This window comes from Enterobacter cloacae complex sp. IR5402 (assembly GCF_049238125.1).
Classification (GTDB): Bacteria; Pseudomonadota; Gammaproteobacteria; order Enterobacterales; family Enterobacteriaceae; genus Enterobacter; species Enterobacter hormaechei_C.
This window is the reverse complement of sequence record NZ_JBMKHO010000007.1, coordinates 56083-171425: the sequence shown is the minus strand read 5'-3', so window position 1 is coordinate 171425 and position 115343 is coordinate 56083. Positions and strand designations below refer to the sequence as shown.

Sequence of the window (115343 nt, the reverse complement as noted above, 5' to 3'; positions counted from 1 at the left end):
CACTACTGTTTCAATTTACAGCCTTGACGTGCGATGAAAATCGAATTTTCACACAAATTGTGCCTAACTTATTGGCACAATCTGTGGATAAAACCGACGCTGTTCGATCTTTCATCAGCAGGAGGATCTTTGATGTGACGATCGTCACGTTAATCGCCTCTGGCACCCTTAATTCCAATATAATATTATGAATTTAAATGATTTATTATTGGCAGGGTAAATTGGCGTTTCGTCGGGTTAAAAGGTTGTTCATCGGTAATTCCGCACTTCTTCACAACTATATCCACAGAAAAGGTGAATAAAAATGGTCTCTGTCGCCCGCATCTGTTTATAACTCCTCACTAAATTGTGAGTTATTCAAATGTTATTAGGTTGCAGGCCTGTAAGAGAGTGGTTTACCGCCTCCCTGTAGTGTGAAACAATCATTCATATATCAGATTTAGTTTGGGGTAGTCCGGTGATTGATGACGATGGCTACCGCCCAAACGTAGGAATAGTAATTTGTAATCGTCAGGGCCAGGTGATGTGGGCCCGGCGATATGGTCAGCACTCCTGGCAGTTCCCGCAAGGCGGGATCAATCCTGGAGAGTCCCCAGAACAAGCGATGTACCGGGAGCTGTTTGAAGAGGTTGGTTTAAGCCGAAAAGATGTTCGTATTCTGGCTTCGACCCGCAACTGGTTGCGTTACAAGTTACCGAAACGTTTGGTGCGTTGGGACACAAAGCCGGTTTGTATCGGCCAGAAACAGAAGTGGTTTCTTTTGCAGTTGGTGGGCAACGATTCAGATATCAATATGCAAACCAGCAGCACGCCAGAGTTTGATGGCTGGCGCTGGGTAAGCTACTGGTATCCGGTTCGTCAGGTCGTGTCATTTAAGCGCGATGTATATCGTAGGGTGATGAAAGAGTTCGCAAGTGTCGTGATGCAGCTTCAGGAGACGCCTCCGAAGCCACAGAGCGCACCTGCCTGGCGACGTAAAAGAGGTTAAGCTACGCAAATCATGCTCACCCGCTTGCGAGAAATAGTTGAAAAGGTTGCCAGTGCGCCTCGCCTCAACGAGGCGCTGAATATTCTGGTGACGGACATCTGTCTTGCGATGGAAACCGAGGTCTGTTCGGTCTACCTGGCCGATCATGACCGACGTTGCTACTACCTGATGGCAACCCGCGGTTTAAAAAAACCACGGGGACGCACCGTCACGCTCGCGTTTGATGAAGGTATTGTTGGCCTGGTCGGGCGACTGGCGGAGCCAATCAACCTTGCCGATGCGCAAAAACACCCCAGCTTCAAATATATCCCTTCCGTCAAAGAGGAGCGGTTCCGCGCTTTCCTTGGCGTGCCTATTATTCAGCGCCGCCAACTGCTTGGCGTGCTTGTTGTCCAGCAACGAGAGTTGCGGCAGTACGACGAAAGCGAGGAGTCTTTCCTCGTCACGCTGGCAACGCAGATGGCTGCTATCCTCTCCCAGTCTCAGCTGGCAGCCCTTTTTGGGCAGTATCGTCATACCCGCATCCGCGCGCTTCCGGCCTCGCCGGGCGTCGCGATTGCCGAAGGCTGGATGGATGCCACGCTCCCGCTGATGGAGCAGGTCTACGAAGCCTCGACGCTGGATGAAGCGCTTGAGCGCGAACGGCTTACCGCTGCGCTGGAAGAGGCGGCGAATGAGTTTCGTCGCTACAGCAAACGCTTTGCCGCTGGCGCGCAAAAAGAGACGGCGGCTATTTTCGATCTCTACTCACACCTGCTTTCCGATGCGCGTTTGCGTCGTGAGTTATTTGCCGAGGTCGATAAAGGTTCGGTGGCAGAATGGGCGGTTAAAAAGGTCATTGAAAAATTTGCTGAGCAGTTTGCGGTGCTGACTGACGGTTATCTGAAAGAGCGCGCCGGCGATTTACGCGCGCTTGGGCAACGTCTGCTGTTCCACCTCGATGATACTATTCAGGGGGCGAACGCCTGGCCGAACCGGTTTGTGCTGGTGGCCGATGAACTCTCAGCGACGACGCTGGCTGAATTACCGCAGGACAGGCTGGCGGGCGTGGTGGTGCGCGATGGCGCTGCTAACTCCCATGCCGCCATTATGGTGCGCGCGCTCGGTATTCCGACCGTGATGGGGGCGGATATTCAGCCCTCCGTACTGCATCGCCGTACGCTGGTGGTGGACGGATATCGTGGTGAGTTGCTGGTGGATCCTGAACCGGTTCTCCTTCAGGAGTACCAGCGTCTTATCAGCGAAGAGAATGAATTAAGCAAGCTGGCGGAAGATGACGTCAACCTGCCCGCGCAGCTCAAGAGCGGTGAGCGGGTGAAGGTGATGCTCAACGCTGGCTTAAGCCCCGAGCATGAAGAGAAGCTCGGCAGCCGCATCGATGGCATCGGCCTCTACCGCACTGAAATACCGTTTATGCTGCAAAGCGGCTTCCCGTCAGAAGAGGAGCAGGTGGCGCAGTATCAGGGCATGTTGCAGATGTTTAATGACAAACCCGTCACGTTGCGCACCCTGGACGTCGGCGCGGATAAGCAACTGCCCTATATGCCCATCAGTGAAGAGAATCCCTGCCTCGGCTGGCGTGGGATCCGCATAACCCTCGATCAGCCGGAAATCTTCCTTATCCAGGTTCGTGCCATGCTGCGTGCCAACGCGGCCACGGGGAATCTCAGCATTTTGCTGCCGATGGTCACCAGTATTGACGAGATCGACGAAGCGCGGCGGTTGATAGAACGTGCAGGGCGCGAAGTGGAAGAGATGATCGGCTATGCGATCCCTAAACCCCGTATCGGCGTGATGCTTGAAGTGCCTTCGATGGTCTTTATGTTGCCGCAGCTGGCGACCCGCGTTGATTTTATCTCCGTTGGTACCAACGACTTAACGCAATACATTCTGGCAGTCGATCGCAACAATACGCGTGTTGCCAGCATCTACGATAGCCTGCACCCGGCGATGCTTCGTGCCCTGGCGATGATCGCCCGCGAAGCCGAGCAGCATAATATCGACCTGCGCCTGTGCGGTGAAATGGCCGGCGATCCGATGTGCGTGGCGATCCTGATTGGTCTCGGTTTCCGTCACCTGTCAATGAACGGACGTTCCGTTGCGCGTGTGAAATACCTGTTACGTCACATCGAACAAGATGAGGCGCGCGAACTGGCCGCGCGTAGCCTGGAAGCACAGCTGGCAGCCGAAGTGCGCCATCAGGTGGCTGCGTTTATGGAGCGACGCGGCATGGGCGGTTTGATCCGCGGCGGCCGCTGATCCCCACAAAATAATGACTGCTCGGACGACCCCTCTCCCTTGAGGGAGAGGGATGGGGTGAGGGAGAACAGCGCGCGTAAAACCCTATACACATCTTTTACATCTCAGGCGCATCCTCCGCGCCTGCCTTATGCTATGATTCGCAACTTTGGAGCACCTGCCAACGGCGGGAATGCAATTCACCCGCTGTCCACTTTCAGCGGAATAACAACATCTTGTGGTGACAGATGAACAGTGGTTATCTGCATTTTCCGGAATTCGATCCGGTTATTTTCTCAATAGGACCTGTAGCGCTGCACTGGTACGGTCTGATGTACCTGGTGGGCTTTGTTTTTGCCATGTGGCTTGCTGGCCGTCGCGCCAGTCGTCCGGGCAGTGGATGGACGAAGAACGAAGTGGAAAACCTGCTTTATGCCGGCTTCCTCGGCGTATTCCTGGGAGGTCGCATCGGTTATGTCCTGTTCTATAATTTCCCGGTATTCCTGAACGACCCGCTCTATCTGTTCCGCGTCTGGGACGGCGGTATGTCCTTCCACGGCGGACTGATTGGTGTGATCCTCGTGATGGTGATCTTCGCCAGACGCACCAAACGCAACTTCTTCCAGGTGGCTGATTTTATTGCGCCGTTAATCCCGTTTGGGCTGGGCGCAGGGCGTCTGGGCAATTTCATCAACGGTGAGCTGTGGGGGCGTGTCGATCCGAGCGTGCCGTTTACCATGCTGTTCCCGGGCTCCCGCGCAGAGGATATCGCGCTGCTGCCTTCGCATCCTGAGTGGCAGTCCATTTTCGATACCTACGGCGTCCTGCCGCGCCATATGTCACAGCTCTATGAGCTGGCGCTGGAAGGCGTGGTGCTGTTCATCATCCTGAATCTTTATATCCGCAAACCGCGTCCAATGGGGGCTGTCTCCGGTCTGTTCCTGATTGGCTACGGCGCGTTTCGTATCATCGTCGAGTTCTTCCGCCAGCCGGATGCGCAGTTTACCGGTGAATGGGTACAGTACATCAGCATGGGGCAGATCCTCTCCATCCCGATGATTGTCGCGGGTGCCATTATGATGATTTGGGCGTATCGTCGTCGTCCACAGCAACAACTTTCCTGAGGAATCATGAAACAGTATCTTGAATTGATGAAAAAAGTGCTCGACGAGGGCACGCCGAAAAACGACCGCACCGGCACCGGTACGCTCTCCATTTTTGGCCACCAGATGCGCTTCAATCTGCAAGAAGGCTTTCCTCTGGTGACAACGAAGCGCTGCCATCTGCGCTCGATCATTCATGAACTGCTCTGGTTCCTGCAAGGCGATACCAACGTTGCTTATCTACATGAAAACAATGTCTCCATCTGGGACGAGTGGGCAGATGAGAACGGCGACCTGGGTCCGGTCTACGGCAAGCAATGGCGCGCGTGGCCTACCCCGGACGGCCGTCATATCGACCAGATCACGACCGTCATAAACCAGCTGAAAAATGATCCGGACTCGCGCCGTATCATTGTCTCTGCCTGGAACGTGGGTGAACTGGATAAAATGGCGCTGGCGCCTTGCCACGCGTTTTTCCAGTTTTACGTGGCGGACGGCAAGCTCTCCTGCCAGCTCTATCAACGCTCCTGCGACGTGTTCCTCGGCCTGCCGTTTAACATCGCCAGCTACGCGCTGTTGGTGCATATGATGGCGCAGCAGTGCGATCTTGAAGTAGGCGATTTTGTCTGGACGGGCGGTGATACCCACCTCTACAGCAATCATATGGAACAGACGCATCTCCAGCTGACGCGCGAACCGCGTGCATTGCCGAAGCTGGTGATCAAACGTAAACCGGACTCGATCTTCGATTACCGTTTTGATGATTTCGAGATTGAGGGTTACGACCCGCATCCCGGCATTAAAGCTCCTGTCGCCATCTGATACGGCAAATCCTGACACAACCGGTGCTCTTTAGCGCCGGTTTTTTTTCACGCCCGTTTTGTTTTTCGAGCCTGTTTCCAGAGATGATGCAACGCGTTGCAACGGGTGAAAATCTCCTGAAAGCGGCTCGTAAAGTTCTGGTTTGACGCTCGCACCGTTTCTGCTATTCCTCCACACTCCCGCCATGAAAAACGAACAAGGCTTTACGCTTATCGAAACCCTTATCGCCGTTTCGCTGGCAGTGATCCTCAGCGCCACAGGACTCTATGGCTGGGACAGCTGGCAGCAGCGGCAGCGGCTTTGGCAAACCGCCTGCCAGGTGCGGGATTACCTGGTGTTTTTGCGCAATGACGCCAACCGTCACAACAGCGAGCACAGGATCGCGCTGTATAACGACGGTGAAAAGAACTGTCTGGCCAGTTCAGCGGTGACCGGTTGTGACAGCGGCGGACCGTTCGTGATGAAGCCGATGTGGCCAGGGGTCACGATAAGCGACATAACACCTGCGCTGGGATTTTACGGTTTAAGAGATACCGCGTGGGCCGGACATATCCGGGTGCAGAGCCGCGCTGGTGGGTGGTGGGTTATTGTCTCAAATGGCGGACGTATCAGGCTGTGTAATGCCGCAGGAGAAGGTGCATGCCAGTAAATCGAAAAGGGTTTTCCCTGCTGGAAGTGCTGATTGCGATGACGATAAGCAGCATTCTGTTACTCAGCACGTCACGTTTTTTACCGGGGCTACAGCGGGGGGTTTTACTGCAATCCGGGCAGCAGGAGCTGGAGGATGAGGTCTGGCAACGTCTGTTCGCGGTCGGTAAACAGTTTCAGAGAGCAGGATACTGTGCAGGGCATTGCCAGGGACAGGGGATGATCATCGGCAGGCAAGGACGATGTGCGATTGTGCAATGGGATGCAAACAGCAACGGCCAGTGGGATAGCACCGCGTCAGAAAACGACAGTACGGGATTTCGGCTTGAGTCCGGATCGCTTGAAACGCTGCGGGGCGCCACATCCTGTGACGGTAAGGGATGGGATAAGCTCACCGACCCGGATCGGGTCCTGATAGAGCAATTTATGGTCACTAAAACCGATCGTGCTGGCTTTGCGCCGGTCATCAGTATCGAGCTGCGTGCCCGCCGTAAAGGTGAACTGACCGCACCCTTTTCAGCTCGCCATACCGTAACGGGGTTTAATCTGTGAATCGTCAGCGGGGCATGTCATCGCTGGCGCTGGTCCTGCTATTGCTGGTGCTCGGCACGCTGATCCTCACCGGATTAAATCAGCAGTTGCAAACCTTTAGCACGCTGGTAAGTGGCGAGAGTTTGTCTGTTCGCCAGCAGGCTGCCGTGCAATCTGCACTGGAGTGGGGGCGCGTTCAGGAATGGGCTTTACAGCCAGAGGTTCAGTGCAAACAGACACAGCGTTTGCGGGTCTGTGTAAGGCTGTTTGGGGAGCGTGTTTTGCTTATTGCCGGCAATGACGATCTGTTGCTATGGCAAGGCGGGGACATCGCGGAAGGGCAGATACGCTTTTCCGCCCACGGCTGGAGTGATTTCTGCCCCCTTAAGGAAAGTACGCTATGTCAGTTACCCTGAGCAGACAAAAAGGATTTAGCATGGTGGAGGTTTTGCTGGCAATGATGTTGCTGGTTGTGGTTGTGACGGCGTTATCCGGATATCATCGCGCGCTGGCAGCCCGGTATGCGGCGCTTAGCCAGTATCGTCAGCTATGGCATCATGCGTGGAATCAATCGCAGATCTCAACATTAACGCTCCCGCCGGGCTGGCAGGTCAGTCGGGGGCAGACAACACAGTCCGGATGTGTCAGCATCACGGTCACACTTATTTCTCCTATGGGGCGGCAGGGCGCGTTAACGCGTCTGCACTGCCCGGTTAGCCGCTAGTCGGGAGCGTTTATGCTAAGGGTTTACCACTCAAATCGTCTGGATGTGCTGGAAGCACTGATGGAGTATATCGTTGAGCAAGAGCGTCTTGACGATCCGTTTGAGCCAGAAATGGTGCTGGTGCAGAGCACCGGTATGGCGCAGTGGCTGCAAATGTCCCTTTCGCAGAAATTTGGCATTGCGGCGAACATCGATTTTCCGCTGCCCGCGAGCTTTATCTGGGAGATGTTTGTTCGCGTCCTGCCGGACATCCCTGAGCAGAGCGCCTTCAACAAACAAAGCATGGCCTGGAAACTGATGACGCTGCTGCCGGACATGCTGGCGCGTGATGAGTTTGCCATGCTGCGGCACTACCTGAATGACGACACCGACAAGCGTAAACTTTTCCAGCTGGCCTCACGTACTGCCGACCTCTATGACCAGTATCTGGTTTACCGTGCAGACTGGCTGATTCGCTGGGAAGCGGGAGAATTAGTCGATGGGTTACCGGAAGCGCAAATCTGGCAGGCGCCGCTCTGGAAAGCGCTGGTCGAGCATACCGGGAAACTCGGTCAGCCTAAGTGGCACCGTGCTAACTTGTACGATCGCTTTATCTCGATACTTGAGAACAGCGCAGAACGGCCAGCCCGTTTGCCGTCACGCGTGTTCATTTGCGGTATCTCCGCGTTGCCGCCTGTCTACCTGAACGCGCTAAAAGCGCTCGGTAAGCACACTGATATCCATATCCTCTTTACCAACCCGTGTCGGCACTATTGGGGGGATATTCAGGATCCGCGCTGGCTTTCACGGCTGGTCACCCGTCAGAGAAAACGTCTCTTTGAAGAACGCGCGGTGCCGCTGTTTAAAGACAGTGAAAACGCGGCGCAGCTTTTTGATGAAGAGGGGATTCAGAACCTGCCGAACCCGCTGCTTGCCTCGTGGGGCAAGCTCGGACGTGACTATATTTATCTGCTTTCAGATATCACCTCCTCGGGAGAAGGGGATGTGGATGCGTTTGCCGATATTACGCCGGATAGCCTGCTGCACAATATTCAGCTTGATATTCTGGATTTAGAGAACCGTGCCGTTGCCGGGATCACTGCCGAGGAGTTTGCGCGAAGCGATAAGAAGCGAAAACTGGATCCTGACGATCGTAGTATCGCGATCCACGTTTGTCACAGCCCACAGCGTGAAGTTGAAATTCTTCATGACCGCCTGCTGGCCATGTTGCAGGACGACCCAACCCTGACACCGCGCGATATCGTGGTGATGGTGGCGGATATCGACAGCTACAGCCCGTTTATTCAGGCGGTATTTGGCAGCGCAACGGGCGACCGCTATCTGCCCTACGCAATCTCTGACCGTCGCGCTCGTCAGTCACACCCGGCGCTACAGGCCTTTATCAGCCTGCTTTCGCTGCCTGATAGCCGGTTTATCTCTGAGGATGTGCTGGCACTGCTGGATGTGCCAGTTCTGGCCGCACGTTTCAACATTAACGAAGAGGGGTTGCGCTATCTGCGCCAGTGGGTCAACGAATCCGGTGTCCGCTGGGGTATCGACGATGATAACGTCCAGGAGTTCGAACTGCCAGCAACCGGCCAGCATACCTGGCAGTTTGGGCTGACGCGCATGCTGCTGGGGTATGCAATGGAGAGCATCCACGGCGAATGGAATGACGTGCTGCCGTACGATGAATCCAGTGGGTTGATCGCGGAACTGGTTGGTCACTTAGCCTCGCTGCTTATGCAGCTCAACCGCTGGCGCCGTGCATTGATGCAGCCCCGCCCGCTCGAAGAGTGGCTGCCAGTTTGCCGCGAAATGCTGAATGATTTCTTCCTGCCGGACAGCGAAACTGAAGCCGCCATGGCGCTTATCGAGAAGCAGTGGCAGGCCATCGTTGATGAAGGGGTTAATTCGCACTATCACGAGGCGGTTCCCCTTTCGCTTCTGCGTGATGAGCTGACGCAACGTCTCGATCAGGAGCGCATCAGCCAGCGCTTCCTTGCGGGGCCGGTGAATATTTGTACCCTGATGCCAATGCGTTCAATCCCGTTCAAAGTGGTCTGTCTGCTTGGCATGAACGACGGTATTTATCCGCGTGCGCTGCCGCCTCTGGGCTTTGATCTTATGAGCGCACAACCGAAGCGGGGTGACCGCAGCCGCCGCGATGATGACCGTTATCTCTTCCTTGAGGCGCTGATGTCTGCGCAAAGCAGGCTTTATATCAGCTATATCGGACGTTCAATTCAGGATAACAGCGAGCGTTTCCCGTCTGTGCTGGTGCAGGAGCTAGTGGACTACATTGGACAGAGCCACTATCTGCCGGGCGATGAAGCCTGCAACTGCGACGAAAGCGAACGTCGGGTGATAGCGCATATCACTTGCCACCATAGCCGTATGCCGTTCGATCCTGTCAACTACGTTCCTGATGAACTGCAAAGCTATGCCCGCGAGTGGCTTCCCGCCGCGAAGAAAGCGGGGACGCCGCAAACCGATTTTATTCAGGCGCTCGAACCGCGCGCTATAGACACCCTCACGTTTGAGCAGCTACAGCGCTTTTGGGCACACCCGGTTCGGGCGTTTTTCCAGCAACGCTTGCAGGTGAATTTCCGCTCTGAAGAGAGCGAAATCCCCGATGCGGAACCGTTTATTCTTGATGGGCTGGAGCGTTTTAAGCTTAATTCCCAGCTTCTGAATGCGCTGGTTGACGAAGAAGACGCCAGTAAACTGTTTCGACGTTACAGGGCGTCGGGATTACTTCCGTATGGTGCATTCGGCGAAATCGTCTGGGATGCCCAGTGCGAGGAGATGCGAGCGCTAGCTGACCGCGTTATCGCGTGTCGGCAGCCGGCGAGCAGCATTGAAATCGATCTCGATTGTAACGGTATGCACCTTAGCGGCTGGCTCACGCACGTGCAGTCTGACGGGCTGCTGCGTTGGCGCCCATCCATGCTCAGCGTTTCACATGGCCTGCAACTCTGGCTCGAACATCTTGTCTACAGTGCGAGTGGTCACGAAGGTGAAAGCCGGTTGTTTGTACGTAAGGACGGCGAATGGCGCTTCCCGCGGATGGAGCCTGAGCAGGCGTTGACGTACCTGTCGCTTTATATTGAAGGTTACCGTCAGGGCATGAACAAACCCCTGCTTTTGCTGCCTGAAAGTGGGGGGGCATGGATAAAAGCCTGTTATGACGCGCAGAATGATGCCATGTTAACGGATGAGGCTTCGCTCCAGAAAGCGCGCAGCAAGTTTTTGCAGGCCTACGAAGGGAACATGATGGTACGTGGCGAAGGTGACGATGTCTGGTATCAACGTTTATGGCGAACGCTGGAGCCAGAATATTTCGACATTATCACCCAGGAGGCGCAACGCTACCTGTTACCGTTATACAAATTTAATCAGTCCTGAGTGCTGTATAAAAATTGCGCAGTATGAGGTGTTCATTTATGATGCACCTCTTATCACGGACTGATGTACCCAAAGAAAGAAATGCTGGCGTGTCCAGCACGCACGTTGTTAATGATGTAGCCGTGATAAAGAGGTCGTAATGCCAGGCAGCACCTTGTTCAAAGCGTTTGTTTTGTTTATCGCCCTTTGGGCTCCCGTCACTCAGGCCGATTCCGGTTGGCAACCTGTCAAGGAAACAATCCGTAAGAGCGATAAGGACACCCGTCAGTATCAGGCGATTCGTCTTGATAACGGGATGACCGTACTGCTGGTTTCCGATCCTCAGGCGGTGAAATCGCTCTCCGCGCTGGTTGTGCCGGTGGGTTCGCTGGAAGATCCTGACGCCCATCCGGGACTGGCGCACTACCTTGAGCACATGACGCTGATGGGATCTAAAAAATACCCACAGCCTGACAGCCTGTCCGAATTTCTGAAAATGCATGGCGGCAGCCACAACGCCAGTACCGCGCCGTATCGCACCGCGTTTTACCTGGAAGTGGAAAATGATGCGCTTGATGGGGCGGTGGACCGTCTGGCGGATGCCATCGCCGCACCGCTGCTGGATAAAAAATACGCTGACCGTGAACGTAATGCCGTGAACGCCGAACTGACGATGGCGCGCACGCGAGACGGTATGCGCATGGCGCAGGTTAGTGCTGAAACCATCAATCCGGCGCACCCGGGTTCGCGCTTCTCAGGCGGCAACCTTGAAACGCTGAGCGACAAGCCAGGTAGCCCGGTGCTCGATGCGCTGCATGCGTTTCGTGAAAAATACTATTCCGCCAATCTGATGAAAGCGGTTATCTACAGCAATAAACCGTTGCCGACGCTGGCAAACATGGCCGCGCAGACCTACGGCAGGGTGCCAAATAAAAATATCGATCTGCCGCAGATTAACGTGCCAGTTGTCACGGACGCGCAAAAAGGCATTGTTATTCACTATGTGCCGGCCTTGCCGCGCAAGGTGTTACGCGTTGAATTCCGTATTGATAACAACACGGCGCAGTTCCGCAGCAAAACCGACGAGCTGGTGACGTATCTTATCGGCAACCGCAGCCCGGGTACGCTCTCCGACTGGCTGCAAAAGCAGGGGCTGGTGGAAGGTATTCGCGCTGACTCCGATCCCGTTGTAAATGGGAATAGCGGCGTGCTGGCCATCTCCGCGACGCTGACCGATAAAGGGCTGGCTCACCGGAACGACGTCGTTGCGGCCATTTTCAGTTATCTCTCTCTGCTGCGCGACAAAGGCGTCGATAAACGCTACTTTGACGAGCTGGCGCACGTGCTGGATCTCGATTTCCGCTATCCCTCTATCACGCGTGATATGGACTACGTTGAGTGGCTGGCAGATACCATGATCCGCGTGCCGGTGGAACATACGCTGGATGCGGTAAATATTGCCGACCAGTTTGACGCCGGAGCGCTCAAAGCGCGTCTGGCGATGATGACTCCGCAGAATGCCCGCGTCTGGTATATCAGCCCGAACGAACCGCATAACAAAATGGCCTACTTCGTTGATGCCCCGTATCAGGTTGAAAAAATCAGCGAACAGACCTTCGCGGGCTGGCAGAAAAAGGCGGGGGAAATTGCGCTGAAGTTACCGGAGCTTAACCCCTACATCCCGGACGATTTCTCGCTGATCAAACCCGCAAAGGCGTATCCGCACCCGGAGCTGATTGTTGATGAGCCGACGCTGCGCGTGGTCTACACCCCAAGCCGCTATTTCGCCGACGAGCCAAAAGCGGATGTCAGCGTGGTGCTGCGTAACCCCAAAGCAATGGACAGCGCCAGAAACCAGGTGCTGTTTGCGCTTAACGATTATCTGGCCGGTATTGCCCTCGATCAGCTCAGCAACCAGGCTGCCGTTGGTGGTATCAGTTTCTCCACCAACGCCAATAACGGCCTGATGGTGAATGCCAACGGCTATACCCAGCGTTTGCCGCAGCTGTTCCAGGCGCTGCTGGACGGTTATTTCAGCTATACGCCTACGGAAGAACAGCTCGAGCAGGCTAAGTCCTGGTATGCCCAGATGATGGATTCTGCCGAGAAGGGTAAAGCCTACGATCAGGCGATTATGCCAGCACAGATGCTGTCGCAAATTCCGTACTTCCAGCGCGAAGATCGCCGCGCGATATTGCCCTCAGTCACCTTAAAAGAGGTGCTGGCTTACCGTGATGCGCTGAAAACCAATACCCGTCCGGAGTTCCTGGTTGTAGGGAATATGAGCGAAGATCAGGCTAAAACGCTGGCGCAAAACGTCCGTGCGCAACTGGGTTCAAAAGGCGATGAGTGGTGCCGTAACCAGGATGTGCTGGTAGAGAAAAAGCAGAACGTGATCTTCGAAAAAGCGGGAAGCAGCACGGATTCCGCGCTGGCCGCGGTGTTTGTCCCTGTCGGTTATGACGAATTTACCAGCTCTGCCCAGAGTGCTGTGCTTGGTCAAATTATTCAGCCGTGGTTTTACAACCAGCTGCGCACCGAAGAGCAGCTGGGCTATGCGGTGTTCGCTTTCTCCATGAATGTGGGCCGTCAGTGGGGGCTGGGCTTCCTTCTGCAAAGCAGTGACAAGCAACCCGCTTACCTGTGGCAGCGTTATCAGGCGTTCTTCCCGCAGGCGGAAGCAAAACTGCGCGCCATGAAGCCGGAAGAGTTTGCCCAAATCCAGCAGGCGGTTATCGCCCAGGTGATGCAACCGCCGCAGACGCTGGGTGAAGAGGCCTCGCAGCTGAGCAAAGATTTTGATCGCGGTAATATGAAATTTGATTCGCGTGATAAAATAGTGGCCGAAATAAAACAGCTGACGCCACAAAAGGTTGCCGATTTCTTCCATCAGGCGGTAGTAAAACCGCAGGGTATGGCCATCCTGTCTCAGGTTTCTGGCAGCCAGAACGGGAAAACGGACTACGTAAAATCAAAAGAGTGGACCGTCTGGAAGAGCGTCAGCGCGCTGCAACAAACAATGCCCTGGAGTAAGAAAGAATGACCCATACCGCTGAGCCGCTTGATCCCCTAAGTTTACCTCTACAGGGTGAGCGACTGATTGAAGCCTCAGCGGGAACGGGAAAAACCTATACCATCGCCGCGCTCTATCTGCGTCTGCTGTTGGGGCTCGGCGGCAACGCCGCTTTTTCGCGCCCGTTAAGCGTGGAAGAGCTGCTGGTGGTAACCTTCACCGAAGCGGCCACTGCCGAGCTGCGTGGCCGTATTCGCAGCAACATTCATGAGCTGCGCATTGCCTGTCTGCGTCAGACGACGGATAACCCCCTCTACGCGAGCCTGCTGGACGAGATTGCGGATAAGCAACAGGCTGCGCAATGGCTGCTGCTGGCCGAACGGCAAATGGATGAAGCGTCCGTCTTCACCATTCACGGTTTTTGTCAGCGCATGCTGAGCCTGAATGCGTTTGAATCCGGCATGCTCTTTGAGCAGCAGCTTATTGAAGATGAATCCGAGCTTCGCTATCAGGCCTGTGCGGATTTCTGGCGTCGACACTGTTATCCGTTGCAGCGCGACATTGCCGAAGCGGTTCACGCCCTGTGGAAAGGTCCGGAAGAGCTTCTTCGCGCCATCGACCGTTACCTGCAAGGCGAGGCGCCGGTCATTAAATCTCCTCCGCCTGCCGATGAAACGCTGGCCTCGCGCCATGAAAAGATCGTCGCCAAAATTGCCGCGCTTAAGCAGAAGTGGAATGAGTCGGTCGGTGAAATTGATGCAATCATCGAAAACTCAGGCATCGACAGACGCAAGTTCAACCGTGGGAACCAGGGGAAGTGGATCGAAAAGATCAGCGCCTGGGCCCAGGAGGAGACGCGGGGCTACCAGCTTCCGGACGCACTGGAAAAATTTTCGCAACGCTTTTTGACCGAGCGAACCAAAGCCGACGGTATTGTGCCTGAGCATCCCCTGTTTGTGGCGATTGAAGCGCTGCTTGCGGAGCCATTAACGCTCAATGACCTGATGATCACCCGCGCCATGACGGAGATCCGCCAGGCCGTCGCGCGCGAAAAACGTCGCCGGGGCGAGCTGGGGTTTGATGACATGCTGAGCCGCCTGGACGAAGCCCTGTCCAGCGAGAATGGTGAAGCGCTCGCCAGCGCGATCCGTACCCGTTTTCCGGTGGCGATGATTGACGAATTTCAGGACACCGACCCCCAGCAGTACCGCATTTTTCGCCGCATCTGGCGACAGCAGCCCGACACTGCCCTGTTGTTGATTGGCGACCCTAAACAGGCGATTTACGCCTTCCGTGGGGCAGATATCTTCACCTATATGAAAGCCCGTAGTGAAGTTGTCGCGCATTACACGTTAGACACCAACTGGCGTTCCGCTCCGGGGATGGTTGAGAGCGTCAATGCGCTGTTCAGCCGTATGGAGACGGCGTTCATGTTCAAGGAAATCCCTTTTCTGCCGGTGAAATCCGCCCCAAAAAACGCATCCCTGCGCTTCGAAGTCAGTGGCGCGGAGCAGCCCGCCATGACCTTCTGGCTGCTTGAAGAGGAAGGCTATGGCGTTGCTGATTATCAGGCGGCGATGGCCCAGCACTGCGCCGCGCAAATCCGTGACTGGCTGAGCGCAGGCAACCGCGGCGAGGCGCTGCTGTGGAAGGGGGAACAGGCAAATCCTGTTAAAGCCTCTGATATTACCGTGCTGGTGCGCAGTCGTCAGGAAGCGGCGTTAATCCGCGATGCGCTAACATTGCTGGATATTCCGTCAGTGTATCTCTCTAACCGTGACAGCGTGTTCGACACGCTGGAAGCCCAGGAAATGCTCTGGCTGCTTCAGGCGGTACTGGCGCCGGAGCGCGAAAATACGCTTCGAAGCGCGCTGGCCAGCTCTATGCTGGGTTTGAACGCGCGCGATATTGATGAGCTCAACCATGACGAAAACGCATGGGATGCGGTGGTGGAAGAGTTTGTCCATTACCGTGAACGCTGGCAAAAACGCGGCGTCATGGCGATGCTGCGCGAATTGATGACGCGGCGTCAGATTGCCGAAAATATGCTGGCGTCATCCGGCGGTGAAAGGCGTCTTACCGATATTTTACACATTAGCGAACTGTTGCAGGAAGCCGGCACCCAGCTTGAAAGTGAACATGCCCTCGTGCGCTGGCTGGCGCAGCAAATCGCGGATCCAAACAGTAACGCCTCAAGCCAGCAGATGCGTCTTGAGAGCGATAAGCATCTGGTGCAAATCGTCACCATTCACAAATCGAAAGGTCTCGAGTATCCGCTGGTCTGGCTGCCCTTTATCGCCAACTACCGCGTTCAGGATCAGGCCTATTATCATGACCGCGAGACTTTCGATGCGGTGCTCGATCTCAGCAAGGCGGAAACCAGCGTTGAGCTGGCGGAAGCGGAGCGTCTGGCGGAGGATTTGCGCCTGCTTTACGTGGCGCTGACCCGTTCTGTCTGGCATTGCAGCCTGGGCGTCGCGCCGGTTTTCCGCCGTCGCGGGGAGAAAACAGGGGAGAGCGATTTCCATTTAAGCGCCTTAGGGCGGCTTATTCAGCGTGGTGAGCCGAAAGATGCGGCGGGGTTGCGCCTCTGTATCGAGTCGCTTTGCGGAGACGATATCGCCCTGCATATCCCTTCTCTGCCAGACAACAGCCGCTGGGAAATGGCGCAAGAGCCCGTGACCGATCTTAACGCGCGCCAGATCACACGGGTGCTTGCCGACGACTGGCGCGTCACCAGCTACTCTGGCCTGCAACAGCACGGGCAAAGTATTGCGCAGGATCTCATGCCGAAGCTGGACGTGGATGCCGCAGGGGTAGGCGATGTTCCGGTTGAACCGACGTTAACTCCGCATCAGTTCCCACGCGGCGCGTCGCCGGGCACCTTTTTGCACAGCCTTTTTGAAGAGCTTGATTTCACCCAGCCTGTCAGTGAGGAGTGGGTGCTGAAGATGTTGCAGAGCGGAGGCTATGACGCGCACTGGCAGCCCGTTCTCACTGACTGGATCAACGCCATTTTGCAAGCGCCGCTGACGGCGCAGGGCTTCTCTCTTCGCCAGTTAACGGCCAAAAATAAGCAGGTTGAGATGGAGTTTTATCTGCCCGTCGCAGGCCCGCTTAAGGCCGACGCGCTCGATGCGCTTATCCGTCAGTACGATCCGCTGTCAGCCGGTTGCCCGCCGCTGAACTTCCGTCAGGTGCAGGGCATGCTGAAAGGGTTTATCGACCTGGTCTTCCGTCACGAAGGACGGTACTACCTGCTGGATTACAAATCAAACTGGCTGGGCGAGAACAGCGCAGCCTATACCCAGCAGGCGATGGCGGCCGCCATGCAAATGCATCGCTACGATCTGCAATATCAGCTCTATACCCTGGCGCTGCACCGCTATTTGCGCCACCGTATTGCGGATTACCGCTACGACGATCATTTTGGCGGCGTCATCTACCTGTTCCTGCGCGGGGTTGACGCTGCCGATCCGCGCTCCGGGATCTTCAGCACTCGTCCGGATGCGGAATTGATTAATAAAATGGATAACCTGTTTGCAGCAAACACGGAGGAGATGGCATGACGATGCAGGACTTATTGCTGGATGCGGTAGAGCAACGCGTGCTGCGTCAGCTGGACGTGCAGTTTGCCATGATGATTGCCGCTGACCAGCCCGCCGTGATGCTTGCCGCTGCCCTGTTGAGTAAAGATGCCGGAGAGGGGCATGTGTGTCTGCCGCTCTCGCGTCTGGTGGTTGACGAGAAAATGCCGCCTGTCCTCCAGTCCTGCTTTGCGCTGCTGGGAGATAAGGTGGACTGGCAGAAAATCTTGCGGGAATCGTCAGCCGTTGGGCCGGGAGACAACCAGGCACCGCTGATCCTGACGGGGGAGCGCTTATACCTGAACCGCCTGTGGCGAAATGAACTGACGGTAGCGCGTTTCTTTAGTGAGACCAATGCGCCGCTTCCCTGCGACGAAGCACAGCTTCGCCAGACGCTGGACAGGCTGTTTGACTCCGGTGAGGACACAGACTGGCAGAAAGTGGCGGCGGCCGTCGCCCTGACGCGGCGGATCTCGGTGATATCCGGCGGCCCGGGAACGGGGAAAACAACGACCGTCGCAAAGCTGCTGGCAGCCCTGATACAGCTTTCAGGAGAGCAGCGATGCCGTATTCGTCTGGCGGCGCCCACCGGGAAGGCTGCGGCGCGTCTGACCGAATCACTGGGCGGCGCGATGCAACAGCTGCCGCTCACTCAGGAGCAGCTTGCGCTTTTCCCGGGTGAAGCAAGTACTCTGCACCGTCTGCTCGGCGCGCAGCCGGGTAGCCAGCGGCTGCGCTACCATGCGGGTAATCCGCTGCATCTGGACGTGCTGGTGGTGGATGAAGCCTCCATGATCGACCTGACCATGATGTCGCGCCTGATTGATGCTCTGCCACCCCATGCGCGGGTGGTTTTCCTGGGCGATCGCGACCAGCTCGCCTCTGTAGAAGCCGGGGCGGTGCTGGGAGATATCTGTACCTACGCCAGTTACGGTTATACCGCCGCGCGGGCGCAGGAGCTCGCCCGTCTGACCGGCTGCTCGCTTGAACCCGATCACACGCCGATCGCGGGCGCACTGCGTGACAGCCTGTGCCTGCTGCAAAAAAGCTACCGTTTCGGTAGCGACTCCGGCATCGGCCAGCTGGCTGCGGCGGTCAACCGTGGCGACAGGCACGCCACGCGCACGGTGTTTGACGGTACCTTCACTGACATTGAAAAGAAATCGCTGCAAAGCGGGGAAGAGTATCAGGCTATGCTTGAGGAGGCTCTCCAGGGATACCAGCATTTTCTGAGCTGCGTGCAGCAGTGCAGTCAGCCCGGACAGGTCATCGCCGCATTTGGCGAATACCAGCTTCTGTGCGCATTGCGGGAAGGGCCGTTTGGCGTCACGGGCCTGAACGACAGGCTGGAGCAGTTGCTGGTGCAGAAACGCAAAATTAACCGTCAGCTGCATTCGCGATGGTATGAAGGCCGGCCAGTGATGATCTCCCGCAACGACAGTGCGCTGGGGCTGTTCAACGGGGATATCGGCATTGCGCTCGATCGCGGTAACGGTCTGCGCGTCTGGTTCCAGCTACCGGACGGTAGCGTGAAGTCCGTCCAGCCCAGCCGCCTGCCAGAGCATGAAACGGCATGGGCGATGACGGTACATAAATCTCAGGGCTCCGAGTTCAACCATGCGGCGCTGATCCTGCCGACACAGCTGTCGCCGGTAGTGACCCGCGAACTGGTCTACACCGCCATTACCCGTGCGCGCCAGCGCCTGTCGCTGTATGCGGATGAGCGCGTGTTGAGCCAGGCTATTGCCACCCGTACCGAGCGCAGAAGCGGATTAAGCGCGATATTTGAATCTGTCTGAGTGAACGCCCTCTCCAACAGGAGAGGGTGACTGTTATCCCAGGTCCGCCATTAACACCTTCGAGCGGCGCTGGTAGTTGTACATCTCTTTCTTACTTTCCGGCAGGGAATCAATATCCACCGGCGTGAAGCCGCGCTCCTGGAACCAGTGAATGCTGCGCGTGGTGAGCACGAACAGCTTGCTCAGACCCATCTGGCGCGCCTGTGCCGCCACGCGTTCAAGCAGCAGTTCCCCCCGCGAGGAGCTACGGTAATCCGGGTGCACGGCAACGCACGCCATTTCGCCAATCTGCTCTTCCGGGAACGGATAAAGCGCCGCACAGGCAATGGTCAGGTTATCGCGCTGAATGATGGTGAACTTGTCGATCTCCATCTCCAGCTGCTCCCGGGAGCGGCGAACCAGAATGCCCTGTTGTTCCAGCGGACGGATCAGCTCCAGAATGCCGCCGATATCGTTGATGGTGGCACGGCGGATCTGCTCGGCGCTCTCCATGACGATCTGCGTACCGATCCCGTCCCGGGAGAACAGTTCCTGCAACAGCGCACCGTCTTCCTGATAGCTGATCAGGTGGCTGCGGCGCACCCCGCTGCGGCACGCTTTAACGGCGCCGCGCAGAAAACGCACGGTACCGGAATAGTAATCGCCTTCTGCTTCCAGCGCTTCCACGCGCGCCTGGGCTTCATTCGGAAAAAGTTCTGGCACAATCACGCCCTCATCGTTCACGACACCCTGCGAGGAGCAAAAGCCGATCATTTTTTCCGCTTTCAGCTTGATGGCCAGCTGGGTGGCAATCTCTTCTGAAGTCAGATTAAAACTTTCACCCGTTACGGAGACGGCAACGGGCCCCATCAGGACGATCGCGCCATTGTCTAACTGGCGGTGAATGGCGTCTTCATCAATACGGCGGATGCGGCCGCTGTGGCAGTAATCCACGCCATCGTCCACGCCGAGCGGCTGAGCGATGATAAAGTTGCCGCTCACCACGTTAATGTGCGCGCCCTGCAACGGCGTATTATTCAGGCTCATCGACAGGCGGGCGGTGATATCGAGCTGCAACAGACCCGCCGCCTGTTTGACCAGCTCGAGGGTTTTCGCGTCCGTCACGCGCGTGTGTTTGTGGTAGATCGGCTCATGGTGATGGGCGGCCAGGTTGGCTTCGATTTGCGGACGTGCGCCATACACCACCACCAGACGGATGCCGAGGCTGTGCAGCAGGCCGATATCATTGACGATGCTGGAAAAGTTTTCATGCTCAATGGCTTCGCCGCCAAGCATGATGACAAACGTTTTTCCCCGATGGGTGTTGATATAGGGAACAGAATGGCGGAATCCCTGGACCAGTTCGGTTCTGCGTTCCTTAACCATGACACAACCCTTAGTGAATGTTTATTCGTAATTTATGTATTTTTATTCGATCGCAGCCGCGTGTGCAAGCCTAAATTTTCTGCGACCCACAGAAAATAATAAGTAATCCGTGCGTTAACGTATGATTGTTTACCCTTTTATAGATGACAGTTTATGCGTCATTCGTTAAAGTTTTCGGTCAATTTGGGCGTTTTGTTCATCAATCAGATTTCTTGCTCGGGAGAAGCATGTCGGGATCCAATTCAGCAATAAGCCGCCGCCGCCTGTTAAAAGGGGCCGGGGCGATGTGGTTGCTTAGCGTCAGCCAGGTGGGTCTTGCCGCCACAAGCCAGGTAGTCGCGGTGCGCGTCTGGCCGTCGTCGACCTATACGCGCGTGACGGTCGAGTCCAATCGCGTGCTGAAATACAAGCAATTTGCCCTCAGCAATCCTGAACGTGTGGTGGTTGATCTCGAAGGTGTGAACCTCAACTCCGTGCTTAAAGGCATGGCAGCACAAATCCGTGGCGACGATCCGTTTATCAAATCGGCGCGCGTCGGGCAGTTCGATCCGCAAACCGTGCGCATGGTGTTTGAGCTGAAGCAGAACGTGAAACCGCAGCTCTTTGCCCTTGCGCCTGTTGCCGCCTTTAAGGAGCGTCTGGTGATGGATCTCTATCCGGCGAATGCGACGGATATTCAGGATCCGCTCCTGGCATTACTTGAGGATTACAACAAAGGCGATCTCGACAGCCAGGTTCCGCCAGCGCAAAGTGGTCCAAAGCCTGGCAAGGCGGGGCGCGATCGCCCGATTGTGATCATGCTCGATCCTGGCCACGGCGGAGAAGATTCCGGCGCCGTCGGGAAATATCGCACCCGCGAAAAAGATGTGGTGCTGCAAATTGCCCGTCGTCTGAAGGCGTTGATCGACAAAGAGGGCAATATGCGCGCCTATATGACGCGCAACGAAGATGTCTTTATTCCGCTGAAGGTCCGCGTGGCAAAAGCGCAAAAGCAGCGCGCGGATCTGTTTGTCTCTATTCATGCGGATGCCTTCACCAGCCGCCAGCCGAGCGGATCCTCAGTGTTTGCCCTGTCAACAAAAGGGGCGACCAGCACCGCGGCGAGATACCTGGCGGACACGCAGAACGCCTCGGATTTAATCGGTGGTGTGAGCAAAAGTGGCGACCGTTACGTCGACCATACGATGTTTGATATGGTGCAGTCGCTGACTATTACCGACAGCCTTAAGTTTGGTAAAGCGGTGCTGGGCAAACTGGGCCGGGTCAACAAGCTGCACAAAAACAGCGTCGAGCAGGCCGGATTTGCGGTACTGAAAGCGCCGGATATTCCTTCCATTCTGGTCGAAACCGCGTTTATCAGTAACGTGGAAGAGGAACGTAAGCTCAAGACGGCTAAATTCCAGCAGGAAGTGGCGGAGTCGATTCTGGCGGGGATCCGGGCCTACTTCTCAGACGGGGAAACGCTGGCGCGGCGGGGGTAGGGCATTAAGCCGGGTATCATGCCCGGCATTTTCACAAACGCCAGATACAAAAAAACACCCTTCAGGGTGTTTATTGTTTTAAGAAGTGTTGGTTGCGGGGGCCGGATTTGAACCGACGACCTTCGGGTTATGAGCCCGACGAGCTACCAGGCTGCTCCACCCCGCGTCCGTCTTTCTACACTTGTAGAAACTTACTTCTTCAAATTTGATTGGTTGCGGGGGCCGGATTTGAACCGACGACCTTCGGGTTATGAGCCCGACGAGCTACCAGGCTGCTCCACCCCGCGTCCGTCTTTTTGCTTCGTATTTCAAACCACATCTGCGTTGACTTTCCTCGTTCACCTCAGTCACTTACTGGAGTAAGCTCCTAAGGATTCACTGCGTCGTCGCCTTGCTGTGATTCGAACTACTTCGCAAAAACTTCTACAGTCGTAGAAGATACTTCATCAAATTTTAATTGGTTGCGGGGGCCGGATTTGAACCGACGACCTTCGGGTTATGAGCCCGACGAGCTACCAGGCTGCTCCACCCCGCGTCCGTGGAAGCGCACTATACTCGGATAGGTTTGTGATGCAACCCCTTTTTCACATAATTCATTATTTTGTATGCAAAATGAACGGCAAAAGCCACTTTGGACTATTTTTTGTGCAGAATTTGCCAAAGGGAAGGCGATTGCATTTCATTAACACGGTGGGTTTGTTATCTTCATCTCGCGGAATTGGGCAACTAAAAGACGAGATATAATGAAAGGACGTTGGGCGAAGTATCTGATGACAGGCGCAATGGTGGCGATTCTTGCGGCCTGCTCTTCCAAACCGACCGATCGCGGTCAACAGTATAAAGACGGGAAGTTATCCCAGCCTTTCTCTTTAGTTAACCAGCCCGATGCCGTGGGTGCTCCAATCAATGCCGGGGATTTCTCCGAGCAGGTGTACCAGATCCGCAAAGCGTCGCCGCGCCTGTATGGCGCACAGAACAACGTTTATAGTGCCGTGCAGGACTGGCTGCGTGCAGGCGGTGATACCCGCAATATGCGCCAGTTTGGTATCGATGCCTGGCAGATGGAGGGGGCGGATAACTACGGTAACGTCCAGTTTACCGGTTACTACACCCCGGTTGTCCAGGCGCGACACACGCGCCAGGGCGAGTTCCAGTATCCCATTTACCGTATGCCGCCGAAACGCGGTCGTCTGCCGTCCCGCGCCGAGATCTACGCCGGCGCGCTGAGCGAAAATTATGTTCTGGCCTACAGCAACTCGCTGATGGACAACTTCATTATGGACGTGCAGGGCAGTGGCTATATTGATTTTGGCGACGGCTCGCCGCTGAACTTCTTTAGCTATGCCGGTAAAAATGGCCATGCCTATCGCAGCATCGGTAAGGTGCTGATCGACCGTGGCGAAGTGAAACGAGAAGATATGTCGATGCAGGCTATCCGCGAATGGGGCGAAAAGCACAGCGAAGCGGAAGTGCGTGAGCTGCTTGAGCAGAACCCATCGTTTGTCTTCTTCAAACCGCAGAACTTTGCGCCGGTGAAAGGGGCGAGCGCCGTCCCGCTGATTGGCCGCGCTTCTGTGGCATCGGATCGTTCGATTATTCCGGCGGGTACCACGCTGCTGGCGGAAGTTCCACTCCTCGACAACAACGGCAAATTCAACGGCAAATATGAATTACGCCTGATGGTGGCGCTGGACGTGGGTGGGGCGATCAAAGGCCAGCACTTCGACATTTATCAGGGCATCGGCCCGGATGCCGGCCATCGTGCAGGCTGGTATAACCACTACGGACGCGTGTGGGTGCTGAAGACAGCGCCGGGTACCGGAAACGTATTCAGCGGCTGATTGTGGTATTCTGAGCGCAAGACGGATTACGGTTCAGGGTGAGGAATACCTCACCCTTTTTACATCTGAGGTTTTATGTCTGTGGTAATCAGCGATGCCTGGCGCCAGCGTTTCGGCGGCACGGCACGGTTATATGGTGAAAAAGCCCTGCAACTGTTCGCGGATGCGCATGTCTGCGTGGTGGGCATTGGTGGCGTGGGTTCGTGGGCGGCAGAAGCGCTGGCGAGAACCGGCATTGGCGCAATTACGTTGATTGATATGGATGATGTCTGCGTGACTAACACTAACCGTCAGATCCACGCCCTGCGTGATAACGTCGGTCTGGCGAAGTCCGAGGTGATGGCGGAGCGTATTCGTCTCATCAACCCGGAGTGCCGGGTGACGGTGATCGACGACTTTGTGACGGCAGATAACGTCGCGGAGTACATGAGCAAAGGCTACAGCTATGTGATTGACGCCATCGACAGCGTGCGGCCAAAAGCGGCGCTGATCGCTTACTGTCGTCGTTACAAGGTGCCGCTGGTCACGACCGGCGGCGCGGGCGGGCAAATCGATCCGACGCAGATCCAGGTGGCGGATCTGGCGAAAACCATTCAGGATCCGCTGGCTGCCAAGCTGCGTGAACGCCTGAAGAGCGACTTCAATGTGGTGAAGAACAGCAAGGGCAAGCTGGGCGTCGACTGCGTGTTCTCCACCGAAGCGCTGGTCTACCCGCAGGCGGATGGTTCAGTTTGTGCGATGAAAAGCACGGCGGAAGGGCCAAAGCGGATGGATTGTGCCTCTGGGTTTGGAGCGGCCACCATGGTGACCGCCTCCTTCGGCTTTGTGGCGGTCTCTCACGCCCTGAAGAAGATGATGGCGAAGGCGGAACGTCAGGCCTGAGCCTGACGGGCGGCATCCAGCACCGCGTCGTTTAGCGCAATCAGTCCCTGACCGCGCGAGGCGCTAAGCTGCGCGCGAAGTCCCAGCTCATCAAACAGCGCCAGCGGAGAATGCGCCAGCAGCTCTGCGGCGCTTTTCCCTTCGATTGCGGTCAACAGCACCGCCAGCAGACCGCGAACAATGCGTCCCTCGCTGTCGCCGAAGAAATGCAGTTTCTCACCGGATACGCTAAACCCAAGCCAGACGCGGTTCTCGCAGCCAGCGATCTCCTTCGCCTGTGACTTCAGATCGTCTGACAGGGTGGGCAGCTGTTTGCCCAGCAGGATCAGCTGACGATATTTATCTTCCCACTGCGTGAGCGGGACAAAGGTCTGTTTTAACGTCTCTTCAGTAATAACGGTGCCGAACGGGTGTCCGGCTAAAGCTGAACTTGTCATTAATCCACCAGTAATTCCAGGGCGCGGTCGACGGCGGAAACCAGCGCATCGACGTCACTTTTTGTATTGTACGGTGCAAACGAGGCGCGCAGGGTACCGCTCACGCCAATAGCCGCCAGCAGCGGCTGGGCGCAGTGCTGTCCGGCACGCAGGGCAATGCCGTATCCGGCAAGTAGCGTTACCATGTCGCTATGGTGCACGCCCGCGAAATCAAAGGCGAGCAGGCTGGAGTCCTGGACGCGGAACGAGCGAAAACCCGGACGTTTTTTCAGTTCTTCTTCCGCCAGCGTCGCCAGACCCCGGCTCCAGCTTTCAGCCTGAACCACGTCCGTTTCTGCCAGCCATTCGAGCGCTGCGCTCAGACCGATAACCCCGGCCACGTTTGGGGTACCGGCTTCCAGGCGGTAGGGCACATCCTGCGTTTTAAAACCGTCGAAGGTGACTTCGGTAATCATCTTGCCGCCGCCGAGCCACGGCGTCATCCGGGCCAGCAGTTCAGGTTTGCCGTACAGCGCGCCGATACCTGTTGGCCCGTACAATTTGTGTCCTGAGAAGGCATAGAAGTCGATATCCAGCGCCTGAACGTCAGCCGGAAAATGCACCACACCCTGCGCACCGTCGACCATCACCACCACGCCGCTGGCATGGGCAATCTCAATGGCACGCGCCAGATCCGGGCAGCCGCCGGTGACGTTGGACATCTGCCCCAGCGCCAGAATACGGCTGCGCGGCGTAATCAGCTCAGGCAGACGCGCCACGTCAGGCAGGAAGTCCGCACCCAACGGGAGCTTTACAACCTGTGCCCCGGTTTGTTCGGCCACCATCAGCCAGGGCACCAGGTTGGCGTGGTGTTCCGCCTCGCTGACGATGATCTCATCCCCGGGCTGCAACAGCGGACGCGCGTAACATTGCGCAACCATGTTAATGGCCTCGGTGGTGCCCCGCGTCCAGACGATGTTCTTACCGCTGTCAGCATTGATCAGGCGCGCGACCTGATCCCGTGCGGCTTCGTATTGCGCCGTTAAGCGCTGCGCGTCGGCATACTGGCTGCGGTGCACGTTCCCGGCGCTCAGGCTGTAAAACTGGCGGGTTGCCTCAATCACCGCCTGCGGTTTAAGGGCCGTGGCAGCGCTATCAAGATAAATGCCGGCATCGGCCAGCGCGGGAAACTGTGCGCGAAACTGCGCAGGACTGAAAGCGTTCATGGAATTCCTCATATCGATTCTACGATCGTCGCGCAAATTCATCGGCAGGGCAAGGAAGTTGATATCTATCAGATTTGTCTGCTTATCCTGGCGAGTCTGAAAAAGCAGGTTATGCTAAATAGTGTTAGGCGGATGTTTTAGCCTGTTATAAATCGAGGTTTGAATAGCATTAATTGCTAAAGGAGATAATCATGAAAAAGACAGCTGCAATCATTTCTGCCTGTGCGTTGACCTTTGCCCTGAGCGCCTGTTCTGGAAATAACTACGTAATGCATACCAACGATGGTCGATCTATCGTCTCTGAAGGGAAACCGACAACCGATAATGATACCGGGATGATTTCATACAAAGATGCTAACGGGAACAAACAGCAGATCAATCGCACTGACGTGAAAGAGATGAAGGAAATCGAGCATTAACAGTTAGATAAGCGAAAAAAAAGCACCGCAAGTTGGCGGTGCTACATTAATCACTATGGACAGACAGGGTAAATGTACAGGAAGTGAAAAATTGGTAGCGTTGCTACCGTGGTCTGAATCGCAGACCAATTGCAAACACAACAACACAACATCACAACCGTAAGCCAAAAGCCCTTCAGAACACGCATTCCAAAAAAAGCTTTTCGTTCCGGCTCAGGAAGTGCCGCCACTATAGGTATTTGCTGGTAGTTCCTCAACGGACAAATTATAATGGCTCAGATAAAAAAAACTAATAGGTTAAACGTTGTTTCCTATATGTTAAATCTCGTTAACATCTAAGCCAGATAACCATGTCCAAGCGATTGCCACCCCTTAATGCATTACGTGTTTTTGATGCAGCAGCACGCCACCTCAGCTTCACCCGCGCAGCCGATGAGCTTTTTGTGACACAGGCCGCAGTAAGTCATCAAATCAAGTCTCTGGAGGATTTTCTGGGGCTTAAGCTGTTCCGTCGACGCAACCGTTCGTTGCTGTTGACCGAAGAGGGGCAGAGCTATTTTCAGGATATTAAAGAGATTTTTTCCCAGCTGACGGAAGCCACTCGCAAGCTTCAGGCCCGGAGCGCAAAAGGCGCCCTGACTGTGAGTTTATTGCCCAGTTTTGCCATTCAGTGGCTGGTGCCGCGACTCTCAAGCTTTAACTCAACTTATCCGGGAATCGATGTCCGAATCCAGGCGGTGGACCGTCAGGAAGACAAGCTTGCAGATGATGTGGACGTGGCGATTTTTTACGGTCGCGGTAACTGGCCGGGCTTGCGTGTGGAAAAATTATACGCAGAATATCTGTTGCCGGTCTGTTCACCGCTGCTGCTGACGGGGGATAAAGCGCTCAAAACGCCCGCCGATCTGGCGCAACATACGCTTTTGCACGATGCGTCGCGTCGCGACTGGCAAACTTATACCCGCCAGTTAGGTCTTAATCATATAAACGTGCAGCAGGGGCCCATTTTTAGCCACAGCGCGATGGTGCTACAGGCTGCCATTCACGGGCAGGGCGTGGCGTTGGCAAACAACGTTATGGCGCAGTCCGAAATTGAGGCAGGCCGTCTGGTTTGCCCATTTAACGATGTACTGGTCAGCAAGAATGCATTTTATCTGGTTTGTCATGACAGTCAGGCAGAACTGGGTAAAATAGCCGCTTTCCGGCAGTGGATACTGGCGAAAGCGGCAAGCGAGCAAGAAAAATTCCGCTTCAGGTATGAACAATAACGTTTGTGTGCCGGGCACGCATCAATTCAGGACTTAAACATGACCAGCCGATTCATGCTGATTTTCGCCGCGGTGAGTGGCTTTATTTTTGTAGCTCTGGGCGCGTTTGGCGCGCATGTCTTAAGCAAATCTCTGGGCGTTGTGGAGATGGGGTGGATCCAGACCGGCCTTGAATATCAGGCGTTCCACACGCTGGCAATTTTTGGGCTGGCGGTGGCGATGCAGCGCCGCATCAGCATCTGGTTTTACTGGAGCAGCGTCTTTCTGGCGCTGGGTACCGTACTGTTCAGCGGCAGTCTTTACTGTCTGGCGCTGTCGCATTTACGCCTGTGGGCGTTTGTTACACCTGTCGGCGGCGTCAGCTTCCTGGCGGGTTGGGTGTTAATGTTTATCGGAGCTATCCGTCTGAAACGCAAGGGCGTTGTTCATGAATAAGGTTGTTTTATATTGTCGCCCGGGGTTTGAGAAAGAGTGCGCCGCGGAAATCACCGATAAAGCGGCGAAGCGTGAAGTCTTTGGATTCGCTCGCGTCAAAGAGAACGCGGGCTATGTGGTATTTGAATGCTATCAGCCTGATGATGCCGACAAGCTGGCGCGCGAACTGCCGTTCAGCTCATTGATTTTCGCCCGTCAGATGTTTGTCGCGGGTGAACTGCTGAAAGATCTTCCGCCGGAAGATCGCATCACGCCGATTGTTGGCCTGTTGCAGGGCGTGGTGGAGAAGGGCGGCGATTTGCGCGTGGAAGTGGCCGACACCAACGAAAGCAAAGAGCTGATGAAGTTCTGCCGTAAGTTCACCGTGCCGCTGCGCGCGGCGCTGCGTGATGCGGGTGTGCTGACAAACTACGAAACGCCAAAGCGCCCAGTCGTGCATATCTTCTTTATTGCGCCAGGATGTTGTTACGCAGGCTACTCGTATACCACCAATAACTCGCCGTTCTTTATGGGGATCCCGCGTCTGCGCTTCCCGGCAGATGCGCCGAGCCGTTCAACCCTCAAGCTGGAGGAGGCGTTTCACGTCTTTATCCCGGCGGACGAGTGGGACGAACGGCTGGCAAACGGCATGTATGCCGTCGACCTTGGCGCGTGCCCGGGCGGCTGGACCTATCAGCTGGTGAAACGCAACATGTGGGTATCGTCCGTTGATAACGGCCCAATGGCGCAAAGCCTGATGGACACCGGACAGGTCACCTGGCTGCGTGAAGACGGTTTCCGCTATCGCCCGAACCGCAACAACATCTCCTGGATGGTGTGCGACATGGTTGAGAAACCGGCGAAAGTGGCCGCGCTGATGGCCTCCTGGCTGGTGAACGGCTGGTGTCGCGAGACCATTTTCAACCTCAAGCTGCCGATGAAAAAGCGCTATGAGGAGGTGTCGCAGAACCTGGCCTACATTCAGCAGCAGCTGGATGAACACGGGATTAACGCGGAAATCCAGGCGCGTCAGCTTTATCACGACCGCGAAGAAGTGACGGTGCATATCCGTCGCTGGTGGGCGGCCGTGGGGGGGCGTCGCGACGAGCGATAACGTTTGTAACGCCCGGTGGCGCTGCGCTTACCGGGCCTACAAAATCGTGTAGTTGTTTTAACGCTCTAACCTTAACTGCTGTAAATTCCCGTCCAGTTGTAAATCCGTCTGTAGCGTCGCCACCTCCCGGCAGATAAACGCCATTTCTTTATGCGCCTCCAGCTTTTTACGCCATTTATCCGGCACCTCGTTCAGCCGGGCGTACATCCCTTCCAGACTCTGAAACTCCGTCAGCAGCTGTGCGGCGCTTTTGGGTCCAATACCGGCGACACCCGGCACTTTAGAGCTGCTGATCCCCGCCAGCCCCCAGTAATCCGGCAGTTGCTCAGGCGATACGCCAAACTCGCTGGCAATGAACGGCGCGTCCAGCCAGCGTTTTTGAAAATAGTCGCGAATACGGATAGTGGGGGAGAGCAGCTGGCAGTAGCCTTTGTCGGTTGAAACGATAGTCGCCTGATGTCCGGCGCTCGCGACTTTAACCGCCAGCGTTGCGGCTAAATCGTCAGCCTCATTACCGTGGGCGCCCCAGCACGGAACGCCGCGCTGCTCAAAGGCCGCGCGGATAGCGGGCATTTCTGCGTGCAGATCGTCCGGCATCGGCGCACGCCCGGCTTTGTAGTCCGGCAGGCGCTGGTGCCGCCAGCCCGTGTTGCGGGCTTCGTCATCAAAAACCGCGACCGCATGGGTGGGTTCACTGTGGCGGATAAGCTGCTCCAGCGCGTGTAAACAGGTGTCCTTGCAGGGTGTGCCCTGTACCGCATGAATACGGCGAATCAGGTTAAGAGCATCGACGATAAGCAAATGAACGGCCACAGATAATCTCCCTTCTGTCTAATGGGTGAAGGGTAACACTGAGCGCAGCATGAAACTATGAATGGTGGGGAAAACAGGAAGAAGCCTCGCAAAACGAGGCTTCCTGAGAGGCTTAATCGCAGGTGACGATCTTCATCGCCAGGCCACCGCGGGAGGTTTCGCGGTATTTGGCGTTCATATCTTTGCCGGTTTCGTACATGGTTTCGATAACCTTGTCGAGGCAGACGCGCGGTTCGCTGGTACGACGCAGCGCCATACGGGCCGCGTTCACTGCTTTCACCGAGGCGATGGCGTTACGTTCGATGCATGGCACCTGGACCTGTCCGCCGACCGGATCGCAGGTCAGCCCCAGGTTATGTTCCATGCCGATTTCCGCCGCGATACAAACCTGCGCAGGGCTTGCGCCCAGCAATTCGGCCAGACCCGCCGCCGCCATAGAGCAGGCTACGCCCACTTCACCCTGACAGCCTACTTCCGCGCCAGAAATTGAGGCGTTCATCTTGTACAGTGAGCCAATCGCACTGGCGACCAGCAGGTAGCGTGCAAGTGAGTTTGCGTTCACTTCACGGATAAACTTGTCGTAATACGCCAGGACCGCCGGAACAATGCCGCACGCCCCGTTGGTTGGTGCGGTGACGACGCGGCCGCCCGCGGCGTTCTCTTCGTTCACCGCCAGCGCGAACATGTTGATCCAGTCGACGACGGCCATCGGATCGGTGGTGGTTTTGTCGGCGCTGACCAGCATGCGGCGCAGCGCAGCCGCACGACGCGGAACACGCAGTTTACCCGGCAGCACGCCTTCGGTGGTGATCCCGCGCTCAATGCCGCTGCGCATCACTTCCCAGACGTTAGCGAAGTGCTGTTCCAGTTCCTCTTTGCTGTGCAGGGCCAGCTCGTTTTTCATCATCAGGCCGGAGAGAGAAAGCCCTGTCTCCTGGCAGTGACGCTGTAAGTCGGCCGCGTTTTTGTAAGGGTACGGCACATCAACAGCAGAATTGGTGCTTTGACCAAAATGGTCCTCGTCGACGATAAACCCGCCGCCGATGGAGTAATACGTCTGGCTGTAAACCGCTTTGTCGCCGGCCAGCGCGGTAATGCGCATGCCATTCTCGTGCAACGACAGGTTATCCGCATGGAAATTCATGCAGTGATCAACCGGGAATTCAACCTCATGCTCGCCGTTCGCCAGCAGCAAACGACCGTGGGTGTTCACGTCCTGGATAAAGCCAGGTATTGCATCAATATCAACGGTATCCGGCAGATTACCCGCCAGCCCCATGATAATGGCAATATCGGTATGGTGGCCTTTACCGGTCAGGGAAAGGGAACCATATACATCGACAACCACGCGGGTGATGTCGTGCAAAATGCCGCGTGCAATCAAGTCATCCGTGAATTGTTTACCGGCTTTCATTGGTCCGACGGTGTGAGAGCTGGAAGGACCAATACCGATTTTGAAGATATCGAATACGCTAATCATGATGCGTCCATTGCTTCAGTCAGAGGGGAGAAGTGCGCCGTCCGCAGACGGCGCAGGAGGTATTAGCTGAACAGCGAGTAGAAAATAGCGGAGATGGCAATCAGGCCCATCACAACAACGAACACGTTGCTGATATGGCCGCTGTATTTGCGCATCGCAGGCACTTTCTGAATCGCGTACATCGGCATCAGGAACAGGATCATCGCGATAATCGGGCCGCCCAGGGTTTCAATCATGCCCAGAATGCTTGGGTTCAGGGTGGCTACCGCCCAGGTGGTCACCAGCATGAACAGTGCAGTGATTTTGTTCAGACGGTTGATTTCAATGGTCTTGCCTTTACCACGCAGAGATTTAATCACCATGCCGTTGAAGCCTTCACGTGCGCCCAGGTAGTGGCCCAGGAAGGATTTGGTGATGGCGATAATCGCGATGATCGGCGCCATCCACGCAATCAGCGGTGCGTTAAAGTGGTTTGCCAGGTAAGACAGAATAGAGATGTTCTGCTCTTTCGCCGCCGCCAGATCCGCCGGGGAGAGGCTCAGCACGCAGCTGAACACGAAGAACATTACGGTCAGTACCATCATGATGTGCGCGCGAGCCAGGATGCTGGAGCACTTCTTCTCTGCGCCATTGCCGTACTCTTCACGCTTCGCTACTGCGAAGGAAGAGATGATTGGCGAGTGGTTGAAGGAGAATACCATCACCGGGATCGCCAGCCACAGGGTCAGCATCAGACCGTTGCCGGTCGTGGATGCGCTGCTCAGAGACAGGGTTTCCAGCGCAGCGCCGTTCCACTGTGGGATCAGGTACAGAGCCAGCACCATCAGAGCCGCAACAAACGGGAACACCAGCACGCTCATCGCTTTCACAATCATCTGCTCGCCGAAGCGCACGATGGTCATCATACCGACGATCAGGATCAGGGACAGAATCGCACGCGGCGGCGGGGTCATCTGAAGCTGGTGCATCATAAAGCTTTCAACGGTGTTGGTGATAGCAACGCTGTACACCAGCAGAATCGGGTAAATCGCGAAGAAGTAGAGCAGGGTAATCAGCTTACCTGCGCCGACGCCGAAGTGTTCTTCAACGACTTCAGTGATGTCTTCGCCCGGATTTTTACCGGACAGCACGAAGCGGGTCAGGCCGCGGTGTGCAAAGAAGGTCATCGGGAAAGCGATGAGGGCCATGATGATCAGCGGGATCATACCGCCGACACCTGCGTTGATAGGAAGGAACAGTACACCAGCGCCGATTGCTGTGCCGTACAGGCCAAGCATCCACATGGTATCCGTTTTGCGCCAACCGCTTCGGGATTCAATCGAAGCAACGGTGCTGGTTTGAGTGGTTTCCATCTGTATCTCCTGGAGGAAGCAAATTGTCAGGTTTTTAGTCAAATCCGATGAAAAAGTGCCTGACGGTAATATGAAATTCGTTCAGTGACGGTTTTTTAATAATTTTTGCCCGTAACTATTGGCGGGCGGAAAGATACATTCTAGTTATGAATCTATCAGTGATCGCGATCCCAAATGCAATAATCCACTTGTGATGTGGGTATCTTTAGACCATTTATCTGTTAAAAAAACATCAAAGAGAATTTACGGGCGCGAAGGCTACCATTAACGACATGTTTTCGAAAAGGTCGACCCGCGAGATAGGTGTCTTTCGCTGTAAAGAAATGGGATTTTAGGATTTTCTGGCGGGTAATTTCGATTAAGGCTGATTATTTACGGTTTCAAAATCGAGGTAATCGTTTGCGCAGACGTCAGATTTGTTAATAACATTGAAGATCGCTATGAATTGCATCACTAATAAAAAAGCCGGATGACGATCCGGCTTGAGAGGAGAGAAATGTCGCTTTACTTGATGATTTCGTAACACGGAATATAGGCAGAGCCTGGAAGCTTCATGCGGTGCTGAGCGACAAAGCCCTGCAACATGTCATCCATGCGGCGCATCATCTCCGGGTCACCGTGGATCTTATACGGCCCGAACTCTTCAATTGCGCGGATCCCTACCTCTTTCACGTTCCCCGCCACGATGCCAGAGAAGGCGCGACGCAGGTCGGCAGCCAGCACTTCCACCGGCTGATCCGGATAGAGTTTGAGGTTCGCCATGTTCTCATGCGACGGCTCGAAGGGTATCTGAAGATCCGGTGCGATACGGATGGACCAGTTAAAACTGTAGGCATCCCCGGTATCACGACGATTCTCTTTCACCAGCGGCATCGCTTTTTTCATCTGACGGGCCACTTCTGCGGCATCGTCAATAATAATGCGGTAGTGACGGCGCGCATCTTCGCCCAACGTATGCACGATAAACTCGTCCAGCACGCGGAAGTAGTCGGCGCTCTCTTTCGGGCCGGTCAGGATCAGCGGCAGAACCTGATCTTTGTTAGCCGGGTTCATCAGGATCCCCAGCAGATAAAGCAGCTCTTCCGCCGTGCCTACGCCGCCCGGGAAGATGATGATGCCGTGCGCGATACGGACAAACGCCTCAAGACGTTTTTCGATATCCGGCATAATAATCAGTTCGTTAACCAGCGGGTTAGGCGGCTCAGCGGCGATGATCGATGGCTCGGTCATGCCGATAAAACGGCCTTCTTTATAGCGTTGCTGTGCGTGTCCTACTGCCGCGCCTTTCATCGGCGCTTCCATCGCGCCAGGACCGCAACCGGTACAGATATTCAGTTCGCGCAGGCCGAGCTGCGTCCCTACGCGGCGGGCATACAGGTATTCGGTTTCGTTAATGGAGTGACCGCCCCAGCAGACGACCATGTTCGGCGCTTCGCCCACGTGCAGGGCACGGGCGTTACGCAGAATGGAGAAGACCAGGTTGGTGATATGAACGGAACTTTCCAGGTCAAGATGCTGGAAACGTCCGGCATTGCTGATCTGTCCGTTAACAAACAGAATGTCGCGCAGCACGGCAAACAGGTTGGCCTGAAGTGAGCGAATAATACGCCCGTCGACAAAAGCGTCTTCCGGCGGGTTGATCACTTCGAGCTTCACCCCGCGCTCGCGGCGCAGCACGTTGATATCAAAACTTTCGAAGCGGGACAGCAGCTCTTTACTGTTGTCGGTCAGGCTTCCGGAGTTCAGTACGGCAAGTGAACAGTTACGAAACAGTTGATAAAGGTCGCTACTGGCGGTGCGTTTAAGCATGTCCACTTCCAGTTGCGACAACATATCCATAGAGCCAAGCGGGCTAATATGTGTAATCAAGTGAGCTCCTTATGGGACGATTATCGTCTTTCCCTGTTGATTACAATAGCCCTGGCTTATGACGTTTCACAACACTTCGGGCGGAATACCGCCCGCATATTGTGAAAATATTTATCTTACTGGCGCACAAGTCGTCCGGTGGCAGGCACAAAATCGGTATTGGTGCGCCACGGGTTGATATCCAGACCGCCGCGACGGGTGTAGCGGGCGTAAACGCTCAACTTTTCGGGCTGGCAGAAACGCTGGATGTCGTTGAAGATGCGCTCCACGCACTGCTCGTGGAATTCGTTGTGATGACGGAATGACACCAGGTAACGCAGCAGCTTTTCACGGTCAATCTGCGGGCCGCGGTACTGGATCTGTACCGAGCCCCAGTCCGGCTGATGGGTGATAAGGCAGTTGGATTTCAGCAGATGGCTAACCAGCGTCTCGTTGACCACTTTTCCGCCCGCCGCGTTTTCCAGGTAGTCGCTGCTAAATTCATAGCTTTCCACCTCAATGTCCTGATCGTCGATGCAGGTGCCGTGGAAATGGGCGATGGGCTGACCTTCCAGCTCATGCAGACGGTATAACGAGACGGTTACGTTCCCCTGCGCGCACGCGCTTAAATCACGTTCAAGCGTCTGTTGCACCTCGTCCCAGCTGTTAAATTTGGTCTGGTTAAAGCTGTTGAGATAGAGCTTAAAGCTCTTGGATTCGACCAGGTTTACGCTGGCGTAATCCAGCTCGACGTGGCCCACGGCCACCTGCGGCAGACCGCGCGCATTCAGCCAGGAGAGTTCGTACAGCGTCCAGATGTCGCCGCCGACAAACGGCAGCGCGTCAGCGTGCGGCCCGAGCGGATCGCGGTTCAGACTGCGCGGCACGCCCTGCAACAGGCTTGCATCGTAGGTGTCGCGGTAATCGGTCGATTTTCCCAGCGTTAAGCCCGTTAACGCCTGATGATTTTCGTAAGACATGTTTCATAGCCACTTTACAGGTACACTTATGGGCTGAGTTTATCCTGTCTTACAAGAAGAGAGAAATCGGTGGATATCGAAACTGCAAATGCCCTGACGTCCTTCACGACCCGCTATTGCGATGCCTGGCATGAAAAGCGGGGGACGTGGCCGCAAAGTACTGACTTATATGGCGTGCCGTCACCGTGCATTATCGCTTCGCAGGATGATTACGTTATCTGGCAACCGAAACCGTTCATGGGCGAGCAGAATGTAAATGCTGTTGAACGCGCGATGGACCTTGTGATACAACCTGCGCTTCATGCATTTTATACCACGCAGTTTGCCGGGGATATGACTGCATGTTTTGCAGGACAGCCGCTGACGCTGCTGCAAACCTGGAGCGAAGACGATCTGCAACGCGTTCAGGAAAACCTCATTGGTCACCTGGTCACGCAAAAACGGCTTAAGCTCTCTCCGACTCTCTTTATTGCGACGCTCGACAGTGAACTGGACGTCATTTCTGTCTGCAACCTGTCTGGCGAGGTCATTAAAGAGACGCTCGGCACCCGCAATCGCGACGTTCTCGCGCCTTCACTTGCGGATTTCCTTACCCGAATTGAGCCGCTTCTGTAATCCATGATGCTAGTGGGCGTGTGAGAGATCTCTTACACGCGCTGTGAGACATCGCCGAAACAATTAGCATTGTCTTAGGAATTTCAGATTAATATTAACTTCTCTTTCAATAAGTTAGTGGTTTTCTGAAAGGAAATCCCCCGTTTCGCCTGGCTTACATTGCTCACAAGGTGGGTTGTAAGACGAAGCAGAATAGCGGATTCTATCTGTGTCGACAGGATGCCGACACGAGAAACGAACATCAGGATGATGGCGTTTCTTACCAGGGACACGTCAGGATGACGCCGCAGGAAGGCTTCAGGATGAAGCAAAGTGGATCACGCAGGATGCGTAAGGGACACCTCCAGGAAGGAGAACGAGAGCCGGTCAGGATGGTCGGTGGGTCAGGATGGCCAGGACGTTTCAGGATGAAACCTACACATCAGGACGATGTGAGCAGGAAGCAAAAGGTAAAGGGATGACCAGGCCTTCGGGCATCAGGAAAAGTTGTCACGGATGAGCAGGGAGCACGTATTGTAGCTGGAATGCTGCGAAACGAACCGGGAGCACTGTTTTTACAGTGCTCCCTTTTTTATTTCTGTCTTCCGCAATGCTATGCTTCGCGCCATTCCGTTTTTCAGTTGAGGTATATATGTCGCATCATGACAGCGTTCGTGCGCAGTTGCACGCCATCGAAGCCCTTATGCGCCAGCATCAGCTGTGGCAGGATAACGCGCCGCAGCCAGACGCGTTCGCCAGCACCCAACCGTTTTGTCTGGATACGCTGGACCCGTTCGAGTGGCTCCAGTGGGTCTTAATTCCGCGTATGCACGCGCTGCTGGAAGGTGGCCACGCGTTGCCCGCGTCTTTTGCCGTCTCTCCCTATTACGAAATGGCGCTGGAAGCGACCCACCCGGCGCGTGCCATGATGCTGGTGGAGCTGGAGAAGCTGGATGCGCTTTTCGCCGGTGACGATGCATGACGCTTGAGATCCTTTATCAGGATGAGTGGTTAGTGGCGGTGAATAAACCGTCCGGCTGGCTGGTGCACCGTAGCTGGCTCGATCGCGATGAGAAAGTGGTGGTCATGCAAACCGTGCGCGATCAAATCGGTCAGCACGTTTTTACTGCCCATCGTCTCGATCGGCCAACCTCTGGTGTTCTGCTGATGGGGCTTTCCAGTGAGGCCGGGCGCCTGCTGGCGCAGCAGTTTGAACAGCACCAGATCCAGAAACGCTACCACGCCATCGTGCGTGGCTGGCTGATGGATTCCGCCACGCTTGATTATCCCCTGGTGGAGGAACTGGATAAAATCGCCGATAAATTTGCCCGCGAAGATAAAGGCCCGCAGCCAGCGGTGACCGACTATCGTGGTATGGCGACCACAGAACTGCCGGTGGCGACCAGCAAATTTCCGACCACGCGATACAGTCTGGTGGAGCTTTTGCCCAAAACCGGGCGCAAGCACCAGCTTCGCCGTCACCTTGCACATCTGCGCCACCCCATTATCGGCGACAGCAAGCACGGCGATCTGCGCCAGAACCGCAGCGCGGCCGAGCACTTTGGCTGTAACCGGCTGATGCTGCACGCCAGCGAGCTACGCCTGACGCACCCGTTTACCGGCGAACCGCTGACTATTCGCGCGGGGCTGGACAAGGTCTGGATGCAGGCGCTGTCACAGTTTGGCTGGCTGGGACAACTCCCCGAAAATGAAAGGGTTGAGTTTGCCGCAGGCAACGTTCAGGATGAACAGCAAGCGCAATAATTACGGGAGCAAAGCATGGCTGAAGTAGGCATTTTTGTCGGGACAATGTACGGCAACTCGCTGCTGGTGGCGGAGGAAGCGGAAGCAATCCTCGTAAACCAGGGCCATAAAGCAACGGTTTATGAAGATCCGGAGCTGGCGGACTGGGAAAAGTATAAAGATAAATACATCCTGGTGGTGACCTCCACCACCGGGCAGGGCGATCTACCGGACAGCATCGTCCCGCTTTTCCAGGGCATTAAAGACCAGCTTGGCTATCAGCCAGATGTTCACTATGGCATCATTGCCCTCGGCGATAGCTCTTACGCCAATTTCTGCGGCGGCGGTAAGCAGTTCGACGCGCTGTTGCAGGAACAGAGCGCTCAGCGCGTCGGAGAGATGTTGCTGATTGATGCAGGTGAACACCCTGAGCCAGAAAGCGAGTCAAATCCCTGGGTTGAACACTGGGCCACGCTCCTGAACTAACCCTGTACTAAACGAACGCCAGGCCGGGTAAGGCGAAGCCGCCACCCGGCAACGAAGCCGCACCCTATCCTCAATTCCGTGAAGTATCTTCCACCACTTTGGGCTTATGCCCCAAACCACGTTCCCCACGCCCGTCAATGTTGTGTTCCTGCACGGTGAGAGAACCGGTCACTCCTTCATATACTTTTCCCGTCACTATAAAACGGCTTCTGGCCGTACCAAAACCAAACACAAATCTCTCATTCTGATTACCCTACAGGTGCTGTACAGAATGAACCAGGCGAAAGCTATGTTTCAGGAGTGCAACAATGAGTACATTAAGCCACGCGGCGAGCAGCGCTGAGAAGCGCACCAACGCCCGCTACTGGATAGTGGTGATGCTGTTTATCGTCACCTCTTTCAACTACGGCGACCGTGCCACGTTATCCATTGCCGGCTCTGAGATGGCAAAGGACATCGGACTTGATCCGGTGGGTATGGGGTATGTTTTCTCCGCATTTTCATGGGCCTACGTAATCGGCCAAATCCCTGGCGGCTGGCTGCTGGACCGCTTTGGCTCAAAACGGGTCTATTTCTGGTCCATTTTCATCTGGTCGATGTTTACCCTGTTACAGGGCTTCGTGGATATCTTTAGCGGCTTCGGCATTATCATTGCGCTCTTTACCCTCCGCTTCCTGGTGGGCTTAGCGGAAGCGCCATCGTTCCCTGGCAACAGCCGTATTGTGGCCGCCTGGTTCCCGGCGCAGGAGAGGGGAACGGCGGTAGCGATCTTTAACTCGGCGCAATACTTTGCGACGGTTATTTTCGCGCCAATCATGGGCTGGCTGACGCATGAGGTGGGCTGGTCACACGTCTTCTTCTTCATGGGCGGGCTGGGGATCGTCATCAGCTTCATCTGGCTGAAAGTGATCCACGAACCAAACCAGCATCCGGGCGTGAACAAGAAAGAGCTGGACTACATTGCTGAAGGCGGGGCGCTGATCAACATGGATCAGAAAACCCAGAAAGCTAAGGTCCCGTTCAGCCAGAAATGGGGGCAGATCAAACAACTCGTCGGCTCACGAATGATGATCGGTATCTATCTCGGCCAGTATTGCATTAACGCCTTAACCTACTTCTTCATCACCTGGTTCCCGGTTTACCTGGTGCAGGCGCGTGGGATGTCGATTCTGAAGGCGGGGTTTGTCGCCTCCGTGCCGGCCATCTGCGGCTTCGTGGGTGGGGTGCTTGGCGGGGTCATCTCCGACTGGTTGATGCGTCGTACCGGTTCGCTGAATATTGCGCGTAAAACGCCAATCGTGCTCGGCATGCTGCTCTCCATGACCATGGTGTTCTGTAACTACGTCAGCGCGGAGTGGATGATTATCGGCTTTATGGCGATGGCCTTCTTCGGTAAAGGCATTGGCGCACTGGGCTGGGCGGTGATGGCAGATACCGCGCCGAAAGAGATCAGCGGCCTGAGCGGCGGTCTGTTCAACATGTTTGGCAACATTTCCGGCATTGTCACCCCAATCGCTATCGGTTACATCGTCGGCACCACCGGCTCCTTCAATGGTGCGCTGATTTATGTAGGCGTCCATGCGCTGGTGGCGGTACTCAGTTACCTGGTGCTGGTGGGTGACATCAAACGAATCGAACTGAAACCTGTTGGGGAGCGCGGATGATGACAACGCAATCAAGCCCGATCGTGACGGAGATGAAGGTCATCCCGGTGGCGGGGCAGGACAGCATGCTGCTCAACATTGGTGGCGCGCATAACGCCTGGTTCACCCGCAACATTGTGGTGCTGACCGACAGCGCAGGGAACACCGGCGTCGGGGAAGCGCCTGGCGGAGAGGTGATTTACCAGACGCTGGTCGACGCCATCCCGCAGGTGGTTGGGCAGGAGGTCGCCCGTCTCAACAAGGTGGTTCAGCGGGTTCATAAGGGCAACCAGTCGGCGGATTTTGATACCTTCGGCAAAGGTGCCTGGACGTTTGAACTGCGCGTTAACGCGGTGGCGGCGCTGGAGGCGGCTCTCCTCGATTTACTGGGCAAGGCGCTGAACGTGCCGGTCTGCGAACTGCTGGGGCCAGGCAAACAGCGTGATGCGGTAACGGTGCTGGGCTATCTGTTCTACGTTGGCGACCGGACTAAAACCGATCTGCCGTATCTGGAACGCTCGCCGGGTACCCACGAGTGGTATCACCTGCGTCATCAGGAGGCGCTCTCTGGCGAGGCGGTGGTACGCCTGGCAGAGGCGGCGCAGGATCGCTACGGCTTTAAAGACTTCAAGCTGAAAGGCGGCGTTCTGCCGGGCGAGCAGGAGATTGACAGCGTGCGCGCGTTGAAAAAACGCTTCCCGGAGGCACGCATCACCGTCGATCCGAACGGCGCCTGGCTGCTGGATGAAGCTATCGCGCTGTGCAAAGGGCTGGGCGACGTGCTGACCTACGCGGAAGATCCGTGCGGTGCCGAGCAGGGCTTTTCTGGCCGCGAGGTGATGGCCGAATTCCGCCGCGCTACCGGGGTGCCGGTTGCGACCAACATGATTGCCACCAACTGGCGCGAAATGGGCCATGCGGTGATGCTGAATGCGGTGGACATACCGCTTGCGGACCCGCACTTCTGGACCCTTTCCGGCGCGGTGCGCGTGGCGCAGCTGTGCGATGACTGGGGCCTCACCTGGGGCTGCCACTCCAATAATCATTTCGACATTTCGCTGGCGATGTTTACCCACGTTGGCGCGGCGGCGCCGGGCAACCCGACCGCCATCGATACGCACTGGATCTGGCAGGAAGGCGAAGCGCGCCTGACCAAAAATCCACTTGAAATCAAAAACGGCACAATTGCTGTGCCGGATGCGCCGGGGCTGGGCGTGGAGCTTGACTGGGATCAGATCCACAAGGCGCATGAAGCGTATAAAAAACTGCCGGGCGGCGCGCGCAACGACGCAGGCCCGATGCAGTACCTTATCCCCGGCTGGACATTTGACCGTAAGCGCCCTGTATTTGGACGTCACTGATAAAAGGATCGAACGATGAGCACATTTTCTACCCCTGTAGTTACCTCCATGCAGATCATTCCTGTCGCGGGACATGACAGCATGCTGATGAACCTGAGCGGCGCCCATGCGCCGTTCTTCACCCGTAATATTGTGGTGATCAAGGACAACTCAGGGCATACCGGTGTCGGTGAAATCCCGGGCGGGGAGAAGATCCGTAAAACGCTGGAGGACGCCATTCCGCTGGTGGTGGGTAAGACGCTGGGCGAGTACAAAAATGTGCTGACTCGCGTGCGCACGACCTTTGCCGATCGTGATGCGGGTGGCCGTGGTCTGCAAACGTTTGATCTGCGCACCACTATCCATGTGGTCACGGGCATTGAAGCCGCAATGCTGGATCTGCTGGGCCAGCATCTGGGCGTCAATGTCGCCTCCCTGCTGGGCGACGGCCAACAGCGCAGCGAAGTGGAAATGCTCGGCTACCTGTTCTTTATCGGCAACCGCAAACTCACCCCGCTGCCGTACCAGAGCCAGCCGGACGAAAAATGCGACTGGTATCGTGTGCGTCACGATGAAGCGATGACCCCGGACGCGGTGGTGCGCCTGGCGGAAGCCGCGTATGAAAAATATGGCTTTAATGACTTCAAGCTGAAAGGCGGCGTACTGGCGGGTGAAGAAGAAGCTGAGGCGATCGCCGCGCTGGCGAAGCGCTTCCCGCAGGCGCGCGTCACGCTGGATCCGAACGGTGCCTGGTCGCTTGATGAGGCGATCAAAATCGGTAAGCAGCTTAAAGGCGTGCTGGCCTACGCGGAAGATCCGTGCGGCGCCGAGCAGGGGTTCTCCGGACGTGAAGTAATGGCGGAGTTCCGTCGCGCCACCGGGCTGCCAACCGCCACCAACATGATCGCGACCGACTGGCGTCAGATGGGGCACACGCTCTCGCTGCAATCGGTGGACATTCCGCTGGCAGACCCGCACTTCTGGACGATGCAGGGCTCGGTTCGCGTGGCGCAGATGTGCCATGAGTTCGGCCTGACCTGGGGCTCCCACTCCAACAACCACTTCGACATCTCGCTGGCGATGTTCACCCACGTGGCGGCCGCTGCGCCGGGCAACATTACCGCCATCGACACCCACTGGATCTGGCAGGAGGGCAACCAGCGCCTGACCAAACAGCCGTTTGAAATCAAAGGCGGCATGGTGCAAGTTCCTGCTACGCCGGGGCTGGGCGTTGAGCTGGATATGGACCAGGTCATGAAAGCGCATGAGCTTTACCAGAAACACGGCCTGGGCGCGCGTGATGACGCGCTGGCGATGCAATACCTGATCCCAGAGTGGAGATTCGACAATAAACGTCCGTGCATGGTACGATAAGCTCATTGGGACCGCTCCCATGAGTGGTCCCTTACGTGGTGTATGCTTAACGTAACTAACATGCGTAAGGATGGCTTATGAAAATTGTTATCGCTCCGGACTCGTATAAGGAAAGCTTGAGCGCGCTGGAGGTGGCGACAGCGATAGAGGTCGGTTTTCGCGAAATTTTCCCGTCAGCGGACTATGTCAAATTACCGGTTGCCGATGGTGGTGAAGGGACGGTGGAAGCGATGGTGGCAGCCACGCATGGGCGTCTTGTCCATGTTCCTGTTACCGGGCCTTTGGGTGAACGCGTGGAAGGGTTTTTCGGGTTATCCGGAGACGGGAAAAGCGCCTTTATCGAGATGGCGGCAGCGAGCGGTCTGGAGCTTGTTGCTCCTGCAAAGCGTAACCCGTTAATCACCACCTCCTGGGGAACCGGGGAACTGATCCGTCATGCGCTGGATGCGGGCGTTAAGCATATCATTATTGGCATTGGAGGCAGCGCGACCAATGACGGTGGCGCAGGCATGGTGCAGGCGCTGGGCGTAAAACTGCTGGATGCGAAAGCGCAGCCCGTTGGGCCGGGCGGCGGCGAACTGGCAAGCCTTGCGCATATCGATCTTAGCGGGCTGGATAAGCGGCTGGCAGCCTGTCGAATTGAAGTGGCCTGCGATGTAACCAACCCCCTGATCGGCGAGACTGGCGCTTCTGCGGTATTTGGTCCGCAGAAAGGGGCGACGCCGGAGATGGTCAGGACGCTGGACAACGCGCTTGCGCATTACGCAAAAATTATCGCCCGGGATATGGATATTGACGTCTTAAACCTGGCGGGCGGCGGTGCGGCTGGCGGAATGGGGGCGGCGCTGTATGCATTTTGCGGCGCACAGCTCCGTCAGGGGATTGAGATTGTCACCGATGCCCTGCATCTCGATGAACAGGTCGCGGACGCCGATCTGGTGATCACGGGCGAAGGGCGTATCGACAGCCAGACGATCCACGGAAAAGTGCCCGTTGGCGTGGCGAGAGTCGCGAAACGCTATAACAAGCCGGTTATTGGCATTGCCGGCAGCCTGACGGCGGATGTTGGCGTGGTGCATGAGCACGGACTGGATGCCGTATTCAGCGTGATTTACACCATCTGCTCGCTGGAGGATGCGCTGGAAAATGCGCAACAGAATGTACAGATGGCCGCAAGGAATATTGCGGCGGTGATAAAGATGGGGCAGGGGATGTCGCGTTAACGTTCGTGCTCCTGTAGGCCCGGTAAGCGAAGCGCCACCGGGCTTTGGTCTTAGCTCCCCAACACCTTCATTGCTTCCCGCGTCACGTTGTCCATCTCGTCCAGCAGCTCCAGGAACTCCGGTTCGAGATCGGATTCTGGCGTACCCGCGCGGAGCTGCTGTTCAAGCAACTGGCAGAGATTTTTCAACCGCGGTACGCCGCTGTAGCCGCAGCTGCCATGCAGTTTATGAATGGCTTCCAGCAGTCCTTCGGGGTTTTCACCCACCAGCTGTTCTTCAACCTTGTTACGGATCTCAGGCAGGAAGTCCACCAGCATTTGCAGCATATCGCGGGCCAGATCGGGTTTGCCTGCCGCCTGGCGCAGCGCCAGTTGCCAGTCAAACGTGGCATTCTGGTTAACGCTGATCTCCGGCGATTCAGCTGTAATGGTGTATGTCCCGCCAATGTGCCCCGGCTTGTAGCGCAGCAGCAGGCTGTGCAGCTTCTCTTCGTCGATCGGTTTCGCCAGATAATCGTTCATGCCCGCACCCAGCAGTTTCTCCTTTTGCCCCGCCATCGCGTGCGCCGTCACGGCAATCACCGGCGTCTGCTGCTGGTGCGGAAGCTGGCGAATCAACTCGCAGGCGCGGATGCCATCCATGCCCGGCATCTGAATATCCATCAGGATCAGGTCGAACTGCATCTGTTTGGCTTGTTCCACGGCTTCGGCGCCGCTGGTACACAGCTCAACATGCTGAACCTGATCCTCAAGCAGCACGCCAATCAGCTTCAGGTTCGCCGGGTTATCGTCCACGGCCATCACCGTCATCGGCAGCTTATGTTCGTCATTTTCCAGCGGCAGGGACTGATGCGTCAGACGGCAATATTCGGTCAACGCAGGTAACAGCCGTGTGGCGGTGAGGGGTTTCAGCAGACACGCCGCCGCTCCGTCGTTTTTCAGCTCTTCGGCGTTGATTTGGGCGTGGCACGGCAGCGCCAGCAGCAGGTAGTCCGTCATTGAGGCCGCCTTCGCCAGGCGTTCCTGCTGCATGGTCAGTTCTCCGGTAAACGTCACCGGAATCCCCAACAACAGGATATCGTAATGATCGTTCGCCAGCGCGGAGAAGGTCGGGCTGTAGATGACCTCCAGCGGCGTGCTGCTTAATACATCAAGCGTACACTGCGCTGCCGCGGCGTTCGGTTCCACATAGGCCAGACGCATCCCCTTCAGGCACCCGGTGACCGGGCCGTCGGTCTGCACGTTCGGGTTAAGATCAAGGTTGATATGGAACCAGAAGGTTGAGCCCCGGTTAGGCTGGCTGTGGAAGGAGATATCGCCTCCCATCTCTTTCACCAGCTTTTGGGTGATCACCAGCCCCAGGCCCGTTCCGCCGTGACGACGGGAAATGCTCGCATCGGCCTGGCGGAAAGCCTGGAACAGACGCGTCTGATCGCGCTCCGGAATACCGATGCCGGTATCCCGGATCTGCACTTCAATCTGGACTTTGTTATTACTGAGCGCCCTTTTTTCGACCAGAATGTCGATGTTGCCGCTCTCGGTGAACTTAATCGCGTTGCCCACCAGATTGGTAATGACCTGTTGCAGGCGCAGCGGGTCGCCAATGACGTTATCCGGCACATCATTTTTAATATTGAGCGTCAGTTCCAGACCCTTATCATGCGATGAGTGGGCAAGAAGCGTGACCACGTCATCCAGCGTGCTGCGCAGCGGGAAGGGAATACTCTCCAGAATCAGCTTGCCCGCTTCCAGCTTCGAGAAGTCCAGTACGTCGTTAATAATGGTCAGCAGGTTATTGGCTGAGCGTTCAATGGTATGCAGATGGTCACGCTGGGTCGGGTTCAGCTCGCTTTTGAGCGTCAGACGGGTAAAGCCAATCACCCCGTTCAGCGGCGTGCGCAGCTCGTGCGACATGTTCGCCAGGAATTCAGACTTAATACGCGCCGCCTCCTGAGCACGTTTTTTCGCCAGATCCAGCTCCACGTTCTGGATCTCCATCTGCTCCAGCGTTTCGCGCAGGTCAGAGGTGGCCTGGTCAACGTTGTGCTGCATCTCTTCGTGATAAGCCGCCAGCGACATCGCCATTGAGTTGATGCCGTTTTTCAGCATATCCAGCTCGCCGAGCATAAAGCCTTCCACGCGGCTGTCGAGCTGACCCCGGCGGATCCGGTCAACGGTATTCACCATGTTGCGGATAGGCCCCGTGACGTCGCGCATCAGTCGCCAGCCGAAGATCAGCGCGATGCCAATACAGAACAGCATCATCACGCCGGAGATGAAAATTTCTTTGTACTGCTGGAGCCGCACCGACTTGAGATCCAGCTCCAGCGCCACATATCCAAGCATATTATTGCTGGACTTCGCATCGGACTGGGCAGATTCGTCGGGTGAATAGCTTTCGGAGATAATCGGCGTGCGCAGGATCATGATATCGCCTCGCCGCAACACCGTAAGATGACGCGGGAAGGGGGTACCATCCGGGATTTTCAGCGACGTGGGATCCAGATGGAAATTCGAGGTGACGAACAGACGGTTATGCTCATCATAAACGGAAATGGCGCGTACGATCTCTGAATGACGGCGGTGCAATACGCTGATTAACTGACCAATGGATTCACGGTTTTGCAGGTTCATGCCGTACTCGCTGGAGACGGCCAGCGGTTCGATAATACTGGCCCCGGCATCTTCAAGCTGTCTCTGCAAATCGTTATAGCGATGCACTACAAAGAAAATGCTCAGCAGCAAACCGATGAGAACGGTAGGAGCGAGGATCAAAATCATCATGCGCGCGCGCAGGCTGTAGTTGGTCATGGAGTTCCGTTATGGGACAATCAGGCTAATTATGTTTATTTGAGAACAATCTTGGCGATGGCGCAATTCTACTCTGCAAAACGACGCGTGACGACGCGTCAGATCATAACTGTTGAAGCCTCTGACCTCGATCCTTTTGGACAGGGGGTGGCGCGTCACAAGGGTAAAACACTGTTTATCACAGGTTTGCTGCCAGGAGAACGTGCAAATATTACGCTGACGGAAGACAAACGTCAGTATGCGCGCGGTCAGGTCAAGCGCCGTCTTAATGATAGCCCGGAGCGCGTGACGCCTCGCTGCCCCCATTTTGGCGTCTGCGGTGGCTGCCAGCAACAGCATGCCAGCACTGAATTACAGCAAAAAAGTAAAAGCAGCGCGCTGGCCCGCCTGGTCGGGCACGACGTGAATGACATCATTGCCGATCGGCCCTGGGGCTACCGTCGCCGCGCTCGCCTGAGCCTCAGCTACCAGCCCAAAACCGAGCGGCTGGAGATGGGGTTTCGCAAAGCCAGCTCCAGCGATATCGTCTCTGTCACGCAGTGCCCTGTTTTGGTGCCCCATCTTGAGGCATTGCTCCCGGACGTGCACCACTGTCTTGCATCGCTGGATGGCGTGCGTTCGCTCGGCCATGTCGAACTGGTGTTGGCCAACAGTGGCCCGCTGATGGTGCTGCGCCACACCGCGCCGCTGTCAAAGGCGGATCGCGAAAAACTGGAACGCTTTTCGCATTCTCATGAGCTTGCGCTTTTCCTCGCGCCGCAAAGCGAGATACTTGAGCAGGTCAGCGGAGAAGCGCCCTGGTATGCGTCAGACGGGCTACGCTTAACGTTCAGCCCGCGGGATTTTATCCAGGTCAACGACGGCGTGAACCAACAGATGGTGGCGAATGCGCTGGAATGGCTCGACGTACAGCCCACTGACCGGGTGCTCGATCTGTTCTGCGGCATGGGGAACTTTACCCTGCCGCTGGCCCGCAGAGCAGCAAGCGTGGTCGGAGTGGAAGGCGTTGAGGCGCTGGTGGCGAAAGGCCAGGAGAACGCCCAACAGAACGGTTTGCAAAATGTGACATTCTTTCATCAAAATCTTGAGGATGATGTCACTCAGCAACCGTGGGCTAAGCAGGGCTTTGATAAGATCCTGCTCGATCCGGCGCGCGCAGGTGCGCCAGGCGTGATGCAGCATATAATTAAACTCGCGCCTGAACGCGTGGTCTATGTTTCCTGTAACCCGGCGACGCTTGCCCGTGACAGCGAAGCATTATTGAGCGGGGGTTACCAGATTCGGCGTCTGGCAATGCTGGACATGTTCCCGCACACTGGTCATCTGGAATCGATGGTGTTGTTCGAGCACATCTAATGAGTTTGGCTTGTCGACTTCGACAGGCCCTTGTCCCTAAAGGAGAGGACGATGGTTGCGGTAAGAAGTGCACATTTAAATAAAGCTGGTGAGTTTGACCCTCAAAAATGGATCGCAAGTCTGGGGATTTCCAGCCAGCAGTCGTGTGAACGCTTAACCGAAACCTGGGCCTATTGTTTACGCACAACGCAGGGGCATCCGGACGCTGAACTGCTGTTGTGGCGCGGCGTGGAGATGGTTGAAATTCTCTCCATGCTGAACATGGACATCGAAACGCTACAGGCCGCACTGCTGTTCCCCCTGGCGGACGCCGACGTGGTGACGGAAGACGTCCTGCGTGAAAGCGTCGGCCAGTCCGTCGTGGCGCTCATCCACGGCGTGCGTGATATGGCAGCCATTCGTCAGCTTAAAGCCGCGCAAACTGACTCTGTCTCTTCCGAGCAGGTGGATAACGTTCGTCGTATGCTGCTGGCGATGGTAGATGATTTCCGCTGCGTGGTGATCAAGCTGGCCGAACGGGTTGCCCATCTGCGTGAAGTAAAGGATGCGCCGGAAGACGAGCGCGTCCTGGCCGCCAAAGAGTGTACGAATATCTATGCGCCGCTGGCGAACCGTCTGGGTATCGGGCAACTGAAGTGGGAGCTGGAAGATTACTGCTTCCGCTACCTGCATCCGGCGGAATACAAACGCATTGCAAAATTGCTGCACGAACGCCGCATTGACCGCGAGCACTATATCGAGGAATTTGTCAGCGGGCTGCGCCAGTCGATGAAAGAGGAGAATGTGCGCGCCGAGGTCTACGGGCGTCCAAAGCACATCTACAGCATCTGGCGCAAAATGCAGAAGAAACACCTCGCCTTTGACGAGCTGTTTGACGTGCGCGCGGTGCGTATCGTGGCGGAGCGTCTTCAGGACTGCTATGCCGCGCTGGGGATAGTGCATACTCATTTCCGCCATCTGCCGGATGAGTTCGATGACTACGTCGCGAACCCGAAACCGAATGGCTATCAGTCTATCCATACCGTGGTGCTCGGCCCTGGCGGCAAAACGGTGGAAATTCAGATCCGTACCAAACAGATGCACGAAGACGCCGAGCTGGGCGTGGCGGCGCACTGGAAATACAAAGAGGGTACCTCCGGTGGCGGTCGCTCCGGTCACGAGGACCGTATCGCCTGGCTGCGTAAGCTGATTGCGTGGCAGGAAGAGATGGCCGACTCCGGCGAAATGCTCGACGAAGTGCGCAGTCAGGTCTTCGACGATCGCGTCTACGTCTTTACCCCGAAAGGGGACGTGGTTGATTTGCCGGCAGGCTCCACGCCGCTCGATTTCGCCTACCACATCCACAGCGATGTGGGGCACCGTTGCATCGGGGCGAAGATCGGCGGACGTATCGTACCGTTTACCTACCAGCTACAGATGGGCGATCAGATTGAAATCATCACCCAGAAGCAGCCAAACCCAAGCCGCGACTGGCTGAACCCAAACCTCGGTTACGTTACCACCAGCCGTGGGCGCTCAAAAATTCACGCATGGTTCCGCAAGCAGGATCGTGACAAGAACATCCTTGCCGGTCGCCAGATCCTGGACGACGAGCTGGAACATATTGGCATTAGCCTGAAAGAAGCGGAGAAGTTCCTGCTGCCGCGCTACAACTTCAACGAGCTCGACGAACTGTTAGCGGCGATTGGCGGCGGTGATATCCGCCTGAACCAGATGGTGAACTTCCTGCAAGCGCAGTTCAACAAGCCAAGCGCGGCAGAGCAGGATGCGGCAGCCCTGAAACAGCTCCAGCAGAAAACCTATGCTCCGCAGCAGCGCAGCAAGGACAATGGCCGCGTGGTGGTTGAAGGGGTGGGTAACCTGATGCACCACATTGCCCGCTGCTGCCAGCCGATCCCGGGAGATGATATTGTCGGCTTTATCACCCAGGGGCGCGGGATCTCGATTCACCGCTCCGACTGCGACCAGCTTGCAGAGCTGCAATCGCATGCGCCGGAACGTATCGTGGAAGCCGTCTGGGGGGAGAGCTACTCGGCGGGTTACTCGCTGGTGGTGCGCGTCACTGCCAACGACCGCAGCGGCCTGCTGCGCGACATCACCACCATTCTCGCCAACGAGAAGGTCAACGTGCTGGGCGTTGCCAGCCGCAGCGATACCCGCGAGCAGCTTGCCACCATCGATATGACTATCGAAATCTATAACCTTCAGGTGCTGGGCCGCGTACTCGGCAAACTGAACCAGGTGCCGGATGTGATTGACGCGCGTCGTCTGCACGGCGGCTAAACATCCTCTTCTGTAGGCCGGGTAAGGCAACGCCGCCACCCGGCTCAGGCATTTAATGGAATCTGTTATGACTCAAATCGACCGCCTGCTCGGCATCATGAAACGCCTGCGCGACCCGGAAAACGGCTGCCCGTGGGATAAAGAGCAGACTTTCGCCACCATTGCGCCTTACACGCTGGAAGAGACCTACGAAGTGCTGGACGCCATTTCGCGAGAGGATTTCGACGATCTGCGCGGTGAGCTGGGCGACCTGCTGTTCCAGGTGGTGTTCTACGCGCAGATGGCGCAGGAAGAGGGGCGCTTTAACTTTGACGATATCTGCGCCGCTATCAGCGACAAGCTGGAGCGTCGTCATCCGCATATCTTTGGTGATGCCTCCGCAGGTAACAGTGTGGAAGTGCTGGCGCGCTGGGAGCAGATAAAAAGCGCTGAACGCGCTGAAAAATCCCAGCACTCGGCGCTGGACGACATTCCCCTGAACCTTCCCGCGCTGATGCGCGCGCACAAAATTCAAAAGCGCTGCTCGGCGGTAGGGTTTGACTGGACCTCTCTCGGCCCGGTGCTGGAAAAAGTACACGAAGAGATCGACGAAGTGATGCATGAAGCGCAGCAGGCCGTTGTGGATGAAGCAAAGCTGGAAGAGGAGATGGGCGATCTGCTGTTTGCAACCGTCAACCTTTCACGCCACCTCGGTGTAAAAGCGGAAACCGCCCTGCAAAAAGCGAACATTAAATTCGAACGACGCTTTCGCGAAGTTGAGCGGATTGTGGCCTCGCGCGGCCTGGAAATGAGCGGGATTGACCTCGACGCGATGGAAGAAGTCTGGCAGGAAGTAAAACGCCAGGAACATGATCTCTAACGAGATTTTGCGATCAAGCGCAATTTGTGTGATTTTTTAAATGACAAGCGCTTGATTTGCGTCAAAAACATTTACCCAAAAGGGGCTATTTTCTCACTCCTTATGTTTGTCATGGCCTGGAATGGAGACGGAGAATGAAAGTTTGTGGCGCTCGTCGTGTTCGGGTATACTACTTTCCCGTCCTGGTTATTCCATCGTTTCACCCTAACTTCTCAGGTTCAGCATGACAACGAACTATATTTTTGTGACCGGCGGGGTCGTATCCTCTCTGGGTAAAGGCATTGCCGCAGCCTCCCTCGCAGCCATTCTTGAAGCCCGTGGCCTCAATGTGACCATGATGAAACTGGATCCGTACATCAACGTCGATCCTGGCACCATGAGCCCAACCCAACACGGGGAAGTGTTCGTTACTGAAGACGGCGCTGAAACCGATCTGGATCTTGGCCACTACGAGCGTTTCATCCGTACCAAAATGACCCGTCGTAACAACTTTACGACTGGTCGTATCTACTCTGACGTTCTGCGTAAAGAGCGCCGTGGTGACTACCTGGGCGCGACCGTGCAGGTCATCCCACACATCACTAACGCCATTAAAGAGCGTGTCCTTGCCGGTGGCGAAGGGCATGACGTTGTGCTGGTTGAAATCGGCGGTACCGTGGGGGATATCGAATCCCTGCCATTCCTCGAAGCGATTCGTCAGCTGGCGGTAGATATTGGTCGTGAGCACGCGCTGTTCATGCACCTGACGCTGGTGCCTTACATGGCGGCAGCAGGTGAAGTGAAAACCAAACCGACTCAGCACTCTGTTAAAGAGCTGCTCTCCATCGGTATTCAGCCTGACATCCTGGTTTGCCGTTCCGATCGCGCGATTCCGGCGAACGAACGTGCGAAAATTGCATTGTTCTGTAACGTGCCTGAAAAAGCCGTTATTTCAATGAAAGATGTCGATTCCATTTATAAAATTCCGGGCCTGTTGAAATCACAGGGTCTGGACGATTATATTTGTAAACGATTCAGCTTGAACTGTCCGGAAGCTAACCTGTCTGAATGGGAGCAGGTGATTTACGAAGAAGCTAATCCGGGCGGCGAAGTGACTATCGGTATGGTCGGCAAGTACATCGAACTGCCAGATGCCTATAAGTCAGTTATCGAAGCGCTGAAACACGGTGGTCTGAAGAATCGCGTCTCTGTGAACATCAAGCTGATTGATTCGCAGGATGTGGAGACGCGCGGCGTCGAAATCCTCAAAGATCTGGATGCGATTCTCATCCCTGGCGGCTTCGGCTACCGTGGTGTTGAAGGCAAGATCGCCACTGCACGCTATGCGCGTGAAAACAATATTCCATACCTCGGTATCTGCCTGGGTATGCAGGTTGCGCTGATTGAATTTGCGCGCAACGTAGCGGGAATGGAAAACGCGAACTCTACGGAATTTGTGCCAGACTGTAAGTACCCTGTTGTGGCGCTGATTACGGAATGGCGCGACGAAGACGGTAACGTCGAAGTCCGTACCGAGAAGAGCGATCTGGGTGGCACCATGCGTCTTGGCGCACAGGCCTGCCAGCTGTCCGACGATAGCGTGGTACGCAAGCTGTACGGCGAGCCGGTCATCACCGAGCGCCATCGTCACCGCTATGAAGTCAACAACATGTTGTTGAAACAAATTGAAGCTGCGGGTCTGCGTGTTGCGGGCCGTTCCGGGGATGATCAGTTAGTCGAGATCATCGAAGTGCCTAACCATCCGTGGTTCGTGGCCTGCCAATTCCACCCGGAATTTACTTCAACGCCGCGTGACGGGCATCCGCTGTTTGCAGGCTTCGTGAAAGCCGCCAGCGAGTACCAGAAGCGTCAGGCGAAGTAAAAAAAGTTAGAACGGCAACGCGTACCTTTGGTACGCGTTGTTTGTCTGGAGTTTTAGTTTAACTTGTACTGAGGAAAATCTAATGTCCAAAATCGTTAAAGTCATCGGTCGTGAAATCATCGACTCCCGTGGTAACCCGACCGTTGAAGCTGAAGTTCATCTGGAAGGTGGTTTCGTCGGTATGGCAGCGGCTCCATCAGGTGCTTCTACAGGTTCCCGCGAAGCGCTGGAACTGCGTGATGGCGACAAATCCCGTTTCATGGGCAAAGGCGTACTGAAAGCGGTTGGCGCTGTTAACGGTCCTATTGCTCAGGCTATCGTTGGCAAAGATGCTAAAGATCAGGCTGGCATCGACAAGATCATGATCGATCTGGACGGTACTGAAAACAAATCTAACTTCGGTGCGAACGCAATCCTGGCGGTTTCCCTGGCGAACGCCAAAGCGGCAGCAGCAGCTAAGGGCATGCCACTGTTCGAGCACATCGCTGAACTGAACGGCACCCCAGGCAAATACTCTATGCCTGTACCAATGATGAACATCATCAACGGTGGTGAGCACGCAGACAACAACGTTGATATTCAGGAATTCATGATTCAGCCAGTTGGCGCGAAAACCCTGAAAGAAGCGGTACGTATGGGTTCTGAAGTGTTCCACAACCTGGCTAAAGTTCTGAAAGCTAAAGGTATGAACACGGCTGTTGGTGACGAAGGCGGCTACGCGCCAAACCTGGGTTCTAACGCAGAAGCACTGGCTGTTATCGCTGAAGCGGTTAAAGCAGCAGGCTACGAGCTGGGCAAAGACATCACCCTGGCGATGGACTGCGCAGCATCTGAATTCTACAAAGACGGTAAATACGTTCTGGCTGGCGAAGGCAACAAAGCGTTCACCTCTGAAGAGTTCACCCACTTCCTGGAAGACCTGACCAAACAGTACCCAATCGTTTCTATCGAAGACGGTCTGGACGAGTCTGACTGGGATGGTTTCGCATACCAGACCAAAGTACTGGGCGACAAAATCCAGCTGGTTGGTGACGATCTGTTCGTAACCAACACCAAGATCCTGAAAGAAGGCATCGAGAAAGGTATCGTTAACTCCATCCTGATCAAATTCAACCAGATCGGTTCTCTGACCGAAACGCTGGCTGCGATCAAAATGGCGAAAGACGCTGGCTACACCGCGGTTATCTCTCACCGTTCTGGCGAAACTGAAGATGCTACCATCGCTGACCTGGCTGTTGGTACCGCTGCTGGCCAGATCAAAACCGGTTCTATGAGCCGTTCTGACCGTGTTGCTAAATACAACCAGCTGATTCGTATCGAAGAAGCGCTGGGCGAAAAAGCACCTTACAACGGTCGTAAAGAGATCAAAGGCCAGGCATAAGCCTGAACCTTCGTTCTTATGAAAAAACCCGCTTCGGCGGGTTTTTTGTTTTCTATAGCAGAAGCGGCAACGTGGCGCTTGCCGTTTGCTGGCTGACGTCACTGTAACGGCTGTCTACTGCAATAAGGGAAGTGGTTAACAGTTCAACCAGCAGCATCACGCCAACCTTGGCATTGAGCGCACCCGCGCTCAGCGGTCCCTCGGGTTTGGCTGCAACCAGCTGTAAATCGCTCAGGGAGGCCAGCGGGCTGCGGGGCGTATTGCTGAGCGCCAGTACCTTAACGCCCCTCTTGCGGGCGAGTTTCACCACGTGAAGCAGATCCCGTGTAGAGCCGGAACTTGAGATGGCCACCACCAGCGTCTCTTTCGAGAGCGTTGCCGCATTCATGGCCGCGCGATGCATATCGCTAAACAGCTGCGCGGGTTTGCCCAGCCGCAGGAGCTTGTAATGCAGATATTCCCCGAGTATCGCGCTGGCGGCCACCCCGTAAATTTGCACTGACTGCGCCTGATGCAGGGCCAGTGTCGCCTGTTCAAGTTGGGCCCGGTCGAGGAGTTTTGCGGTATCTTGCAGCGCCTGGACAGACTCATCCACCACGTTATCTATTGCATCTCCTGCCTGACGCTCAGGCAAACCCTGCTGAATATCCAGCGCAAGCGCCATTTTAAATTCGTTATACCCCTTACAGCCCAGCGTGCGGCAAAGGCGTGTGACGCTGGCCTCGCTGGTGCCGCTTTCACGCGCCAGCTCGGTGATCGTCAGGTAGAGCACCCTGGCAGGATCGTTGAGGACAAACTCCCCCAGTTTTTGTTGCGTTGGGCTGTACCCGGAAGCCTCCTGGCGTAGCTTCAGCAGCAGGTTTTCATGGTCCGACATGCTAGATCCTTAATGCGTTTCTCTGCCAACTAGTGTGGCGGAAAGCGGGGGAGAGATGCCAGTCATTTCGAAAAAGTATGATCGGTGTCCTGGTTTTTGGTGGTGATTTTCACAATTAAAAATATATGTGGTAAAAATTTTCATCAATAACCAGGGGGATAAAAAAATGATGCAAATGTTCAGCGGAGCGTCTTCCGGCGGATGGTTTGAAAAAGCGCAGCGCTTCGGCAAATCCTTTATGTTACCCATCGCCATACTGCCCGCAGCAGGTCTGTTGCTGGGGATCGGCGGGGCGCTATCGAATCCGAATACGCTTACCGCGTATCCATTTTTAGACGTTGGCTGGCTACAGGCCATCTTTACCATCATGAGCAGCGCAGGCTCGATTGTGTTTGCAAACCTGTCGGTACTGTTTGCTGTTGGGGTCGCCGTTGGGCTGGCGAAAAATGATAAAGGCACGGCAGGGCTGGCGGCGTTGCTCGCTTATCTGGTGATGAATGCCACTATCAATGCGCTGCTGATCCTGACCGGAAAACTGGCGCATGAGAACCCGGGCGCCGCAGGGCAGGGCATGACGCTGGGTATTCAGACGCTTGAAACGGGCGTGTTTGGTGGGGTAGTTATTGGGCTGGTGACCTGCGCACTGCATCATCGATTTAATAAAATCGCGCTTCCGCAATTCCTGGGCTTTTTTGGCGGCTCACGCTTCGTTCCCATTATCAGCTCACTGGCGGCGATACTCGTCGGCGCGCTGATGACCGTGGTCTGGCCGCATTTTCAGAAGCTGATCTTTGGCCTCGGCGGGCTGGTGGATGCCACCGGCTATCTGGGGACTTTGCTGTATGGCTTCATCCTGCGCATGCTTGGCCCGTTTGGTTTGCACCACATCTTCTATCTTCCGTTCTGGACCACCGCGCTTGGCGGCAGTGAAATTGTTAACGGTCACCTGGTTGAGGGCACGCAGCGGATCTTCTTCGCCCAGCTCGCCGACCCGAACACGCAGCATTTCTATGAGGGCACGTCGCGCTTCATGTCCGGGCGCTTTATAACCATGATGTTTGGTCTGCTCGGCGCCTGCCTTGCGATGTACCACACGGCCAGGCCGGAGAACAAAAAGCGGGTTGCCGGGCTGCTGCTCTCTGCGGCGTTAACCTCATTCCTGACGGGAATTACTGAGCCCATAGAGTTCTCATTCCTGTTTATTGCCCCGGTGCTGTACGTCATTCATGCGCTGTTTGACGGGCTGGCGTTCATGCTCGCGCACATGCTGCACATCACCATCGGACAAACATTCTCCGGCGGGTTTATTGATTTCGTGCTGTTCGGCATTTTGCAGGGGGAAGCGAAAACTAACTGGATGTTCGTCCCGCTGGTGGGCGTACCGTGGTTCTTCCTTTACTACTGTACCTTCCGCTATCTGATCAAACGTTTTGATTTTGCCACGCCGGGCCGTGAAAAGGAGGCGTTGGCTGACGAGGCTACCCTGCCGCAAAGCGAGCGCGCCGCGGCGGTGATCGCCGGGCTGGGAGGAAAAGACAATCTGGATGACGTTGACTGCTGCGCCACGCGCCTTCGCGTCACGGTGAAAGACGGTAGCAAAGTCAATGAATCTGCACTGAAAGCGACCGGCGCCCGCGGCGTAATCGTCCGCGGCAACGGTGTCCAGGTCATCTATGGACCGCACGTCACCATTATCAAAAACGAAGTAGAAGAGATCTTATCGTAATGAAAACTGTACTGGATAACCTGAAAGGAAAACTGGTCGTCTCCTGCCAGGCGCTGGAAAACGAACCGCTGCACAGCCCGTTTATTATGTCGCGAATGGCGCTGGCGGCGGCCCAGGGCGGTGCCGCTGCGATCCGCGCCAATAGCGTGGTGGATATCGAGGCTATCAAAGGGCTGGTCTCACTGCCGGTCATCGGCATCATCAAACGAGACTATCCGGACAGCGAGGTGTTCATCACCGCGACGCTCAAAGAAGTGGATGAGCTGATGGCGGTCGCCCCGGAGATCGTTGCGCTGGATACGACCGCCCGGAAACGGCCCGGTGGCGTATCGCTGGACATGCTGATCGCGCAGATCCGCACCCGTTACCCTTCGCTGCTGCTGATGGCGGATATTGCCACCGTGCAGGAGGCCGTGACCGCGCAGGCGCTGGGGTTTGATTGTGTCGGAACCACCCTTTACGGTTATACGGCGGAGACCGCGGGCCATTCGCTACCGGAAAATGACTGCGCGTTTTTGAAAGAGGTGCTGTCTGCCGTCACGATCCCCGTGATTGCCGAAGGTAACGTGAATACCCCCGATCGCGCGGCCAGGTGTCTGGCGCTGGGGGCGCACACGGTTGTCGTCGGCGGGGCGATCACCCGACCGCAGCAAATTACGGAACGGTTTATGGCGGCAATTGGCGCGCAAAGCACCGATGGAGCATGATCATCTGACGGGGATCTGCGATACTTATCGTTTATCCCCTTAACAGAGTTGACTATGCAGTACCCGATTAACGAGATGTTCCAGACCCTTCAAGGCGAGGGTTACTTTACCGGCGTTCCCGCTATCTTTATTCGTTTACAGGGATGCCCGGTTGGCTGCGCCTGGTGTGATACCAAACATACGTGGGATAAGCTCGCAGATCGGGAAGTGTCGCTGTTCAGCATTCTGGCGAAAACCAAAGAGAGCGATAAATGGGGCGCGGGCAGCGCGGAAGATCTGCTTGCCATTATTGGTCGTCAGGGCTGGACGGCGCGGCACGTGGTGATCACCGGCGGGGAACCCTGCATTCATGATCTGATGCCGCTCACCGAACTGCTCGAAAAGAACGGCTATAGCTGTCAGATTGAAACCAGCGGTACCCATGAAGTGCGCTGCTCCCATTCAACGTGGGTAACGGTTTCACCGAAAGTGAATATGCGCGGCGGGTATGACGTACTATCGCAGGCGCTTGAGCGTGCTGATGAGATCAAACATCCGGTGGGGCGCGTGCGTGACATCGAAGCGCTGGACGAACTGCTGGCGACGCTGACGGACGAAAAGCAGCGCGTGATCGCACTACAGCCTATCAGCCAGAAAGACGATGCAACCCGTCTGTGCATTGAAACCTGTATCGCCCGCAACTGGCGGCTGTCGATGCAGACGCACAAATATCTGAACATTGCCTGATACTTTTGTGGCCCCGCTTAACGCGGGGCTTTTGTTGTTGGCAGTAAAGCCCAGGTCACGACTGCCGACCCAAGGCAAATCGCACTGTTGAACAGCAAGGCATACTGCGCGGCACTGGCCGTTCCCATCGGCAGCCATAGCGCGTACAGCGATGCGGTGACCGCGATACCCATTGCGCCGCCCAGGGAACTGCCCATCTTATAGATCCCTGAAGCCACCCCCACTTTGTTTTCAGGGGCATTCATTACCGCCGTGTCCGTTGAGGGCGTGGCGTAACATCCGAGCCCCAGCCCAAATAAAATATTGCTCAGAAAAACGGTAACAATGTAGACCTCTTTGCTTAAGAAGGTGCATGAAATCAGCGAAATACCTGTTGCGGTCAGCAGCGGGCCGGTCATCATCGGCAGCCTGGCGCCATAGCGCTGAAGCAGTTTTTCACCCACCCGGATCATCGCCAGTACGGTAACCAGATACCCCAGCGTCATCATGCCTGTCTGTAGTGGTGACAGATGATGGCCTTGCTGCAACCAGATGCTGGCGATCATCATGGTGCCAATGCAGCCGTTGAGCAGGAAATTTGAGAATACCGAGGCGCTATAGGCCCGGTTTTTAAACAGGGCGAAATCGATCAGCGCCGCATCGCCTTTTCGCCGCCCGGTAACGACAAAGCACATCAGTGCAATCACGGCTCCACACAGTACAAGAAGCGATAAACTGCTGCTCCAGCCCCAGCTGTGTCCTTTGCTAATAAACAGATTGAACAGCACCAGCATAAGGACAAAACTCACCAGGCCGCTGATATCCAGTTTGTGTCGACACGCATCAGGGCTGCGGCTTTCCGGGGTGGCGCGGATAAGCAATAGCGCGGCCAGAGCCACCACCATGGAGAAAATAAATATCCAGCGCCAGCCCAGCGTGGTGGCGATGGCGCCTCCCACAAACGAGCTCAGGCCACTGCCGCCCCAGGAGCCGATAACCCAAAAGCTGATGGCGCGCTGGCGTGCTTTACCGTCATACCAGGTCTTAATCAGCGCCAGCGTGGCGGGCATGATGCAGGCCGCTGATAGCCCCTGTATCGCTCTTCCCAACAGAAACAGGACGGGCTCCCATGAAATGAACAGCAGACCACTCCCGATCATGCTCAGGATCAGGCCAATCATGGTCAGTCGCATGCGCCCAAACTTATCGGCAAACCCACCGCAGGCGACGACAAAACAGCCGCTGAACAACGCGCTAAGGCTGACGGCCAGCGTAAGGGTTTCGAGGGCAATATCGAGGCTATTCTGCATGGCCGGAACCACGTTGATAACCGACTGGGCAAACAGCCAGAATGTCAGAACGCTCATGACGATACCCGCCAGCAGCCGATCGTTACCGGCGTAGGCGGATGCGCCTGTCAGGGAAACGGTACTCATAGTGCAGCCCTCCCGGGAAGGTGCGAATCAGCGCAGATAGTGTTCGGTCAGTGCGGCCCACAGCGCCGCGCCGGTGAGGAGAATGTTGTCGTTAAAGTCGTAACCCGGGTTATGTACCATGCAGCGGTCCGGCTCATCGCCGGCGCCAAGGGTGAAATAGCATCCATTGGGATTTTTCTCGAGCATGAAAGCAAAGTCTTCGCTGCCCATAAACGCATTCACCTCCGCGACGGAATCCTGACCGAACAGATCGGTGGCGACGTTGCGCACCATCTCATTGGCTTGCGGATTGTTTTTCAGTACCGGGCTGCCGTTAATGTGTCGAATGGTGGCCGTCGCATTGAAACTTTCCGCCTGTGCAACGGCGATATCATGGATACGCTGTAGCACGGTTTGCCGCACGCGTTCATCCAGCGTGCGCACGGTAAGTTTCATCAATACTTTGTCGTTGATAATGTTGGGGGCGTGCCCGGCCTGAATGCTGCCTACGGTAACGACGGCTGGCTGGAAGGGGGTAATGTTGCGCGAAACAATCGACTGCAACGCGATAGTGATATGACAGGCAACCAGGGTGGCGTCAACGGTATGTTCTGGCACCGCACCGTGCCCCCCCACGCCGTTAACCTCAATATGAAGAGTGTCGGAAGAGGCCATCATGGCGCCATCGCGCAGACCAATTTTTCCGAGGGGCTGTGACGGCATATTGTGCAGACCAAAGATGTGGTCGCAGGGGAACAGGTCAAACAAACCGTCCTCTACCATAACGCGTCCGCCATACAGAAGTTCTTCCGCGGGCTGAAAAATAAGGTGCAGCGTGCCGTTAAAATTGCGGGTGCGTGCCAGGTACTCCGCTGCATACAGGAGCGTTGTGGTGTGGCCGTCATGACCGCAACCGTGAAATTTACCCTCAACGGTACTACTCCACGCCTTGCCGTTGTTTTCCTGCATTGGCAGCGCATCCATATCGGCGCGCAGGCCCAGGCGTTTATGCCCGTTACCCACCTTCAGTGTGCCGACCACACCGGTTTTCGCCAGCCCGCGATGAACCTCATATCCCCATTCCTGAAGCAGCGCTGCAACGCGATCGCTCGTATTGTGCTCCTCAAAACCAATTTCAGGATGCTGATGAAAATAGCGCCGTAATTCAGTGAACCGAGCTTCGTTGCCACGCAGAGCTTCGATAATTGGATGTGTCATTTTTGTTATCCTTTTTCTGCCAAACGATGATAATTTCGAGTCTATGACGATCGTACTGCCTGAAAATGCAATTTTTTGTTGTAAAGCGACGGCTTTGTTTTGATTGTTTTTCATACAATTCAGTTATGACAAAAAAGAGCAGGTCATTATTTGTCTTTGATGAGGGGTAAGATGGCGCAACGGGGAGATGAATTTTGGATAGAGATTCAGGACATTCGCCACTGCGTGGAGGATGAAGGCGATACGCTAACGTTGCTCTGGGTGCTGGAAGGGCGGGCAGAGCTGAACACCGATGCGGGACGTGACATCCTGGAGGCCAATACCCTTGCCATCATAAACCGTCATCGGCGCTGGCAGTTCACGAGCGAAACGGCAAATGTCACCCTGCGCGTAACCCTTTCCGGGCGCTGGGTCGTCCAGCTCTGCAATGATTTTTTTGCCCATGATTATGCTGTACCGGCAGAAGCCGGAGGCGTCTGGCCCCAGTGCGATGCGCTTCGCGATCTGCTGCGCCAGCTTCTTGTGGTCACCCTCATCAACGACCCGCACCGCTACCGGCTGGAGGCGTACCGCTGGCTGAGCGAGATTTTGCTGTTGCTGACCAGCCGCTTTCAACAGCCCGCCCGTATGCTGTCCCGGGAACTTTCCTCAGCGCACAGCAAACGCATCGCTCGGGTGATAGAGCGGATCAATGCCAGTTATTCCCGCCGTATTACGCTTGCGGAAATCGCCGCGAGTGAATATGTTTCTGAAGCCTGGCTCTCTCGTCTCTTTCGCAAGGAGGTGGGGATCAGTTTCATGCAGTACATCACCCACCTGCGGCTGGAAAAGGCGGCCGACGCTCTCCGGCTGACGAACCGACCGCTGCACCAGATTGCGCTTGAGCAGGGTTTCGCCAGCACGCGTATGATGAGCGATCGGTTCAGGCGTGTTCACAATATGTCTCCGGGTGAGTTTCGTAAGGCCCGACGCCAGCACCCGGAGGCGGCACGTATTCGGACGGACAGGCGTGAGCAGCGCTATCCGGTCGCCGTGGACAAGCTGTTTAGCCTGCTCAATGAACCGGTGGCGCGCGGTTGGGGAGCCTCGCCGCTCATCGTTCACCCGCAGCAGGAGCAGAGACTGGATCTTGAGCAGCTCAATCCTCTTTCTGCCTCGCTGCGCCGTATGCGGGTGGTCATTACCCTGCGTGAGCTCGACGATTTGCTCCGTGAGGACGTTCGACAAAATCTGGAGGCGATAAATGAGGCCATTCCCATTGAGGGAATTGATATCGCCGAACCTTTTCTCAGCAGTCGACTGTTTGCTACCGGGTGGGATGACCCCCAGATGGCAGGCTACGCCTGCTGGTACAATCTGCATCAGCTCTTCACCTGGCTGGCAAAAAAGCAGTGGACGGTGCTACTGCACACCGGCGTAACGACCCGCCGCGATCTTCTCACCCGCTTTTTACAACAGTCGGTTAATCATTTTTCGCCAGAAATCACCGCGGGCTGGCACTTCGTCATGCACTGGTCAACACAGGCGAGTGAGGAGACCCGGGAGCAGGTCTGGCTGGCCCAGCAAAAGGCAATACGAACTTATCTTCCGCAGGCAAAGTTTGGTTTATGGCACCGATTTGCCCCCGTCAGCGCGGGCGTAAGCGACGATACCCTGTTCAGTTCCGACATCCTGATGCAGGCCGATTTTCTTGCCTGCTCTGCCGATGCCAATGAACTTCTCGATCCCGCGCAGCTGGAGGTAACCCCTCTCTCCTCAACGGAAAATTATCCGATACTGAAGGTCCGGCAGATCCTCGCTGCCCTTCGCCTGCGAAAATGTTCGCTTCCCGTCTGGCTTCTCTCCTGGAATACCCTCACCGGCAACACGCGGGCGACAAACGGCTGGTTTTTTCGTGGGGCGTTGCTGATGCAGAACCTGCTCGGGCTTTCGGAGCAGGTCTGGCTGGCGGGATTCTGGCTCAATTCGGGCCTTCAGGGAGAAGCCCGTGCGAACAACACCATCGATACCTCAAGCCTTGCGCTACAGTATAACCATGGTCTGCCGCGTCCGGTTTATTGGGTACTCTGGCTCTGGCAACGTCTGCGGGGCGAGGTGCTGGTCAATGATAAGCGTGTCCTGCTTACGCGCCATCGCAATGGTTATCAGCTGTTGCTGCGTAATGTGGTGGTTTTTAATCCGCTCCTATCCAGTGAAGAAGCCTTCATCCAGCGTTTTCGCCAGCAGTATCATTTACACCTGAAGGGAATGCGCGGTAAATGGCGAATTAAATGCCATCTGTTTGATCAGCACAACGGCGCGCTCTATCCGTTGCTTGAAGGGGTTGGCAGCGAAAGCGGCCCTGATGAAGAGATGTGGCGCTGGATAGCGCATAAAGCGCGTCCAACGCTTTCCGTACGCGATGAACGCCTTTATGACGGCTGGCAACTGAGTGAATCACTGGAGAGTAATGCGCTGGTGCTCTACGAGTTTACGCCGCTCGTGCCTCGTGAGGCCGAAACGGAGGAGATTCACTCCCCGCGGTAGACGCAGCCTGCCGTGCAGGTCTCTTTGATCATCACCGCACTCAGCAGCGGCACCAGCGGTTTCATCTGATCCCAAATCCATTTCGCCAGCACCTCGCTGGTCGGGTTTTCAAGGCCCGGAATATCATTCAGATAGTAGTGATCGAGACGATCGTAGGTCGGCTTAAACGCGGCCTTCAGTTCGGCAAAGTCCATGATCCAGCCCGTATGGGGATCGACTTCACCGGTGATTTCAAGACGCACCATAAACGAGTGTCCATGCAGGCGGCCACATTTGTGCCCGGCAGGAACGTGTGGAAGGTGGTGTGCGGCTTCGAAGGTGAAATCTTTAAACAGTGTGGTGGACATCATAGCTCTCAGGAATGCGGAAAAAACCGCCGCATAGTACCGGAAAGCACAATTTTTATCATTAACTAAAACGGCTCTGAACGGTCAACGCCTCGTATTCATGGTGTTTATCGACTTTTGTTGTTTTATTTCAGATAGTTGTTTAATCGCTTTTATCGTTAAGAACGATAACTAAAACAGGTTAGTCCATTTGGTTATTTATTATTTCCATCCCTTCTTTAATTGTTATTATCCCCGCCGTTAACCTTATCTTCAGTTTGGATTTATTCGCTTAAAGTCCGCTTTGCTACTGGAACATAACGACGCATGACAACACAGGCCCCACCTTCAAATTTGCTTCCCCTTAACCCGGAGCAACTGGCGCGCCTCCAGGCCGCGACTTCCGATTTTTCACCCACCCAGCTCGCCTGGGTCTCCGGCTATTTCTGGGGAATGCTGAACCAGCAGCCGGGTGCTGTGGCTGGCGTCCCGCCAACGGCCGTTGAAATTCCTGCCATCACGCTTATCTCCGCTTCGCAAACGGGTAATGCCCGTCGTGTGGCCGAAGCGCTGCGTGATGACCTGCTCGCCGCGAAGCTGAACGTTAACCTGGTCAACGCCGGGGATTATAAATTCAAACAGATCGCGTCAGAAAAACTGCTGGTGGTGGTGGCGTCAACGCAGGGCGAAGGCGAGCCTGCGGAAGAAGCCGTCGCGCTGCATAAGTTCCTGTTCTCGAAAAAAGCGCCAAAGCTCGAGGGCACCGCCTTTGCCGTCTTCGGCCTCGGTGACACGTCCTATGAATTTTTCTGCCAGTCCGGTAAAGATTTCGACAGCAAGCTGGCGGAGCTGGGTGCAGAGCGCCTGCTGGATCGCGTAGACGCTGATGTCGAATACCAGGCCGCCGCCGCCGAATGGCGGGCGCGCATCGTTGAGGTGCTGAAGGCCCGCGTCCCGAAAGAGACGCCAGCGCAGGCCGCCGTTACCGCAGCGGGCACCGTCAACGAAATCCACACCAGCCCTTACACGAAAGAGGCGCCGCTGACGGCGACCCTGTCGGTAAACCAGAAAATCACGGGCCGTGATTCGGAAAAAGACGTGCGCCATATCGAAATCGATCTCGGTGACTCCGGCCTGCGTTATCAGCCTGGCGATGCGCTGGGCGTCTGGTATCAGAACGATCCGGCGCTGGTGAAAGAGCTGGTCGAACTGCTGTGGCTGAAAGGCACGGAGCCGGTCCAGGTGGAGGGTAAAACCTTACCGCTCTCTGAGGCGCTTCAGTGGCATTTCGAGCTGACGGTGAACACCGCCAACATCGTTGAAAACTACGCCACCTTAACCCGCAGCGAATCGCTCCTTCCGCTGGTCGGGGATAAGGCGAAGTTACAGCAATACGCGGCGACAACGCCGATTGTCGATATGGTGCGTTTCTCACCGGCACAGCTGGATGCCGACGCGCTGATCGGCCTGCTGCGTCCACTGACGCCGCGTCTTTACTCCATCGCCTCCTCACAGGCGGAAGTGGAAAACGAAGTCCACATCACCGTTGGCGTGGTGCGTTACGACATCGAAGGCCGCGCGCGGGCGGGCGGGGCCTCGGGCTTCCTGGCCGACCGCGTGGAAGAAGAGGGCGAGGTGCGCGTCTTTATCGAGCACAACGACAACTTCCGTCTGCCGGCGAACCCGGAAACGCCGGTGATCATGATTGGCCCGGGCACCGGCATCGCACCGTTCCGCGCCTTTATGCAGCAGCGTGCAGCGGACGAGGCACCGGGTAAAAACTGGCTGTTCTTCGGCAACCCGCATTTTACCGAGGATTTCCTCTACCAGGTTGAATGGCAGCGCTACGTCAAAGAGGGTGTGCTGACCCGCATCGATCTGGCCTGGTCTCGTGACCAGAAAGAAAAAGTATACGTACAAGACAAACTGCGCGAACAGGGCGCAGAGCTGTGGCGCTGGATCAATGACGGTGCCCACATTTATGTCTGCGGCGACGCCAATCGCATGGCGAAAGACGTTGAGCAGGCACTGCTGGAAGTGATTGCCGAATTCGGCGGTATGGATGCCGAAACGGCGGATGAATTTTTAAGTGAGCTGCGCGTAGAGCGCCGTTATCAGCGAGATGTCTACTAATGAGCGAAAAACATCCTGGCCCACTGGTGGTCGAAGGCAAACTGTCTGATGCCGAGCGCATGAAGGTAGAGAGCAACTACCTGCGCGGTACCATTGCCGAAGATTTAAATGACGGCCTGACCGGCGGTTTCAAAGGCGACAACTTCCTGCTGATCCGTTTCCACGGTATGTACCAGCAGGACGACCGCGATATCCGCGCCGAACGTGCCGAGCAGAAGCTGGAGCCGCGTCACGCGATGCTGCTGCGCTGTCGTCTGCCGGGTGGCATCATCACCACCAAACAGTGGCAGGCGATCGATAAGTTTGCCCATGACAACACGATTTACGGCAGCATTCGTCTGACCAACCGTCAGACCTTCCAGTTCCACGGCATTCTGAAGAAGAACGTCAAGCCGGTTCACCAGATGCTGCACTCCGTGGGTCTGGACGCGCTGGCGACCGCCAACGACATGAACCGTAACGTGCTCTGCACCTCGAATCCGTACGAGTCCGAACTGCACGCCGAAGCGTACGAGTGGGCGAAAAAAATCTCCGAACATCTGCTGCCACGTACCCGCGCCTATGCGGAGATCTGGCTCGATCAGGAGAAAGTCGCCACCACCGATGAAGAGCCGATCCTCGGTCAGACCTACCTGCCGCGTAAGTTCAAAACCACGGTGGTGATCCCGCCGCAGAACGATATCGACCTGCACGCCAACGACATGAACTTCGTGGCGATTGCCGAAAACGGCAAGCTGGTCGGCTTTAACCTGCTGGTGGGCGGCGGTTTGTCCATTGAGCATGGGAACAAGAAAACCTACGCCCGCACCGCGAGCGAGTTCGGCTTCCTGCCGCTGGAGCACACGCTGGCAGTGGCTGAGGCGGTGGTTACTACCCAGCGCGACTGGGGTAACCGTACCGATCGTAAAAACGCGAAAACCAAATACACTCTGGAGCGCGTAGGCGTCGAGACGTTCAAAGAAGAAGTGGAGCGTCGCGCGGGCATCAAGTTTGAGCCGATCCGCCCTTACGAATTTACCGGTCGCGGCGATCGCATCGGCTGGGTTAAAGGTATCGATAATAAATGGCACCTGACGCTGTTTATCGAAAACGGCCGTATTCTTGATTATCCGGGCCGTCCGCTGAAAACCGGCCTGCTGGAAATCGCGAAGATCCACAAAGGCGAGTTCCGTATCACCGCTAACCAGAACCTGATCGTCGCCAGCGTGCCGGAAAGCGAAAAGGCGAGAATTGAAGAGCTGGCCCGCGAGCACGGGTTGATGAATGCGGTGAGCGCGCAGCGTGAAAACTCGATGGCCTGCGTGTCGTTCCCGACCTGTCCGCTGGCGATGGCCGAAGCCGAGCGTTTCCTGCCGTCCTTCACTGATAAAGTGGAAGCGATTCTGGAAAAACATGGTATTCCGGACGAGCATATTGTTATGCGCGTGACGGGCTGCCCGAACGGCTGCGGTCGCGCGATGCTGGCCGAACTCGGTCTGGTAGGGAAAGCGCCGGGTCGCTATAACCTGCACCTGGGCGGTAACCGTATCGGGACGCGTATTCCGCGTATGTTCCGCGAGAACATCACCGAGCCGGAAATTCTCGATTCCCTCGACGTGCTTATCGGACGCTGGGCGAAAGAGCGCGAAGCGGGTGAAGGCTTCGGCGACTTTACGGTACGTGCGGGCATCATTCGCCCGGTGCTCGATCCCGCAAGGGATTTCTGGGAGTAACCACGAGAGGTAATTATGTCCGTACTCGATCTAAACGCGCTTAACGCATTGCCAAAAGTCGAACGCATTCTGGCACTCGCAGAAACTAACGCCCAACTGGAAAAGCTGGACGCCGAAGGGCGTGTGGCGTGGGCGCTGGAAAACCTGCCGGGAGACTATGTGCTTTCGTCGAGCTTTGGCATTCAGGCGGCGGTCAGTCTGCATCTGGTGAATCAGATCCGTCCGGACATTCCGGTGATCCTCACCGATACCGGCTATCTGTTCCCGGAGACCTATCAGTTTATCGACGAGCTGACGGATAAGCTCAGGCTGAACCTGAAAGTCTACCGTGCGACGGAAAGCGCGGCCTGGCAGGAGGCGCGTTACGGCAAGCTGTGGGAGCAGGGCGTTGAGGGCATTGAGAAATACAATGAGATCAACAAGGTCGAGCCGATGAACCGGGCGCTAAAAGAACTGAACGCTCAGACCTGGTTTGCGGGCCTGCGCCGCGAGCAGTCCGGGAGCCGGGCCACGCTGCCGGTGCTGGCGGTGCAGCGCGGCGTGTTCAAAGTGCTGCCGATCATCGACTGGGATAACAGCACGGTGTATCAGTATCTGCAAAAGCACGGGCTGAAGTACCATCCGCTGTGGGATCAAGGCTACCTGTCGGTAGGCGACACCCACACCACGCGTAAATGGGAACCGGGAATGGCGGAAGAAGAGACGCGATTCTTCGGGCTGAAGCGCGAGTGCGGGCTGCACGAAGGGTAATGTTTTTTCGCCCGGTGACGCTGCGCTTACCGGGCCTACAACGGCTTAATTCTCCCTCTCCCCGTGGGTGGTTCCCCAGTAATTTGAAAGCAAAAGCGATAACGTTGCCTCAGAATAACTGAGGGCTTTCAGCGATGCCTCGGTCCGGCTGTAAATCGCTGAGGCGTTTCCTGTAGGCCGGGGCGAGGCGCAGGGATGCGCCGAGAGGGCGGGCTTTACAGGGATGTTACCTCCGCCCGTCCCCGATAAGCCGGAAGGAAAAAGCCGGAGGCACCGCGAAGCGGCGATTTTCCGCCGGAAGCCCGGGTCGCCAGGGTGGTGGCGACTGAGCCACCCTGGCACGTTCACCGGTTATGTTGTGACAGAGTAGCAAGGAACATAACGTGAACGGAATGACCACCAGAGCCGTATGTTCCCCCTCACCCCAGCCCTCTCCCTCAAGGGAGAGGGGGCCGTCTGTGCAGGCATTATTTTGTGGGGAACCCTCAGCCCCGTGGGAGAGGGTTGGGGTGAGGGCATAAGGCCGCACTATGCTTAACGGCCTCAGGCTTTCCCCGCTTTCGCCAGCTCCTTCACCAGCGGCAGCATCACTTTCACGACATCCCGGCTGCGGTGCTCAATCCGCTGCGGCAGCGCTTTATCAATGTGCTGCTGATTATCCAGCCGCACATCATGCCAGCTGGTCCCGTCCGGGAAGGCTTTCGATTTGCTGCGCTGCTGATAGCCATCTTTTTTGCCCAGCGCCCAGTTCGTCGCCTCGACGTACAGCACCGGAATGCCCGCCTTATCAAACACTTCACCGTCATTACAGCAGCCTGTGCCTTTAGGATACTCCGGGTTACCGCCCGGATTTGTCGCGGCATAGACGCCATGCGTGCGGGCAAGCGCCAGCGCGCGGTCGCGGGTGAGTTTACGTACGCTGCTCGGCGTGCTCTGTCCGCTATTAAAATAGAGCTTATCCCCCACGATCAGATTATCGAGGTTAATCACCAGCAACGTATTTTTCTTCTCCTCAGCGCTCATGCGCTTAAGGAGATTCTCAGCGCCGAGTTTTCCTTCTTCTTCGCCGCTGGTCGCAACAAAGCGAATGCTGTATTTCGTCGGAATATTCTTCAGGCGTTCGGCCAGCTCAAGCATCACGCCCAGACCCGCCGCATTATCATCCAGTCCCTGAAGCGTCAGCCCGCCGAGATTATTATCGACATCGGCATCGCTCAACGGCGTGTAGGTATCAAGGTGCGCCATAATAATAATCTGCTCAGCCGCCTTTCCTTCGTGCGCCGCAATAACCGTGCTGCCAGTTACGTTATGCCAGTTTTGCGTTTTATTGCGAGTGGTATAGATGTAGCGGCTGTGGAAAGCGCGAATGTCGCTTTCATAGCCCATATCCGCAAACTGCTGACGAATATAGTCTGCCGAGAGCATCTCGGCTGGGGTTCCGGTCATACGGCCCGGAAAGACCGTCGCAATATGCCGCGCCTGCATACTGGCTATTTCACCGTAAGATGGATTTTTTGCCTGAGCCGGAAGGATAAAGCAAACGCCGAGCGCCAGGGCAACGAATCGGTGGCGCATTGCGGAAAACATAGTGAGTCCTTAAAAACAGAGCAAAATTTTAACCCGCATAGTATGAAACTGTGATCGGGTAGACACAATTTGAATTGCTCTTAAATGCCCGAAATTTCGCGTGTTAAGCACTTTTTGATATTTGCTTTTCCACGGCGTTATTCCATTGAGTAACTACTCATTCCAATTCGTAATTTCATTCGATCTAAGCCGCCCCCTATAGTCCCTTTATTCGTGGTTGTTAGTGAGTTGTTGCCTGTGGACTATCTCCCCCTTTTTGCTGCCTTAAAAGACCGACCGGTACTGGTTGTCGGGACGGGTGAAATTGCCGATCGCAAAATCGCCTTCCTGCAACGCGCCGGGGCGCAGGTGCAGATCGTTGCAGAGGCGGATTTTGCAGAGTCTCAGATCGACAGCGTGGTACTGGTGATTGCGGCAACCGAAGATCGGGCGCTCAACAGCCGAATCTCCGCCGCAGCCCAGGCCCGTCACCGCCTGGTGAACGTGGTAGACGACCAGCCGTTATGTTCATTTATCTTCCCGTCGATTGTCGACCGCTCGCCGCTGCTGGTGGCGATCTCCTCCGGCGGCACCGCCCCGGTGCTGGCGCGCGTGCTGAGAGAAAAAATCGAAGCGCTGCTGCCGACCAGCCTCGGACGTATGGCGGAGAAGGCCAGCTACTGGCGCAACCATCTGAAAACGCGTCTGACCAGCGTGACGGAACGCCGTCGCTTCTGGGAGCGTGTGTTTCGCGGCCGCTTTGCCAGCCTGATGCAGGCCGGTAACGAGACGGCGGCGCAACAAATCCTCGAAGACGAACTGGATAACCCCGGCAGTACGGGCGGGGTGATCATTCTGGTGGGCGCCGGGCCGGGCGATGCCGGGCTGCTCACGCTGCGTGGCCTCCAGGTTCTTCAGGATGCGGATGTCGTGTTCTACGACCACCTGGTCACCGACGGTATTCGCGAGCTGATCCGCCGTGACGCGGAGCAAATCTGCGTCGGCAAACGTGCCGGCGAGCACTCCGTGCCGCAGCACGACACCAATCAAATGCTGATTGCCGCTGCGAAAGCGGGCAAAACCGTGGTGCGCCTGAAAGGGGGCGATCCGTTTATCTTCGGTCGTGGTGGCGAGGAGTTGCAGGCGGCAGCCGAAGCGGGCGTCCCGTTCCAGGTGGTTCCCGGCATTACGGCGGCGTCTGCCGTCACGGCCTACGCCGGTATTCCGCTGACCCATCGCGATTACGCCCAGAGCGTGACCTTTGTGACCGGGCACTATAAAGCCGACAGTACGCCGTTTGACTGGTCGCATCTCGCCCAGAGCCGGCAAACGCTGGCGATTTATATGGGCACGATGAAAGCGGCAGACATCAGCGAACAGCTTATTCAGCACGGTCGCGATGCGGCGACGCCGGTAGCGGTGATCTCCCGCGGGACACGCGTCGATCAGCATGTCGCCATCGGCACTTTACAAGACCTTGCAACCCTGGCGAAAGACGCCCCAATGCCCGCCCTGATTGTGGTGGGAGAAGTGGTGCAGCTGCACAGCACGCTCGCCTGGTTCCAACACACAACCGACACAGAAGGCTTTGGCGCTTCTGTTATAAATTTGGCTTAAGGAACGGTTATGGACCAAAAACGACTTACTCACCTGCGGCAGCTCGAAGCGGAAAGTATCCACATTATCCGCGAAGTGGCCGCCGAGTTTTCTAACCCGGTGATGATGTACTCCATCGGTAAAGATTCCAGCGTCATGCTGCACCTGGCGCGTAAAGCGTTTTATCCGGGTACGCTGCCGTTCCCGCTGCTGCACGTGGATACCGGCTGGAAATTCCGCGAGATGTACGAGTTTCGTGACCGTACCGCCAAAGCCTACGGCTGCGAGCTGCTGGTGCACAAAAACCCGGAAGGGGTGGCGATGGGTATCAACCCGTTCGTGCACGGCAGCGCCAAGCATACCGACATCATGAAAACCGAAGGGCTGAAGCAGGCGCTGAATAAATACGGTTTTGATGCGGCCTTCGGCGGCGCGCGCCGTGACGAAGAGAAATCCCGCGCCAAAGAGCGTATCTACTCTTTCCGCGACCGCTTCCACCGCTGGGACCCGAAAAACCAGCGTCCGGAGCTGTGGCACAACTACAACGGCCAGATCAACAAGGGCGAAAGCATTCGCGTCTTCCCGCTCTCCAACTGGACCGAGCTGGATATCTGGCAGTATATCTATCTGGAAAATATTGAGATCGTTCCGCTGTATCTGGCGGCCGAGCGCCCGGTGCTGGAGCGCGACGGCATGCTGATGATGATCGACGACGATCGCATTGATTTACAGCCGGGCGAAGTGATCAAAAAACAGATGGTCCGTTTCCGTACTCTCGGCTGCTGGCCGTTGACCGGCGCGGTGGAATCCAGTGCGCAGACGCTGCCGGAGATCATCGAGGAGATGCTGGTGTCGACTACCAGTGAGCGACAGGGGCGCGTGATTGACCGCGACCAGGCAGGCTCCATGGAGCTGAAGAAACGTCAGGGTTATTTCTAAGGAGCCGCCATGAATACGACTATTGCCCAACAAATTGCCGATGAAGGCGGCGTAGAAGCTTATCTGCACGCCCAACAGTACAAAAGTCTGCTGCGTTTCCTGACCTGCGGCAGCGTGGATGACGGGAAAAGTACCCTGATAGGACGTCTGCTGCACGACACGCGCCAGATCTACGAAGATCAGCTCTCTTCCCTGCACAATGACAGTAAACGCCACGGCACCCAGGGCGAAAAACTCGACCTGGCGCTGCTGGTAGACGGCTTGCAGGCGGAGCGCGAGCAGGGCATTACCATTGATGTCGCCTATCGCTACTTCTCTACCGAAAAGCGCAAATTTATTATCGCCGACACCCCGGGGCACGAGCAGTACACCCGTAACATGGCGACCGGCGCGTCCACCTGTGATCTGGCGATCCTGCTGATTGACGCCCGTAAAGGTGTGCTGGATCAGACTCGTCGTCACAGCTTTATCTCTACGCTGCTGGGGATCAAACACCTGGTGGTGGCGGTGAACAAAATGGATCTGGTGGACTACAGCGAAGCGCGATTCGACGAGATCCGTCAGAGCTACCTGACCTTTGCTGAACAGCTGCCGGGCAACCTCGATATTCGCTTTGTGCCGCTGTCGGCGCTGGAAGGGGATAACGTCGCCTCTCAGAGCGGGAACATGCCGTGGTACAGCGGCCCGACGCTGCTGGAAGTGCTGGAAACCGTTGAAATTCAGCGCGTGGTTGATACCCAGCCGATGCGCTTCCCGGTGCAGTACGTGAACCGTCCGAACCTCGATTTCCGCGGCTTCTCGGGCACCATTGCGTCCGGCGCGGTGAAGGTGGGCCAGCGCGTGAAGGTGCTGCCGTCCGGTGTGGAATCGGCCATTGCCCGAATCGTCACCTTTGATGGCGATCTGGAGGAAGCCGGAGCAGGTGAAGCGGTAACCCTGGTACTGAAAGACGAAATTGATATCAGCCGCGGCGACCTTCTGGTCGACGCGCAGGAAACGCTGGCGGCGGTGCAGGGCGCATCCGTAGACGTGGTGTGGATGGCGGAACAGCCGCTGACCGCAGGCCAGAGCTATGACATTAAAATCGCCGGCAAGAAAACCCGCGCCCGCGTGGACGGCATTCAGTTCCAGGTGGACATCAACAACCTGACCCACCGTGACGTGAGCGAGCTGCCGCTCAACGGCATCGGTCTTGTGGATATGACCTTCGACGAGCCGCTGGTGCTGGATCCGTATCAGCAGAACCCGGTGACGGGCGGGCTGATCTTTATCGACCGCCTGACGAACGTCACTGTCGGTGCCGGGATGGTGCGTGAGCCAAACGCGCAGGCTGCCGTGGCCTCTGAGTTCAGCGCGTTTGAGCTGGAGCTTAACGCGCTGGTGCGTAAGCACTTCCCGCACTGGGGCGCACGCGATCTGCTGGGAGGCAAGTGATGGCCGCCCATGATGAGAACGTCGTCTGGCATCCTCATCCGGTCACCGTCGCCCAGCGCGAACAGCTCCATGGTCACCGTGGGGTTGTGCTGTGGTTTACCGGGCTGTCTGGCTCCGGTAAATCCACGGTGGCAGGCGCACTGGAAGAGGCGCTGCATCAGCAGGGGGTGAGCACCTACCTGCTGGACGGCGACAACGTGCGTCACGGCCTGTGCAGCGATTTAGGGTTCAGCGATGAAGATCGTAAAGAGAACATTCGTCGGGTGGGGGAAGTCGCCAGCCTGATGGCGGATGCCGGGCTGGTGGTGCTGACGGCGTTTATCTCACCGCACCGCGCCGAACGTCAGATGGTGCGTGAGCGCGTGGGGCAGAATCGCTTTATTGAAGTGTTTGTGGATACCCCGCTGGCAATCTGCGAAGCGCGCGATCCTAAAGGGCTGTACAAAAAAGCCCGCGCGGGAGAGCTGCGAAACTTCACCGGCATTGACTCCGTTTACGAAGCGCCTGAATCCCCTGAGATTCATCTGGAAGGTCAACAATTGGTAACAAATTTAGTAAGCCAATTATTAGACCTGCTCAGACGGGACGATATTATCAGATCCTGAGACGGTATCGTTCGGGAGCTGTCTTCCCGAGCGATGAGTCACGGTCACAGGATTAGCTATGCGCAACAGTGAAAACTACATGATTACCACCGGGTCGGAACCGTTAACGACCGACGACGAGACGACCTGGTCCTTCCCTGGGGCGATAGTCGGCTTCGTATCGTGGCTACTGGCGCTGGGTATCCCGTTTTTGATCTACGGTGGTAACACCCTCTTTTTCTTCCTCTATACCTGGCCTTTCTTTTTAGCGCTGATGCCCGTTGCGGTGGTTGTGGGCGTGGCGCTGCACTCCCTTTTCAACGGCAAGCTTCTGTATAGTACGCTCATCACTATCGCCACCGTTGTGGTCATCTTTGGCCTGCTGTTTTTATGGCTGATGGGCTAACTTACGGCATAATTAGAACCCCGCAGTAGAGTCCAGCGGAAAGTTATGGGATGATGATGCCGTTTTTTCAGGGGGCAGGATGGGTAAACTAACGCTGCTGTTGCTGGCTTTGCTGGTCTGGCTGCAATATTCGCTGTGGTTCGGCAAAAACGGACTGCACGACTACAGCCGGGTGAGCGATGACGTCGCGGCACAGCAGGCGACAAACGCCAAACTTAAAGCGCGTAACGATCAACTTTTTGCTGAAATTGATGACCTCAATGGCGGCCAGGAGGCGATTGAGGAGCGCGCACGCAATGAACTCAGTATGACTAAGCCGGGCGAAACGTTTTATCGCCTGGTTCCGGATGCGTCTAAACGCAATCAGGGCTCCGCACAAAACAATCGATAATCAGGCCCAGGATTACGACATGGCAGCAACTTTTTCGGACGTCTGTGCCGTGGTGCCGGCCGCAGGTTTTGGCCGGCGCATGCAGACAGAATGTCCTAAGCAGTACCTCTCAATTGGCGATAAAACGATCCTCGAGCACGCCGTGGCGGCGCTGCTGGCGCATTCTCGGGTGAAACGCGTTGTTATTGCCATCAGCCCCGGCGATGCACGTTTTGCTCAGCTCCCGCTGGCGAATCACCCTCAGATTACCGTCGTTGACGGCGGCGCAGAGCGGGCTGACTCCGTTCTGGCGGGCATTCAGGCTGCCGGGAACGCGCAGTGGGTGCTGGTGCACGATGCCGCGCGTCCCTGTCTGCATCACGACGATCTGTCACGTCTGCTGGCTCTGAGTGAAACCAGTAACGTGGGCGGCATTCTGGCCGCCCCGGTGCGTGACACCATGAAGCGTGCCGAACCGGGTAAACCGGCGATTGCCCACACCGTCGAGCGCGTCGATCTATGGCACGCGCTGACGCCACAATTTTTTCCCCGCGAATTACTCCACGACTGCTTAACGCGTGCGCTTAAAGAAGGTGCGACCATTACGGACGAAGCCTCGGCGCTGGAGTATTGCGGTTTCCACCCCACGCTTGTTGAAGGGCGCGCTGATAATATAAAAGTGACGCGCCCGGAAGACTTACAGCTCGCGGAATTTTATCTTACCCGTACGACCCCTCAGGAGAAGGCATAATGCGTATTGGACACGGTTTTGATGTACACGCCTTTGGCGGCGTTGGCCCAATTATCATTGGCGGCGTGCGCATTCCATACGAAAAAGGTCTGCTGGCGCATTCTGATGGCGACGTGGCGCTGCATGCGCTGACCGACGCGCTGCTGGGTGCCGCCGCGCTGGGCGACATTGGCAAACTGTTCCCGGACACCGATCCTGCTTTTAAAGGCGCAGACAGCCGTGAACTGCTGCGCGAAGCCTGGCGTCATATTCAGGCCAAAGGCTACACCCTTGGCAACGTTGATGTGACGATCATTGCTCAGGCACCGAAGATGCTGCCGCACATCCCTCAGATGCGTGTGTTTATCGCTGAAGATCTGGGCTGCCATATGGACGACGTCAACGTCAAAGCGACCACCACGGAGAAGCTGGGCTTTACCGGTCGTGGCGAAGGCATTGCCTGTGAAGCCGTGGCGCTGCTGGTGAAGGCGGCCAAATGACGGATTTCGACAACCTGACGTATCTGCACGGTGAACCGCAGGGCAAGGGGCTGCTGAAAGCCAACCCTGAAGATTTCGTGGTAGTGGAAGATCTCGGTTTTGAGCCGGACGGCGAAGGCGAGCACATCCTGGTGCGCATTCTGAAAAACGGCTGCAACACCCGCTTCGTGGCGGACGCGCTGGCAAAATTCCTCAATATTCACGCCCGCGAAGTGAGCTTTGCCGGTCAAAAAGATAAACATGCCGTGACCGAACAGTGGCTTTGCGCCCGCGTGCCCGGCAACGGCATGCCCGATTTAAGCAAATTTGAGCTTGAGGGCTGTAAGGTACTGGAGTACGCCCGCCATAAACGCAAATTGCGTCTGGGAGCGTTAAAAGGCAATGCCTTTACTCTGGTGTTGCGCGAAGTGACCGAACGCGAAGACGTTGAAAAACGCCTGAAGGCCATTAACGAACGCGGCGTGCCAAACTATTTCGGCGCACAGCGCTTTGGCATTGGTGGCAGCAACCTGCTGGGTGCGCTGCGCTGGGCGCAAAGCGGTGCACCGGTGCGCGATCGTAATAAACGCAGTTTTTGGTTGTCGGCGGCCCGCAGTGCGTTGTTTAATCAGATTGTGAGCGAACGGCTGAAAAAACCGGACGCGAATCAAGTTGTTGTCGGCGATGCGCTACAATTAGCGGGACGCGGAAGCTGGTTTGTGGCAACGGCCGATGAGATGGCCGATGTCCAGTCGCGCGTGGACGCTAAAACGCTGATGATTACCGCCGCCTTGCCGGGTTCAGGCGACTGGGGAACCCAGGGCGAGGCGCTGGCCGCTGAGCAGTCAGCGGTGGCGGATGCGCCAGAATTACAATCGTTGCTGGTGCGGGAAAAGGTCGAGGCGGCGCGCCGTGCGATGCTCCTCTACCCGCAACAGCTGAGCTGGAACTGGTGGGATGACGTAACCGTCGAGTTACGCTTCTGGCTGCCGGCAGGTAGCTTTGCCACCAGTGTTGTCAGGGAACTTATCAACACGTCGGGTGATTATGCGAATATTGCTGAGTAACGATGACGGGATCCATGCGCCAGGTATTCAGACGCTGGCGAAACACCTCCGCGAATTTGCGGATGTGCAGGTCGTGGCTCCCGATCGTAACCGCAGTGGCGCGTCTAACTCATTGACGCTGGAGTCTTCACTTCGCACCTTTACCTTTGAGAATGGCGATATTGCCGTCCAGATGGGGACGCCGACCGACTGCGTGTTTCTGGGCGTAAATGCGCTGATGCGCCCTCGGCCGGATGTTGTGGTCTCCGGCATCAATGCCGGACCAAATCTTGGCGATGATGTGATTTACTCCGGCACCGTGGCCGCGGCGATGGAAGGGCGTCACCTGGGTTTCCCGGCGCTGGCGGTCTCGTTAAACGGCCACACCCACTATGACACTGCCGCCGCGGTGACCTGCTCCATTCTCCGTGCGCTTGGCCGCGAGCCACTGCGTACCGGACGTATCCTTAATATTAACGTGCCGGATCTCCCACTGGACGAGATTAAAGGGATCCGCGTGACGCGCTGCGGCAGTCGCCACCCGGCCGATCAGGTTATTCCCCAGCAGGATCCGCGTGGCAATACCCTGTACTGGATCGGCCCGCCGGGAGATAAATGCGATGCCGGGCCAGACACCGACTTCGCTGCGGTGGATGAGGGTTACGTTTCCGTAACGCCGTTGCACGTAGATTTAACCGCTTATAGCGCGCATGATGTGGTGTCGGACTGGTTAGATCGGGTCGGAGTGAACGCGCAATGGTAAGTAAACGTGTACAAACTCTTCTGGAACAATTACGCGCACAGGGGATTGCCAACGAGCAGGTGCTGGATGCGCTTGCCCAGGTTCCCCGTGAGAAGTTTGTAGATGAGGCGTTTGAACACAAAGCGTGGGAAAACGTGGCGCTGCCCATCGGGCAAGGCCAGACGATTTCGCAGCCCTACATGGTGGCGCGTATGACGGAGCTTCTGGAGTTAACGCCAGACTCCCGGGTGCTGGAAATTGGCACCGGTTCAGGGTATCAGACCGCGATCCTGGCCCACCTTGTGCACCATGTCTGTTCCGTGGAACGGATTAAAGGGTTGCAGTGGCAGGCGCGCCGTCGCCTGAAACAGCTTGATTTACATAATGTATCGACACGCCACGGCGATGGATGGCAGGGTTGGCAGGCTCGCGCCCCGTTTGACGCCATCATTGTCACGGCAGCGCCACCTGAAATCCCCGCTGCACTTCTCTCGCAGCTGGACGAGGGCGGCATTCTTGTTTTGCCCGTCGGCGATGAGCAGCAGCTTTTAAAGCGCGTTCGTCGACGCGGCGGCGAGTTTATTATCGATACCGTGGAAGCCGTACGCTTTGTGCCCCTGGTTAAGGGCGAGCTGGCCTGAGACTCGGATTTTTCCAGGGTTATTAAGGCAAATTCAGCGTATGGTGTGGCGCGATAGGTTCGTGCCATCACGGTTATTTTTAAGTCACTGGTAGTTAACACATTCCTGGGGGATAAATGAGCGCGGGAAGCCCAAAATTCACCATCAGCCGTGTTGCGGCATTATCACTGGTTTCGCTGTGGCTGGCAGGCTGTACAAGTTCAAATAACGCGCCTGCGCCCGTCAGTTCCGTTAATGGAACCAGCGGCTCGGGTAACACGTCCAGCGGAATGTTGATCACCCCTCCGCCTAAAATGGGCACCTCAACGGCGCAGCAAACGCCGCAGATCCAGCCGGTTCAGCGTCCAGTTACGCAGCCTACGCAGATACAGCCAGTGGAACAGCCTGTTCAGACTGAAAATGGCCGCATAGTGTATAACCGTAAGTATGGGAACATTCCGAAAGGTAGCTATACCGGCGGCAGCACCTATACCGTGAAGCGCGGCGATACGCTGTTCTATATTGCCTGGATCACCGGGAACGATTTCCGCGATCTGGCACAGCGAAACAACGTCCAGGCCCCGTATGCTCTGGAAGTCGGGCAAACGCTTCAGGTTGGCAACGCGACGGGGACACCGCTTACGCCAGGCAACACCGTTTCAGCAGCCGACATAACTGCGCAAAATAACAGCGTCACCCCTGCACAAAAAACCACCACGGTGGTTGCTTCACAACCTGTAATTACGTATTCTGAGGATTCAGGTGATCAGAGTGCTAACAAAATGTTGCCGAATAATAAAGGTACTGCGACTGTTGTCACAGCACCGACTACGGCACCTGTGGTTAGCTCTACTGTACCGACTGCAAGCAGTCAGAATGCCAGCTCGTCAATTACCACCTGGCGTTGGCCAACTGACGGCAAGATCATCGAGAACTTCGCTACCTCTGAGGGGGGCAACAAAGGGATCGATATCGCAGGCAGTAAAGGACAGGCAATCATCGCGACCGCAGACGGACGCGTTGTCTATGCCGGTAACGCACTGCGCGGTTACGGTAATCTTATTATCATCAAACATAATGATGATTACCTGAGTGCCTACGCCCATAACGACACAATGCTGGTCCGGGAACAACAAGAAGTTAAGGCGGGGCAAAAAATCGCTACCATGGGTAGCACCGGAACCAGTTCTACACGCTTGCATTTTGAAATTCGTTACAAGGGGAAATCCGTAAACCCGCTGCAATATTTACCGCAGCGATAAATTGACGGGGCATGCCAGCCAGGGTGTCTCGTCCAGGGATCACGGGTAGGAGCCACCTTATGAGTCAGAATACGCTGAAAGTTCATGATTTAAATGAAGACGCGGAATTTGATGAGAACGGAGCAGAGGCTTTTGACGAAAAAGCCTTAGTAGAAGAGGAACCCAGTGATAACGATTTGGCTGAAGAAGAGCTGTTATCGCAGGGTGCCACACAGCGTGTGCTGGACGCGACTCAGCTTTACCTTGGGGAGATTGGTTACTCCCCACTGCTAACGGCCGAAGAAGAAGTCTATTTCGCACGTCGTGCTTTGCGTGGTGATGTTGCCTCGCGTCGTCGCATGATCGAAAGTAACCTGCGACTGGTCGTGAAAATTGCCCGCCGTTACGGCAATCGTGGTCTGGCTCTGCTGGATCTGATTGAAGAGGGCAACTTAGGTCTCATCCGCGCAGTTGAGAAGTTTGACCCGGAACGCGGGTTCCGTTTCTCAACCTACGCGACCTGGTGGATTCGTCAGACCATCGAACGGGCTATTATGAACCAGACTCGTACGATTCGACTGCCGATCCACATCGTCAAAGAGTTGAATGTTTATCTGCGTACCGCGCGCGAGTTGTCCCATAAACTGGACCACGAGCCAAGTGCGGAAGAGATCGCAGAGCAACTCGACAAACCGGTTGATGACGTAAGCCGTATGCTGCGTCTCAACGAGCGCATTACCTCGGTTGACACCCCGCTGGGTGGCGACTCCGAAAAAGCGCTGCTGGACATCCTGGCCGATGAAAAAGACAACGGCCCGGAAGACACCACGCAGGACGATGACATGAAACAGAGCATCGTCAAATGGCTGTTCGAACTGAACGCCAAACAGCGTGAGGTGCTGGCACGTCGTTTCGGTTTACTGGGGTATGAAGCTGCGACACTGGAAGATGTCGGCCGTGAGATTGGCCTGACCCGTGAACGTGTTCGTCAGATTCAGGTTGAAGGCCTACGCCGCCTGCGTGAAATCCTGCAAGGGCAAGGTCTGAATATCGAAGCGCTGTTCCGCGAGTAAGCAACCATTCGTCAGAAAAGGCCCGTCGTGAGACGGGCCTTTTTTATGCCTTACGGCTGCGCCGTTTCGTGCAGCAAACGCCAGGTGATGTTATCCCCTTCCTGATTAAGCACCGCGGTTGACCAGCGCACGTTGACGGGCTGGCCTGGCCGGGTTTGCGTCTCCCGGTAATGGAGCACCGCGCCGTTGTCCCATGTCTGAAGCGTTGTTAACGCGTCAATACCGATCCTGAGCCCGGGTCGGGTTCCCCGCTGCGCATATAAAAATTGGGCAAGCGCGTGATGATCTAACGGGTTGCCACTCGGTGGAACCATCAGAAAATCCGGACGGAAACGGGCGAGCAGGGCGTCCCGATTGCCTTCGCCTGCACCTAACCAGTTTTCAAGGGCGACGTGAATGTCGAGGATCTCTTGTTCGAAATGGGTCATGATTGCTCCTGTTGCAGTTGCGCAAGTAACTGCGTGTTGTTAAGACGGTAGACGTACAGTACGGGCAGTAGAGTGATGACTGCGGCAAAAACAAACATCCCGTGCCAGGCTGCTAGCTGCGAGAGATAAGCCTGCATGAAGCTCAGCGCCTGCGCCAGCAGCAGGGCACCCGCAAAAAAGCTCAACTGACGATTCAGATTCCATAGCGCGCTGGCATCAGGCATATTTTCCGGTCGCATCGTCATAAACGCGCTGCTCTGAGCCGTACTGCTGCAAAGGCTTCCCCCCGCGCCCATCAGCGCAAACGCAACGGCAGGTAGCAGCATTGCCGGGCCGACGTTAACTAAAAGCAGAATGCCCGTCGCCTGCAAAAGGCAACCGATGACCACCAGCGGCCGGGGGCCGATACGGTTGAAATAGCGTCCTGTCGCGGTGATAGCCAAAAACGAAGCCACAGACCACGGCAGCATAAGCATGCCCGTTGCGGCGGGTGTCATATTGGCCTCGCTCTGGAGGTAATACATGCCCGTTACGTTCACGCCGATAAAAATGCCGGGTACGCACACATAGATAAGCATGGATAAGCGCAACAGCGGATCCGTCAGCAAAGACAGGTTTACTGTCCTGGTGGGGGTTATCGGCGACGGTTCTGTTTTAAGCCACGCGCAGGCCAAAGCAAAGGTGACAATGACGACGGGCAGGGTGGCAAAAAATATCCAGCGCCAGCTGAATGTCTGAACCAGCATACCGCCCACAGCCGGTGAGCACGCGGGGGCAAGCAGTGCGACCAGCATCACCGCCGAGGAGAGTCTGGCCCGCTCATGAGGCTTAAACTGTTGCCAGGTCAGCGCCTGACCAACCGGGATCAGTAACCCCCCTCCGGCGCCCTGCACGACTCGCCAGGCAATCAGACTTTCCAGCGAAGATGAGAGACCCGCCGCAACGGAGGCCGCGCTAAAGAGAAGCAGTGAGAGCAGGATAACGCGCTTCGGCCCGACGCGGCGCATCAGGATACTGCTGAAAGGGATGACTAGCGTCAGCCCGGCAATGTATCCGTTACTTACCCAGGCAAGCGCGGAAGGTGTGGTATTGAAAGCGCGAGCCATCGCCGGAAAGGCGACGCTGGCAATAAACATGTTTATCAAATCAAGGAAAAAGCCGAGCAGAAAGACGACGGCGATTTTGCTGCGATACGTCATGGAAGTTCCTCCGGTGAGGTGGCGTATCGTATCGGCCCGCACGTTACGGATAAACGCGACAAAGCACGATATACTGTCAACATTATTTTGACAGTTAACCAGGCAAGCGATGCTTAATTTACAGCGTACGGCAATGTTTATCGCCGTAGCGGACACCGGCAGTTTCACCGCCGCGGCGGAGGCGATGGGGCTGACAAAAGCGGTGGTCAGCTTTCATATTCGTCAGCTTGAAGAGGAGCTGGGCGTCACCCTGTTGCTGCGAACCACCCGACGCCTGACGCTGACCGAGGCGGGGAAGCTCTTTCATCAACGAAGCGTGATGCTGTTACGGGATGCAGAGCGATTGCAGGATGACGTTCGCGCCAACCACGCCGGGCTGACGGGAGAACTGCGGATCACCACCACGCCCGAATATGGCTCGCAGGTGGTGGTGCCTTTGCTGGCTGAATTTAGCCAGTTGCACCCGGACCTTCGCGTGCGGCATGTCTCGTCCTCTTTGCATGCCGATCTTATCGCCGAGCGCTTCGATGTCGCTATCCGGCTCGGCACGCTTGCAGATTCGCGCTACCACGCCGCGTTGATGACCTCCTTCACCATCCTGCCCGTGGCAACGCCAGGCTGGCTGGCAAACCATCCGGTTGACTCGCTGGAACAACTGGCGGAAGCGGACTGGATCATTCACGAGCGTTTAACGTCGCCGCTGCGCTGGCAGGTGAGAGGTGTTGATGGACATCCGGTTTCCTTTGAGATCAAGAAAGCGCCGCGCCTGTATGCAGACAGCGCCCAGGCGCTGATGGCTTTTGCCCTCGCGGGATGTGGAGTGGCGCTGCTGCCGGAGTGGCTGGTGCGTAACGCACTGGATGCGGGGGAACTGGTCTCGCTGTTACCGGCATACACGTTTGCTCAGCAGGGCATCTATGCCGTTTATCCCGATGCCCGGCATGTGCCCGCGAAAGTGCGAACATTTATTGATTTTATGCGCGTCAGGGTGACTTAACCCTGCATCATTTTTTTAATGAGCGCTGAAAATTGCTCTCGTTCCGCGCCGTTAAGGCGCCCCAGAAATGCCTCATCCACCTCATTTCCAATCGGTTTACTGCTCTCAAGCAGGGCCTCTCCTTCGGCAGTCAGAAAGACAAACCGACGGCGTTTGTCTGCCGGATCGTGCTCGCGCCTGACCAGGCCGCGTGCTTCCATGCGGCTCAGCATTTCTGCCAGCGTCGCTTTGGTGCTCACCGCGACTTCAGTCAGGGCAACCTGCTCAATACCAGGATTTTCAGCAATTGACCGCATCACCGCATATTGTGGCTTGGTCAGTTCAGGCAATGCGTGCTGCCACTGGGCGGTATGCTGTTGAAAAAGCTGACGTAGCAGGTGGAAAGCTTCTTGTCTTAACTCCATGGACACTCCGACGGAAAAATACTCCCTCTATGATAGCCGCTCTTGGGCTGAATTTTAACGCGAGAGTTTTTTAGCGATTAGTGTGATCGTATGCGAACGATCTTGTCAGCAGCAGGATCAAGGCGTAGTTTAATTAACATGTTCGTATACGAACAAATTAATTGAGGTGCTGAATGAGATTGATTGTGGGAATGACGGGCGCGACGGGTGCGCCATTAGGCGTGGCGTTGTTACAGGCGCTGCGGGAAATGCCGGAGGTGGAAACGCACCTGGTGATGTCGAAGTGGGCAAAAACCACCATTGAGCTGGAAACGCCCTTCACTGCGCATGACGTTGCTGCACTGGCGGATGTCGTCCATAGCCCGGCCGATCAGGCTGCCACCATCTCCTCCGGCTCGTTTCGCACCGACGGCATGATCGTCATCCCGTGCAGCATGAAAACGCTGGCGGGTATCCGCGCGGGCTACGCCGAAGGGCTGGTAGGGCGTGCGGCAGACGTAGTGTTGAAAGAGGGGCGCAAGCTGGTGCTGGTTCCCCGTGAGACGCCGCTCAGCACCATCCATCTCGAGAACATGCTTGCTCTTTCCCGTATGGGCGTGGCGATGGTGCCGCCTATGCCTGCGTACTACAACCACCCGCAAACCGCCGATGACATTACCCAGCATATCGTGACCCGTGTTCTCGACCAGTTTGGTCTGGAGCATAAAAAAGCCCGACGCTGGGAAGGTTTGCAGGCAGCGAAACATTTTTCACAGGAGAATAAAGATGGCATTTGATGATTTGAGAAGCTTCTTGCAGGCGCTCGATGAGCAAGGGCAACTGCTGAAAATTGAGGAAGAGGTTAACGCCGAGCCGGATCTGGCGGCGGCCGCCAACGCGACCGGACGCATCGGTGACGGTGCGCCTGCGCTGTGGTTCGATAATATTCGCGGCTTCACCGATGCCCGTGTGGTGATGAACACTATCGGCTCGTGGCAAAACCATGCTATTTCGATGGGGCTGCCAGCGAATACCCCGGTGAAAAAACAGATCGACGAGTTTATTCGTCGCTGGGACAAATTCCCCGTCTCGCCAGAGCGTCGTGCAAATCCGGCCTGGGCGCAGAACACGGTGGACGGGGAAGACATCAACCTGTTCGACATTCTGCCGCTGTTCCGCCTGAACGACGGTGACGGAGGCTTTTATCTCGATAAAGCGTGCGTTGTCTCCCGCGATCCGCTCGACCCCGATCACTTCGGCAAACAGAACGTCGGGATCTACCGTATGGAAGTGAAGGGCAAGCGTAAGCTCGGCCTGCAACCGGTGCCGATGCATGATATCGCGCTGCATCTGCATAAGGCAGAAGAGCGCGGCGAAGACCTGCCTATTGCCATTACGCTGGGTAACGATCCGATCATCACCCTGATGGGCGCCACGCCGCTGAAATACGATCAATCCGAGTATGAGATGGCCGGTGCGCTACGCGAAAGCCCGTATCCGATTGCGACGGCTCCGCTGACCGGTTTCGATGTGCCGTGGGGGTCGGAAGTGATCCTCGAAGGGGTGATTGAAGGCCGGAAACGTGAAATTGAAGGGCCATTCGGTGAGTTTACCGGACACTACTCCGGCGGGCGCAACATGACGGTCGTACGCATTGATAAAGTCTCTTACCGCACCAAACCCATTTTCGAATCCCTTTACCTCGGCATGCCGTGGACCGAGATTGATTATCTGATGGGGCCCGCCACCTGCGTACCGCTCTATCAGCAGCTAAAGTCGGAATTCCCGGAAGTGCAGGCGGTAAACGCCATGTACACCCACGGTCTGCTGGCGATTATCTCCACTAAAAAGCGTTACGGCGGTTTTGCCCGCGCGGTCGGCCTCCGCGCCATGACCACGCCACACGGTCTGGGTTACGTGAAAATGGTGATTATGGTGGATGAAGACGTCGATCCGTTTAACCTGCCGCAGGTGATGTGGGCGCTGTCATCAAAGGTCAATCCGGCAGGCGATCTGGTGCAGCTACCGAATATGTCTGTGCTCGAGCTTGACCCCGGCTCCAGCCCGGCGGGGATCACTGACAAGCTGATCATTGATGCCACCACCCCGGTTGCCCCGGACAACCGTGGTCACTACAGCCAGCCGGTACAGGATCTCCCTGAAACCAAAGCCTGGGCCGAAAAACTGACCGCGATGCTGGCGGCACGTCAATAAGGAGGAAAAAATGATTTGTCCACGTTGTGCCGATGAACATATTGAAGTGATGGCAACATCACCGGTGAAAGGTGTCTGGACGGTATATCAGTGTCAGCACTGTCTGTATACCTGGCGCGATACCGAACCGCTGCGCCGTACCAGCCGCGAGCATTACCCGGAAGCGTTCCGCATGACCCAGAAGGATATTGATGAAGCACCGCAGGTGCCGACGATCCCGCCGCTGCTGTAAAAAAAAGCCCGGTGGCGCTACGCATACCGGGCCTACGGGTTTTGTAGGCCGGGTAAGGCGAAGCCGCCACCGGGCAAAAGACCGCAGAGAACTAAACCAGACTCTTCAACCGATAAATCCACTCCAGCGCCTGACGCGGCGTCAGCGAATCCGGGTCGAGATTTTCCAGCGCTTCCACGGCCGGAGAGGTCTCTTCCGGGACCGCCAGCAGTGACATCTGCGTACCATCTATCTGCGTCGCCGCCGCATTCGGTGACAAACTTTCCAGTTCACGCAATTTCTGACGCGCGCGCTTGATCACCTCTTTTGGCACGCCCGCCAGCGCCGCGACGGCCAGGCCATAACTCTTGCTTGCCGCGCCGTCCTGCACCGTGTGCATAAAGGCGATGGTGTCGCCGTGCTCAAGCGCATCAAGGTGGACGTTAGCCACGCCTTCCATTTTCTCTGGCAGCTGTGTCAGTTCGAAATAGTGCGTTGCGAACAGCGTCAGCGCTTTGATTTTATTTGCCAGACTTTCCGCGCACGCCCAGGCCAGAGACAGGCCGTCATAGGTGGAGGTACCGCGTCCTACTTCGTCCATCAACACCAGACTGTTCTCTGTCGCGTTATGCAGAATGTTGGCGGTTTCGGTCATCTCGACCATAAAGGTAGAGCGACCGCTCGCCAGATCGTCCGCCGCACCCACACGGGTGAAGATACGGTCGATAGGGCCAATCTCAACCTTCTGCGCCGGAACGTAGCTGCCGATGTAGGCGAGCAGCGCGATAAGGGCTGTCTGGCGCATATAGGTGCTTTTACCGCCCATGTTGGGGCCGGTAATGATCAGCATTCTTCGCTGCGGTGACAGGTTCAACGGGTTGGCAATAAACGGCTCGTTCAGCACCTGCTCAACCACCGGGTGGCGGCCTTCGGTAATGCGAATGCCGGGTTTGTCAGTAAAGGTCGGACAGGTGTAATTCAGCGTGTCGGCTCGCTCAGCCAGGTTTACCAGGACATCCAGCTCGGCCAGCGCAGCGGCGCTCAGTTGCAGGTCAGCCAGGTGCGGCATCAGGATGTCGAACAGCTCGTCATACAGCTGTTTCTCCAGCGCCAGCGCTTTACCTTTCGACGTGAGCACTTTGTCTTCGTACTCTTTCAGCTCGGGTATAATGTAGCGCTCGGCATTTTTCAGCGTCTGGCGGCGAACGTAGTGAATCGGGGCCAGGTGGCTCTGCCCACGGCTGATCTGGATATAGTAACCGTGTACCGCGTTGTAGCCGACTTTCAGGGTGTCGAGCCCCAGACGTTCACGCTCGCGGATTTCCAGCTTATCCAGATAATCCGTCGCGCCATCGGCCAGCGCACGCCATTCGTCCAGCTCTTCGTTGTAACCCGGAGCAATAACCCCGCCATCCCGCACCAGAACAGGCGGCGCATCAATGATGGCGCGTTCCAGCAGTTCGCGAAGCTCGGTAAATTCGCCCATGGTTTCGCGCAGCTTTTGCACTGGCGCGCTGTCGATCTCTCCCAGCTGAGCGCGCAGTTCCGGCAACTGCTGGAACGCGTGCCGCATACGGGCGAGATCGCGTGGACGCGCGGTGCGCAAGGCCAGGCGCGCCAGGATACGCTCAAGATCACCCACCTGACGCAGCACCGGCTGCAATTCGGTGTAACGATCCTGCAATGCGGCAATGGTTTGCTGGCGGCCAGTCAGCGTTTCGGTATTGCGGATCGGCATATGCAGCCAGCGTTTGAGCATACGGCTGCCCATGGGGGTAACCGTGCTGTCAAGAACCGACGCCAGCGTATTTTCCATGCCGCCAGCGAGGTTCTGCGTGATCTCCAGGTTGCGGCGCGTGGCGGCATCCATGATGATGCTGTCCTGCTGACGCTCCATGGTGATGGAACGAATATGGGGCAGGGCGGTACGTTGCGTATCCTTAACGTACTGCAACAGGCAGCCTGCGGCACACAGCCCGCGCGGGGCGTTTTCCACGCCAAAGCCAATCAAATCGCGCGTGCCAAATTGCAGGTTCAACTGCTGGCGCGCGGTATCAATTTCGAACTCCCACAGTGGACGACGACGCAGGCCGCGGCGACCTTCAATCAGCGCCATCTCGGCGAAATCCTCTGCATAAAGCAGTTCTGCCGGATTAGTGCGCTGTAGTTCAGCCGCCATGGTTTCACGGTCAGCCGGTTCACTCAGGCGAAAACGACCGGAGCTGATATCCAGCGTGGCGTAGCCAAACCCTTTACCATCCTGCCAGATCGCCGCCAGCAGGTTATCCTGGCGCTCCTGAAGCAGGGCCTCATCGCTGATGGTTCCCGGCGTGACGATGCGTACGACCTTGCGCTCAACAGGGCCTTTCGATGTGGCCGGGTCACCAATTTGTTCGCAGATTGCGACAGACTCGCCCTGGTTCACCAGCTTCGCCAGATAGTTTTCAACCGCGTGATGCGGGATACCCGCCATCGGGATGGGCTCGCCTGCCGACGCGCCACGTTTCGTCAGGGAAATGTCGAGCAGCTGAGACGCACGTTTCGCATCATCATAAAAAAGCTCATAAAAATCGCCCATACGGTAAAAGAGCAGGATTTCCGGATGCTGCGCTTTCAGCTTCAGGTACTGCTGCATCATTGGCGTGTGGGCGTCAAAATTCTCAAGTGTGCTCATAAAATCCTGGTGTCCATGTTCTTAAATTTCAATGAGTTGTATTTTTTTGTTGTCTGGTTACATATCCGCTCATTGGAACTCATGAATCCTGCGTTTCATTCATCGATGTATGGCGACCATGATAACGAAGTCTGTATGGCAGGAAAACAGCAGGAAAGGGCTCTTTCTGTAAAATGCGTACCTCATTCCATCCTTGTAGCTAATCCGGCACTCAAGGTGCTGTCGCGCTGTACAGCGTTAATCCACGCATACATCGCATTTAGCGTCCGTTACTCGTTATTACGTTCATCCCGCGGGTGAATATACTTTAAAAAGAGGCCCGACTATTAAATATTGCGATTGACTGTAAATCTGGTCCTTATCCGCGGCATTAATGTTCTGTCGGAACAGGTAAATGCGGAAGGAAAAAGTGATAACCGCCTGCTTTGACAAGGGTTGACCGCAGAGTATAATTACACTTCACCCCGGCAGTTAACTATTCTGTTTATCGTAAGCGAGCGGCATATGTTCTGGATAATTAACGATAAAATTAAATTTTGTCCAGAGAGGAATTTGCTGATTTCGTTGACCCGTCCTGACTTAAATGTAATTCTGACAACCCCTGCCAGCCGTTGTCTGAACCTTCTTTTAGAATCATTTCCAGAAGTCGTTACGCAGAAATACTTCTTTGATAAAGTCTGGGGCGAGGACGGCATGCTGGTTCCGGCAAATACGCTTTATCAGAATATCTCTATAATTCGACGCGGGCTCCGGACCACAGGAGAGACGGACGATACGCTGGTGGCGACGGTGCCGAGAAAAGGATTCCAGATAGAGAAAAATGTCAGGGTAACCCGCGTTGACACGGACTGTGTTGATGACGGAAAAAAAGCGACAGCGACGGGAGTGGAAACCTCTCCGGTTGAAACAAAGGATAAACCTGTCGAAAATATTCCCGTAATGCCGGGTGGGAGGAAAAAACAGCGTCAATTACGCCAGTATATTTTCCCGACAGCTTTAATGATAATCGCGTTTTGTGCCGGTTTCTTTGCGTTTCAATACCTTTTACATGATAACCCGGAAAAAGATTTTTTCAGGGATTATCCAATTACTCTTACACAGAACGGCTGTCATTTTTCCTCGCAAAACGATGATATTCGTGGCGTCGGCAACTTCAGGCGATTTATAAAAATCATTTTAGACACGGGGCTTGATTGTAAAAAATATCCGTGGGTCTATTTTTCCTCATCCAGCCATGCTCCGGCGCTTTCCGTTCTTGCTTGCAGAGAACCCTTTGAAATAAAAGCAAATGCCGGATGTATTTCGCTCTATTTTAGAGGACATCTCTGATGACCAAAAAGGCAACCGTTCTGTTGTTTCTGGTATTCTTCCTCGCTGGCGCACTGGCCGCATGGCTATACCGTCTACACCAGCAAAACAGTGAAAATACGGAGGCCTGTTCAGCGTCAATCGTCGTCTATCATGAGGATATTCGCGCTAACCTGACGATGGACTTCATGTACACGATGAAGAAGCAGACTGGCGTCATTGCGCTAAGCGGAGCCTATTATAAAAATGATAAACTTGCTGGCGTTATCCGCAGAGATGTCTCCTATGTATGGACAGAAAATAAAGACTCATTCCATTTTACATCGGTAAATATACATGACATTAATGGTCAGCAAACCGCACCAAATGAGATTATGAATGAAATTCTCCCTGACTTCTTTCTGTATCCGAAGAAAAACCTGAATTATTCCATTACGCAGCAGGGGCCCCGTGGGTTTATGTTTTCTGTCGGAAAACGCCCTATTTTTTACTGCTCTCGCTGAACGACATGGCCGGGATGTCCATCATCCGGCTCTTTAATGAGTTCGATAATTATTTTACCCGGCCCGACCTCCACCCGAACCTGCGAATGGGTTAAAAAGCCTGCTTTTTCGAGCCAGTCCCCTTTCAGATTCAGGGCTGCGTGTACGCTGTAACGCGTTGGGATCTTGGTTTTACGATCTTCATGACGCTTTCTGAAATAACCCACTTTTAAGTGACGATACGGTTTGGTGATAGCCATTCCTTGCATAGATCCTCCGGTAACTGTTGGCAACGTGTGTTCAGACTGCCTGTATAAAATAACAGTAAAAACGCGTCAGGAAAGAGCGAAGACTGGAAGGCGCCTTCAGAAAACAGAATGCAACGACTGAAATCCCTTTTTTAAAATGGTATTCTGAATGCGTGTTATTGAGGGGGGATGAAAATGGCGGGGAAACGCATTGCGCGCGAAAAAGAGACGATCGCGAAAATGATCGCCCTGTATGAAAAAAACTGTCCGCAGGCGGTAAAGGATGAGGGCCATTATCAGGCGCTGAATGCCTACGCGGATAAGCGCCTGGATAAATGCATCTTTGGTGAGGAAAAACCCGCCTGCAAACAGTGCCCGGTGCACTGCTATCAGCCCGCCAGACGTGAGGAGATGAAGCAGGTGATGCGCTGGGCGGGGCCACGAATGCTATGGCGTCATCCGATTCTGACTCTTCGCCACCTTATTGACGATCGCCGTCCGGTTCCGGAACTGCCTGAAAAGTATCGACCTAAAAAATAGGCGCTTCAGCGCCGCAGCGGGCGGCAAATCACGCTCAGCGCGACCGCGCTGCACAGTGGAAACACCGCCAGCAGCAGCCACGGGTAAATGGCCTCCGTCGAGGGCACCAGCGCCTTGTCCAGCAGGCTGCCTAAACCTAAATTCCCCACCAGCACCGCGATGCCGCCGGCGGTTGAGAGTGCGCCATAGTGCGCTCCAAGCGTTGACTCCTCGGCAAAGCGCGGGATCAAATCTTTAGCCGACGGCACCAGCAGCATTTGTCCGAGCGTCAGCAGCGTGACAAGGCTTGCAGAGGGCAGCAGGCGCAGCCAGCCCTCCGGCGGCTCCGTCGCGGCAAAGAGCGCCACGCTTGCAAACGAGGCGGAAAGCAGCAAAAAGCCCACCGGTAAGATCCGGACCGCGCCGACGTTTCGGGCGAAACGGGCAAGGGGCAGCTGCAGAACAATAATCAGCACCGAGGCCAGCATAAACAGCGGCCCCAGATCTTTTTCGTTCCCGCCGGCGCGTTGGATCTCCACCGGCAGCGCCAGATAGAGCTGGTTATAGCTTAACAGCCACGAACTGTAGGCGATGATAAAGGCGACGAAACGCGGCTGGCGGAACGTCGTCCACCAGGGCAGAATTTTCAGCGGCTTCGTGCTGCGGTGCGCCGCGGGCAGGCAGAAAAAGAGCACCACGAGCGCAACGATAAATATTCCCGCCCCCGCGAGCGCAACCTGGCGGAAACCCAGCCCCGTCAGCAGCGCACCCATCACCGGGCCAAGAACGGCGCCAAGTTCACCGCACACCGCAAACAGCGCAAACCACTCCGCGCGGCTGCGTTTACCCTTTGCCTCACTTTGCGTTCCCGCTTTTGCCAGCAGGGCCTCTATCGACGGTGAGAACAGCGCGCCGCCAACGCCCGTCAGACAGGCCCCCAGAATGACGGGCCACAGGGATTGCCCAAAGGCCAGCAGCAAATAACCCGCCACACGAACAATGCAGCCGCTGAGGATCACGCTCTTCGCGCCAAACCGATCTGAAAGCGCGCCGCCGACAATAAACATCCCCTGCTGGGAGAAGGTGCGCAGCCCCAGCACCAGCCCAATCAGCCCGCCGGAGAGCAGCATATCGTCACGTAAGAAGATCGCCAGGAAGGGGACGACCGCGTAAAAGCCGATATTAAACACAAACTGGCTGCCCAGCAGAACGGGCGGCCAGAGGGTGTTGGCAGTGCGAAGAGGCATCGTTTTAACTCACCCCTACACGATAAAATGGATGTGTTTTTTGCCGTGGTACGGTGAGATCTCGATTCTGGTTTTCACCCTGAAGACGTCCCAGAGTAGTTCCTCGGATAAGATTTCCTGCGGCGTTCCGGTCGCCACAATCTGCCCTTGCTGCATCACAATCAGCGAATCGCAGAACATGGATGCGTGGTTAAGATCGTGAATGGCGACGATGCTGGTTACCGGCAGCTCACTGATAAGCTGCATGAGCTGCATCTGATGATGAATGTCCAGATGGTTGGTCGGTTCATCCAGCAGGATCTCGGTGGGCGTTTGCGCCAGCGCGCGGGCGATATGTACCCGCTGACGCTCGCCGCCGGATAAGCTCAGCCAGCCCTGTTCGCTGCGATCCAGCATATCCACGCGTTGCAGGGCGGCGGTGACGGTTTCGCCATCCTGCGCGCTCCAGTTTGAGAAGGGAGAATGGTGCGGAATTCGCCCCAGTTTGACGACGTCACGCACGCGCATATTGGCGTCGGTCATTCCGTGCTGTTCAACAAACGCCACGCGCCGCGCCAGCTGCTTTTTGGCAATGCGGGCAATGTCCTGTCCGTCCAGCGTCACGCACCCGGCATCCGGGCGGCGCAGACCTGCCAGTATGCGCAACAGCGAGGATTTACCGCAGCCGTTAGGGCCAAGCAGGCCCACCGTTTCGCCCCGGGAAACCTTCAGCGAAACATTATTCACAATGATCTTTTTACCTACCTTCCAGGTGATTTTCTCGGCGCAGATGCTCATTACTTATTCCTTGAGCGGTAGATAATAACGGCGAAGAACGGTACGCCAACCAGCGCGGTAACGACGCCAACCGGCAGGCTTTGCGGAGCAATCAGCATCCGCGAGGCGATGTCGGCCAGCACCATCAGGATCGCCCCCGCCAGCGCGCTGGCTATCAGCAGCGTGCGGTGCAGCGGCCCGAACAGGAAACGCATAACGTGCGGCACGACCAGCCCGACAAAACCAATAGAGCCCGCCATGCTGACGATGGTCGCGGTGATCAGGGCGGTGGTGGTAAACAAGGCCAGGCGCACCCAGGGCACGGCAATGCCCAACGAGGCGGCGGCATCATCACCGAACGTAAAGGCGTCCAGCGCACGGGAATAATAAAGACAGACGGCCAGCCCCGCCAGTACCACTACCAGCGCCAGCTGGAATTCCGGCCAGCGTACGCCGCTAAAGCTGCCCAGCAGCCAGAACATCACGTCGCGCGCCTGTTGCGCGCTGGCAGAGGTGCTGATGGTATAGGCGGTAATGGCGTTAAACAGCTGAGAGGCCGCTACGCCCGCCAGGATCGTGCGTTCATTGCCGCCGCGCGCGCCGTTGGTCAGGAAGGCGACGAAGGCAAAGGCGGCGAAGGCTCCGGCAAACGCGCCCGCAGAAAGCGACACTGCGCCGGTGCCGAGACCCAATACGACGACTGACACCGCCCCGGTTGACGCTCCCGCCGACACGCCGAGCACGTAAGGTTCCGCCAGCGCATTCTTCAAAAGGCTCTGCAATACGGCCCCGCAGATGGCCAACCCGGCTCCGCAGCAGGCCGCCACCAGCGCGCGGCTGAGGCGAAAGTCCCAGATGACGCTCTCGTAGATGCGGTTGAGCGGAACGTCAGTCAGCCCCAGCTTATTGCTGATGGCGTAGAACACGTTATTGAGCGGGATAGACAACTCACCGATGCTGACGCCAAGGGCGATCACCAGAAACAACAGCACGAAGGCGAGCAGGCATGACGTGGTCAGGAGCACCCCCTGCCGCATCTGAAGTACGGCGGTGGTCATCAGTTCAGTCCCAGTTTTCTGAGCTGTTCGCCGACCTGCTCAGCACCGTAAAGCGTGCGAATCGTCGGGTTCATGGCCTGGCCGTCCATCACCACAATATGACCCTTCTTCACCGCCTCCATCTGGCTGACGGCTGGATCGCTTTTCAGGAATTTGATTTTTTCTTCGGCGTTGTCCAGCGCCCAGCGGTTACGATCCAGGCTGGAGACCACAATCACGTCCGGATTAGCGGCAATAATACTTTCCCAGCCCACGGTCGGCCATTCGGTCTCAGAGGTAATGGCGTTATGGCCGCCCAGCACGTTAGCAATAAAGCCAGAGGCGCTGTTTTTGCCGCCGACATAGGCATCAGCCGAAGGTGAGGAGCTTGAGAACCAGAAAACAAAGGAGAGGTCTTTGTTGTTTTTGCCAAACTCCTGGCGCAGGTCCGCCTCACGCTTTTTAAAGTCGGCGATAACGGCCTGGCCGCGCGCTTCCACGTTGAAAATCTTAGCGAAATCTTCAATCTCTTTATAAAGGTAGGTCATGTCCCACAGCTTCTGGCGGCTGCCGTACATGTCGCCTGCGGCTTTTTTAGTGGCGCACATGCCCGGGGACAAGTAGCTGTTTACCCCAACGGTTGCCAGATCTTCACGCTTTGCGACCTTACTTTCAGGCCCGAGCAGCAGCGGCAGCTGTGCAGGAACAAAATCAGGGTTTTGCGCAAGAATGGATTCAAGCGTCGGAATTTCGACGGTCAGGGTTTTGATTTTTGCATTCTGCTCAGCCAGCTGCGGCAATACTTTGGTCGGCCAGAACGCGCTGGCTTTCACCTTATCTTCCAGACCCAGCAGAAGCAGGATCTCGACGGTATTCTGCCCCAGGGCCACAACGCGTTCCGGCGCTTTGGTGAAGGTTTCTTTATACCCGCAGTTTTCTATCGTGAGCGGGTACGTGGTAGCCAGAGCTGTACTCATTGATGCAACCGCCAGGCCTAACGCGCAGAGAACCTTCTTCATTAAACGCTACCTTCATTAAAATTATTTTGATGCAAATGAAACGCATTATTAAGGCGGAATTTTATACAGAGGAAAATATATTGTGTCAATGTGGGACAATTACGCAGAGTGATGAAAGGCGGCGCCATATACGGCGCCGGAATGACGGGTTAATTCAGGCTCTCTTTATCGATTCCCAGACGCTTCATGCGCGAGAGCAGGGTGGTACGCTTCAGCCCCAGCCGTTGCGCCGCGCCTTTCGGCCCGGCCACCACGCCGTTGGTCTCCCTGAGCACGCGCAAAATGAGCTGATATTCATCCTCTCCATCCTTCGCAACCTCGGTTGCGGCCACGGTCGTTTCCGCAAGAGAAACCTCCGGCAGGGACAGCTGAAGCACGTTCCCGCGCGTCAGCAGCACCGCGCGCTCGATGACGTTTTCCAGCTCGCGCACGTTCCCCGGCCACTCCATCGCCGAGAGTGTGCGTAGCGTTTCGGCAGGAATACTGTCGATATTTCGCCCCATCCGGCGGGCAATCTTCGCGGTAAAGGCTTTCACCAGCAGCGGAATATCTTCCGGGCGCTCGCGCAGCGGCGGCAGGCAGATCGGGAACACGTTCAGGCGATAGTAGAGATCGCTTCTGAACTCACGGTCTGCGACCATTTTTTTCAGATCGCGGTTGGTGGCGGCAATCAGACGCACGTCGGTCTGGATCAGCTTGTTGCTGCCGAGGCGCTCAAACTCCTGCTCCTGCAGCACGCGCAGCAGCTTGGGCTGGAGCTCCAGCGGCATATCGCCCACTTCGTCGAGGAACAAAGAGCTTTTATCCGCCAGCTCAAAACGGCCCAGCCGCTGGCTGCTGGCGCCGGTAAAGGCACCGCGCTCGTGGCCGAACAGGTCGCTTTCCAGTAAGCCAGCAGGCATCGCCGCGCAGTTCATCTTCACCATCCGGCGGCTGTTGCGGTTGCTCAGGTTGTGGATCGCCCGGGCAATCAGCTCTTTCCCGGTACCGGTTTCACCGAGGATCAGCACCGTGCTGTCGCTTTGCGCCACCATCTCCACCTGCTTGAGCACGCTGTACATGGCATCGCTGCGCCCGATGATTTCGCCAAACTCGCTGTCCACGTTGTTGAGCTGCTCGGTCAGCGCCAGGTTTTCGTCCACCAGCCGCTCCTTCAGGCGGTGGATCTCCTGATAGGCGAGGGCGTTATCCAGCGCGATGGAGATGCGCTCGGCGATCTGGCGCAGCAGCTTCAGGTTGGCGGTGGTAAATACGGCTTCATCGCACTGCGCCAGTTTGAGCACGCCGAGCATGGTGTTGCCGGACATCAGCGGCAGCAGGCACAGGGTCTGGATCTTGTTGCCCCAGGTGTTGAAGAGCATCCGCTCGTAGGGGGCTACCGGATCCTGTTCATTGAGATTGAGCAGCAGGATCTCTTTGCTTTTAAATACCCGCTCGGACAGCGTTCCCGCTTCGTCCACTTCGCTCTGCTCGTGCGCCGGGTTAGCTTCATCAAGGTAGTGGGTGGAGTAGATGTTCAGCTTGCCTTTCCGGTTGCCGCGTAGCGCAATGCTGATGGCATCGATTTTAAAATAGTGATGGATCTCTTTTGATACTTCGCTGACCAGCTCATCCATGTCCAGGCGGGAGAGCACGGCGTTGGTGATGGCAACCAGAATGCGGAAGTTATCGCGCTCGCGGCTCAGCAGGTCGTAGTCCACGTTATTGGTGACGCGGCTTTGGATCTGCTCCGCGACAACGGCCACAATCTGGGTAAAGGTGTGCAGGCGTTCGTACTCCGCCTCGCTCCAGGGCTGGTCGGTATCGCGGATAAACTCGCAGCCGCCAAAAATTTGCCCTTCCACCGCCAGCGGCAGCATGCTGTAGTGGCCGAAAGGGTGGTAAAGGTTGCTCTCTGCCAGCTTCGGCCAGGCCTGGCGAAACTGGTCAAAATTGCAGTGCAGCGCTTCCGGGCGGGAGAGAATACGCCGCACCGGGCCGTGGGCAAGAAACGTTTCATCTTCATATTCGAAGATTTTGCCGTTATCACGCGTTGAGAAATAGCTCGCGCGGTGGGTTGCGCTATGCCAGAGCACAATGGCGGCGCTGTCCGCCAGCGCAGATTGCCTGACCAGCCGCGTCAGGGCATCGCTCAGTGCGCCGAGGTCGGGCTGTTGTAAAAGTGTGCGCGTGATGTCAAACAGGCCCTGCTGTCCAAGATCGCTCATCGGTGTATACGGCATTGTTGCTTTCCAATAGAAACTGGCAAAAAGAGACGTTCGGCGCTGACCGCTATTGATGCGGTCTAGCAAATACGGGGTAACGGTTCAGCGTGCGGCAGATCCAGCGTGCGCTTCACGCCGTAAAGCCCGGTCAGGCGCACCCCTTTGCGCTCAACCACGTCGCCGATGATGGCCGCGTCTTTCCCTAATGGATGCGCGCGCAGCTGTGCAAGTACGGCTTCCGCCGCCGTGCGTTCCACGCCGATCACCAGCTTGCCTTCGTTGGCAAAGTTAAGCGGGTCTAGCCCTAATAGCTCGCATAGCCCGCGCACGGCGCCTTTGACAGGCAGGCCGCGCTCGGTCAGCTCAATTCCGCAGCCGCTGCTTGCGGCAAATTCGTGCACCACGGCATTCACGCCGCCTCGCGTGGCGTCGCGCAGGGCTTTTACGCCCGGCATGTCGCGCAGCGTCTGGATCAGCGGCGTGAGTACCGCGCAGTCACTGCGCAGTTCCCCGTCCAGCCCCAGGCCTTCGCGCAGGTTCAGGATGGTTGCCCCGTGGCAGCCCAGCGTGCCGCTGACAATCAGCACGTCGCCTGCGCAAAGCTGTTGAGCGCCCCAGTGAATATCGGCGGGGATCGCCCCCATCCCGGCGGTGTTGATAAAAAGCTTATCCGCCGCGCCGCGCTGCACCACCTTGGTATCCCCGGTGACGATGGCGATCCCCGCCTCGCGGGCGGTGTGCGCCATGCTGTTGACCACCGCCGTGAGCGTTTCCATCGGTAACCCTTCTTCGAGGATAAACCCGCAGGAGAGGTAGCGGGGGATCGCGCCGCTGACGGCGACGTCGTTTGCCGTGCCGCAGACGGCGAGCTTGCCGATATCGCCGCCCGGGAAGAACAGCGGGTCAATCACGTAGCTGTCGGTAGAGAACGCCAGCCTGTCACCGTGTGCGGTGAGGGTTGAGAGCGCAATGCGCGCCTGATCTTCCTGCTCGGCGAGCCAGGGATTGTTAAAGGCGTCCATAAACAGCCGGTTAATCAGCTGCTGCATCGCCTGTCCACCGCTTCCGTGCGCCATTTCCACCGTGTTCATGCTTCACACTCCTGGTTGCGATAGTGATACCACGCGGCGCATGCCCCTTCTGAAGAGACCATCAGCGCGCCAAACGCGGTTTGCGGGTTACAGGCGTTGCCAAATAACGGGCAGTGATAAGGTTTGCATTTTCCGGTGAGTACGTCGCCACAGCGGGCGCGGGGATCGTCGCACACCTGCTGCGGCTGCGGTCGGAAATGCGCTTCGGCGTCGAAGGCGCGATACGCGGGCGTCAGGTGTACGCCGGATTCGGCAATCAGCCCCAGTCCGCGCCACTCGCTGTCGCCTTCGACGCTAAACACGTCGGCTATTGCCTGCTGTGCCCGTCTGTTACCTGCATCGGGCACCACGCGGCGATACTGATTTTCCACCGCACTCAGGGCCGCTATTTTCTGCTCAACCAGCATGGTCACGCCTTGCAGTAGATCAAGTGGCTCGAAACCAGCCACCACTAACGGACGATTGTACTGTTCAGCGATAAAACCGTAGGCTTCTGTGCCGATCACCATGCTGACGTGGCCCGGTGCCAGAAACGCGTCGATACCGTTATCTGGCGCTTCCAGCAGGCTGCGCAGCGTGGGAATAAGCGTGATGTGCTGGCAGAAAAAGTAAAAGTTTGTGACGTTGCGGGCTTTCGCCTGCTGGAGGGTAATGGCGGTGGCGGGCATGGTGGTTTCAAAACCCAGCCCGAAAAAGACGACCTTACGCTCAGGATTAGCCATCGCCAGCGTCAGGGCATCCATCGGTGAGTAGACGATCCGCACGTCCGCGCCGCGCGCCTTCGCCTGGAGCAGCGAGCCATTTTTTCCCGGTACACGCATGGCATCGCCAAAGGTGCAAAAAATCACACCGGGGCGGCTGGCGATGTCGAGACAGCTGTCGATGCGCCCCATCGGCAGCACGCACACCGGGCAGCCGGGGCCGTGGATAAATTCGATGTTCTCCGGCAGCAGCTGGTCGAGGCCAAATTTAAAGATGGCGTGGGTGTGTCCGCCGCACACCTCCATGATCCGCAGCGGTTTTTCTTTCGTGTAGTCCAGCAGCGACGCGCGGGACTTCAGGCGATCGATAAGCTGCAACACCTGCTCAGGCGCGCGATATTCATCAACGTAACGCATGTGTTATCGTTCCTCCCCATACAGCAGGGCGCCCACGTCCGGCTCGACGTCAAACATATTCTGTAGCGCGTCCAGCGTGTCGCGGGCTTCTTCCTCATTAATCACGCTCATGGCAAAACCTACGTGGACCAGCACCCACTGGCCGAGACGCGATGCGCCGGTCTCATCGTGGCTGCCTACCAGCGTCAGGTCGACATCGCGCAGGATGCCGCATACCTCCACTTTAGCCTGATTGCCGTCGATGGAATGAATTTTTCCGGGGACGCCTATGCACATCGTTCGTTCTCCAGCCAGTTCAGCCAGGCGTCCATCCCGTCGCCGCGCGTGGCGGAAACCAGCAGGATCTCAATGTCCGGGTTCACTTCGCGGGCGTAAGCCAGGCACTTATCCACGTCGAAATTCAGGTACGGCAGCAGGTCGACTTTGTTCAGCAGCATGAGGGAGGCGGCGGCAAACATATGCGGATACTTCAGCGGCTTGTCTTCCCCTTCGGTCACGGAGAGTACCGCCACTTTATGCCGCTCGCCGAGGTCGAAGCTTGCCGGGCAGACCAGGTTGCCGACGTTTTCAATGAACAGGATGCCGTTGTTCGCCAGCGGCAGGCGCGGGGCGGCGTCGGCAATCATCTGCGCGTCCAGATGGCACCCTTTCCCGGTGTTGACCTGAATCGCAGGCGTACCGGTTTCGCGGATGCGCGCGGCGTCGTTTACCGTTTGCTGGTCACCTTCGATAACGGCGCAGGAGACACGTTTATTCAGCCGTTTGAGGGTTTCGGTCAGCAGCGTGGTTTTACCGGAGCCGGGGCTGGAGACCAGGTTCAGCACCAGCTGTTCGCGCGCGGCAAAGCGGGCGCGATTGCGGACGGCGAGCTGGTTGTTTTTATCCAGCACGTTAATCTCCACCTCCAGCATCTGGCGCTGGCTGATGCCCGGCGCGTGGGTGCCCGCTTCGCCGCGTCCGTAATGCAGGTCACCCGCGTCGGAACGCTGCGGCGCGAAGGTGATGCCGGTCAGTGCCGCCGCGGGACGCGGGGCAGGGGAAAAGGGCGCGGAGCGAAACGCGGAGTGGGGGCGGTGTTCATCCCCTTCGATATACAGGTTGCCTTCAGCGCAACCGCAGGTACTACACATACTTTACTCCTTCTCGATTTCGAGGCGTTGGATCTGCATACCGTCATCCGCCACGATGCGCAGCCCGCTGCTCTGGCACTGTGGACAGCGCTGTACCTTCGATGACAGCAGCGTGACGTACTCCTGACACTGTTCGCACCAGCACTCCGCCTGCTGCTCCTCGATATGCAGTGCGCAACCTTCCGCCAGCGTGCCGCGGCACACCAGCTCAAAACAGAAGGTGAGGGCGCTGGTCTCGACGCAGGAAAACGCCCCGACCTTCAGCCAGACGCCGGTCACGCGCTTCGCATGGTTCTGCACAGCCTGCTGTTCGATAAGTTCCAGTGCCCGCTGGCAGAGGGTGATTTCGTGCATGACGCCTCCTTAATGAATTGCCCCTTCAATGCAATAACAGTGCCAGCTTGATTTGCGTTACGGCGTGACGATGTCAACGCTGTCGAAATGACACGTCGACACCGCGGCGGTGACAGTACGTATCTTGTTAAAAGATATTTAAATCAACATATTAAAAACTGGCACGAAAACTGCTTAACAGCCGCTAACTCCATTAACCGGATACCTTTTATGACTATTTGGGAAATTAGCGAAAAAGCGGATTACATCGCGCAACGTCATCAGCAGCTTCAGGATCAGTGGCACCTCTACTGCAACTCTCTGATTCAGGGGATCACCCTGTCAAAAGCCCGTCTGCACCATGCCATGAGCTGCACGGCGCAGGGGGACATGCGCTTTGTGTTGTTTGGTCACTTCACGATTTTTGTCACCCTGGCGGAGAGCTTCAACAGCCACACCATTGAGTATTACGTTGAGACAAAAGAGGGTGAAAAACAGTGTATTGCGAAAGCTCAACTGATGGCCGACGGCATGGTGGACGGTCACGTCAGCAACCGCGATCGCCAGCAGGTGCTGGAGCACTATCTGGAGAAAATAGCGCCGGTTTATAACGGCCTCTACGCCGCCGTTGAGCACGATCAGCCGATCAACCTGAAACAGCTGATCGACGGAAAATCCTCCGCGAACGTGGCCTGAAAAGCGAGTGTCGAGAAGTGTCGATAAGACAGTTTTTTTCGTCAAAAATGACCATCACCAGAGGATGACCCGGTGAACCGTTTTGTAATTGCTGACTCGACGGTCTGTATTGGCTGTCGAACCTGTGAGGCGGCGTGCTCGGAAACGCACCGCCTGCACGGGCTACAGTCCATGCCGCGCCTGCGCGTCATGCGTAATGAGAAAGAGTCTGCCCCGCAGCTCTGTCACCACTGTGAAGACGCCCCGTGCGCGGGCGTTTGTCCTGTCAATGCCATCACCCGCGTTGACGGCGCGGTACAGCTGAACGAAAGCCTGTGCGTGAGCTGCAAGCTGTGCGGCATCGCCTGTCCGTTCGGCGCCATTGAGTTTTCCGGCAGCCGTCCGCTGCATATTCCGGCGAATGCCAATACCCCGAAAGCGCCGCCTGCGCCACCGGCTCCGGCACGTGTGAGCACGCTGCTGGACTGGGTGCCGGGCATTCGCGCCGTTGCGGTGAAGTGCGACCTGTGCAGCTTCGATGAGCAGGGTCCGGCCTGCGTGCGGACCTGCCCGACCCGGGCGCTGGTCCTGGTCAACATCCGCGACATCGCTCGCACCAGCAAACGCAAGCGTGAGCTGACCATCAATACCGACGTCGGCGATCTTTCGCTGCTGCGGGCGCTTAACGAGGGGGCGAAATGAACGCGATAGTTATGATGACCAGCGGCGTGGCCTGGTTTGCCGCCGCCGCTGTCCTGGCGCTGCTCCTCGCCTTCCATAAAACGCTGAGCGGCGTGATCGCCGGTATCGGCGGGGCGGTCGGCAGCCTGATGACGCTGGCGGCGGGCGGGGTTGTCCTGATCGACGGGCAATCCGTCGACACCCTCATCCCGCTGATTCACCACGCCGTTGAGCTTACGCCGCTGAACGCCATCTGGCTGATAACCTTTGGCCTGTGCGGGCTGTTTATCAGCCTGTTTAATATCGACTGGCACCGCCATCAGCACACCAAAGCCAACGGCCTGCTGGTTAACCTGTTGATGGCCGCCGCGGTCTGTACCGTTGTCGCCAGCAACCTCGGCGCGCTGGTGGTGATGGCTGAAATCATGGCCCTGTGCGGCGTGTTCCTGACCGGATGCAGCGCCTCCGGCAAGCTGTGGTTTGCGCTCGGACGTCTCGGCACGCTGCTGCTGGCGCTGGCCTGCTGGCTGGTGTGGCAGCGTTTCGGCACGCTGGATTTCGCCGCGCTTAACGGCCAGCCGCTGGGCAACGACGTCTGGCTGTTGAGCGTAGTCGGTTTTGGCCTGCTGGCCGGGATAATCCCGCTGCACGGCTGGGTGCCGCAGGCGCATGCCAATGCCTCAGCCCCGGCCGCTGCGCTGTTCTCCACCGTGGTGATGAAGGTCGGTCTGTTCGGCATCCTGACGATAACCCTGACGGGCGATCGGCCGCCGCTGTGGTGGGGCGTGGCGTTGCTGATTGCGGGGATGATCACCGCGTTCGTCGGTGGCCTCTACGCGCTGATGGAGCACAACATCCAGCGTCTGCTGGCGTACCACACCCTGGAGAACATCGGGATTATCCTGCTCGGCATGGGCGCAGGCGTCACCGGGCTGGCGCTCAACCAGCCGGCGCTGATTGCCGCCGGGTTTATTGGCGGTCTGTATCACCTTATCAACCACAGCCTGTTTAAAAGCACCCTGTTCCTCGGCGCGGGCAGCGTCTGGTTCCGCACCGGGCACCGCGATATTGAGAAGCTCGGCGGGATTGGCAAAAAAATGCCCGTCATTTCGCTGGCGATGCTGGTCGGGCTGATGGCGATGGCTGCGCTGCCGCCGCTGAACGGCTTTGCCGGCGAGTGGGTGATTTATCAATCCTTCTTCGCCCTCGGCCAGAGCGAGGCGTTTATCGGGCGTTTACTCGGCCCGCTGCTGGCGGTGGGCCTGGCGATCACCGGCGCGCTGGCGGTGATGTGTATGGCTAAAGTTTACGGTGTCACCTTCCTGGGCGCGCCGCGCACCCGAGAAGCGGAAAACGCCTGCTGCGCCCCGGTACTGATGACCACCAGCGTGGTCGCGCTGGCGCTGTGCTGCATCGCGGGCGGGGTTGCCGCGCCGTGGCTGCTGCCGCAGCTGGGCCAGGCTATTCCGCTGCCGCTGGTCACGGCGCATACCGTCGTTTCCCAGCCGATGATGGCGCTGCTGCTGATTGCCGCGCCGCTCCTGCCGTTCGTGCTGATGCTGTTCTTCAGACGCGACCGTCTCGCCTCCCGCTCGCGCGGCGCGGCGTGGGCCTGCGGCTACGAACACGAGCAGTCGATGGTCATCACCGCCCACGGTTTCGCCATGCCGGTGAAAGAGAACTTTGCCGCCGTGCTGAAGCTGCGCCACTGGCTGAACCCGGTGGGCTGGGTGCCGGGCTGGCAGGGGGCCGCCGTGCCCGTACTGTTCCGCCGCCTGGCGCTGATCGAGCTGGCGGTGCTGGTGGTGATTGTCATTTCACGAGGAGCCTGACATGAGTCTGTTACTGGCAATTCTTCAGGCGCTGGTGCTGTTCGCCGCCGCGCCGCTGCTGTCGGGCATCACGCGCGTGGCGCGCGCCCGGCTGCACAACCGTCGCGGACCTGGCGTGCTCCAGGAGTACCGCGATCTCTTCAAACTGCTCTCCCGTCAGAGCGTCGCGCCGGATGCCGCGGGCTGGGTGTTCCGCCTGACGCCGTTTGTGATGGTGGGCGTGATGCTGACCATCGCCACCGCGCTGCCGGTGGTGACGGTGGCGTCGCCGCTGCCGGTGCTGGGCGATCTGATTACGCTGATCTACCTCTTCGCCATCGCGCGTTTCTTCTTTGCGATTGCGGGCCTGGACACCGGCAGCCCGTTTACGGGTATCGGTGCCAGCCGCGAGGCGATGCTCGGCGTGCTGGTTGAGCCAATTCTGCTGCTGGGGCTGTGGGTCGCCGCGCAGGTTGCAGGCTCGACCCACATCAGTTTCATCACCGACACCGTTTACCACTGGCCGGTTTCACGTTCGCTCCCGCTGGTGCTGGCGCTCTGCGCCTGCGCGTTCGCCACGTTTATCGAGATGGGCAAGCTGCCGTTCGATCTCGCGGAAGCGGAGCAGGAATTACAGGAGGGGCCGCTCACCGAGTACAGCGGCTACGGCTTTGCGGTGCTGAAGTGGGGCATCAGTCTCAAGCAGCTGGTGGTGTTGCAGATGTTCGTCGGCGTTTTCTTCCCGTGGGGGCAGATGACGAACTTCTCTGCGGGCGGCCTGCTGCTGGCCGTGGTGGTGGCTGTGCTCAAGCTGCTTATCGGCGTGCTGGTCATTGCCCTGTTTGAAAACAGCATGGCGCGCCTGCGTTTTGTCGAAACGTCACGCATTACCTGGGCTGGTTTTGGTTTTGCATTTTTAGCGTTCGTCTCCTTGCTGGTGGCGTGATTAAAGAGAGTGTTTATGTCTGAAGAAAAGAAAGGTCAGCAGTATCTCGCCGCGTTGCATCAGGCTTTCCCGGGCGTGGTGCTGGAGGAGTCCTGGCAAACCAAAGACCAGATCACCGTCACCATTAAGGTGAACTATCTGCCGGAAGTGGTGGAGTTTCTCTACTACCAGCAGGGCGGCTGGCTGTCGGTGTTGTTCGGTAACGACGAGCGCCAGCTGTGCGGCAGTTACGCGGTGTACTACGTGATGTCGATGGAGCAGGGCGAGAAGTGCTGGATCACCGTGCGCGTCGAGGTCGACCCGAATAAACCGGAATACCCGTCCGTCACGCCGCGCGTGCCCGCCGCCGTCTGGGGCGAGCGCGAAGTGCGCGACATGTACGGCCTGGTGCCGGTTGGCCTGCCTGACGAGCGTCGCCTGGTGCTGCCGGACGACTGGCCGGATGAACTCTATCCGCTGCGCAAGGACAGCATGGACTACCGCCAGCGCCCAGCCCCAACCACCGACAGCGAAACCTACGAGTTCATCAACGAGCTGGGCAGCAAGAAGAATAACGTGGTGCCGATTGGCCCGCTGCACGTTACCTCTGACGAACCGGGCCACTTCCGCCTGTTCGTCGACGGCGAGAACATTATCGACGCCGACTACCGCCTGTTCTACGTCCACCGCGGCATGGAGAAGCTGGCGGAGACCCGCATGGGCTACAACGAAGTCACGTTTCTTTCTGACCGCGTGTGCGGCATCTGCGGCTTTGCCCACAGCACCGCCTACACCACCTCGGTGGAAAACGGCATGGGGATCGTGGTGCCGGAACGCGCGCAGATGATCCGCGCCATTCTGCTGGAGGTGGAGCGCCTGCACTCGCACCTGCTGAACCTCGGCCTGGCCTGCCATTTCGTCGGATTTGACTCCGGGTTTATGCAGTTCTTCCGCGTGCGCGAGGCGTCGATGAAGATGGCGGAGATCCTTACCGGGGCGCGTAAAACCTACGGCCTGAACCTGATCGGCGGGATCCGCCGCGACCTGCTGAAAGACGACATGATCCAGACCCGCCAGCTGGCGCAGCAGATGCGCCGGGACGTGCAGGAGCTGGTGGATATGCTGCTCAGCACGCCCAACATTGAGCAGCGCACCGTCGGGATTGGTCGTCTTGACCCGGAAATCGCCCGCGACTTCAGTAACGTTGGTCCGATGGTGCGCGCCAGCGGCCACGCCCGCGACACCCGCGCCGATCACCCGTTCGTCGGCTACGGCCTGCTGCCGATGACCGTGCACAGCGAGCAGGGCTGCGACGTCATCTCCCGTCTGAAGGTGCGCATCAACGAGGTGTTCACCGCGCTGAACATGATCGACTACGGCCTCGATAACCTGCCGGGCGGCCCGCTGATGGTGGAAGGCTTCACCTACATTCCAAACCGCTTTGCCCTCGGCTTTGCCGAAGCGCCGCGCGGGGACGACATCCACTGGAGCATGACCGGCGACAACCAGAAGCTCTACCGCTGGCGCTGCCGTGCGGCGACCTACGCCAACTGGCCAACCCTGCGCTACATGCTTCGCGGCAACACGGTCTCCGACGCGCCGCTGATCATCGGCAGCCTCGACCCGTGTTACTCCTGCACCGACCGCATGACCGTCGTGGACGTGCGCAAGAAGAAAAGCCAGGTGGTGCCGTACAAAGAGCTTGAGCGCTACAGCATCGAGCGTAAGAACTCGCCGCTGAAATAAGGATTCGCCATGTTTACCTTTATCAAAAAAGTGATCAAAACCGGCGCGCAGACCAGCAGTTATCCGCTGGAGCCGATCCCGGTTGATAAAAACTTTCGCGGCAAGCCGGAGCACAACCCGCAGCAGTGCATCGGCTGCGCGGCCTGCGTCAACGCCTGCCCGTCGAATGCCTTAACGGTGGAAACGGACCTGAAAACCGGCGAGCTGGCCTGGCAGTTTAACCTCGGGCGCTGCATCTTCTGCGGCCGCTGCGAGGAGGTCTGCCCGACGGTCGCCATTCGCCTGTCTCAGGAGTACGAGCTGGCGGTGTGGAAAAAAGAGGACTTCCTCCAGCAATCGCGCTTTGCGCTGTGCAACTGCCGCGTCTGCAAGCGTCCGTTCGCCGTGCAAAAAGAGATCGACTACGCCATCGCGCTGCTGAAGCACAACGGCGACGTCCGCGCGGAGCATCACCGTGAAAGCTTCGAAACCTGCCCGGAGTGCAAGCGTCAGAAATGCCTGCTGCCGTCTGGCCGCATCGATTTAACCCGCCATATGAGAGAGGCCAGCTGATGGAAAACTTACTCGGCCCGCGCGACGCTAACGGCATTCCGGTGCCGCTGACGGTGGAGGAGTCCATCGCCAGCATGAAGGCGTCGCTGCTGAAAAAAATCAAACGCTCGGCCTACGTCTATCGCGTGGACTGCGGTGGCTGCAACGGCTGCGAGATTGAGATCTTCGCTACGCTGTCGCCGCTGTTTGACGCCGAGCGCTTCGGCATCAAGGTGGTGCCGTCCCCGCGCCACGCGGATATCCTGCTGTTCACCGGCGCGGTCACCCGCGCGATGCGCTCGCCTGCGCTGCGCGCCTGGCAGTCTGCGCCGGATCCGAAAATCTGCATCTCCTACGGCGCCTGCGGCAACAGCGGCGGCATCTTCCACGATCTTTACTGCGTATGGGGCGGCACCGACAAAATCGTGCCGGTGGACGTCTACATTCCGGGCTGCCCGCCGACGCCCGCCGCCACGCTGTACGGTTTTGCCATGGCGCTCGGCCTGCTGGAGCAGAAGATCCACGCCCGCGAGCCAGGCGAGCTGGACAACCAGCCAGCCACTATCCTGCACCCGGATATGGTGCAACCGCTGCGGGTGAAGATCGACCGCACGGCACGCAGGCTGGCGGGCTACCGCTACGGACGCCAGATTGCCGACGATTATCTGCGTCTGCTCAGCCAGGGCGACCATCAGGTAGCGCGCTGGCTGGAGGCCGAGAACGATCCGCGTCTCAATGAGATCGTGGCGAACCTGAACAACATTGTGGATGAGGCGCGTATCCGATGAGTGAAACGGTTGTGTTCAGCCAGCTGAGCCGTAAGTTTATTGATGAGAACGATGCCACGCCGGATGCGGCGCAGCAGGTGGTCTATTACAGCCTGGCGATTGGGCACCACCTCGGGGTGATCGACTGCCTGGAGGCGGCGTTAACCTGCCCGTGGCCGGAATACCTGGCGTGGATCGCCACGCTGGAGGAGGGCAGTACGGCGCGGCGCAAGATGGAGGGCGTGCCGAAGTATGGCGAGATCGTCATCGACGCCAACCACATTGCGATGCTCGCTAACGCCTTTGACGCGGCGCTGAGCGTACAAACCCCGGCGCAGCAGGCGTGGAGCAAAACGCTGCTCGGCATGCTGCACGATATTCATCAGGAGAGCGCCATCTACCTGATGGTGAGGAGATTACGTGACTGACGTTTTACTGTGTGTCGGCAACAGCATGATGGGCGACGACGGCGCGGGTCCGCTGCTGGCGGAATTGTGCGCCGCAAACCCGCCGGGCAACTGGGTGGTGATTGACGGCGGCAGCGCGCCGGAAAACGACGTGGTCGCCATCCGTGAACTGCATCCGGAAAGGCTGTTAATCGTCGATGCCACCGATATGGGGCTTAACCCCGGCGAGATCCGCCTGATTGACCCGGACGACATCGCCGAGATGTTTATGATGACCACCCACAATATGCCGCTGAACTACCTGGTGGATCAGATCAAAGACGACGTGGGCGAGGTGCTGTTTTTGGGCATTCAGCCGGATATTGTCGGGTTTTATTACCCGATGACGCCGCCGGTGAAAGAGGCGGTGGAGGGGGTGTATTCACGGCTTGCCGGGTGGGTTGGAGATGGAGGTTTTTCTCCGCTCTGAGCAGTGCCGGGTGGCGGCTTCGCCTTACCCGGCCTACCAAACCCATCTCCCTCTCCCTGTGGGAGAGGGCTGGAGTGAGGGCAACAGGCTACTCGAGATCCCCCCCGTTACTCGCAATCACCTTCTTATACCATCCGAACGATTTCTTGCGTTTCCGTTCCAGCGTGCCGTTCCCGGCGTCGTCGCGGTCGACGTAGACAAATCCATAGCGCTTGCTCATCTCCCCGGTTGAGGCCGAGACCAGGTCGATGCAGCCCCAGGTGGTGTAGCCCAGCAGCGGAACGCCGTCCTCAATCGCGTCGCCCATCGCGCGGATGTGCTCGCGCAGGTAGCTGATGCGGTAGTCGTCGTTGATCTCGCCGTTTTCATCAATGACATCTTTCGCTCCCAGGCCGTTTTCCACCAGGAACAGCGGCTTCTGGTAGCGGTCGTACATCATGTTCATAGTGATGCGCAGGCCGAGCGGGTCGATACCCCAGCCCCACTCGCTCACCTGAATGTGCGGGTTGCGCAGGGACTTCACGATGTTCGCCGCGCTGGTGTTGCCCGCGTTCATGTCCGCCGACGCGCAGCGCGAGGCGTAGTAGCTGAACGAGACAAAGTCGACGGTATTTTTCAGCAGTTCGTCATCGCCCGGGTCTTTCACAATCACGACGCCTTTTTCGCGGAACACGCGGGCAGAGTAGGCCGGATAGCTGCCGCGCGCCTGCACGTCGATAAAAAACAGGTTCTCGCGGTCTTTCTCCAGCGCCATCCACACGTCTTCCGGCTTGCAGGAGTAGGGGTAGAAGTTACCGCCCGCCAGCATGCAGCCGACCTGGTTTTCCGGGTTTACCTCGTGGGCAATTTTGGTCGCCAGCGCGCTCGCCACCAGCTCGTGGTGCGCGGCCTGGTATTTCACCTGGTCTTCGTTTTCGCCTTCCTCAAACACCAGTCCCGCGCCGGAAAACGGGCTGTGCAGCATGATGTTGATTTCGTTGAAGGTCAGCCAGTATTTCACCAGCCCGTTAAACGCCTCGAAGCAGGTGCGGGCGTAGCGGGCGAAGAAATCGACCATCTTACGGTTGCGCCATGAGCCGTACTCCGTCACCAGGTGCATCGGCACGTCGAAGTGGCAGAGGGTCACCAGCGGCTCGATGTTGTACTTTTTGCACTCCTCGAACACCGCGCGGTAGAAGGCAATGCCTTCCTGATTCGGCAGCGGTTCGTCGCCGTTCGGGTAGAGGCGGCTCCAGGCAATCGAGGTGCGGAACACCTTAAAGCCCATCTCCGCCATCAGGGCGATGTCTTCTTTGTAGCGATGGTAAAAATCAATCGCCTCGTGGCTCGGGTAGAATTCGTCGTCCCGCAACGAAAACCGTTTTTCCTTGCCGACTTTTACCGCCAGGCGGTTTGCGCCGTGGGGGATCATATCGACCGTCGTCAGTCCTTTGCCGCCTTCACGGTAAGCCCCTTCACTCTGGTTGGCGGCAAGCGCGCCGCCCCATAAAAATCCTTGTGGAAAAACAGACATTCTTACCTCGCTTTCAGTTTATGCTTCTGCTGCTTTGTTCTGTACCGGTGCGGTTTGCAGGGCGCGTGCTTTTTCGGCTTCGTCTTCTACCGGGATATCCTCAAACCCTAACAGCAGGGTCAGCACAAACGACAGCACCACTGCCAGACCCATCACGCCAAACACCCAGACGATGGTCATCGGGTTGGCCGGGTCGAAGAACTGCACGCTGGTAAACAGCCCCGGCGCCGCCATCGAATGGCTGGCAAGACCGGCCATTCCTGCCACCGCGCCGCAGATAAAGCCGCTGATCAGACTCGCAATCAGCGGACGCTTCAGGCGTACCGCCACGCCGTACAGGGCCGGTTCAGAGATCCCCGCCATGATGGCGGAGGCCGCCGCGGCCAGCGCCGTCTGGCGCAGCTCCGGGTTTTTGGTTTTCCACGCTACCGCCAGCGATGAACCGCCGAGCGACAGGTTGGCGCCGATTTCCGACGGCATCACCATCCCTTCTTTGCCCGTTTCGGCAATGGTCTGGATGATGGTCGGCGTAAACACGCGGTGCATCCCGGTCATCACCAGCAGCGGCCACAGCGCGCCCATAATGGCAACGGAGAGCCAGCCCAGATAGCCGTGAATGGTGTAGACCAGCGCGGAGATGGCGCTGCCGATCCAGATCCCCAGCGGGCCAATCAGCACGATGGCGAGCGGGGCGGCAATCAGCACGATCAGCATCGGCTTGAGGAAGTTTTTCGTCACCGCCGGGGTAATGCGATCCACCCAGCGTTCGATGTACGACAGGCACCAGGTCATCACCAGCGCCGGGATAACGGTATAGGTGTATTTCACCGCCGTCACCGGAATGAACGCGAACTCAACGTGCTCGCCCTGCGCGGCCTTGGCCATCAGCTCGATAAAGCTCGGGTGAACCAGCACGCCCGCGATGGCGATTGCCAGGGACATGTTGGTTTTGAACTTCACCGCTGCGGAAGCCGCCACCATCAGCGGCAGGAAGAAGAACGCGCCGTCGCCGATAACGGTCAGGATCGTCAGCGTCGGGTCACCTTTGCCCAGCACGCCGGTCATCTCAAGGATCATCGCCAGCAGCTTGACCATCGACCCGCCGATGATCGCCGGGATCAGCGGAGACATAGTGCCGATCAGCGCGTCGAGGATCCCGGCGCCAATCCGGCGCAGCGTGAGCTTCTGTGGACCTTCCGCTACGGCAGGTTGCAGGTTAGCGGGCAGCAGGCTCACCACTTCACGGTATGCCTGGGACACGGTGTTGCCGATGATCACCTGGCACTGGTTGTCGTTGCGCACCACGCCGAGCACGCCGCTGATGCTTTTCAGGCGCGCGGTGTCGGTAAGGCTTTCGTCTTTCAGAACGAAGCGCAGGCGCGTCATGCAGTGGGTGACGGCGACGATGTTCTCTTTACCGCCCAGCGCGCTAACAACGTCGTTTGCCAGCGCAGCGTAATTTTTTGCCATCGGATGTGATCCTGTTATCGTTGTGAGAAGTGTAGGAAACCGGTTTCACATAATCATCATGAGTTCCTTTTAATGAAACAAGATCGCTTTTTATGCATTTTTTCGTTTCGTGATAACGATCACTCGTGGCCGTAAAAAGCGTGATAACGTCGCTGCGACAATTTTTCTGCGGTGAAGTACACTGCGGCTCATCGGTTTTGAATGGAATAACACTATGACCACCATGCTGGAAGTGGCGAAGCGGGCAGGCGTGTCGAAAGCGACGGTCTCCCGGGTGCTGTCGGGGAACGGTTACGTCAGCCAGGAGACGAAAGACCGCGTGTTTCAGGCCATCGAAGAAAGCGGGTATCGCCCCAATCTGCTGGCGCGAAACCTGGCGACCAAACGCACCCAGACCCTGGGGCTGGTGGTGACGAACACCCTGTACCATGGGGTCTACTTTAGCGAGCTGCTGTTTAACGCCGCGCGGATGACGGAAGAGAAGGGGCGCCAGCTGATCCTGGCGGACGGCAAGCACAGCGCCGAAGAGGAGCGCGAGGCGATCCAGTATCTGCTCGACATGCGCTGCGACGCGGTGATCATCTACCCGCGTTTTCTGAGCGTGGAAGCGCTGGACGAGATCATTGAGAAATGCGAGCAGCCGATCATGGTGCTCAACCGCCGTTTGCGGAAAAACAGCAGCCACAGCGTCTGGTCCGATCATAAAGCGTCGTGTCAGGACGCGGTATCGCAGCTGATCGCGAAAGGCCACCGGGAGATTGCGTTTATCACCGGTTCGCTGGATTCACCCACCGGGGTGGAGCGTCTTTCCGGTTACAGGGACGCGCTGGCGCAGCACGGGATTGCAGTTCGCGACGCGCTGATCGCCGAAGGGAAGTGGAGCCCGGCCAGCGGCGCGGCGGCGGTCTCTCAGCTGCTCACCCGCGGCGAAGCGTTTACCGCGCTGGTGGCGAGTAACGACGATATGGCGATTGGCGCCATCAGGCAGCTGCATGAGAGCGGCGTCGCCACACCGGGCGCGGTGTCCGTCATCGGCTTTGACGACGTGGCAATCGCGCCCTATATCGTGCCGTCCCTCTCCAGCGTGCGTATTCCGGTAACGGAGATGATCCAGGAGACCATCAGCCGCCTGATTTTCATGCTCGACGGCGGTGAGTTTAAGCTTCAGCAAACCTTCTCCGGCGAGCTTATCCTGCGCGACTCCGTTATTGACGGCCCGCATCGCTGACGTCGACATCTGTCATCGTCACTAATGACGATGACAGAACTACTTCTTTTTATTTCGCTTTAAAATCAACGCATTAAATATTGGCACGGTTTATGAATAGCTTCGCGCATAACAGTTATGCCGGAGAAGCAGATGAACCGTTTTATTATGGCCGATGCCAGCAAATGCATTGGTTGCCGTACCTGTGAAGTGGCGTGCGTGGTGTCCCATCAGGCAGAGCAGGATTGCGCCTCTCTCACCCCTGATACCTTTCTGCCGCGCATCCACGTCATTAAAGGCGTGAATATTTCTACCGCCGCTATCTGTCGCCAGTGTGAAGACGCGCCGTGCGCCAACGTCTGTCCGAACGGGGCGATTAAGCGCGAGAAAGGCTTCGTGCATGTGATGCAGGAGCGCTGCATCGGGTGCAAAACCTGTGTGGTGGCGTGTCCGTATGGCGCGATGGAGGTGGTGGTTCGCCCGGTGGTTCGCAACAGCGGTATCGGGCTGAGCGTGCGCGCGGAGAAAGCCGAAGCCAATAAATGTGACCTCTGCTACCACCGCGACGCCGGTCCGGCGTGTATGGAAGCCTGTCCGACGCACGCGCTGGTCTGCGTCGATCGAGACAAGCTCGAACAGATGAGTGCCGAAAAACGTCGCCGCGCGGCGTTCGACACCTCGTCATCACTGCTGTTCTGAACCGTATGAGCAGCAACGGCGTTCAGCTGCGGGTGCGCGGCAAGGTGCAGGGCGTGGGGTTTCGGCCCTTCGTCTGGCAGCTGGCGCACCGGCTGAAGCTTGTGGGCGATGTCTGCAACGACGGAGAGGGTGTCCTGGTGCGTCTCGCGGGTAGTGGGGGTGACTTTACCGCGAGACTGCGCCAGGACTGCCCACCGCTGGCGCGCATCGATCGCGTTGAAACGCAGCCGTACAGCTGGAATACGCTGCCGG

The 115343-nt window shown here is 56.8% G+C and carries 103 protein-coding genes and 3 tRNA genes (1 of these 106 running past the window's edge); 71 read left to right on the top strand and 35 right to left on the bottom strand.

The window, feature by feature from the left end:
- Window positions 1–457 precede the first annotated feature (457 nt).
- The 12 genes from rppH to recD all read left to right on the top strand — a co-directional run bounded on the left by rppH (window position 458) and on the right by recD (window position 18819).
- Window positions 458–988, top strand: coding sequence for an RNA pyrophosphohydrolase (rppH, locus tag ACOTXL_RS14090; RefSeq protein WP_003862791.1), 531 nt, complete (start codon window positions 458–460; stop codon window positions 986–988).
- Window positions 989–1000: 12 nt separating this feature from the next.
- Window positions 1001–3247: a phosphoenolpyruvate--protein phosphotransferase gene (ptsP, locus tag ACOTXL_RS14085; RefSeq protein WP_003862789.1), complete on the top strand. Its 2247-nt coding sequence runs from the start codon at window positions 1001–1003 to the stop codon at window positions 3245–3247.
- A gap of 227 nt (window positions 3248–3474) precedes the next feature.
- Entirely contained in the window at window positions 3475–4350 is an 876-nt protein-coding gene (lgt, locus tag ACOTXL_RS14080; protein WP_003862787.1) for a prolipoprotein diacylglyceryl transferase, read from the top strand.
- Between the two features lie 6 nt (window positions 4351–4356).
- Complete coding sequence (gene thyA, locus ACOTXL_RS14075) at window positions 4357–5151, top strand: thymidylate synthase (protein WP_003862785.1); 795 nt, start codon at window positions 4357–4359, stop codon at window positions 5149–5151.
- A 184-nt stretch (window positions 5152–5335) separates the two neighbouring features.
- Window positions 5336–5800: a prepilin peptidase-dependent protein gene (locus ACOTXL_RS14070; protein WP_003862783.1), complete on the top strand. Its 465-nt coding sequence runs from the start codon at window positions 5336–5338 to the stop codon at window positions 5798–5800.
- Window positions 5791–6351 carry a prepilin peptidase-dependent protein gene (locus ACOTXL_RS14065; RefSeq protein WP_003862779.1) on the top strand — a complete coding sequence of 187 codons (561 nt, stop codon included), beginning with the start codon at window positions 5791–5793 and terminating at the stop codon, window positions 6349–6351. Before ACOTXL_RS14070 ends, ACOTXL_RS14065 begins: the two co-directional genes overlap by 10 nt.
- Entirely contained in the window at window positions 6348–6746 is a 399-nt protein-coding gene (locus ACOTXL_RS14060; protein ID WP_003862778.1) for a DUF2509 family protein, read from the top strand. The genes ACOTXL_RS14065 and ACOTXL_RS14060 overlap by 4 nt, the downstream gene beginning before the upstream one ends.
- The gene (locus ACOTXL_RS14055; RefSeq protein WP_003862776.1) at window positions 6731–7054 is read left to right on the top strand and encodes a prepilin-type N-terminal cleavage/methylation domain-containing protein; all 324 of its coding nucleotides are present in this window, start codon (window positions 6731–6733) and stop codon (window positions 7052–7054) included. The genes ACOTXL_RS14060 and ACOTXL_RS14055 overlap by 16 nt, the downstream gene beginning before the upstream one ends.
- A 12-nt stretch (window positions 7055–7066) precedes the next feature.
- Window positions 7067–10441 (top strand): exodeoxyribonuclease V subunit gamma, encoded by a 3375-nt coding sequence (gene recC, locus ACOTXL_RS14050; RefSeq protein ID WP_003862774.1) that lies wholly within the window; start codon window positions 7067–7069, stop codon window positions 10439–10441.
- A gap of 139 nt (window positions 10442–10580) precedes the next feature.
- Window positions 10581–13463, top strand: coding sequence for a pitrilysin (ptrA, locus tag ACOTXL_RS14045; protein ID WP_032610060.1), 2883 nt, complete (start codon window positions 10581–10583; stop codon window positions 13461–13463).
- Window positions 13460–17002, top strand: a complete 3543-nt coding sequence (gene recB / locus ACOTXL_RS14040) for an exodeoxyribonuclease V subunit beta (RefSeq protein ID WP_045350876.1) — start codon at window positions 13460–13462, stop codon at window positions 17000–17002. Before ptrA ends, recB begins: the two co-directional genes overlap by 4 nt.
- A complete protein-coding gene (recD, locus tag ACOTXL_RS14035; RefSeq protein WP_032610058.1) occupies window positions 16999–18819 on the top strand; it encodes an exodeoxyribonuclease V subunit alpha in 1821 nt (606 codons plus the stop codon). The genes recB and recD overlap by 4 nt, the downstream gene beginning before the upstream one ends.
- 33 nt (window positions 18820–18852) lie before the next feature.
- Here recD and argA read toward each other — a convergent pair whose 3' ends face one another.
- Window positions 18853–20184: an amino-acid N-acetyltransferase gene (gene argA, locus ACOTXL_RS14030; RefSeq protein ID WP_003862767.1), complete on the bottom strand. Its 1332-nt coding sequence runs from the start codon at window positions 20182–20184 to the stop codon at window positions 18853–18855.
- A 227-nt stretch (window positions 20185–20411) separates the two neighbouring features.
- Between argA and amiC the strand changes: the two genes are divergently transcribed.
- Window positions 20412–21665: an N-acetylmuramoyl-L-alanine amidase AmiC gene (gene amiC, locus ACOTXL_RS14025; protein ID WP_003862766.1), complete on the top strand. Its 1254-nt coding sequence runs from the start codon at window positions 20412–20414 to the stop codon at window positions 21663–21665.
- Between the two features lie 89 nt (window positions 21666–21754).
- Here the strand turns inward: amiC and ACOTXL_RS14020 are convergent.
- From ACOTXL_RS14020 to ACOTXL_RS14010, 3 genes are all read right to left on the bottom strand, one after another.
- A tRNA-Met gene (locus tag ACOTXL_RS14020) sits at window positions 21755–21831 on the bottom strand.
- Window positions 21832–21875: 44 nt separating this feature from the next.
- Window positions 21876–21952: transfer RNA gene (locus tag ACOTXL_RS14015), tRNA-Met, on the bottom strand.
- A 171-nt stretch (window positions 21953–22123) separates the two neighbouring features.
- A tRNA-Met gene (locus ACOTXL_RS14010) sits at window positions 22124–22200 on the bottom strand.
- Window positions 22201–22408: 208 nt separating this feature from the next.
- Here ACOTXL_RS14010 and mltA point away from each other — a divergent pair.
- Together mltA and tcdA are read left to right on the top strand one after the other, a co-directional pair.
- Complete coding sequence (gene mltA / locus ACOTXL_RS14005; protein WP_003862765.1) at window positions 22409–23506, top strand: murein transglycosylase A; 1098 nt, start codon at window positions 22409–22411, stop codon at window positions 23504–23506.
- Window positions 23507–23581: 75 nt separating this feature from the next.
- Window positions 23582–24388 (top strand): tRNA cyclic N6-threonylcarbamoyladenosine(37) synthase TcdA, encoded by an 807-nt coding sequence (gene tcdA / locus ACOTXL_RS14000; protein WP_006811804.1) that lies wholly within the window; start codon window positions 23582–23584, stop codon window positions 24386–24388.
- On the opposite strand, the gene csdE is transcribed toward tcdA, so the two are convergent.
- Entirely contained in the window at window positions 24379–24825 is a 447-nt protein-coding gene (csdE, locus tag ACOTXL_RS13995) for a cysteine desulfurase sulfur acceptor subunit CsdE (RefSeq protein ID WP_045351020.1), read from the bottom strand. The two genes, tcdA and csdE, sit on opposite strands and share 10 nt — an antisense overlap.
- Complete coding sequence (gene csdA / locus ACOTXL_RS13990) at window positions 24825–26030, bottom strand: cysteine desulfurase CsdA (protein WP_022651789.1); 1206 nt, start codon at window positions 26028–26030, stop codon at window positions 24825–24827. Before csdA ends, csdE begins: the two co-directional genes overlap by 1 nt.
- Before the next feature lie 191 nt (window positions 26031–26221).
- Here csdA and ACOTXL_RS13985 point away from each other — a divergent pair, with 191 nt between their 5' ends.
- The 4 genes from ACOTXL_RS13985 (at window position 26222) to rlmM (ending at window position 29245) form a co-directional block, all read left to right on the top strand.
- Entirely contained in the window at window positions 26222–26449 is a 228-nt protein-coding gene (locus ACOTXL_RS13985; RefSeq protein ID WP_003862759.1) for a YgdI/YgdR family lipoprotein, read from the top strand.
- 350 nt (window positions 26450–26799) lie between these two features.
- On the top strand, window positions 26800–27717 hold the full coding sequence (gene gcvA / locus ACOTXL_RS13980; protein ID WP_003862758.1) for a glycine cleavage system transcriptional regulator GcvA: 918 nt from the start codon (window positions 26800–26802) through the stop codon (window positions 27715–27717).
- A 39-nt stretch (window positions 27718–27756) separates the two neighbouring features.
- Window positions 27757–28152: a DUF423 domain-containing protein gene (locus tag ACOTXL_RS13975; protein WP_003862756.1), complete on the top strand. Its 396-nt coding sequence runs from the start codon at window positions 27757–27759 to the stop codon at window positions 28150–28152.
- Window positions 28145–29245, top strand: coding sequence for a 23S rRNA (cytidine(2498)-2'-O)-methyltransferase RlmM (rlmM, locus tag ACOTXL_RS13970; protein ID WP_003862754.1), 1101 nt, complete (start codon window positions 28145–28147; stop codon window positions 29243–29245). The genes ACOTXL_RS13975 and rlmM overlap by 8 nt, the downstream gene beginning before the upstream one ends.
- A 57-nt stretch (window positions 29246–29302) precedes the next feature.
- On the opposite strand, the gene xni is transcribed toward rlmM, so the two are convergent.
- The 5 genes from xni to queF form a co-directional block, all read right to left on the bottom strand.
- Window positions 29303–30058, bottom strand: coding sequence for a flap endonuclease Xni (gene xni / locus ACOTXL_RS13965; protein ID WP_003862753.1), 756 nt, complete (start codon window positions 30056–30058; stop codon window positions 29303–29305).
- A gap of 112 nt (window positions 30059–30170) precedes the next feature.
- A complete protein-coding gene (locus ACOTXL_RS13960) occupies window positions 30171–31538 on the bottom strand; it encodes an L-serine ammonia-lyase (RefSeq protein WP_003862751.1) in 1368 nt (455 codons plus the stop codon).
- 62 nt (window positions 31539–31600) lie between these two features.
- Window positions 31601–32890 (bottom strand): HAAAP family serine/threonine permease, encoded by a 1290-nt coding sequence (locus ACOTXL_RS13955; protein WP_045343893.1) that lies wholly within the window; start codon window positions 32888–32890, stop codon window positions 31601–31603.
- Window positions 32891–33394: 504 nt separating this feature from the next.
- Window positions 33395–34759 carry a nucleotide 5'-monophosphate nucleosidase PpnN gene (gene ppnN / locus ACOTXL_RS13950; protein ID WP_003862748.1) on the bottom strand — a complete coding sequence of 455 codons (1365 nt, stop codon included), beginning with the start codon at window positions 34757–34759 and terminating at the stop codon, window positions 33395–33397.
- A 116-nt stretch (window positions 34760–34875) separates the two neighbouring features.
- A complete protein-coding gene (gene queF / locus ACOTXL_RS13945; protein ID WP_045351021.1) occupies window positions 34876–35718 on the bottom strand; it encodes an NADPH-dependent 7-cyano-7-deazaguanine reductase QueF in 843 nt (280 codons plus the stop codon).
- Window positions 35719–35787: 69 nt separating this feature from the next.
- Here queF and syd point away from each other — a divergent pair, with 69 nt between their 5' ends.
- The 8 genes from syd (at window position 35788) to ACOTXL_RS13905 (ending at window position 44121) form a co-directional block, all read left to right on the top strand.
- Complete coding sequence (gene syd, locus ACOTXL_RS13940) at window positions 35788–36333, top strand: SecY-interacting protein (RefSeq protein ID WP_003862744.1); 546 nt, start codon at window positions 35788–35790, stop codon at window positions 36331–36333.
- 631 nt (window positions 36334–36964) lie between these two features.
- The gene (locus tag ACOTXL_RS13935; RefSeq protein WP_003862740.1) at window positions 36965–37294 is read left to right on the top strand and encodes a YqcC family protein; all 330 of its coding nucleotides are present in this window, start codon (window positions 36965–36967) and stop codon (window positions 37292–37294) included.
- A complete protein-coding gene (gene truC, locus ACOTXL_RS13930) occupies window positions 37291–38076 on the top strand; it encodes a tRNA pseudouridine(65) synthase TruC (RefSeq protein ID WP_045337384.1) in 786 nt (261 codons plus the stop codon). Before ACOTXL_RS13935 ends, truC begins: the two co-directional genes overlap by 4 nt.
- Window positions 38077–38091: 15 nt before the next feature.
- Entirely contained in the window at window positions 38092–38541 is a 450-nt protein-coding gene (locus ACOTXL_RS13925) for a flavodoxin (RefSeq protein WP_023295346.1), read from the top strand.
- A 308-nt stretch (window positions 38542–38849) separates the two neighbouring features.
- Window positions 38850–40205, top strand: coding sequence for a galactarate/glucarate/glycerate transporter GudP (gene gudP, locus ACOTXL_RS13920; protein WP_003862734.1), 1356 nt, complete (start codon window positions 38850–38852; stop codon window positions 40203–40205).
- Window positions 40205–41545, top strand: coding sequence for an enolase C-terminal domain-like protein (locus ACOTXL_RS13915; protein WP_045351026.1), 1341 nt, complete (start codon window positions 40205–40207; stop codon window positions 41543–41545). The genes gudP and ACOTXL_RS13915 overlap by 1 nt, the downstream gene beginning before the upstream one ends.
- Before the next feature lie 15 nt (window positions 41546–41560).
- Window positions 41561–42898 (top strand): glucarate dehydratase, encoded by a 1338-nt coding sequence (gene gudD / locus ACOTXL_RS13910; protein ID WP_003862731.1) that lies wholly within the window; start codon window positions 41561–41563, stop codon window positions 42896–42898.
- Between the two features lie 77 nt (window positions 42899–42975).
- Window positions 42976–44121 (top strand): glycerate kinase, encoded by a 1146-nt coding sequence (locus ACOTXL_RS13905; RefSeq protein WP_023314755.1) that lies wholly within the window; start codon window positions 42976–42978, stop codon window positions 44119–44121.
- 50 nt (window positions 44122–44171) lie between these two features.
- Here ACOTXL_RS13905 and barA read toward each other — a convergent pair whose 3' ends face one another.
- Window positions 44172–46931, bottom strand: a complete 2760-nt coding sequence (gene barA, locus ACOTXL_RS13900) for a two-component sensor histidine kinase BarA (RefSeq protein ID WP_003862726.1) — start codon at window positions 46929–46931, stop codon at window positions 44172–44174.
- Window positions 46932–46988: 57 nt separating this feature from the next.
- On the opposite strand from barA, the gene rlmD reads away from it, so the two are divergent.
- The 5 genes from rlmD (at window position 46989) to eno (ending at window position 54671) form a co-directional block, all read left to right on the top strand.
- Window positions 46989–48287: a 23S rRNA (uracil(1939)-C(5))-methyltransferase RlmD gene (gene rlmD / locus ACOTXL_RS13895; RefSeq protein WP_023314753.1), complete on the top strand. Its 1299-nt coding sequence runs from the start codon at window positions 46989–46991 to the stop codon at window positions 48285–48287.
- A 51-nt stretch (window positions 48288–48338) separates the two neighbouring features.
- Complete coding sequence (gene relA / locus ACOTXL_RS13890; RefSeq protein WP_003862722.1) at window positions 48339–50570, top strand: GTP diphosphokinase; 2232 nt, start codon at window positions 48339–48341, stop codon at window positions 50568–50570.
- Window positions 50571–50637: 67 nt separating this feature from the next.
- Window positions 50638–51429: a nucleoside triphosphate pyrophosphohydrolase gene (gene mazG / locus ACOTXL_RS13885; protein ID WP_032610052.1), complete on the top strand. Its 792-nt coding sequence runs from the start codon at window positions 50638–50640 to the stop codon at window positions 51427–51429.
- A 223-nt stretch (window positions 51430–51652) separates the two neighbouring features.
- Window positions 51653–53290, top strand: a complete 1638-nt coding sequence (pyrG, locus tag ACOTXL_RS13880) for a glutamine hydrolyzing CTP synthase (RefSeq protein WP_003862718.1) — start codon at window positions 51653–51655, stop codon at window positions 53288–53290.
- Window positions 53291–53372: 82 nt separating this feature from the next.
- Window positions 53373–54671, top strand: a complete 1299-nt coding sequence (eno, locus tag ACOTXL_RS13875; protein ID WP_006811784.1) for a phosphopyruvate hydratase — start codon at window positions 53373–53375, stop codon at window positions 54669–54671.
- Between the two features lie 52 nt (window positions 54672–54723).
- Here eno and ACOTXL_RS13870 read toward each other — a convergent pair whose 3' ends face one another.
- On the bottom strand, window positions 54724–55548 hold the full coding sequence (locus tag ACOTXL_RS13870; protein WP_045351022.1) for a MurR/RpiR family transcriptional regulator: 825 nt from the start codon (window positions 55546–55548) through the stop codon (window positions 54724–54726).
- A 166-nt stretch (window positions 55549–55714) separates the two neighbouring features.
- On the opposite strand from ACOTXL_RS13870, the gene ACOTXL_RS13865 reads away from it, so the two are divergent.
- From ACOTXL_RS13865 to queE, 3 genes are read left to right on the top strand one after another with little or no spacing between them, the layout of a single operon-like run.
- Window positions 55715–57274, top strand: coding sequence for a maltose/glucose-specific PTS transporter subunit IIC (locus ACOTXL_RS13865; protein WP_045351027.1), 1560 nt, complete (start codon window positions 55715–55717; stop codon window positions 57272–57274).
- The gene (locus tag ACOTXL_RS13860) at window positions 57274–57981 is read left to right on the top strand and encodes an N-acetylmannosamine-6-phosphate 2-epimerase (protein ID WP_045351023.1); all 708 of its coding nucleotides are present in this window, start codon (window positions 57274–57276) and stop codon (window positions 57979–57981) included. The genes ACOTXL_RS13865 and ACOTXL_RS13860 overlap by 1 nt, the downstream gene beginning before the upstream one ends.
- A 54-nt stretch (window positions 57982–58035) precedes the next feature.
- Complete coding sequence (gene queE, locus ACOTXL_RS13855; RefSeq protein WP_006811780.1) at window positions 58036–58707, top strand: 7-carboxy-7-deazaguanine synthase QueE; 672 nt, start codon at window positions 58036–58038, stop codon at window positions 58705–58707.
- A 17-nt stretch (window positions 58708–58724) separates the two neighbouring features.
- On the opposite strand, the gene ACOTXL_RS13850 is transcribed toward queE, so the two are convergent.
- Together ACOTXL_RS13850 and ACOTXL_RS13845 are read right to left on the bottom strand one after the other, a co-directional pair.
- Entirely contained in the window at window positions 58725–60122 is a 1398-nt protein-coding gene (locus ACOTXL_RS13850) for an MFS transporter (protein WP_045343916.1), read from the bottom strand.
- Window positions 60123–60149: 27 nt separating this feature from the next.
- Window positions 60150–61319, bottom strand: coding sequence for a M20 aminoacylase family protein (locus tag ACOTXL_RS13845; RefSeq protein WP_023314746.1), 1170 nt, complete (start codon window positions 61317–61319; stop codon window positions 60150–60152).
- A 171-nt stretch (window positions 61320–61490) separates the two neighbouring features.
- Between ACOTXL_RS13845 and ACOTXL_RS13840 the strand changes: the two genes are divergently transcribed.
- Window positions 61491–63845 carry a helix-turn-helix domain-containing protein gene (locus ACOTXL_RS13840; protein WP_045351024.1) on the top strand — a complete coding sequence of 785 codons (2355 nt, stop codon included), beginning with the start codon at window positions 61491–61493 and terminating at the stop codon, window positions 63843–63845.
- Here ACOTXL_RS13840 and queD read toward each other — a convergent pair.
- A complete protein-coding gene (gene queD, locus ACOTXL_RS13835; RefSeq protein WP_006811776.1) occupies window positions 63830–64195 on the bottom strand; it encodes a 6-carboxytetrahydropterin synthase QueD in 366 nt (121 codons plus the stop codon). The genes ACOTXL_RS13840 and queD overlap by 16 nt on opposite strands.
- A gap of 303 nt (window positions 64196–64498) precedes the next feature.
- Here queD and cysJ point away from each other — a divergent pair, with 303 nt between their 5' ends.
- Genes cysJ through cysH form a run of 3 tightly spaced genes read left to right on the top strand, consistent with a single transcriptional unit; the run spans window position 64499 to window position 68766 of the window.
- Window positions 64499–66304, top strand: a complete 1806-nt coding sequence (gene cysJ, locus ACOTXL_RS13830; RefSeq protein ID WP_003862698.1) for an NADPH-dependent assimilatory sulfite reductase flavoprotein subunit — start codon at window positions 64499–64501, stop codon at window positions 66302–66304.
- A complete protein-coding gene (gene cysI / locus ACOTXL_RS13825; RefSeq protein WP_003862696.1) occupies window positions 66304–68016 on the top strand; it encodes an assimilatory sulfite reductase (NADPH) hemoprotein subunit in 1713 nt (570 codons plus the stop codon). Before cysJ ends, cysI begins: the two co-directional genes overlap by 1 nt.
- Before the next feature lie 15 nt (window positions 68017–68031).
- Window positions 68032–68766: a phosphoadenosine phosphosulfate reductase gene (cysH, locus tag ACOTXL_RS13820; RefSeq protein ID WP_045351025.1), complete on the top strand. Its 735-nt coding sequence runs from the start codon at window positions 68032–68034 to the stop codon at window positions 68764–68766.
- A gap of 543 nt (window positions 68767–69309) precedes the next feature.
- Here cysH and ACOTXL_RS13815 read toward each other — a convergent pair.
- A complete protein-coding gene (locus ACOTXL_RS13815; protein ID WP_023314743.1) occupies window positions 69310–70353 on the bottom strand; it encodes an aminopeptidase in 1044 nt (347 codons plus the stop codon).
- Between the two features lie 237 nt (window positions 70354–70590).
- Here ACOTXL_RS13815 and cysG point away from each other — a divergent pair, with 237 nt between their 5' ends.
- The 11 genes from cysG to ACOTXL_RS13760 all read left to right on the top strand — a co-directional run bounded on the left by cysG (window position 70591) and on the right by ACOTXL_RS13760 (window position 79299).
- A complete protein-coding gene (gene cysG / locus ACOTXL_RS13810) occupies window positions 70591–71949 on the top strand; it encodes a siroheme synthase CysG (RefSeq protein ID WP_045350956.1) in 1359 nt (452 codons plus the stop codon).
- A gap of 9 nt (window positions 71950–71958) precedes the next feature.
- Window positions 71959–72867 carry a sulfate adenylyltransferase subunit CysD gene (cysD, locus tag ACOTXL_RS13805; RefSeq protein ID WP_006811770.1) on the top strand — a complete coding sequence of 303 codons (909 nt, stop codon included), beginning with the start codon at window positions 71959–71961 and terminating at the stop codon, window positions 72865–72867.
- A gap of 9 nt (window positions 72868–72876) precedes the next feature.
- On the top strand, window positions 72877–74301 hold the full coding sequence (gene cysN, locus ACOTXL_RS13800; RefSeq protein WP_045350955.1) for a sulfate adenylyltransferase subunit CysN: 1425 nt from the start codon (window positions 72877–72879) through the stop codon (window positions 74299–74301).
- On the top strand, window positions 74301–74906 hold the full coding sequence (gene cysC, locus ACOTXL_RS13795; RefSeq protein ID WP_015571713.1) for an adenylyl-sulfate kinase: 606 nt from the start codon (window positions 74301–74303) through the stop codon (window positions 74904–74906). Before cysN ends, cysC begins: the two co-directional genes overlap by 1 nt.
- Window positions 74907–74964: 58 nt before the next feature.
- Complete coding sequence (locus ACOTXL_RS13790) at window positions 74965–75291, top strand: DUF3561 family protein (protein ID WP_006811767.1); 327 nt, start codon at window positions 74965–74967, stop codon at window positions 75289–75291.
- Window positions 75292–75370: 79 nt separating this feature from the next.
- Window positions 75371–75682 carry a cell division protein FtsB gene (gene ftsB / locus ACOTXL_RS13785; RefSeq protein ID WP_003862095.1) on the top strand — a complete coding sequence of 104 codons (312 nt, stop codon included), beginning with the start codon at window positions 75371–75373 and terminating at the stop codon, window positions 75680–75682.
- Between the two features lie 19 nt (window positions 75683–75701).
- Window positions 75702–76412 (top strand): 2-C-methyl-D-erythritol 4-phosphate cytidylyltransferase, encoded by a 711-nt coding sequence (gene ispD / locus ACOTXL_RS13780; protein WP_022651774.1) that lies wholly within the window; start codon window positions 75702–75704, stop codon window positions 76410–76412.
- Window positions 76412–76891 (top strand): 2-C-methyl-D-erythritol 2,4-cyclodiphosphate synthase, encoded by a 480-nt coding sequence (gene ispF, locus ACOTXL_RS13775; protein WP_045350954.1) that lies wholly within the window; start codon window positions 76412–76414, stop codon window positions 76889–76891. Before ispD ends, ispF begins: the two co-directional genes overlap by 1 nt.
- A complete protein-coding gene (gene truD / locus ACOTXL_RS13770) occupies window positions 76888–77937 on the top strand; it encodes a tRNA pseudouridine(13) synthase TruD (RefSeq protein WP_023323677.1) in 1050 nt (349 codons plus the stop codon). Before ispF ends, truD begins: the two co-directional genes overlap by 4 nt.
- Complete coding sequence (gene surE / locus ACOTXL_RS13765; protein WP_017382816.1) at window positions 77918–78679, top strand: 5'/3'-nucleotidase SurE; 762 nt, start codon at window positions 77918–77920, stop codon at window positions 78677–78679. Before truD ends, surE begins: the two co-directional genes overlap by 20 nt.
- Window positions 78673–79299 carry a protein-L-isoaspartate(D-aspartate) O-methyltransferase gene (locus tag ACOTXL_RS13760; protein WP_015571709.1) on the top strand — a complete coding sequence of 209 codons (627 nt, stop codon included), beginning with the start codon at window positions 78673–78675 and terminating at the stop codon, window positions 79297–79299. The genes surE and ACOTXL_RS13760 overlap by 7 nt, the downstream gene beginning before the upstream one ends.
- Window positions 79300–79393: 94 nt before the next feature.
- Here the strand turns inward: ACOTXL_RS13760 and ACOTXL_RS13755 are convergent, their stop codons facing one another.
- The gene (locus tag ACOTXL_RS13755) at window positions 79394–79543 is read right to left on the bottom strand and encodes a peptidase (RefSeq protein WP_225535843.1); all 150 of its coding nucleotides are present in this window, start codon (window positions 79541–79543) and stop codon (window positions 79394–79396) included.
- Here ACOTXL_RS13755 and nlpD point away from each other — a divergent pair.
- Window positions 79476–80540, top strand: coding sequence for a murein hydrolase activator NlpD (gene nlpD / locus ACOTXL_RS13750; protein ID WP_225535841.1), 1065 nt, complete (start codon window positions 79476–79478; stop codon window positions 80538–80540). The two genes, ACOTXL_RS13755 and nlpD, sit on opposite strands and share 68 nt — an antisense overlap.
- Before the next feature lie 59 nt (window positions 80541–80599).
- Window positions 80600–81592 carry an RNA polymerase sigma factor RpoS gene (rpoS, locus tag ACOTXL_RS13745; protein ID WP_013098493.1) on the top strand — a complete coding sequence of 331 codons (993 nt, stop codon included), beginning with the start codon at window positions 80600–80602 and terminating at the stop codon, window positions 81590–81592.
- Between the two features lie 50 nt (window positions 81593–81642).
- On the opposite strand, the gene ACOTXL_RS13740 is transcribed toward rpoS, so the two are convergent.
- Together ACOTXL_RS13740 and ACOTXL_RS13735 are read right to left on the bottom strand one after the other, a co-directional pair.
- Entirely contained in the window at window positions 81643–82020 is a 378-nt protein-coding gene (locus ACOTXL_RS13740; protein WP_022651771.1) for a DUF4440 domain-containing protein, read from the bottom strand.
- Entirely contained in the window at window positions 82017–83219 is a 1203-nt protein-coding gene (locus ACOTXL_RS13735) for an MFS transporter (RefSeq protein WP_045350952.1), read from the bottom strand. The genes ACOTXL_RS13740 and ACOTXL_RS13735 overlap by 4 nt, the downstream gene beginning before the upstream one ends.
- A 109-nt stretch (window positions 83220–83328) precedes the next feature.
- Between ACOTXL_RS13735 and ACOTXL_RS13730 the strand changes: the two genes are divergently transcribed.
- Complete coding sequence (locus ACOTXL_RS13730; protein WP_003862107.1) at window positions 83329–84216, top strand: LysR family transcriptional regulator; 888 nt, start codon at window positions 83329–83331, stop codon at window positions 84214–84216.
- Here ACOTXL_RS13730 and ACOTXL_RS13725 read toward each other — a convergent pair.
- On the bottom strand, window positions 84213–84620 hold the full coding sequence (locus ACOTXL_RS13725) for a MarR family winged helix-turn-helix transcriptional regulator (RefSeq protein WP_022651767.1): 408 nt from the start codon (window positions 84618–84620) through the stop codon (window positions 84213–84215). The two genes, ACOTXL_RS13730 and ACOTXL_RS13725, sit on opposite strands and share 4 nt — an antisense overlap.
- A 173-nt stretch (window positions 84621–84793) precedes the next feature.
- Between ACOTXL_RS13725 and ACOTXL_RS13720 the strand changes: the two genes are divergently transcribed.
- From ACOTXL_RS13720 to ACOTXL_RS13710, 3 genes are read left to right on the top strand one after another with little or no spacing between them, the layout of a single operon-like run.
- Complete coding sequence (locus ACOTXL_RS13720) at window positions 84794–85396, top strand: non-oxidative hydroxyarylic acid decarboxylases subunit B (RefSeq protein WP_003862111.1); 603 nt, start codon at window positions 84794–84796, stop codon at window positions 85394–85396.
- Window positions 85386–86813, top strand: coding sequence for a non-oxidative hydroxyarylic acid decarboxylases subunit C (locus ACOTXL_RS13715; RefSeq protein ID WP_023314736.1), 1428 nt, complete (start codon window positions 85386–85388; stop codon window positions 86811–86813). Before ACOTXL_RS13720 ends, ACOTXL_RS13715 begins: the two co-directional genes overlap by 11 nt.
- 10 nt (window positions 86814–86823) lie before the next feature.
- Entirely contained in the window at window positions 86824–87045 is a 222-nt protein-coding gene (locus ACOTXL_RS13710) for a non-oxidative hydroxyarylic acid decarboxylases subunit D (protein WP_003862116.1), read from the top strand.
- 91 nt (window positions 87046–87136) lie between these two features.
- Here the strand turns inward: ACOTXL_RS13710 and mutS are convergent, their stop codons facing one another.
- Complete coding sequence (gene mutS, locus ACOTXL_RS13705; protein ID WP_023323671.1) at window positions 87137–89698, bottom strand: DNA mismatch repair protein MutS; 2562 nt, start codon at window positions 89696–89698, stop codon at window positions 87137–87139.
- A 504-nt stretch (window positions 89699–90202) separates the two neighbouring features.
- On the opposite strand from mutS, the gene ACOTXL_RS13700 reads away from it, so the two are divergent.
- Both ACOTXL_RS13700 and ACOTXL_RS13695 read left to right on the top strand, forming a co-directional pair.
- The gene (locus ACOTXL_RS13700) at window positions 90203–91027 is read left to right on the top strand and encodes a winged helix-turn-helix domain-containing protein (protein ID WP_032610277.1); all 825 of its coding nucleotides are present in this window, start codon (window positions 90203–90205) and stop codon (window positions 91025–91027) included.
- A complete protein-coding gene (locus ACOTXL_RS13695; RefSeq protein WP_023314733.1) occupies window positions 91027–91509 on the top strand; it encodes a hypothetical protein in 483 nt (160 codons plus the stop codon). Before ACOTXL_RS13700 ends, ACOTXL_RS13695 begins: the two co-directional genes overlap by 1 nt.
- Here the strand turns inward: ACOTXL_RS13695 and ACOTXL_RS13690 are convergent.
- Window positions 91494–91757 (bottom strand): SymE family type I addiction module toxin, encoded by a 264-nt coding sequence (locus ACOTXL_RS13690; protein ID WP_023314732.1) that lies wholly within the window; start codon window positions 91755–91757, stop codon window positions 91494–91496. The genes ACOTXL_RS13695 and ACOTXL_RS13690 overlap by 16 nt on opposite strands.
- A 174-nt stretch (window positions 91758–91931) precedes the next feature.
- Between ACOTXL_RS13690 and ACOTXL_RS13685 the strand changes: the two genes are divergently transcribed.
- Window positions 91932–92276 (top strand): nitrous oxide-stimulated promoter family protein, encoded by a 345-nt coding sequence (locus tag ACOTXL_RS13685; protein WP_032610039.1) that lies wholly within the window; start codon window positions 91932–91934, stop codon window positions 92274–92276.
- A 5-nt stretch (window positions 92277–92281) separates the two neighbouring features.
- On the opposite strand, the gene ACOTXL_RS13680 is transcribed toward ACOTXL_RS13685, so the two are convergent.
- From ACOTXL_RS13680 to hypA, 10 genes are all read right to left on the bottom strand, one after another.
- Window positions 92282–93502 (bottom strand): MDR family MFS transporter, encoded by a 1221-nt coding sequence (locus ACOTXL_RS13680; RefSeq protein ID WP_045350951.1) that lies wholly within the window; start codon window positions 93500–93502, stop codon window positions 92282–92284.
- 15 nt (window positions 93503–93517) lie between these two features.
- A complete protein-coding gene (locus tag ACOTXL_RS13675; protein WP_045350950.1) occupies window positions 93518–94279 on the bottom strand; it encodes an ABC transporter ATP-binding protein in 762 nt (253 codons plus the stop codon).
- Entirely contained in the window at window positions 94279–95316 is a 1038-nt protein-coding gene (locus ACOTXL_RS13670) for a FecCD family ABC transporter permease (RefSeq protein WP_022651750.1), read from the bottom strand. Before ACOTXL_RS13670 ends, ACOTXL_RS13675 begins: the two co-directional genes overlap by 1 nt.
- Window positions 95316–96314 (bottom strand): ABC transporter substrate-binding protein, encoded by a 999-nt coding sequence (locus ACOTXL_RS13665; RefSeq protein ID WP_045350949.1) that lies wholly within the window; start codon window positions 96312–96314, stop codon window positions 95316–95318. The genes ACOTXL_RS13670 and ACOTXL_RS13665 overlap by 1 nt, the downstream gene beginning before the upstream one ends.
- Window positions 96315–96463: 149 nt before the next feature.
- Window positions 96464–98536, bottom strand: a complete 2073-nt coding sequence (gene flhA / locus ACOTXL_RS13660) for a formate hydrogenlyase transcriptional activator FlhA (protein ID WP_023323668.1) — start codon at window positions 98534–98536, stop codon at window positions 96464–96466.
- 62 nt (window positions 98537–98598) lie between these two features.
- The gene (hypE, locus tag ACOTXL_RS13655; protein WP_003862131.1) at window positions 98599–99609 is read right to left on the bottom strand and encodes a hydrogenase expression/formation protein HypE; all 1011 of its coding nucleotides are present in this window, start codon (window positions 99607–99609) and stop codon (window positions 98599–98601) included.
- Window positions 99606–100727 (bottom strand): hydrogenase formation protein HypD, encoded by a 1122-nt coding sequence (hypD, locus tag ACOTXL_RS13650; RefSeq protein ID WP_032610032.1) that lies wholly within the window; start codon window positions 100725–100727, stop codon window positions 99606–99608. The genes hypE and hypD overlap by 4 nt, the downstream gene beginning before the upstream one ends.
- A gap of 3 nt (window positions 100728–100730) precedes the next feature.
- A complete protein-coding gene (locus tag ACOTXL_RS13645; RefSeq protein ID WP_022649170.1) occupies window positions 100731–101003 on the bottom strand; it encodes a HypC/HybG/HupF family hydrogenase formation chaperone in 273 nt (90 codons plus the stop codon).
- On the bottom strand, window positions 100994–101857 hold the full coding sequence (hypB, locus tag ACOTXL_RS13640) for a hydrogenase nickel incorporation protein HypB (protein ID WP_023323665.1): 864 nt from the start codon (window positions 101855–101857) through the stop codon (window positions 100994–100996). Before hypB ends, ACOTXL_RS13645 begins: the two co-directional genes overlap by 10 nt.
- Window positions 101858–101860: 3 nt before the next feature.
- Window positions 101861–102211, bottom strand: a complete 351-nt coding sequence (hypA, locus tag ACOTXL_RS13635; RefSeq protein WP_022651745.1) for a hydrogenase maturation nickel metallochaperone HypA — start codon at window positions 102209–102211, stop codon at window positions 101861–101863.
- Between the two features lie 210 nt (window positions 102212–102421).
- On the opposite strand from hypA, the gene hycA reads away from it, so the two are divergent.
- The 9 genes from hycA to hycI all read left to right on the top strand — a co-directional run bounded on the left by hycA (window position 102422) and on the right by hycI (window position 110202).
- Entirely contained in the window at window positions 102422–102886 is a 465-nt protein-coding gene (gene hycA, locus ACOTXL_RS13630) for a formate hydrogenlyase regulator HycA (protein WP_045350948.1), read from the top strand.
- A gap of 72 nt (window positions 102887–102958) precedes the next feature.
- Window positions 102959–103567 carry a 4Fe-4S dicluster domain-containing protein gene (locus tag ACOTXL_RS13625; RefSeq protein WP_017692772.1) on the top strand — a complete coding sequence of 203 codons (609 nt, stop codon included), beginning with the start codon at window positions 102959–102961 and terminating at the stop codon, window positions 103565–103567.
- On the top strand, window positions 103564–105378 hold the full coding sequence (hycC, locus tag ACOTXL_RS13620; RefSeq protein WP_045350947.1) for a formate hydrogenlyase subunit 3: 1815 nt from the start codon (window positions 103564–103566) through the stop codon (window positions 105376–105378). The genes ACOTXL_RS13625 and hycC overlap by 4 nt, the downstream gene beginning before the upstream one ends.
- A gap of 1 nt (window position 105379) precedes the next feature.
- Window positions 105380–106303 (top strand): respiratory chain complex I subunit 1 family protein, encoded by a 924-nt coding sequence (locus ACOTXL_RS13615; RefSeq protein ID WP_045346945.1) that lies wholly within the window; start codon window positions 105380–105382, stop codon window positions 106301–106303.
- 15 nt (window positions 106304–106318) lie between these two features.
- The gene (gene hycE, locus ACOTXL_RS13610; RefSeq protein ID WP_022651741.1) at window positions 106319–108028 is read left to right on the top strand and encodes a formate hydrogenlyase subunit HycE; all 1710 of its coding nucleotides are present in this window, start codon (window positions 106319–106321) and stop codon (window positions 108026–108028) included.
- A gap of 9 nt (window positions 108029–108037) precedes the next feature.
- Window positions 108038–108580 (top strand): formate hydrogenlyase complex iron-sulfur subunit, encoded by a 543-nt coding sequence (locus ACOTXL_RS13605; protein WP_045346947.1) that lies wholly within the window; start codon window positions 108038–108040, stop codon window positions 108578–108580.
- Window positions 108580–109347, top strand: coding sequence for an NADH-quinone oxidoreductase subunit B family protein (locus tag ACOTXL_RS13600; protein WP_003862141.1), 768 nt, complete (start codon window positions 108580–108582; stop codon window positions 109345–109347). Before ACOTXL_RS13605 ends, ACOTXL_RS13600 begins: the two co-directional genes overlap by 1 nt.
- Window positions 109344–109754 carry a formate hydrogenlyase maturation HycH family protein gene (locus ACOTXL_RS13595; protein WP_003862143.1) on the top strand — a complete coding sequence of 137 codons (411 nt, stop codon included), beginning with the start codon at window positions 109344–109346 and terminating at the stop codon, window positions 109752–109754. Before ACOTXL_RS13600 ends, ACOTXL_RS13595 begins: the two co-directional genes overlap by 4 nt.
- Entirely contained in the window at window positions 109747–110202 is a 456-nt protein-coding gene (gene hycI / locus ACOTXL_RS13590; RefSeq protein WP_045350946.1) for a hydrogenase maturation peptidase HycI, read from the top strand. The genes ACOTXL_RS13595 and hycI overlap by 8 nt, the downstream gene beginning before the upstream one ends.
- An 88-nt stretch (window positions 110203–110290) precedes the next feature.
- Here the strand turns inward: hycI and ACOTXL_RS13585 are convergent, their stop codons facing one another.
- Together ACOTXL_RS13585 and ascF are read right to left on the bottom strand one after the other, a co-directional pair.
- Window positions 110291–111715: a 6-phospho-beta-glucosidase gene (locus tag ACOTXL_RS13585; protein ID WP_045350945.1), complete on the bottom strand. Its 1425-nt coding sequence runs from the start codon at window positions 111713–111715 to the stop codon at window positions 110291–110293.
- A gap of 18 nt (window positions 111716–111733) precedes the next feature.
- Window positions 111734–113185 (bottom strand): PTS cellobiose/arbutin/salicin transporter subunit IIBC, encoded by a 1452-nt coding sequence (ascF, locus tag ACOTXL_RS13580; protein WP_023314719.1) that lies wholly within the window; start codon window positions 113183–113185, stop codon window positions 111734–111736.
- Between the two features lie 214 nt (window positions 113186–113399).
- Here ascF and ACOTXL_RS13575 point away from each other — a divergent pair, with 214 nt between their 5' ends.
- From ACOTXL_RS13575 to hypF, 3 genes are all read left to right on the top strand, one after another.
- On the top strand, window positions 113400–114413 hold the full coding sequence (locus tag ACOTXL_RS13575; RefSeq protein ID WP_022651738.1) for a LacI family DNA-binding transcriptional regulator: 1014 nt from the start codon (window positions 113400–113402) through the stop codon (window positions 114411–114413).
- 132 nt (window positions 114414–114545) lie between these two features.
- Complete coding sequence (gene hydN, locus ACOTXL_RS13570) at window positions 114546–115091, top strand: electron transport protein HydN (RefSeq protein WP_017382793.1); 546 nt, start codon at window positions 114546–114548, stop codon at window positions 115089–115091.
- Window positions 115092–115096: 5 nt separating this feature from the next.
- Window positions 115097–115343, top strand: partial view of a carbamoyltransferase HypF gene (gene hypF / locus ACOTXL_RS13565; protein WP_045350944.1) — the 5' portion only. 1970 nt of this gene lie beyond the right edge of the window; only the first 247 of its 2217 coding nucleotides appear in the window; it begins with the start codon at window positions 115097–115099; its stop codon lies beyond the right edge, outside the window.

Coding starts and splice junctions, on each gene's coding strand:
- ptsP (WP_003862789.1), top strand. CDS start 1,001: ATGCTCACCCGCTTGCGAGAAATAGTTGAAAAGGTTGCCAGTGCGCCT.
- lgt (WP_003862787.1), top strand. CDS start 3,475: ATGAACAGTGGTTATCTGCATTTTCCGGAATTCGATCCGGTTATTTTC.
- thyA (WP_003862785.1), top strand. CDS start 4,357: ATGAAACAGTATCTTGAATTGATGAAAAAAGTGCTCGACGAGGGCACG.
- ACOTXL_RS14070 (WP_003862783.1), top strand. CDS start 5,336: ATGAAAAACGAACAAGGCTTTACGCTTATCGAAACCCTTATCGCCGTT.
- ACOTXL_RS14065 (WP_003862779.1), top strand. CDS start 5,791: ATGCCAGTAAATCGAAAAGGGTTTTCCCTGCTGGAAGTGCTGATTGCG.
- ACOTXL_RS14055 (WP_003862776.1), top strand. CDS start 6,731: ATGTCAGTTACCCTGAGCAGACAAAAAGGATTTAGCATGGTGGAGGTT.
- recC (WP_003862774.1), top strand. CDS start 7,067: ATGCTAAGGGTTTACCACTCAAATCGTCTGGATGTGCTGGAAGCACTG.
- ptrA (WP_032610060.1), top strand. CDS start 10,581: ATGCCAGGCAGCACCTTGTTCAAAGCGTTTGTTTTGTTTATCGCCCTT.
- recB (WP_045350876.1), top strand. CDS start 13,460: ATGACCCATACCGCTGAGCCGCTTGATCCCCTAAGTTTACCTCTACAG.
- recD (WP_032610058.1), top strand. CDS start 16,999: ATGACGATGCAGGACTTATTGCTGGATGCGGTAGAGCAACGCGTGCTG.
- argA (WP_003862767.1), bottom strand. CDS start 20,184: ATGGTTAAGGAACGCAGAACCGAACTGGTCCAGGGATTCCGCCATTCT.
- amiC (WP_003862766.1), top strand. CDS start 20,412: ATGTCGGGATCCAATTCAGCAATAAGCCGCCGCCGCCTGTTAAAAGGG.
- mltA (WP_003862765.1), top strand. CDS start 22,409: ATGAAAGGACGTTGGGCGAAGTATCTGATGACAGGCGCAATGGTGGCG.
- tcdA (WP_006811804.1), top strand. CDS start 23,582: ATGTCTGTGGTAATCAGCGATGCCTGGCGCCAGCGTTTCGGCGGCACG.
- csdE (WP_045351020.1), bottom strand. CDS start 24,825: ATGACAAGTTCAGCTTTAGCCGGACACCCGTTCGGCACCGTTATTACT.
- csdA (WP_022651789.1), bottom strand. CDS start 26,030: ATGAACGCTTTCAGTCCTGCGCAGTTTCGCGCACAGTTTCCCGCGCTG.
- ACOTXL_RS13985 (WP_003862759.1), top strand. CDS start 26,222: ATGAAAAAGACAGCTGCAATCATTTCTGCCTGTGCGTTGACCTTTGCC.
- gcvA (WP_003862758.1), top strand. CDS start 26,800: ATGTCCAAGCGATTGCCACCCCTTAATGCATTACGTGTTTTTGATGCA.
- ACOTXL_RS13975 (WP_003862756.1), top strand. CDS start 27,757: ATGACCAGCCGATTCATGCTGATTTTCGCCGCGGTGAGTGGCTTTATT.
- rlmM (WP_003862754.1), top strand. CDS start 28,145: ATGAATAAGGTTGTTTTATATTGTCGCCCGGGGTTTGAGAAAGAGTGC.
- ACOTXL_RS13960 (WP_003862751.1), bottom strand. CDS start 31,538: ATGATTAGCGTATTCGATATCTTCAAAATCGGTATTGGTCCTTCCAGC.
- ACOTXL_RS13955 (WP_045343893.1), bottom strand. CDS start 32,890: ATGGAAACCACTCAAACCAGCACCGTTGCTTCGATTGAATCCCGAAGC.
- queF (WP_045351021.1), bottom strand. CDS start 35,718: ATGTCTTACGAAAATCATCAGGCGTTAACGGGCTTAACGCTGGGAAAA.
- ACOTXL_RS13935 (WP_003862740.1), top strand. CDS start 36,965: ATGTCGCATCATGACAGCGTTCGTGCGCAGTTGCACGCCATCGAAGCC.
- truC (WP_045337384.1), top strand. CDS start 37,291: ATGACGCTTGAGATCCTTTATCAGGATGAGTGGTTAGTGGCGGTGAAT.
- ACOTXL_RS13925 (WP_023295346.1), top strand. CDS start 38,092: ATGGCTGAAGTAGGCATTTTTGTCGGGACAATGTACGGCAACTCGCTG.
- gudP (WP_003862734.1), top strand. CDS start 38,850: ATGAGTACATTAAGCCACGCGGCGAGCAGCGCTGAGAAGCGCACCAAC.
- ACOTXL_RS13915 (WP_045351026.1), top strand. CDS start 40,205: ATGACAACGCAATCAAGCCCGATCGTGACGGAGATGAAGGTCATCCCG.
- gudD (WP_003862731.1), top strand. CDS start 41,561: ATGAGCACATTTTCTACCCCTGTAGTTACCTCCATGCAGATCATTCCT.
- ACOTXL_RS13905 (WP_023314755.1), top strand. CDS start 42,976: ATGAAAATTGTTATCGCTCCGGACTCGTATAAGGAAAGCTTGAGCGCG.
- barA (WP_003862726.1), bottom strand. CDS start 46,931: ATGACCAACTACAGCCTGCGCGCGCGCATGATGATTTTGATCCTCGCT.
- rlmD (WP_023314753.1), top strand. CDS start 46,989: ATGGCGCAATTCTACTCTGCAAAACGACGCGTGACGACGCGTCAGATC.
- relA (WP_003862722.1), top strand. CDS start 48,339: ATGGTTGCGGTAAGAAGTGCACATTTAAATAAAGCTGGTGAGTTTGAC.
- mazG (WP_032610052.1), top strand. CDS start 50,638: ATGACTCAAATCGACCGCCTGCTCGGCATCATGAAACGCCTGCGCGAC.
- pyrG (WP_003862718.1), top strand. CDS start 51,653: ATGACAACGAACTATATTTTTGTGACCGGCGGGGTCGTATCCTCTCTG.
- eno (WP_006811784.1), top strand. CDS start 53,373: ATGTCCAAAATCGTTAAAGTCATCGGTCGTGAAATCATCGACTCCCGT.
- ACOTXL_RS13870 (WP_045351022.1), bottom strand. CDS start 55,548: ATGTCGGACCATGAAAACCTGCTGCTGAAGCTACGCCAGGAGGCTTCC.
- ACOTXL_RS13865 (WP_045351027.1), top strand. CDS start 55,715: ATGATGCAAATGTTCAGCGGAGCGTCTTCCGGCGGATGGTTTGAAAAA.
- ACOTXL_RS13860 (WP_045351023.1), top strand. CDS start 57,274: ATGAAAACTGTACTGGATAACCTGAAAGGAAAACTGGTCGTCTCCTGC.
- queE (WP_006811780.1), top strand. CDS start 58,036: ATGCAGTACCCGATTAACGAGATGTTCCAGACCCTTCAAGGCGAGGGT.
- ACOTXL_RS13850 (WP_045343916.1), bottom strand. CDS start 60,122: ATGAGTACCGTTTCCCTGACAGGCGCATCCGCCTACGCCGGTAACGAT.
- ACOTXL_RS13845 (WP_023314746.1), bottom strand. CDS start 61,319: ATGACACATCCAATTATCGAAGCTCTGCGTGGCAACGAAGCTCGGTTC.
- ACOTXL_RS13840 (WP_045351024.1), top strand. CDS start 61,491: ATGGCGCAACGGGGAGATGAATTTTGGATAGAGATTCAGGACATTCGC.
- queD (WP_006811776.1), bottom strand. CDS start 64,195: ATGATGTCCACCACACTGTTTAAAGATTTCACCTTCGAAGCCGCACAC.
- cysJ (WP_003862698.1), top strand. CDS start 64,499: ATGACAACACAGGCCCCACCTTCAAATTTGCTTCCCCTTAACCCGGAG.
- cysI (WP_003862696.1), top strand. CDS start 66,304: ATGAGCGAAAAACATCCTGGCCCACTGGTGGTCGAAGGCAAACTGTCT.
- cysH (WP_045351025.1), top strand. CDS start 68,032: ATGTCCGTACTCGATCTAAACGCGCTTAACGCATTGCCAAAAGTCGAA.
- ACOTXL_RS13815 (WP_023314743.1), bottom strand. CDS start 70,353: ATGTTTTCCGCAATGCGCCACCGATTCGTTGCCCTGGCGCTCGGCGTT.
- cysD (WP_006811770.1), top strand. CDS start 71,959: ATGGACCAAAAACGACTTACTCACCTGCGGCAGCTCGAAGCGGAAAGT.
- cysN (WP_045350955.1), top strand. CDS start 72,877: ATGAATACGACTATTGCCCAACAAATTGCCGATGAAGGCGGCGTAGAA.
- cysC (WP_015571713.1), top strand. CDS start 74,301: ATGGCCGCCCATGATGAGAACGTCGTCTGGCATCCTCATCCGGTCACC.
- ACOTXL_RS13790 (WP_006811767.1), top strand. CDS start 74,965: ATGCGCAACAGTGAAAACTACATGATTACCACCGGGTCGGAACCGTTA.
- ftsB (WP_003862095.1), top strand. CDS start 75,371: ATGGGTAAACTAACGCTGCTGTTGCTGGCTTTGCTGGTCTGGCTGCAA.
- ispD (WP_022651774.1), top strand. CDS start 75,702: ATGGCAGCAACTTTTTCGGACGTCTGTGCCGTGGTGCCGGCCGCAGGT.
- ispF (WP_045350954.1), top strand. CDS start 76,412: ATGCGTATTGGACACGGTTTTGATGTACACGCCTTTGGCGGCGTTGGC.
- truD (WP_023323677.1), top strand. CDS start 76,888: ATGACGGATTTCGACAACCTGACGTATCTGCACGGTGAACCGCAGGGC.
- surE (WP_017382816.1), top strand. CDS start 77,918: ATGCGAATATTGCTGAGTAACGATGACGGGATCCATGCGCCAGGTATT.
- ACOTXL_RS13760 (WP_015571709.1), top strand. CDS start 78,673: ATGGTAAGTAAACGTGTACAAACTCTTCTGGAACAATTACGCGCACAG.
- rpoS (WP_013098493.1), top strand. CDS start 80,600: ATGAGTCAGAATACGCTGAAAGTTCATGATTTAAATGAAGACGCGGAA.
- ACOTXL_RS13740 (WP_022651771.1), bottom strand. CDS start 82,020: ATGACCCATTTCGAACAAGAGATCCTCGACATTCACGTCGCCCTTGAA.
- ACOTXL_RS13735 (WP_045350952.1), bottom strand. CDS start 83,219: ATGACGTATCGCAGCAAAATCGCCGTCGTCTTTCTGCTCGGCTTTTTC.
- ACOTXL_RS13730 (WP_003862107.1), top strand. CDS start 83,329: ATGCTTAATTTACAGCGTACGGCAATGTTTATCGCCGTAGCGGACACC.
- ACOTXL_RS13725 (WP_022651767.1), bottom strand. CDS start 84,620: ATGGAGTTAAGACAAGAAGCTTTCCACCTGCTACGTCAGCTTTTTCAA.
- ACOTXL_RS13720 (WP_003862111.1), top strand. CDS start 84,794: ATGAGATTGATTGTGGGAATGACGGGCGCGACGGGTGCGCCATTAGGC.
- ACOTXL_RS13715 (WP_023314736.1), top strand. CDS start 85,386: ATGGCATTTGATGATTTGAGAAGCTTCTTGCAGGCGCTCGATGAGCAA.
- ACOTXL_RS13710 (WP_003862116.1), top strand. CDS start 86,824: ATGATTTGTCCACGTTGTGCCGATGAACATATTGAAGTGATGGCAACA.
- mutS (WP_023323671.1), bottom strand. CDS start 89,698: ATGAGCACACTTGAGAATTTTGACGCCCACACGCCAATGATGCAGCAG.
- ACOTXL_RS13700 (WP_032610277.1), top strand. CDS start 90,203: ATGTTCTGGATAATTAACGATAAAATTAAATTTTGTCCAGAGAGGAAT.
- ACOTXL_RS13695 (WP_023314733.1), top strand. CDS start 91,027: ATGACCAAAAAGGCAACCGTTCTGTTGTTTCTGGTATTCTTCCTCGCT.
- ACOTXL_RS13690 (WP_023314732.1), bottom strand. CDS start 91,757: ATGCAAGGAATGGCTATCACCAAACCGTATCGTCACTTAAAAGTGGGT.
- ACOTXL_RS13685 (WP_032610039.1), top strand. CDS start 91,932: ATGGCGGGGAAACGCATTGCGCGCGAAAAAGAGACGATCGCGAAAATG.
- ACOTXL_RS13680 (WP_045350951.1), bottom strand. CDS start 93,502: ATGCCTCTTCGCACTGCCAACACCCTCTGGCCGCCCGTTCTGCTGGGC.
- ACOTXL_RS13675 (WP_045350950.1), bottom strand. CDS start 94,279: ATGAGCATCTGCGCCGAGAAAATCACCTGGAAGGTAGGTAAAAAGATC.
- ACOTXL_RS13670 (WP_022651750.1), bottom strand. CDS start 95,316: ATGACCACCGCCGTACTTCAGATGCGGCAGGGGGTGCTCCTGACCACG.
- ACOTXL_RS13665 (WP_045350949.1), bottom strand. CDS start 96,314: ATGAAGAAGGTTCTCTGCGCGTTAGGCCTGGCGGTTGCATCAATGAGT.
- flhA (WP_023323668.1), bottom strand. CDS start 98,536: ATGCCGTATACACCGATGAGCGATCTTGGACAGCAGGGCCTGTTTGAC.
- hypE (WP_003862131.1), bottom strand. CDS start 99,609: ATGAACACGGTGGAAATGGCGCACGGAAGCGGTGGACAGGCGATGCAG.
- hypD (WP_032610032.1), bottom strand. CDS start 100,727: ATGCGTTACGTTGATGAATATCGCGCGCCTGAGCAGGTGTTGCAGCTT.
- ACOTXL_RS13645 (WP_022649170.1), bottom strand. CDS start 101,003: ATGTGCATAGGCGTCCCCGGAAAAATTCATTCCATCGACGGCAATCAG.
- hypB (WP_023323665.1), bottom strand. CDS start 101,857: ATGTGTAGTACCTGCGGTTGCGCTGAAGGCAACCTGTATATCGAAGGG.
- hypA (WP_022651745.1), bottom strand. CDS start 102,211: ATGCACGAAATCACCCTCTGCCAGCGGGCACTGGAACTTATCGAACAG.
- hycA (WP_045350948.1), top strand. CDS start 102,422: ATGACTATTTGGGAAATTAGCGAAAAAGCGGATTACATCGCGCAACGT.
- hycC (WP_045350947.1), top strand. CDS start 103,564: ATGAACGCGATAGTTATGATGACCAGCGGCGTGGCCTGGTTTGCCGCC.
- ACOTXL_RS13615 (WP_045346945.1), top strand. CDS start 105,380: ATGAGTCTGTTACTGGCAATTCTTCAGGCGCTGGTGCTGTTCGCCGCC.
- hycE (WP_022651741.1), top strand. CDS start 106,319: ATGTCTGAAGAAAAGAAAGGTCAGCAGTATCTCGCCGCGTTGCATCAG.
- ACOTXL_RS13605 (WP_045346947.1), top strand. CDS start 108,038: ATGTTTACCTTTATCAAAAAAGTGATCAAAACCGGCGCGCAGACCAGC.
- ACOTXL_RS13600 (WP_003862141.1), top strand. CDS start 108,580: ATGGAAAACTTACTCGGCCCGCGCGACGCTAACGGCATTCCGGTGCCG.
- ACOTXL_RS13595 (WP_003862143.1), top strand. CDS start 109,344: ATGAGTGAAACGGTTGTGTTCAGCCAGCTGAGCCGTAAGTTTATTGAT.
- ACOTXL_RS13585 (WP_045350945.1), bottom strand. CDS start 111,715: ATGTCTGTTTTTCCACAAGGATTTTTATGGGGCGGCGCGCTTGCCGCC.
- ascF (WP_023314719.1), bottom strand. CDS start 113,185: ATGGCAAAAAATTACGCTGCGCTGGCAAACGACGTTGTTAGCGCGCTG.
- ACOTXL_RS13575 (WP_022651738.1), top strand. CDS start 113,400: ATGACCACCATGCTGGAAGTGGCGAAGCGGGCAGGCGTGTCGAAAGCG.
- hydN (WP_017382793.1), top strand. CDS start 114,546: ATGAACCGTTTTATTATGGCCGATGCCAGCAAATGCATTGGTTGCCGT.